Source organism: Stenotrophomonas mexicanensis (assembly GCF_032911605.1).
GTDB lineage: Bacteria > Pseudomonadota > Gammaproteobacteria > Xanthomonadales > Xanthomonadaceae > Stenotrophomonas > Stenotrophomonas maltophilia_A.
In genome coordinates this window covers 225,392-336,396 of sequence record NZ_JAWJTG010000001.1, presented here as the reverse complement: position 1 = coordinate 336,396, position 111,005 = coordinate 225,392, and the positions used below count along the sequence as shown (strand labels likewise).

Below are 111,005 nucleotides of genomic sequence, written 5' to 3'. Positions count from 1 at the left end.
GTGGTCGCTGGCCGGGTCGCGGATCGGTTCACTGGACATGATGGGTCTCCGGTTGGGAGGAGTGCCGGCAGCGGGCCGGCACCCCGGGGGCAGCTCAGCTGCGCTGCGAATCCAGCTGCTCGTGGTTCTTCTGCACGTCCTGCGCCTTCAGGTAGCTCTCGATCAACAGCTGGTAGTTCGGGAAGATCTTCGTGTAGACCTCGGCCCATTGCTGGGCATCGTCACGGTTCCAGCTGCGCTGGATTTCCGAGGCTACCGCGGCGGTGTCCATCGGCACCACGCCGGCCTGCACCACGCGGGCCAGGGTGATCTCTTCGGCCATCTTCGAATAGGTGCCCGAGGCATCGATCACCGCGAACACCTGGTAGCCATCGGCCACGGCGGCGATCGACGGGAAGGCCATGCACACGCTGGTGATGGTGCCGGCAATGATCAGCTGCTTGCGGCCGGTGGCCTTCACCGCAGCAACGAATTCCGGGTTGTCCCAGGCGTTGATCTCACCCTTGCGCGCCACGTACTGGGCATGCGGGGCCGCGTCGTGGATCTCCGGGATCAGCGGGCCGTTCGGGCCCTGCGGGACCGAGGCGGTGGTGATCACCGGCATCTTTGCCAGCGTGGCCATCTTCGCCAGCGCAGTGGCGTGGGCGCGCACGCTGGTGAATGGCATGTCACCGATGGTCTGGAACAGGCCGCTCTGGTGGTCGATCAGCAGCATCGCGGCGTTGTCCGGATCGATCACCGGGCGGGCACCGTTGAAGTTGGCGGGGGTACTCATGGTCAGTCTCCTGGGGAAGGTGGGCGATGGCCCATTGGCGCGGCGGGTCATCGCCCGCCGCGCGGAAGCGCTCAGTGCGCGATCTGGCCGAAGCGGCCGCTGTTGAAATCGTTGACCGCCTGGCTGATCTCGGCCTGGCTGTTCATCACGAACGGGCCGTAGCCCACCACCGGCTCGTCGATCGGCTCGCCGCTGAGCAGCAGCACAGTGGCGTCGCTGTCGGCGTCGACGAACACGTCCTCGCCGCTGCGATCGAAGGTGACCAGCTGCGCCTCGCCGACCGGCTGGCCGCCGTTGATCCGGACCGAGCCCTTCAACACCACCAGCGCCAGCGTGCGGCCATCGGCCACCGGCAGTTCGGCGTGGTGGCCCTGCTGCAGGCGGATGTCCCAGACATCCATCGGCGTGTGGGTACGTGCCGGACCGGCGTGGCCGTCGAAGCGGCCCGCGATGACACGCACGCGGCCGGCGCCCTCAGGCAGATCCACCGAGGGGATCTCTGCGTCAAGCAGGGTCTGGTAGCCCGGTGCGCCCATCTTGTCCCGCGCCGGCAGGTTGACCCAAAGCTGGACCATGTCCAGCGTGCCGCCGCGCTTGCTGAATTCCGGTGTGTGGAATTCCTCGTGGAGGATGCCGGAGGCAGCCGTCATCCACTGCACGTCACCCGGGCCGATGGTGCCGCCGGCCCCGGTCGAATCGCGGTGGGCGACCTCGCCCTCATAGACGATGGTGACCGTCTCGAAACCGCGGTGCGGATGCTGGCCGACCCCACGCGGGGTATCGCTGGGGGCGAAGCTGTACGGGCCGGCATAGTCCAGCAGCAGGAACGGGCTCAGGTGCTGGCCGTGGGTGTTGTAGGAAAACATCGAGCGGGCGGGGAATCCATCGCCCACCCAGTGCGGGCGGGGGGCGCTGTAGGTACCGGTGACACGCTTCATGGCGATCTCCTGGCCGGGGCTGCCGGCCGCTGTTCTTCGTTGCAGGAGACGATATCGCCGCGACAATTGGGCCGGTAGACGCCAATATTTGCCGTCATAGTCCTATCTGGTGAACAATGGCGGCAGGCCGTGGGCCGCAGGAGATCGCCCCGTGTTCATCGCAGATATCCGCCGTTGTGACCTCAACGACCTGTTCTATTTCGCCATGGTGGTCGAGCACGGCGGCTTCTCGCAGGCCGGGCGGGCGCTGGCCATGCCGAAGTCGAAACTGAGCCGGCGCATCGCGCTGCTGGAAGAACGGTTGGGCGTGCGCCTGATCCAGCGCTCGACCCGGCGTTTCTCGGTCACCGAGGTCGGCCAGGACTACTACCGTCATTGCAAGGCAATGCTGGTCGAGGCCGAGGCGGCCGAAGAAGCCATAGCGATGTCACGCGCCGAGCCGCGCGGCACCATCCGCCTGGCGTGCCCGATCGCGATCCTGCACGCGCGCATCGGCCCGATGCTGGCCGACTTCCTGGCCCTGCACCCCCAGGTGACGGTGCAGCTGGACGCCACCAACCGCCGCGTGGACGTGGTGGGCGAGGGTGTGGACGTGGCGATCCGGGTACGGCCGCCGCCATTGGAAGACAGCGACCTGGTGGTGCGCGTGCTGGCACGCCGGGTGTGGTGCACCAGTGCCAGCCCGGCGCTGCTGCAACGGTTGGGCACGCCGCAGGTGCCGGCCGACCTGGCGATGATGCCGACCGTCGATCTGGCCTCGCCCAGTCAGCAGCATGTGTGGGAATACAGTGGGCCCGGCGAGATCCAGGCCAGCGTGCATCACCGCCCGCGCCTGGTCAGCGATGACATGATCGCGTTGCGCGCAGCCGCGGTGGCCGGGGTCGGGCTGTTGATGCTGCCGCGGATGATGATCACCGATGAGCTGGAGAGCGGGGCGCTGCTGCCGGTGCTCCCCGAGTGGGTGCCGAAACACGGCATCGTGCATGCGGTGTTCCCTTCGCGGCGTGGGCTGCTGCCGGCGGTACGCGCGTTGATCGATTACCTCGCCGAGCGTTTCGAGGCGTTGGACGAACCGTAGGCTCCGCATCCACGCATGGCGTGGATCTACTGGATCCGGCGCCGCCTGGGAGATCCACGCCATGCGTGGAGATCCTGGTGCCGCGCGACGGGCTTTCGCTTGCCGCCTGCGGCCGCGCAGCCCACAATCCATGTCCGGACCGTCGCCATCACGCCCATCATTCCCCGGTCCGGCCTTGGCACCTATGTCTCCCAATGCCCTGGCGCTGGTCGAGCTGCTGATCCGCGAGCGCCGTGCGTTGTCTCGCTTCATCGCGCGCTATCTCGACCCGGCCAGTACCGAGGACACCCTGCAGAACCTGTACCTGAAGGCCAGCAGCGTGCCCGGTGATCCACCGATCCTGGAGCCGCGCGGCTATCTGTACCGGATGGCCTATCACCATGCGCTCAACCGCAGCCAGGCCGACGCCCGCGAGCGGCGCGTGATGGCCGAGTACGCCGCCGACATGGCCGAGGCGGGCCACGACGGCGAGGCGCAGGCACTGGACCAGGCACAGCTGCGCGAGATCACCCAGACCATCCTCGCGCTGCCAGCGCAGGTCCGCGAGTGCTTCGTGCTCAACCGCTACCTGGGCCTGAGCGAGCGCGAGATCGCGACACGGCTGGGTATTTCCAAGAGCCTGGTCGGCAAGCATGTGCTGCGCGCGGCACTGTTGATCCAGCAGCACCAGCAGGGAATGCATCGATGAGCGGCGATTGCCGTGGGCAGATCGCGCCCGCCGTTGTCACAACAGGAAAGCGCACCCGTTCGTGGTGCGGCAGGCCACAACCATGACCACGTCCGAACCCTCGCCGCGTCAGGCCAGGCAGGCGTTGCGCTGGGTGATCCGGTGCAGTGCAGGCCCGCTGCCGGAACGCCAGCAACGAACCCTGCAGCGCTGGTTGCAGGCCGATCCGCGCCATGCGCTGGCCTGGCGCCAGCAGCAGGCCTTCTGGCAGGGGCTGGATGCCGCCGGGCCCGACGTGCTGGCGGCGCTGCCTGAATTGACCGCCGACCGCCAGGGATTGCGTCCGGTCGCACCGCGCCGTCGCCTGCCATGGCTGTTGGCCAGCGCCGCCGCTGTGGTTCTGATGGTCGCGGCCGCACCGCAGGCGCTGTTGCTGGCGCGCAGTGACCTGCGCAGCAGTGATGCGCCGCGCGTGGTGCAGCTGGACGACGGCAGCACTGCCGTGCTCGATGCGGGCACCGCATTGGCGGTCGAGTTCGATGGCCAGCAGCGGCACCTGCGCCTGCTGCGCGGCCAGGCCTGGTTCCAGGTGGCACACGAGGCGCGCCCGTTCCACGTCGAGGCGGCGGGCGGCCTGGTCCGTGACATTGGTACCGCCTTCAGTGTGTCGATGCTGGATACCACGGTCACCACCCAGGTCAGTGAGGGTGTGGTCGAAGTGCGGCCGGGCGATGGCAGTGTGCAGCGCCTGCATGCCGGGCAGTCACGGGCGTTCCGTGACGGCCGCTGGCTGCAGCCGGTGCAGCTGGAAGATCCCGAGGCCGTGGCGCCGTGGCGGCGTGGCGAGGTAGTGATCGATGATCGGCCGGCCGCGCAGGCCATCGCCGATCTGGCCCGCTATCGGCGTGCACCGGTCTGGGTACTGGGCGGGCAGGGCGCGAACGTGCGGGTCAGTGGCCTGTTCCACCTGCAGCAGCCGGAGACCGCCATTGATGCCGTGGCCGCACAGGCAGGACTGCGCATGCAGCGCTTGCCCGGTGGCGCGTTGGTGCTGTGGTGAGGTGCCGCCGGTTCATGGCGGAATACGCGGCATGAAAAAAACATGAAAAAACCGTGGGCACCCGCAGTGTCCCGCTGTCTATAGAGGTATAGCCAGAGCGAAACACCGTTTTTCCTCAAGCCAGACACACCACCGGCACCGGATGTGCCCGTGGTCCAGCCACGCTTGAGGAGTTCCTGTCCATGCCGTCCACGGCATCCGCCTGTCATCGTCGCGCCACCGTTCTGGCCCTGGCCGTTTCCACCGCATTGCTGCCGCTGGCCTGGGTGCCGGCCGTGCAGGCACAACCGGCGATCGTCGCGCCGGTGCGCCAGTACGCCATCCCGGAGCAACCACTGGCTGATGCCGTACGTGCCTTTGGCCGCCAGGCCGATGTGCAGGTGGTGTTCCGCAGTGACCTGGTGGAGGGCCGCCGCTCCAGTGCGGTGAGTGGCGAGTACAGCCAGATGCAGGCGCTGCAGCAGCTGTTGCGCGGCAGCGGCGTGCGCGCGCAGCGCGGCATGGACGGCACCTGGAGCTTGCGTGCCGCAGCGGAGGCGGATGAGGGGGAAGGGGTGCGGGTGACCGAGACGCTGGACGTGGCCGGTCGCCTGCAGTCGGAAGGGGGCGAGGCCCGCGATCGGCGCGGCTACGATGATGTGTTCGCGCTGGACCTGACCACGGCGTATTCGGGGCGCGACCGGGTGGAGCGCTATCGCGGTTCCAATCCAGCCGACGTGGTCAAGGATCTGGTCGGTGTGTTCAGCGGCGATGCGCGCAACAGCGGCGCGCTGGACATCAACATCCGCGGCATCCAGGGGCCCGGGCGGGTGCCGGTCAGCATCGACGGTGGCGAACAGGCGCTCACGGTCTGGCGCGGCTACAACGGCGTCAGCAACCGCAACTACATCGATCCCAACCTGATTGGTGGCATCCAGGTCATCAAGGGGCCAGGGCTGGTGCGCGATGTGCACAGCGGGATCGGCGGTGCGCTGGTGATCAAGACCATCGACGTTGACGACATTGTTGCTGCCGGCGAGCGCTTCGGCGGGGAGCTGAAGATCGAAGGCAGCAGCAATGCGGTGGCACCGCGCCTTCCGCGCCTGCACACCGGCGAGGATTACCGCACTGTGCCGGGGTTCCCGCAGGGCTCGCCGAACTCACCCTATGACGACCGCACCCTGGTGGTGCCGGTGAAGTCGCGCAGCGGCAACAACCCCTTCGATGGCGAAGACCAGGCCTGGCGGTTGGCACTGGGCGTACGCGGCGACAACGTCGACCTGATGGCCGCCTACGCCTGGCGCAAGCGCGGCAACTACTTCTCCGGCAGCAAGGGAAGCGCGTACTACGACCAGGACCGGCGCGAGCAGTACGAGTACCAGGGCATCGACTACATCACCACGCTGGCGCGCTATTTCAAGCCCGGCGATGAGGTGCCCAACACCTCCAGCGAACAGGAGTCCTGGCTGGTCAAGGGAACCTGGCAGATCAACGACGACCAGCAGCTGAAGGCCACCTGGCGGCGCACGCTGTCGCACTACGGCGAGATCATGCCGTCGCGCATCCTCTCGGCGCCCGACTACGGGCGCATCCAGTGGCCGCTCAGCCGGGTTGCGTCCGATGCCTGGAACCTGGAATACCGCTTCCAGCCGGCCGGCAGCCGCTGGCTGGACCTCTACGCCAACCTGTGGCGCACGGAGACGGACAGCGATACCTACAGTGCTGGCGGCTTCCCGAACTTCGCAGTGGGTAATCCGGCATGGAACCCGGACGCCAGCCCGATCCTGCGCAACACCGCGCTGGCCAACGCGCGCAACGACCGCACCGGCCTGATCCTGAGCAACCGCTTCGCCCTGCATTCGACCCTGGACCTGACCGTGGGTGGCAACTGGCAGTACGAGAAGCTCGGCTCGAGCGATCCGTACTTCGGTACCACCGATGGCTGGCGTATGTTCCCGCGTGCCGGGCGCCGACAGGAGGGCGAGGGCTACCTCACCCTGGAGTGGCGGCCGGTCGACTTCCTTACCCTCAATGCAGGCGTGCGCTACAGCCGCTACTGGGCCTTCGACGATTTCCTCGAGGCGCACCCCGAGCTGCTGACCAAGGGCGTAGGTGGCAAGGAAGCGCAGTACACCGTGAACGAGTTGCCGCCCCGTCCCGCCAATCTGCAGGCCCGCATCGACGCGTTGGAAGCACGCCGCGCCGTATGGGAAAAGCGCGGCATGGGCTGGTTCATCGATGACAGCATCCGTGCCTTGCTGGCACCGTACGAGACGCCGCGTCCGGTCAGGTACACGCGGCCCTGGCTGCCCGATGCCGATGGCAACTACACCCGCGCCGGCAATCCCTGCCTCAATGGCGAAGTGGCGGCCATTCCCGGCGTGCAGCCGGTGTTCGCCGGCAGCGACCAGGTCTGTAACATCGGCAACAGCGTACAGTCGCAGCCGGTCGATGCACGCAACAGCCGCCGCCGCGACCATGCCTGGCTGCCGACCTTCTCGGCCACTGTACACCTGTCCCCGGCCGCCCGTGCCTACGTGCGTTACAGCGAAGCGGTTCGCTTCCCGAGCATGTTCGAAAGCACCATCGCCTTCTCCGGAAGCCTCAATCCGCTGCATGCGCTCAAGCCCGAGCACGCCTACAACTACGAAGTGGGCTACGTGCACAACCTGTCGGCCCTGTTCGGCAACACCGCCGATGCCGACGTCAAGCTGGCGTACTACGTGCACAAGACCCGTGACGTGATCGAGCGCGATGGCAACTTCCTGTTCGACAACATCGACAAGCAGACCATCCGTGGCATCGAACTGCAGGCCCGCTTCGACAACCGGCGCTTCTTCACCGATCTGGGCATCACCCGCACGCTGGAAAACGAGGTGTGTGACGAGAGCACGGCGGTGCTCCTGGATGCGAACCGCGGCCTGGTCCCGAACTGCGTGCAGGATGGTTTCGTCGGTGGCTACCTGCTGACCCAGGCCATTCCCAAGCTGTCGATCAACTGGTCGCTGGGCACGCGCCTGTTCGATGAGCGCCTGGAGCTTGGCAGCCGCATCGTGCACTACCAGCGCCACGAGAACCCTGATCTGCAGGCCTACCGTGACCGCCTGCTGAGCGGTGGCAGCGGCCTGCTCTGGCAGAACGTGCCGTTCACCTGGGGAAACATCACCACCGTCGATGCCTATGCGCGCTGGCGCTTCAACGAGCATGCCAGCGTCGAACTGGTCGGCAGCAACCTCGGCAACCGCTACTACGTCGATCCAGCCACGCGGTCCACGCTGCCGGCCCCGGGTCGCACCCTGAAGCTCGGCGTCACCGCACGCTTCTGATCTCCCACCTTCAAGCGTTGTACCCGTAGTTCCCTCAACCAAGGAGCAATACCATGAAAATGATCTCCCGTTCGGTTCTCGCCGTTGCTGCCTCGCTGGCTCTGGTCGGTGCCGCGCATGCTGCCGATATCGTCGGTGCCGCCAGTGCCAAGACCGATGCCGAGCTGTATGTGGCGGTTGGCGAATCGCAGGTCAATGGCGGCCCGCACCGCGCTGGCAAGGCCGGTATCGGTGTCGGTACCGTGTCCCAGGCCAAGCCGGTGGACTTCCAGGGTCTGAGCGCCTACTCGGCGCCTACCACCGTCAATGGCGTGACGGTACGTACCCTGGCCATGCCGATCACCGGCGCACCGGGCAGCCACGCCGGCATGGGCCACTTCAACTTCGTCAAGGTCGGCAGTGGCGATGTCTGGTTCGGTGAATGGTCCAAGGATGGCGCCGCCGGTGGCTTCAACAACCGCCAGGTCTACTTCGTTGGTGACCGCGCCGGCACCACGCTGCCTGCTGGCGTGGCGTCCTACACCGTTGCTGGCCTGAACAAGTTCAACGGCAGCAACCTGCTGAGCGGCACCTTCGACGCCGACTTCGGCGCCGGCACCCTGGATGGTGCGCTCTCGGGCAACGGCCTGAACCTGGCCATCGTTGCCAACATCAACAGTGCCGACGCATCGTTCGCCGGTTCGGCCACCGCCAACGGCAGCGTTGCCGGCACCACCCAGGGGCAGTTCTTCGGCGCCAACGCGGCCGCCCTGGCCGGTATCGCCACCTTCAGCGGCAACAGCCAGTACGACACCGCCTTCGGCGGCAGCAAGAACTGATTGCCACGCCCTGACGGGGCAGGGCAGGGACAAGCCGCGATCCGCCAGTCCCTGCTTCGGCCCGCTGCATGCACCACCACGGATCGACCATGCGCCATCCCATCTTCCTTGTCGTACTGCTGCTGGCGGCTGCCGACGTGCGCGCCCAGCAGGACGATCTTCGCCGCGTGCTCGAACAGGGCACCGACCTGCGCCATCAGCAGCAGGACCAGCAGCGCCTGCAGCAGGCCGAGTCGGAGCGACCGACCATCACCATCGACGGCCAGACCCTGCGCGTGGAGCGCACGGTCGACGATCTGGGCCAGGCGCTGTACCTGTCGCTGCAGCATCAGCAATGGGGCGCCGCGCAACGCTTCCTGGATGAATACATCGAACTGCCTGGCCACGACCCGTTGCTGCGCCACTATGCGCAGGGCGGCCTGGCGCGGGTGGCCGGCAATCACCACCGCGCGGCCAACGAGTACGAGGCGCTGCTGGAGGCACAGCCGGATTTCCTGCCGGCCCGCCTTGAACTTGCGCGCGTCTACGCCGAAGACCAGCGCGATCGCGATGCGGTGGCGTTGTTCGCGGCGATCGCGGATGGCATCAGTGCCGATGACCCCGCCACCGCAGGTGTACGCGGACGGGTGGACGCCTATCTGGCTGCGCTGCAGGCGCGCCAGCGCTGGAAAGGCGCGCTGTCCGCCGGCCCGGCATGGAGCGACAACATCAACCGCAGTTCGGCCAGCCGCACCTGCCTGTTCGGGGTAGGCGACACCTGCATCATCCAGCGCAATCTTCCCGATGCCCAGCGCGCCATGGGCCTGGACTACGACGGTAACCTCGAACGTCGCTGGACCCTGAAGGGCCACCATGGCGTGTACGTGCGTGGCCTCGCATTCGGCCAGGCATGGCGTGGGCACAGCGCCTACAACGAGCTCAATGCCAACGTGCAGGCGGGTTACAGCTGGCGTAGCGCACGGCATACCCTGCAGATCGCCCCCAGCTATGACTATCAGGGCCTCGGCAACCGGGCCCTGCAGGGCGGCAGCGGGCTGCATGGCGAATGGCAATATGCGCTGGACGCGCGCAGCCTGCTCAAGCTGGAGGCCGACTGGAAGCGCCAGCGCTATCGCCAGCGTGGCCTGGCCGCCAATTACGACGGTGAGCTGGCCGCGGTGTATGCCACCTGGTTCCGTGCGCTCAACCCGCGCTGGACCCTCTTTGCCGGGCTGGACCTGAGTGACAGCAGCGCCGCGAACCCAGCCAACGGCTACCGCCAGCGCGGCGTGCGGCTGGGTGCGGCGCGGCAATGGAGTGGCACCACCGCCACCGTATTCGTCTCGTTGCGCGAGCGCGACTACGACGCGTGGAGTCCGCTGCTGGAGGCGCGGCGTGAGGACAGCGAACAGAACCTGATCGCCATCGTGCGCAGCGAGCGCCTTGCCGTGGCCGGGCTGGTACCCAGCCTGAGCCTGCGCTACGCGCGCATCGACAGCAACGTTGGCTGGCTGTACAGCCACGACCGCAGCCTGCTCAGCCTGAAGTGGGAGCGGGTCTTCTGAACACGCCGCTGCAATGCCGCGGTGAACGGGCCGTGGCCGCGATCTTCATCCATCATCACGCGCTCTTGTAGCCCGGTTCGCGCATCCTGCGGGCGTTGCGGCAGAGCTGGGCCGCGTGTATCGAGGAGCGCCGGTCGTGCTGGAAGCGGGCAACAAACCAGAGGGCCTGAAAGGGCTGCGTGTACTGGTGGCGGAGGATGAATTCGCCATCGCAATGTTCCTGGTCGACTATCTGGAGCTGAAAGGCGCACAGGTAGTGGGGCCGGCCGGTGACCTGCAGGCGCTGGGGCAGCTGGTCGATACCCATCCCATCGATGTGGCATTGCTGGACATCAACCTGGGCGGTGAGCAGGTCTATCCGCTGGCCGATCGGCTGGCCGAGGCGGGTACGCCCTTCCTGCTGACCTCCGGTTACGACGACAACCTGCCCAGCCGCTTCGCCAGTGCGCCGCGCTGTACCAAGCCTTATCACATCGAAACCCTGGTGCAGCAGCTGGCCGGGCTGGTGGCGGCGCCGCAGGTCTCTGCGGGCATCGCCTGATTGCGCGGCATGTCGCGCCGTCCTGAAGGCATCCACGCCGCCAAGCTGCGTGGCTCGATGCCGCCTGCGTCGCGCCTGCATGCGCGCCACGATGGCATGGCCGCGCGTATCGCCCGCCACGACTGGTCGTCCACGCCATTGGGTGCCTGTGAGCAGTGGCCGCCCCACCTGCGCGCCACCGTCGACCTGATGCTGGCCCATGGCTTCCCGATGATCGTGCTGTGGGGCGAGCAGCTGGTGCAGCTCTACAACGATGGTTATGCCGAGATCCTGGCCGACAAGCATCCCGGCGGGCTCGGCCAGCCGACCCGCGAGTGCTGGCCCGAGGTGTGGCATATCAACGGGCCGATCTACCAGCGCGTCTGGCAGGGCGAAACCATCACTTACGAGGACAAACTCTATCCCCTGGCGCGCCGCGGGTGGTTGGAGGACGTCTGGTTCACCATTACCTACAGCCCGATCCGTGGCGAGGAGGGGCGCATCAACGGCGTGTTGGTGACCATGTTCGAGACCACAGCGGCACATGTGGCCCAATTGGCACGCGAGCGCGAAGAGCAGAAGCGGCGGGAGGCGGACCGGCGCCTGGCATTGGCCTTCAAGGTGCTGCCGGTAGGTGTCTGCATTGTCGACACCGAGGGGCGCTTGCAGCTGTCCAACGACCAGATGCGTGCCTACCTGCCCAGCGGCAAGGTGCCTTCCACGGATGAGGTGAACCTGCATCGATGGCGCGGGTGGCATGCGGACGGTAACGCCATCGAGGCGCACGACTTCGCCATCGCCCGCGCGATGCGCGGCGAGACCGTGGTGCCGGGGCTGGAGTTCCAGTACCTGCATGATGATGGCCGCGCGCGCTGGACCCGCGTCGCTGCCGCGCCCCTGCGCGATGGCGACGGTGAGGTCAGCGGGGTATTTGCCATCGCGGTGGACATCGACGACCTCAAGCGTGCCACTGAGCGTCAATCGGTATTGCTGGCCGAACTGCAGCACCGGGTGCGCAACATCATGTCGACCATCCATGCCATTGCCTGGCGGACCCGCGAGTCGGTCAGCAGTGTGGATGAATACGCTGAACGGTTGTGCGGGCGACTGATGTCGCTGGCACGCACGCAGAGCCTGCTGACCCGTGGTGCCAATGCCGGCGTCTGCCTGCGTGGCATGCTCGAAGAGGAGATCGCTGCGCAGACGCCGGCAGCGGCCGCCTACCGCCTGCAGGGCGAGGACGTGCTGCTGCCGCCGAAAGCAGCCGAAGTACTGTCCCTGGCGATCCACGAATTAGCGACCAACGCGCTGAGGCATGGCGCGCTCACCCATGAGGATGGCCGGATCGAGGTGACCTGGGATCTGCAGGTTCAGGCCGGCCAGCCATGGCTGGGCCTGCACTGGTGCGAGCGTCATGCCGAGGTGGAGGACTGGGAGCTGCCCCGCCAGCGCGGCCTGGGCCGGGCGCTGATCGAGCAGCGCGTGCCGTACGAGCTGGCTGGCAGCGGGGAGCTGCGCTTTGGCCCACAAGGCCTGGATGCCTGGATCCGCTTCCCGCTGCGGGAGCGCGACAGCCTGCTGCAGACCGATGCTCCGGGCGCGGCGGCGGAGGGTTCCGTCAGGTAAAGGTCCATTTATCCCCAATTTGGCCAAATTGGGTATAGTGGCCATAGTCCACTTCTGTCTGGAGCCGTGCCATGACCCTGCCGCTGGATCTGCCTGGCCTTGAGAAGGCCCCGGCCTCGTCGGTGAAGACCCGTGGCTGGCCGAGCCTGATGCGCACCGTGCGCGAGAAGCAGGCACTGGTCATCACCAACCATAATCATCCGGAAGCGGTGATCGTGGATATCCGCACGTATCAGGAGCTGCTGGCCAAGGCCGCTGGCGGTGACGCCGGTGAGCGCAATGAAGAGCTGCTGCGCCTGCGCGGTGAGTTCGACCAGACCCTGGCCAGCCTGCAGCGCGGTGAGGGGCTGGGCAAGGTGCTGGGCCAGCCGATCCGCCGTGGCCGCAAGGTCACCCTCGGCCGTCCGCTCTGAACGATGGGGCGGATCCTGGTGCTGGCCGGCGTCAATGGCGCCGGCAAAAGTTCGCTGCTGGGTACCTGGCTGGAAGCCGAAGGACTGAGCTGGTTCAACCCCGATTCGTTCACCCGCCGCCTGGTCGAGGCTGGCTGGCCGCTGCCCGAAGCCAATGCCGAGGCCTGGCAGGAAGGCACCCGCCGCCTGCGCCAGGCCATGGCCGATGGCACGGACTTCGCCTTCGAAACAACGCTGGGTGGCAACACCATTCCACGCCTGCTTCGCGAGGCCTGCGAGCACCATCACGTCGCGATCTGGTTCTGTGGCCTGGCCACGGTCGAGCTGCACATCGCCCGTGTGGCGGCGCGAGTAGAGGCCGGTGGCCACGATATTCCGGTGGAAAAGATCCACGCCCGCTTCGATTCGGCGCGCGAGAACCTGTTGGACCTGCTGCCGCACCTGGCTGAGCTGCATGTCTACGACAACAGCGCGCCGGCCGACGCAGAAGGCTGCGCCGAGCCCCTCCCTGTGCTGGCGATGGAGCGCGGCCAGCTGCAGTACCCGGTCTCGGTGGCCGAACTGCTGCACACGCCGGACTGGGCCAAACCGATCGTGATGCGTGCGATGGAGTTGGACACCCCGCAGTAGATCCACGCCATGTGTGGATGTCTTTCACGCATCGCGCGAAACCGCGCCGTGCACGACCGGGCGCCACCGGAGCTGCGGTTAGACTGACCGCACACTCATGGAGGACGACATGCACGGACCTGCGACGTTCCGCTCCACTTCGATCTGTCTGGTGCTTGCTGCGCTGGCGCTGTCCAGCCTGACGGCGACGGCCGCGCCTGCCGCGTCCAAGCGGGTGGCGCCGCCGCCCAGCCTGGTACAGGCCTACCACGCCGCCGAAGCCAACCTGCGGCTGATTCCCGGCGACGACATTGAATCCGATTTCCGTCCGGTGTGGACCGCTGTTGCCGACCTCGATGGCGATGGCCGTGCCGAGGTCGTGTACTTCTATACGTCCACCTACACCGGCGGCAGCTTCGCGCAACGCAATGTGGTGGCGGTGATGACGGCGCTGACGGCAAACGATCCGCGCGGCCAGGAGAACCCGAACAGCCTGTCGCCGGTTGAAGCAGAGGACTATGCCGCCATCCGCCAGTATGGCTATGGTGACGACGCGGTTGAACAGATTCCAGGCGCCATCCGCGCGATCCGCATCCAGGGTGATCGCATCATTGTCGATTTCACCGTCAGTGCCGGGGCGACGGTCTGCGAATGGAAGAGCCCGAACCGCCACGTCTGTCCGCCGGACGGAAACTACACATGGACGCTGCGTTGGATGCCGGGGAAGCTGACCCGCATCAAGAAATAGCGCCAGGTAGCGCCGGGCGTATCCGCCCGCCGCCACTGGCCCCATGTAGATCTACGCCGTGCGTGATGCGTGGATGGCATTTCGCGGCGAGCCTCAGGCCGGTTTCACCTGCTCGGGCTCTGCAACGTCCGGCAACGGCGGCAGGCTCGGGTCCACTGTCACCGGCGCATCGCTCTTCAGCAGCGCAGCCGCTTCCCTGTCGCTGCCGACGGCCGGCGGTGAACCACGCAACGGCAGGCCGGCGGTTTCCTTCACGAACAGCATCGTGATCAGGCCGACCACCGCCGCGCCCATCAGGTAGTAGGCCGGCACCAGCGGGTCGCCGGTACGTTCCACCAGCCATGCGGTCACCAGCGGCGTGGTGCCACCGAACAGCGACACCGAGACGTTGAAGGCGATCGACAGCGCGCTGTAGCGCACCGGTGTGTAGAACAGCGCTGGCAGCGTGGATGGCATCGAGCTGGTGAAGCACACCAAGGCCAGGCCCAGCAGCATCAGGCCGAGGAAGATCATCCAGTCGTTGCCGCTGCCGACCAGCAGCAGGCACGGAATGGCCAGCACCAGCAACGCAATGCAGGCGCCGATGATCATCGGCCGGCGGCCCAGCTTGTCACTGAACAATCCGCCGACGATGTTCAGCGGCATCATCACCAGCATCACGATGATGATCAGCAGCAGGCCTTTGCTCTCGGCGTAGCCCATGGTGACGCTGAGGTAGCTGGGCATGTAGGTCAGCAGCATGTAGTCGGTGACGTTGAACACCAGCACCAGGCCCATGCACACCAGCAGTTGGCGGCCGTGCACCTGGAACAGCGCGGCCAGCCCGGGCCGGTCGTGCTCGCGCTTCTCGGCTTCCTCGGCGAAGGCGCGGAATGCCGGGGTCTCTTCCAGCTTCATTCGCATGTACAGGCCGAGCAGGCCCAGCGGGCCAGCCACCAGGAACGGAATGCGCCAGCCCCAGTCCAGCATCTGTGCGTTGCTCAACAGCATGTGCAGTGCGGTGACCGTACCGGCGCCGGCGATGTAGCCGCCCAGCGTGCCGAACTCCAGCCAGCTGCCCATCAACCCGCGGTTGCGGTCGGTGGAATACTCGGCGATGAAGGTGGCCGCACCGCCATACTCGCCGCCGGTGGAAAAGCCCTGCACCACACGCGCCAGCAGCAACAGCACCGGTGCCCAGATGCCGATCCGCTCGTAGGAAGGAATCAGGCCGATCGCAAAGGTACCCAGCGCCATCAGGATCATGGTGAACGCCAGCACTTTCTGGCGCCCGTAGCGGTCGCCGAGCGGGCCGAACACCAGGCCACCCAGCGGGCGCACCAGGAATGCCACGGTGAAGGTGGCGAAGGCCGCGATCACCTGCGCGGTGGGATTGCTCGACGGGAAGAACACCTGGCCGATGGTGACGGCCAGATAGCCGTAGACACCGAAGTCGAACCACTCCATGGCATTGCCGAGGGCGGCGGCGCCGACGGCGCGCTTGAGCATGGGCTTGTCGACGACGGTGATCTCATCGACCTTCAGGTGGCGGCGGCGTTTGAACCAGCCGAAATGGGCATGGGAATCGGGCGTGTCCTGCATGGGGGTTCCCTTGTAGGTATGGAATAGGGGAATGGGTGCTGTGGTGTGTCCCGGAAATCGGAAACGGCGATGCAGGCGCAAGTGGCGCAGGGGCATCGGAAGGCGGCGTGGGGGCCGGGGAATGTGTGCAGGCGCAACGCCACGCGCACGGCAAAGCACCGCCGCAAGGGCGGAAACGCGGCAACGGAATCACAACGGCCGCGCAGTTGGCAGCCGCGTGTCACATCAGCGTGTGGGGAAGGCAGGCCGTGGGCCTGCGGGCGTCATCCGCCGGGATCCAGCGCGAGGCGATGGAAATGCAGGGCGGGAGCAATCGTGGCAAGCGAAGCGCCGGTCGGCAGTGCTTCCCACGTAACAGGTGCGCCCGTCACGTAGTGGGTCGTGTCGATCATCCGTTCATCATAACGGCACCGGCGTGAGCGTGCAGCGAAGCGGGCTGATCTGCACGCTGTGTTCCACGTCGCCTGTTCAGAAGGCTCAGGCCGACTTCGCCAGCAAACCGAACACCGTGCAGGCCATCGCCAAGGCGCCCGGCAGTGCCAGTTTCCGCGTGACCAGTGCGGCGCCGATCATGGTAAGCACCGAGAGCATGATGGCCAGGGCGAAAAACGGTTGGCCCTGCAGGAACTGGTGGATGCATCCGGCGCAGCCGGCAATGGCCAGGCTGGTGGCGAAGCAGACGTGGAACAGTGAGCCAGCGTGCACAGAGGTTCCTCGCGATGATGGAGGCCATAGCGGCAGGCCTCCCGGTAAATTTAGGGCGGATTCCAGATTGCGATGACGGAATCACATCCTGTACGCGCTCTGGTGACATAGGCGTGCATAAGGTGGAGCGCACACCCACTTTTCAAGTTGATGGAGGATGCAATGGCGCGGACGATTCCCGAAGGAACGCTGATCGTGGTAGCCGACGGTGGTTCGGCACGGGTGTTCACCAACGTGGGCAGCAACCATCAGTTGACCCTGAAGCAGGAGGGCGAGCTGCGCCTGCAGGACATCAGTGAGCAGGGCGTGTCCGGGCAGGGGCCTGCGGGTGCAGTGCCGAAGGACATGTCGGTCTCGCAGCTCAACGAGGCTACGTTCGCCAAGCAGGTGGCCGAACAGCTCAACGAGGATGCCTTGAAGAACCGCTATGCGCACCTGGTGCTGATCGCCGACCCGACCACGCTGGGTCGCATCCGTCCGCTGCTGCATAAAGAGGTCCAGGCGCGATTGCTCGGGGATATTGCCAAGGACCTGACCAACGCGCCGCTGGAAGACATCCAGAAGGCACTGGCGGCGTAGCGCTCATGCCGTTCATGCGTGATCACCTTCCGAACGAGCCCACCTCTGCGGGGGTGGCGGCGCAGGCTGGGTGGCAGGTGCTGGAGTTCGGTGCGCCCTGGTGCGGTCATTGCCAGGCCGCGCAGCCCGCGTTGCAGGCCTTCGTCGAAGCGAACGATCTGCCGCATTGGAAGATCGAGGATGGCAAGGGAAGGCCATTGGGGCGAGCGTTCAAGGTGAAGCTGTGGCCGACAGTGGTGCTGCTGCGCGATGGAGAAGAGGTCGCGCGGGTGGTGAGGCCGCTGCACAGCGCGGACCTCATGTCGTTGCAGAACGCGATTCCCGGTTGACGATTGAACCCGGCGCGGGACACCGGGCAGTCGCACTGCAGCATGCGGCGTGACAGGCCCAGTGCTAGCATCCGGCTACCACCTGAATCGATCCAAACGCCGATGCCCACGCTGGACCGTCGTCTCCTGATCGCTGTCGCCGCCACGGCAATGCTCGCTTCCGGCCTGGCGTCGGCCGCTCCCGCCAAAACCGCCGCCGACAAGGCCTACGCCTCGGTCGACCCGTTCATTGGTACTGGAGGTGAAGGCCACACCTACCCGGGTGCCACAGTGCCGTTCGGCATGGTCCAGCTCAGCCCGGACACACGCATCCAACCACGCGAAAAGGCCTATGGCTGGGCAGCCGGCTATCGCTACGACGACAGCAGCATCGTCGGCTTCTCGCACACGCATTTTTCCGGCACCGGTCATTCGGACCTCGGCGACATCCTGCTGATGCCGTTCACCGGCAATCCCGGCCTGGAGCGCGGTGATCCGGAAAAGCCACGCAGCGGCTACGCCTCGCGTTTCCGCCACGACGACGAGAAGGCCGAGCCGGGCTACTACGCAGTCACCCTGGATGACTACAAGGTGCGCGCGGAGCTGACCACCAGTGCGCGCGTGGGCGTGCACCGCTATGCCTTCCCCAAGGGCACCGATGCCAAGGTGCTGCTGGACATGCGCACCAGCATGTACGACTACCCGGGCAAGGTGCTGTGGTCGCGGGTGCGGGTGCGCGCCGATGGCACGGTGACCGGCTTCCGCGAAACCCGTGGTTGGGCGCCGGGCCGCCAGCTGTATTTCGCGATGCGTTTCTCGCGGCCGCTTTCCGGGCATGAGCTGCACAACACCGAGCAGGACATTGTCTACAAGGGCTTCCCGCCGCCGGGCGAGAAGGATCCGGCGCAGCGCGCACAGATCGAGGGGCGCCAGCTGGTCGGCACCTTCGCCTTCGGCAAGCTGGATGCACCGCTGGTGGTCAAGGTTGCGATCTCGCCTGTCAGCGAAGCCGGTGCCATTGCCAACCTCGACGCGGAAGTGGCCGGCTTCGATTTCGACCGCGTGCGTGCGCAGGCAAAGCAGGAATGGACGCAGGCGCTGTCGGTGCTCGATATCGATGCGCCGGAACATGCGCGACGCAGCGCCTATACCGCGCTGTACCACACGATGCTGGGGCCGACGTTGTTCATGGATGCCGATGGCCAGTACCGCGGTTCGGACAACGCGGTGCACCAGGCCAAGGGCTACACCAACTATTCGACGTTCTCGCTGTGGGATACCTACCGTGCGCTGCATCCGTTGCTGACGCTGGTGCAGCCGGAGAAGCGCAACAGCGACTTCGTCAATTCGATGCTGGCCCACCATGAGCACAGCCCCTACGGCATGCTGCCGGTGTGGTCATTCCATGGCCTGGAAGACTGGTGCATGATCGGCTACCACGCCGTGCCGGTGATCGCCGACGCCTACGTGAAAGGTATCCGCGGCTTCGACGCCGACAAGGCACTGAAGGCGATGGTCGAGACCGCCAACTACGGGCCCTACGACGGCATCGCGCAGTACCGCGAGCTGGGATATGTGCCGATCGACGAGGAAGGCGAAGCGGCCAGCAAGACACTGGAGTACGCCTTCGACGACTGGACCATCGCGCGCATGGCACAGGCGATGGGCAAGACCGATGTTGCGGCCACCTTCGACAAGCGCGCCGGCAACTGGCGCAACGCCTTCGACAAAGACACCGGCTTCATGCGCGCACGCAAGCGCGATGGCAGCTTCCGCACGCCATTCGACCCCAGCGCCAGTGGATACGGCACCGACTACACCGAGGGCAATGCCTGGCAGTACTCATGGTACGTGCCGCAGGATGTGGCCGGTCTGGCGGCAGCGCACGGTGGCAGTGACAAGCTGCTCGCGCGCCTGGACGAGGTGTTCAACGCCAAGGTCGACCCGTCCATCTTCGAGCACATGGAAGACATCACCGGGCTGATCGGCTGGTATGCGCACGGCAACGAGCCCAGCCACCACGTCGCCTACCTGTATTCGTATGCCGGTCAGCCGTGGCGCACGCAGGCGCGCCTGAAGCAGATCATGGATACCCAGTACGCCGACCGCCCCGATGGCCTGGCCGGCAATGATGACGTCGGCCAGATGTCGGCGTGGTACGTGTTCACCGCCTTGGGCTTCTACCCGGTGGCCCCGGGGTCGGGCGAGTACATCCTGGGTCGCCCGTTCCTGCCGAAGACCGCGATGCGCCTGCCGAACGGCAAGACCTTCACCATCGTGGCCGATGGGCTGGATGACAAGCACACCTATGTGGGCAATGTGAGCCTCAACGGCAAGCCATTGCAGCGCACCTTCCTGCGCCACGACGAGATCCTGGCCGGTGGCGAGCTGCGCTTCAGCATGCAGGCCGAGCCGAACAGGGACTGGCCGGGGCAGGGCGCGCAGGCGCCGTATTCGATGAGCCGATGATGATGGGTAGGTGCCAACCAAGGTTGGCATCTACCGGGGTCCGCCGGCTGGGGTGCTTTTGGTAGGTGCCAACCTTGGTTGGCATGCAGGACATCAACGGCGCCAACCAAGGTTGGCATCTACCGGGGCCCGCCGGCTGGGGTGCCTTTGGTAGGTGCCAACCTCGGTTGGCACGCGGGAGGTCAACGGCGCCCACCAAGGTGGGCGTCTACCGGAATCCGCCGGCTGGGGTGCTTTTGGTAGGTGCCGACCTTGGTTGGCATGCGGGACGTCAACAGCGCCCACCAAGGCGGGCGACTACCGGATGGCGTGACCGGGTAGGTGCCAACCTTGGTTGGCACGCAGGACGTCAGCGGGATCGAAACCGCATCCCCACCCGCGCGCCACCGATCGGGGCGGTATCGATCACCAGCGCCGCATCATGCCGCTGCGCGATCTCGGCCACGATCGCCAGTCCCAGCCCACAGCCATCGCCTTCACTGCTGGCCCGGTAGAAGCGTTCCGTGACGCGCGTGCGCTCGGCTTCGGCAATGCCGGAGCCGTCATCGTCCACCCACACCTGCACGCCCTCGGCATCCTGCTGTAGTCCCAGGGTGATCACGCCACGCACGGCACCATAGCGCAGCGCGTTGTCCAGCAGGTTGCCCAACGCCTCGCGCAGCAGCTGCGGATCGCCCTGTACCTGCACGCCGTCGTCGGGCCCGTCATAACCCAGGTCCACGCCTTCAGCCAATGCACGGTCCGCATAGCGCTCCACCACGCTGCGCGCCAACGCGTCCAGGTCCACTGGCTGCAGCGGCAGTGCACTGCCATGCGGATCTTCCGATCGGCTGAGCATAAGCAGCTGGTTGACCAGATGCTGCAAGCGGGCCAACCCGGCCAGCGTGCCGGACAGCGCCAGCTGCTGGCCCTGCGGATCATGCTGGCGCAATGAGCTCTCCAGCTCCACCTGCATGGCCGCCAACGGGGTGCGCAGTTGATGTGCGGCGTTGCTGACGAAGCGCCGCTGCGCATCCTGCATCGCGTCCAGGCGCTGCAGCAGGGCGTTGTACGCCTCAACCGCCGGCCACAGTTCGCGCGGGGCTTCCTGTGCAGGATCCAGCGGTGCCAACGGATCCGGCCGCGGGCTGGCCAGCTTCCGCGCGACCAGGTTGGCGTGGCCTGCGGCGGCGCCGGTACCGGACCATGCCAGCCACGCCGCCAGTGCCAGGATCGCGGCCTGGAACGGCACGCTGGTCAGCAGCAACTTGCGTTCCAGCCGGTGGCGCTTGCGCAGCGTCTCGGCCACGCGCAGCCGGATGTCATGGCCCGGCCCGGCGCTGACCACCACTTCGACCATGCGCACCGGTTGACCACGCAGGCGCGCATCGTAGTAGACCGCATCGTCATTCGCGGCGGCGCTCGCCGGACGCGGCAATGCCTCGGGCAGATCGCCATACAGGCGCCCTCCTGCGGCGTCGACCACCTCGCCATGTACTTCGTCGGCGGTGTCCCAGGTGAACATGCGCGATACGGCCGGGGTGATCTCGATCGAGGCGCGGCCATCCTGCACTGTCACCAGCTCGGACAATGACATCGCCGAGTCCAGCAGCCAGCGGTCGTAGACCTGGCCGGCGTAGAAGCGCGCCAGCGCGAACGAACCCACCGCACTGCACAGCAGCAGCACCAGCAGCGGCAGCCACAGGCGTCGCAGCAGCAGGCCGCGCAGGCTGTGCACGCGCTCAGTCACCCACGGCCTCCAGCCGGTAGCCAAGGCCACGCAACATGCGGATGCCGACGCCGGCGCGCGCCTGTTCCAGCTTGCGGCGCAGGCGGCTGACATGCACCTCGATCACCGACAGGTTGGCCTCGTGGTCCCAGCTGTAGAGCGCATCGAACAGGCGCTGCTTGGTCACGGTGCGGCCGGGGTGCTGCATCAACGCTTCGACCAGCGACAGCTCGCGTGCGGTCAGCTCGATGCGCTGGCCTTCCACCTGCACTTCGTTGCGGATGCTGTCGAAGCACAGCCGGCCCAATCGCTTCTGTGCCGGTGCGTCACTGCGGCGGCGCGACAACGCACGCAGGCGCGCTTCCAGCTCGCCCAGCGCGAATGGTTTTGCCAGGTAGTCATCGCCGCCGCGGTCGAGGCCGAGGATGCGGTCCTCCACGCCATCGCGTGCGGTCAGGATCAGTACCGGCAAGGTGGTGCCATCGTTGCGCAGGCGCGAGAGCAGGTCGAGGCCATCCACGTCCGGCAATGAAAGGTCCAGCACCATCACATCATAGGGTGCACTGGCCAGCGCCGCAGGTGCGTGCAGTCCGCGCGAGAGGTGGTCGCACAGATGGCCGGCACCCTGCAGGGCGCGGATCAGTCCATCGGCCAGGGCGGCATCGTCTTCGATCAGCAGGATTCGCATTGCAAGCTTCGTGCAAGGTTGGGGCAAGTTTGGCGCAAGTCCGTCACCTTACCGTGACGTGCATGAATTTCTCCCCTCGTCTTGCGGTCGTGCTGGCCGCCCTTTTGTGCGCGCCTGCGGCTTCGGCGCTGTCCCTGGCAGAAGCGCAGCGTGCAATGGAAGCGCACAACCCGGACCTGCGCGCCGCGGCACTGGAGCTGCGCGGGGTGCAGGGTGACGCGCAGACGGCGGCGCTGCGCCCGGCCACCGAGCTGTCGATCGGCACCAGCAAGATCAGCCCCAAGCACGGCATCGGCCCTGGACGTTGGCAGGACAAGCGGGTGGACAGCACCGTGGGCCTGGGCTGGACCTGGGAACGCGGTGGCAAGCGTGCATTGCGCGTCCGCCAGGCGGAAGCGCTGCTGGCGGTGGCCGGACTGGACATGCTCGATACCCGGCGCCGCCAACAGGTGGCACTGCATGAAGCCTATTTCGGCCTGAAGGGCGCGCAGGAGCGGGCCCAGATTGCCGACGCCAACCGGCAGAGTTCGGCCGAGCAGATGGCGGCGGCGGATAAGCAGGTTGCGACAGGGGCGATGGCACCGGTGGATCGCGCGCGGCTGGCTGTGGACGACCTGGCTGTGGCGGACGCGGCGCGCGAGGCAGCATTGGATCTGCGTGACGCGCGGAATGTGCTGGGGATGCTGCTGGGCAGCGATGACAGCCGCGACCTCAGTGCTGATGACCCCTGGCCGGATGCCAGCAGCGTGGCCGATGTACGCGCGTTCGACCCGCAGCAGCGCGCCGACCTGCGTGCCGCGCGTTCGCGCCTGGTCGCGGCCGACGCAGGCGTGGCCCTGGCGCGCAGCGAGCGCCATCGCGATATCCAGCTGGGCGTGGAGGCCGAACGAGAGCCGACCGACATCAGCGGTGTTACCTGGGGCGTGTCGTTGACCATTCCGCTGGGGGGGCCGTCGCGCGCGCGCGGCGCGATCCAGCGTGCCGAGGCCGACCGTGACAGCGCCGCGCTGGAGCTGCAGGTGTTGCAGCGTGAGGCACGCGCCGAACTGGACCAGCTGCAGGCCAGCGCGCAGTCCGCCGCACAGCGTCGCACCGACTACGAGGGGCTGCAGTCAGACGCCGCACGCAAGGCCGTGCAGGGCATCGAGCTGGCCTACCGGCGTGGTGCTGCAAGCCTGACCGACCTGCTGGACGCGCGCCGCAGCTGGCGCGAGTTCGAGGCCGCGCTGATTGAAGCGCGTGCCGACCATGCCATTGCCCTGGCGCGCTGGGAAGCCGCCACATCCGTTGCCGAAGGAGAGTCCCGATGAAGTCCACCGTCGCCTATCGCCCGCAGGCGCGACACGCTGTGCTGCCCGTCTTGCTGGCGCTGATCCTGCTGGGCGGCTGTGGTCGAGAGCCAGCTTCCTATCTTGAGGACGCACCTCGGGTCAGCGCCGGCCAGATTCAGTTTCCTTCCGACAGCCGCCAGCTGGACGTGCTGCGCAGCGAGACAGTGAGTGCCGGCGCCAGCGCCAGCCTACAGCTGCCGGGCCGGGTGGTCTGGGATGAGACGCGCTCCAGCGCACTTCACACGCCGCTGTCGGGGCAGGTAGCGCGCATCGAGGCACAGCCGGGGCAGAAGGTGAAAGCCGGCCAGGTCATCGCCTGGATCACCTCGCCCGAGTTCGGCCAGGCTCAGGCTGAAGGTGCCCGTGGTCGCGCCGAGCTGCAGCAGGCACGCAAGGAACTGGACCGTACCCGCGAACTGCATGCGGCGGGAGTGGCGTCGGGTCGTGAACTGGACGAGGCCGAGGCAAACTTCGCTGGCAGTCAGGCTGATCATGCACGCGCGGCCGCCTTCGCCAAGGCCTATGGCAACGGCCAGCGCGTCGACCAGCGCCTGCCGCTGCGCGCGCCCATCGATGGCGTGCTGGTGGAGCGGCGGATGAGCCCGGGCATGTCGGTCAGCCCGGACAGCGAACAGCCGTTGGCAGTGATTGGCGATCCGGACCACCTGTGGCTGTTGCTGGACGTCCCCGAAAGCCTGGCCGGACGCTTGAAGGCTGGCATGCAGGTGAGCGTGCCGGGTGCAGATGGCCAGCCGCTGCAGGCGATCCTGCAGCATGTGGACGATTTCGTCGACAGCGATCGCCGCGTGGTGCAGGCACGCGCCGAGCTGGACAACCGCGCACGTGGTTTCAAGGCCGGGCAGTACGTGCGCGCCCAGGTGGCATTGCCAGCCGAAGGTGGCGTCTCGCTGCCCGATGCGGCCGTGCTGCTGATCGACGGCACGCAGGTCGTGTTCGTGGAAGGGGGCAAGGGCCGCTACGTGCGCCACGCCGTGCACGCCGAGGAGCTGGGTGACGGCCGACTGTGGGTGCGTGACGGCCTGGCGGTTGGCAGCAGGGTGGTGGTCGAAGGGGGCCTGCTGCTGCAGCAGCTGGTCGACAGCGCGCCAGCGGCCGCCAGCACCGGCGCGGGGCATGCCGCCCCATGATCGATCGCCTGATTGCCTATTGCCTGCGCCAGCCGCTGATGGTGATGCTGGCACTGCTGTTGTTCATCGGCGGCGGCATCGCCGCGTTCCGCGTGCTGCCGGTGGAGGCCTTCCCGGACGTCTCCGACACCCAGGTGACGGTGGTGTCGCTGCACCCGGGCCGCGCCGCCGAAGAGGTGGAACGCGAAGTGACGATGCCGCTGGAAGTGGCCTTGTCCGGCATTCCGCATTCGGTGCGGGTGTTCTCGCATACCCAGTTCGGCCTGTCGATGATCATCCTGACCTTCGACGACAAGGCCGACGACTATTTCGCGCGGCAGCAGGTGCTGGAGCGCCTGCAGGGCGTGGAGCTGCCGGAGGGCGTGACCCCGGAGCTGGAGGCGATGAGTTCGGCGGTGGGCGAGATCTACCGCTACGTACTCAAGGGCCCGCACATGACGCCGACCCAGCTGCGCACGGTGCAGGAATGGACGATGGAGCGCAGCCTGCGCACCGTGCCGGGCGTGGCCGATGTGATCAGCTTCGGCGGGTTCGCGCGCACCTTCCAGGTCAAGCCGGACCTGGACAAGCTGCGTGACCGCGGGATCAGCCTCGGTGAATTCGCCGAGGCGCTGGAAAAGGGCAGCTCGAACGCCGGCGGCGGCTACGTGGAGCGCGGCCAGCAGCAGTTCCTGATCCGCGGCATGGGGCTGATGCGTTCGCCGGCCGACATCGGCAACGTGGTCGTGGAGCAGCGTGGTGGCACGCCGATCCTGGTGCGCGACCTCGCCGGGATCGCCGATACCGGCCTGCCACGGCAGGGCCTGGTCGGCCAGGACGAAAATGACGATGCTGTGTTCGGCATGGTGCTGATGCGCAAGGGCGAGAATCCGTCCGACGTACTCGACGCCCTGCATGCGCGCATCGCCGAGATCGAAGCGAACCAGCTGCCGGCCGGGGTCAGCATCGAGCCGTTCTACGACCGCTCCTGGCTGGTGTCGACCACCTTGAAGACCGTCTTCCGCAACCTGCTGGAAGGTGCGGTGCTGGTGTTCCTGGTGCTGTGGCTGTTCCTGTACAACGCCCGCGCCGCGCTGATCGTGGCGGCGATGATGCCGCTGGCGCTGCTCTCGACCTTCCTTGGCCTGCACCTGTGGGGCGTGCCGGCCAACCTGCTGTCCTTGGGTGCGATGGACTTCGGCATCATCATCGATGGCGCGGTGATCGTCACCGAGCACATTGTCTCGCGATTGTCGAAGCTGCCACCTACGGCTGATCGGAAGACGCGGTTCTCGACCATTCTTTCCGCCGCATCGGAAGTGGGCCGGCCGACGTTCTTCTCGATGCTGATCATCATCGCCGCGCACATCCCGATCTTCACCCTGCAGCGCCAGGAAGGCCGCATGTTCGCGCCGATGGCGTACTCGGTGACCTCGGCCCTGATCGGTGCGTTGATCCTGGCGCTGACCGTGGTGCCGCTGTTCTGCTACTGGTGGCTGCGACGGGACCGCGTGCGCGATGGCAATCCGCTGATGGACCGCCTGACCGGCTGGTACCGGCCGATCCTGGAGCGTGCGTTGGCCCGACCGCGTGCGGTGGTGCTGACCGCAGTTGCGTTGCTGGTGGGTACGTTGGCACTGGGTACCCGCCTGGGTTCGGAGTTCCTGCCCGAGCTGGACGAGGGCTCGATCTGGCTGACCGCCACGCTTGACCCCAGCACCAGCCTGGCCGAAGCACAGCAGCAGTCGCGGCGCATCCGCGAGCTGGTTGGAACCTTCCCGCAGGTATCGACGGTGGTGGCCAAGCTGGGGCGGCCGGAAGACGGCTCCGATGCCAAGGGCGCCAACCAGATCGAGGCACTGGTGGCGTTGAAGCCGGAGAAGGAATGGCCGAAGGGGGTGGACAAGCGGCAGCTGGTGAGCGACCTGCAGCGCACGCTGGAGCAGCGCATTCCGGGGCCGGAGTTCTCGATCTCGCAGCCGGTGCGCGACAACATCCTGGAGAGCATCTCGCAGATCAAGGGCCAGGTGGTGATCAAGGTCAGTGGCTCGGACCTTGACGTGCTGAACCGGCAGGCGCAGGCGATCCTGGGCCAGGTGCGTGGCGTGGAGGGCGTGGAGAGTGCCTTCATCGACCGTGATGGCTCCTTGCCGCAGCTGCAGATCGAGATCGACCGCGACCGCGCTGCGCGCTATGGCCTGAACGTGCGCGACATCGACGAAGTGATCGAGACTGCACTGGGCGGGCGCCAGGTCGGCGAGCTGTGGGAGGGCGACCGCAGGTTCCCGATCACGTTGCGCCTGGACGATGCCGACCGTGACCTGCAACGGCTGCGTACGGTGCCGGTGGGCATCGGCGATGGCCACACGGTGACGTTGTCCGACGTGGCCGACTTCCGCATGGCCAGCGGCGCGATCAATATCTCGCGCGAAAACGCACAGCGGGTCAAGGCGGTCAGCATCTTCATCGCTGGTCGTGACATGGGCAGCGTGGTGGCCGACATGCGCAAACGCGTGGACGCCAGCGTGCAGCTGCCGGAAGGCTACCGGCTGGAGTGGTCCGGCGAGTTCGAGAACCAGCAGCGTGCGATGAAGCGGCTGGGCTGGGTGATTCCGCTGTCGGTGCTGATCATCTTCGTGCTGCTGTTCGATGCCTTCAAGGACATCAGCAGCGCAGCACTGATCCTGGCCAACGTGCCCCTCGCGATGATCGGCGGCATCCTGGCCCTGTGGCTGACCGGCATTCCGCTGTCGGTGTCGGCGGCCATCGGTTTCATTGCGTTGTTCGGGCAGGCGGTGCTGAACGGTGTGGTGATGCTCAGTCGCTTCGCCCAGCTGCGCGAGCAGGGCATGGACCTGCTGCAGTCGGTGGTGCAGGGCTCGCTTCAGCGCCTGCGTACGGTGCTGATGACCGCACTGCTGGCGATGTTCGGCCTGCTGCCGATGGCGACCTCGCATGCGATCGGTGCCGAGACCCAGAAGCCGCTGGCGGTGGTGGTGATCGGTGGCCTGCTGTCGGCGATGCTGCTGACCCTGCTGGTGCTGCCGACGCTGTACTACTGGGTGCACCGGCGCCGCGAGGCCCGCGCCGGCTGATCGGCACCGTAGATCCACGCCATGCGTGGATGCGACCCGGCCGCCAGGCATGGCCCGGTAGGTGTCCACCTTGGTGGGCACGCGGCGACGCGCCCACCAAGGTGGGCGACTACCTACACCATCCCGCCATTGGCGCGCAGCACCTGGCCGTTGATCCACCCGCCATCGGCACCGGCCAGGAACGCCACCGCACCGGCGATGTCCTCCGGCGTACCCAACCGTTCCAGGGGATTCATCTTCGCCAACCGCTCGATCAGTTCCGGTGACTTGCCCTCCAGGAACAGGTCGGTGGCGGTCGGGCCGGGAGCCACTGTGTTCACGGTGATGTTGCGCCCACGCAGCTCCTTGCTGAGGATCGCTGCCATCGTTTCCACCGCCGCCTTGCTGGCCGCGTACACGCTGTAGTTCTCCAGTCTGATGCCGACCACGCTGGTGGACAGGCTGATCAGGCGGCCGCCGTCGCGCACCCGTCGCGCGCTTTCGCGCAGCACGTTGAAAGCGCCTTTCAGGTTGATCCCGATCACCCGCTCGAACAAGGCATCGTCGCTGTCGGCCAGCGGCGCCAACTGCAGGACGCCGGCACTGTTCACCACTACGTCGATACCGCCGAAGCGCGCCTCGATGGCGTCGAACAGCTGGCGCACCGCCTGCGGCTCGGCCACATCGGCCTGCAGCGCGATGGCCTGTGCGCCGGTGGCGTTGAGTTCGGCGGCCAGTGCCTCGGCATCATCGCGGCGGCCGGCATAGTTGATCACCACGTCATGGCCATCGGCGGCGAGCCGCCGGGAAATGGCGGCACCGATGCCGCGGGAACCACCGGTGACCAGGGCGATGCGGCGGGCGGAGGAGGTGGGCATGGTTGGTTCCAGCAGGGCGCGCCGGACTGGCGCAGTGCCATCTTCGCCATCTCATCAGTTCGGATAATCATGCATAATCCGCCAACATCATCCGGGTAGCCGAACAATGGACCGATTCACGGCCATGCGCGCCTTCGTCCGCATCGTCGAGCGCCGCAGCTTCACCCGGGCCTCCGAGGACCTGGGCCTGCCGCGGGCCACGGTGACCGATGCGATCAAAGCACTGGAACAGCGGCTGGGCGTGCGCCTGCTGCACCGGACCACGCGGCTGGTGGTGCCCACCCTGGAAGGGGAAGCGTTCTATGGGCGTTGCCTGCGCCTGATCGCCGACATGGACGATGCCGAAGCCGCGTTCCGTGACGTGCCGCCGCGTGGCCCGCTGCGCATTGAAGTGCATGGCACGCTGGGCCGGCATCTGTTGTTTCCGCATCTGCCGGACTTCCTGCAGCATTACCCCGAGATCGAACTGGAGGTCAGCGAAGGCGACCGCTATGTCGACCTGCTGCGCGAAGGCGTGGATGCGGCGTTGCGGGTGGGGACGCTGGCCGACAGCGATCTGGCGGCGCGCCGGTTGACGATGCTGCGGGAAGTTACGGTGGCCGCACCGGGTTATGTGCAGGCGCACGGTGTGCCCGAGACCATCGAATCACTGGAGCAAGGCCACCAGATGGTCGGCTATCGCTCCAGCGCCACCGGCCAGCTGATTCCGCTTGAGTTCCAGCAGGGTGGGCAGGTGCGCTATGTGCCGCTGCCCGCGCGGGTGAGGGTTTCCGGCGCGGACGCATTCCTTGGTGCCGCCTTGGCGGGTCTCGGCATCATCCAGGCACCGCGCTACCGGATGGACCCCTACATCGCGAGCGGGCAGCTGGTCGAGCTGTTGCCGGACGCGCCACCGACACCGAGTCCACTGAGCCTGGTCTACCCCCGCAACCGCACACCATCGCCGCGGCTGCGGGTGTTCATCGACTGGGTGGCCGGGGTGTTCGACCAGATGAGGTAGTGCCGGCCGCTGGCCGGCAACTGCAACACGCGTGATGTGCCAAGGTTGCCGGCCAGCGGCCGGCACTACCGGGCTGATGCGCTCGGCAGCACCAGCTCGAACACGGTGCCGGTTTCATCGGAGGTCACGCTTACCGTTCCGCCATGCGCCTGTGCAATCGCACGGGTGATCGCCAGGCCCAGTCCGGCACCTTCGTGGCGGCCACGCTCGCCGCGATAGAAGCGATCGAACAGGCGCGGCAGTGCTGCTTCGGCAATCGGCGGGCCGAGATTGTGCACGCTGACCCTGCACACGCCATCGCCTTCGACCAGCTGCACCCGCACCTCGCTGCCCACGGCTGCGTGCTTCAACGCATTCGACAGCAGATTGGCGATCGCCCGGTGCAGCATCAGACGGTTGCCTTCCACGCTCGCCACGCCGTCGCGGCGCAGGGTCAATTGCCGGTCCTCGGCCAGCAGGTCATAGAACTCCAGCAGCGAATCCACCACCCCATCCAGTGCTACCGGCTCGCGCGAAGGCAGTGCGCCCGGCGCCTCGGCCTGCGCCAGATACAGCAGGTCACCCACGGTCTGCGCCAACTGCTGTAGTTCTTCGGCGCACGAGGCCAGCGTCTCGCGGTAGGCCTCGTTGCTGCGCGGGTGGGCCAGCACCACCTGTACCTGGGTCAGCATGTTGGTGATCGGCGTGCGCAGCTCATGGGCCAGATCACCAGAGAACTCGGTCAGGCGCGCGAAGTCCTGCTGCAGGCGCGCCAGCATGCCGTTGAGCGTCTGTGCCAGCTGTTCCAGTTCGGCCGGTGCCGTGCGCGCGCTCAGACGGCGCTGCAATCGACCGGCGGTGATCTGCCGGGCTTCATCGGCCAGCGTGCGCAGCGGTCGCAGCGTGCGTCGCACTACGTAGCCGCCGAGCAGGCTGCTGGCCACGGCGGCGCCGATGATGGCGATCGCCAGAAGATGGCGGAAGCGCTGCAGGAAATCGGCATGGCGGTCGTCATCGATGGCCAGCAGGGTGACCAGCTGGCTGCCGTCGGCCAGGGTCTGCCGCAGGTGCAGGGCATGCATGCAGCGACCATCGTCGAGAATCCAGTCGTGCCGCCGTGGCGCGGCGTCGATGGGCTGGCTGCGTGCGTGCTCGCGCAGCAGTGCAGGTGCGGTCGAGAACAGCACGGATCCGTGGCCATTGACGATGTGGAAGGCGATATCGGGATGATGGCTGAGCGCCTCTGCCAACCGCGGGCCGCGTGCGGCGGCGGGCCCATTGCCAGCAATATCGCGGATCAACGCAACCTTGTTCTCCAGTTCGATGAAGTCCTGGGCAACAAGGTCATGGCGGGCGCTGACATAGATGGTCACGCCCAATGCGGCCAGCACCAGCGTGGCTACGATGGCGAACAGCAGCGTCAGCCGCACCGCGATGGAACGGCGCAGGCTCATCCGTTGCTCACAGCGCCGTCGTCTGGTGCTTCGAGCACGTAGCCCATGCCGCGCACGGTGACGATGAGCTTGGCGTCGAAGTCATCGTCGATCTTCGCGCGCAGGCGGCGGATCGCCACGTCGATCACATTGGTGTCGCTGTCGAAGTTCATGTCCCACACCTGCGAGGCGATCAACGAGCGCGGCAGTACTTCACCGCGCCGCCGCGCCAGAAGTTCCAACAGGGTGTACTCCTTCTGGCTGAGCGCGATGCGCTGGCCGCCACGCTCCACCCGGCGGCGCTGGGTATCCACCACCAGGTCGGCGATGACGATGCGTTCGGCCTGCGGCAGCGCCTGGCCACGGCGCAGCAGCGTGCGCACGCGTGCCAGCAGCTCGGCGAAGGCGAACGGCTTGCCCAGGTAATCATCGGCCCCAAGCTCCAGGCCCTGCACGCGGTCGGCGATGCTGCTGCGCGCGGTCAGGAACAGTACCGGTACCTGCCAGCCGGCCTCGCGCAGCCGCGACAGCACATTCCAGCCATCCAGACCGGGCAGCATCACATCGAGAATGACCAGCTGGTACTCGCCGCTACCGGCCAGGTGCAGCCCGTCGACGCCGTTGCAGGCGAGGTCGACCACATAGCCGGCCTCGATCAGGCCCTGGCGCAGGTAGTTGCCGGTCTTGGGTTCGTCTTCGACGATCAGCAGTTTCATGGTGCGCCCATCATCGCAGCTTGGGCGTGGGCTGGCTGCGCAGTCTCATGCCAGCGGATCCAGCGTGCCGAGAATCGCGACACAGGCCAGCACCAGCACGGCCAGTACCGATTCGCAGGCCAGACTGTGGCGGAGCGAACGCAGTGGCCTGGGCTGCCAGCCACCCCGGATGGAGACCGCCAGCGCCGGCACCAGCCGCCAGCGATGCAGCGCGGCCAGGCCCAGCATGCCACCCACCAGTGCCAGCTTGAGCAGCAGCCAGCGTCCATGCGCGGCGCCGGTCAGGGTCTGTATGGAACCGCCGAGATCGACATAGGTATAGGTGCCGGTCATCGCCAGCAGGGCGACGATGATCGTGCCGGGCAGGGCGAAGCCGTGCGCGGCCTGCCATAGTTCGTGGGTGCGCTCGCGCAGGCTCGGCCCTTGCCGCCGCAGTGCCAACTGTACGATGGCGGCGATCGCACCGATCCAGGCACCGGCCGCCAGCAGGTGCACGATGCCGGCAGCAAGACGCAGCCGGCCAGCGACCCCATCGCCAGCAGCGGCGTGGCCGTTCCAGGCGAGGCTGGCCAGGGTCGCCGCCGAGAGTGCCAGCAGTGCGGGGCGGCGCAGGCCCTGTACCGGGCGATTGACTGCCAGCAGCGGCAGCATTGCCAGCAGGGCCAGGATGCGCAGCAGTCCCGCCTCGCCCACCGGCGTACCGGTAAGAAACCAGCGCGCTGTCTCGCCATCGATGTCGACCGGTGATATGCCAAGCACGCCGGACAAACGGGTGACCACATCGATGCCGACCAGCACCAGTGCCACCAGAACGAGGGCCAGCGAGACGCTGCGCGGCAGTCCGGGGCGGACGAACAGCATCCGCCCGAACAGCAGCATCAGGGCCAGATACAGCGCCAGCCGCAGCGCATACGGCGAAAGCTCGGCCACAGCAGCGGCCTTACTTCACGGTGAAGCGGTAGGTGCCGGTGATCGGATGGCTGTCCTGGCCGACCGCGCGCCACTGCAGCGCGTAACTGCCGGCGGGCAGCGGCTTGGCAAAGCGCGCGCGCAGGGTGTGGCCGTCCTCGGAGATCTCCTGCGCCGTGGTTGGCATCGCCATCTTCATGCGGCCGTGGTCCATGCTCAGTTCGATGCGGGTGGCACGCGGCATCACCTTCTCACTGAACTGCAGCTCGATCTGGCTGGCCGGGGCCACGGTGGTATCGGCCGCTGGCGTCGAACGCACCAGGCTGGGATGGGCCAGCGCCAGCGGCGCGGCCGAAAGGCCGGACAGCAGCAGGGCGAGCGGGGCGACGCGGAACAGGGAGCGGGTCATATGCGGATCACCGATGAGGAAGTGGCCTGCAGGGTGACGTCCACCGCCTTTCGAGGCCCTGACCTGGACATTACCAGTTTGTAATGTTGGCGGCCGGCCTGCGGCCGGCACTACCGGGCCCGTGACTGCGCGATCCATGCTGACGGCGAACAACCGACCACACGCCGGAAGGCCGCGCTGAACTTGCTGGGATTGGCGTAGCCACTGGCCAGCGCAACCTCGGTGACACGCCGGCCCTGCGCGAGTTCGGCGCGCGCCAGCTGCATGCGGTGCTCGGTCAGGAACGCATAGGGCGGCAGGCCAGTGGCCGCACGCAGCGCGCGGCCGAACGTCGCGACCTCCATCTGCACTGCAGCGGCCAGCTGTGGAACGGTCAGCGCCTGGCCGTGTTGCGCGTCGATGTAGGCCTCCAGTTGCCGCAACCGTCGGGCCGACAGTGGGGACACCGTGCCACGCGCCTGGCGCGGCTGACCGGCAAGCTGACCCAGGCGGTGCAGCAGCACCTGCGCGCCATGCTCGAGGAAGCCGGGCAGGCAAACATCAGCCTGCGCGCTGCACCACAACGCCTGCAGCACCGAAGTAATCACCGGGTCGCGGTGCAGCCGCGCCGCCAGCGGCTGCAGGTGTTGCAACCGCTGCGGATCCTGCGGATGCAGGCGGGTATCGATGGCGATGCCGAGCAGATCGACCGCGGGGCTGGCATAGGTGCCGGTGTCTCCCGGCAGCACCAGATTGAACTGGCCGGGCCGCCACGGCGCCTGCAGCAGGCCGTTGAGGGTGCGCTGCTGCAGCCGTCCGCCGCCGTCCACGGCCAGGCCCAGGCGAAGCTGGTGCGGATGTCCCATCTCGCCTTCGCTGGCATCGAAGCGATGGCGCAGCAGCACCACCGCACCATCGTTGCTGGCGTAGGCCGCAGGGGCCTGCGACCGGGTTTCCTGCAGCAGCTGGTCGGCGAGGGCGGGCATCACGGATCCGGGAATGGAGCGGCGCTGACGGAAATGGAGTGGCGGCAGGACGCGAATGTTACAGGATAACACTCTTGTCCTGCGCTGCCGCCGCCCGCGCTTCCGTCACTCCATCCGTCGAGGTTCCCGCTTTGAAGTCGTCCACGCCTGCTGCCGCGCTCATCGCAGCATCCCTGCTCGTTCCTGCCTTGCCCGCCCTTGCCCAGCAGGCTGACCCGGCCACGCTCGACGGTGTCCGCGTCACCGGTTCCAAGCGCGATACCCCTTACCTGAAGAGCGATCTGTCGGTGACGGTGCTCGACAGGCAGGCCCTGAAAGAAGCGGGCGTCACCGAGTTCCGTGACCTCGACAAGCTCGCGCCGAACGTCAAGTTCAATGCGATGGGCCAGCTCAGCAACATGTTCATCTCGATCCGCGGCATCGAGTCCAATCCATTCCTGGTCAATCGTGCCTCGGTCTACATCGATGGCATTCCGTTCCGCGAGCTGAGCAATGCCGTGCTCAACCAGGTCGAGTCGGTGGAGGTGCTGCGCGGCCCGCAGGGCACGCTGTACGGCGCCAACAGCGAATCCGGCCTGGTACTGGTGCGCACACGCGGCCCGGCTGATGCACGCGAGGGCGAGATCAATGTGCGCAGCACCTGGTTCGGCAACGGCAATGGCACCGCTCTCGACGGCTTCCTGGCAGGGCCGCTGAACAAGACGGGCAGCCTGTCCGGCTCGGTGGCGTTCATGGGCTCCGATGAGGACGCCTACCTGAAGAACCTCACGCCTTCCGGTGCGCGCGGCAAGGTCGGCGAAGGCTACCTGCAGGGCAAGCTGCGCTGGCGGCCGAGCGACTACGTTTCGGTGAACGCGCTGGCCTATCACCTGCGCACCCGCGCGCCGGGCATGTTCGAGTATGAATACCTGCCGCTGGATACCGGCCTCTACAACCGCACCTACGGCACATCGCTCAATGGCGGCCGCCGTGCCGGTGACTTCACCTACATCAACGACGCGCCCAAGCGCACCGAAAAGGACGAAACGGTGGCCGGCCTCAGTGCGCAATGGCAGCTGCAGGCCGGCACGCTGGACGTGGCCGCTTCCTGGCGGGACGAGGAGGTGACCTCGGCCGGCTACGACTTCGACATGACCAACAGCCCGGCATTGGCCGGTCGCATCTACGACAGGAAGAAGGAATGGACGGCCGAGGCGCGCTTCAGCTCGCCCAGCGACCAGGCGCTGACCTGGATGGCCGGTGTGTCGACCTACCGCAACAGCAAGGATTCGATCCTCGGCACCTTCGTCGGCCCGGCGCTGCACGGGCTGGACAGCTACAACCTGGCGCCGCGGCAGACCTCCAAGGGCGAGGACTACAGCGTCTTCGCCACCGCCAGCTATACCTTCCCGGCGGTGCCGAAGCTGACCGCCAGCGCCGGCCTGCGCCATGAGCAGGCACGGCGCTCCACCGAACAGCGTGCCGGTGCGCTGGATCTGGGCGCCGGTGGCCGCGTGCTGTACCGCGATGCCGCGCTGGCGCATACCTTCTCGGCCACGCTGCCGCGGGTGTCGCTGCGCTACGACGCCACTGACGACGTTTCCTTCTACGCGGCCTCGGCCAAGGGCTACATTCCGGGTGGCTTCAATCTGGCTGCGGCGCAGAGCGATGTGGTCAACGACAAGGTGCTGCGCTACGAGTCCGAACGCATGTGGAGCCATGAGCTGGGCTTCAAGATGAACCTGGCCGGCGGTCGTGGCCATATCGGGGGTGCGCTGTTCCACATCACCTCGGACAACTGGCAGGAGATCCAGGTGGCCACCGATGCCAACGGCCGCCCGATCTCGTCGGACTACGTAGGTTCGGATGCCTCGATCCGTTCGCGTGGTGCTGAGCTGGAGGGCGTGTTCGAAGTGCTGCCGGGCTTCACCCTGATGGCGAATGTGGGCTACGTCGATGCGAAGTACACCAAGCTGTGGGTCAGCGTAGACCAGAACCTGGATGGCAAGCGGGTCAAGCTGACCCCTCACTACACTGGCTATCTGGCGGCGCGCTATCAGTTCGAATCGGGCATCTATGCTCGGCTGGAATCGCAGTTCACCGGCTCCAGTGCACTGGATGAACGCAACCGCGCGTTCCAGCCGGCAGTGGCCGTGCTCGGTGCTCAGCTGGGCTATGAGACCGGGCCGTGGAGCGCGCGGGTGTTCGTGCAGAACCTGACCAACAAGCGCCGCATCAATGGCCTGATCTTCGACAACCTGGCCTTCGGGCGCGACGGCAACTATTACGGCCCGGTCGACAGCCCGCGCATCTTCGGCGCGGAAGTGGGTTACCGCTTCTGACGAATCCACGGTAGATCCACGCCAAGCGTGGATGGCGGCACCCCGCCGGGCATGGCCCGGCGCTACCGGTGGACGTGCAATGCCCGCCGGTTGCCGATGTGCGCGCATGCCAGCAGCACGCCACCGCAGGCGGTGGCCACGCCATGCCAGAGCAGCGATTCCTTCAACGGCAGGTACAGCGACGCTGACACCAGCAGGATCGCGCCAACCACGGCCAGCCGCACCGGCAGCCAGCGCCCATGCCGGTACAGCCCGGCCGTGGTACTGGCCAGCGCCAGCGTCGAGGCCATCAAGGCGAACAACCATTCCCAGCGCGACATCATCAACAGCAGCGTCATCACACCGTGGCCGGGGTGCTGGAACGAGCGCAGCGCCATCATTGCCGCTGGCACGAAGGCCAGCAGCAGTGGCAGGGCGATGCAATGGGCGGCGCAGGCCAGCGACAGCCAGGCGCCGGCCAGATCGAAACGGGGATGCCAGCGTGCCGAAGTTGGCGGCTGGGCCAGAGCCCTTGCGGGGGTCGGGGGGATGTGGTCCATTATGTTACATAGTAACAATTGGAGTCTCCCCCATGAAGCTTCCTGCTGCTCTTTTCCTGCTGCTGGCTGCCAACGTGGCGCAGGCACACGATGTCCGCCAGCACGCACCGCACGTGCACGGCCAGGCCACCGTCGATCTCGCACTCGACCAGGGAACCCTGGAGTTCGCCCTGCAGGCGCCGGGTATCGGCATTCTTGATTTCGAGCGACCGCCCGCCAACGCGACCGAGCAGGCGGCACTGTCGCGCGCCACGGCATTGCTGAAGGGCGGCAGCTGGGTCACCCTGCCCACCGCCGCCAACTGCCGCCTGGCCAGCAGTGACGCCAGTGCCGAAGGCTTCGCTGCGACCGCCGCTGTGCCAGCGGCCGGGCAACATCGCCACGCCGGTTTCACTGCCAACCTGCAGTATCGCTGCACGAATCCGAGTGCACTGCGCGCCCTGGTCGTGCGCCTGCCGGTGCTGTTCCCCGGGTTGCACGAAGTCATCGTCAACAGTGCGACCGCCAACGGCCAGGACCGCAGCGTGCTGAGTGCCGACAACCTGCGCGTGGTGCTGGCGCCGTGAGCACGCCAGCGGTGATCGCCCTGGAGGATGTGCAGTTCGGCTACGCAACACGCCTGGTGCTGGATATCCCGCAACTGCTGATAGAGCAGGGCAGCAGCGTGCTGTTGCGTGGAGTGAGCGGTGGCGGCAAGAGCACCTTGCTCGGCCTGCTGGCCGGCGTCCTGCTTCCCGGCAGGGGGCGCGTCGAAGTGGCCGGTCACGCGCTGCAGATGATGCGGGGTGCCGCGCGTGATCGCTTCCGTGCCGATCAGCTGGGCGTGATCTTCCAGCAGTTCAACCTGCTGCCGTTCCTCAGCGTGCGCGACAACATCGCGCTGGGCCTGCGCTTTTCTCCGGTGCGCAGTGAGCGCATCAGCGGGCCGCTGGACGACGAGATCCTGCGTCTGCTGGAAGCGCTGCAGCTGGATCCGGCGTTGTCCAAGCGTGCGGCCGGTACCTTGAGTGTCGGCCAGCAGCAACGCGTGGCCGCCGCACGCGCCCTGATCGGCCGCCCCGCAGTACTGCTGGCCGACGAGCCGACCTCGGCGCTGGATCGCCAAGCCGCGACCGCCTTCCTGCAGCTGATGTCCGCACAGTGCCGGGCCGCCGGTACCACGGTGCTGGTGGTCAGCCACGATGAAAGCCTGCAGCCGTTGTTCGACCGCACCATTTCACTGTCCGAGATCAACCAGGCAGGTGGCACCCATGCTTGAACTTGCCTGGGCCAGCCTGCGCAGCCGCGCATTGAGCGTCAGCCTCACCGTGCTGGTGATCACCCTCAGCGTGGTGCTGCTGCTCGGTGTTGAGCGCGTGCGCACGCAGGCGCATGAAGGTTTCGCCAGCACCGTTTCAGGCACGGACCTGATCGTCGGTGCCCGCTCCGGGCCGGTGAACCTGCTGCTGTATTCGGTGTTCCACATCGGCGACCCGACCAACAACGTGTCCTGGCAGTCCTACCAGGAGCTGTCCTCGCTGCCGCAGGTGAAGTGGGCGGTGCCACTGTCGCTGGGCGATTCGTGGCGCGGCTACCGGGTGGTCGGCACCAGTGGCGGCTACTTCGAGCACTACCGCTACGGCGCGGGACATGCGCTGGCGTTTGCACAGGGGCGGCCGTTCGACGATCTGTACGACGCCGTGATCGGCGCAGAGGTGGCGCACGCGCAGAAGGTCGGCATCGGTGATGAGATCGTGCTGGCCCACGGCACCGGCGCGGTCACGTTGGCCACGCATGCCGACAAGCCGTTCCGTGTGGCTGGCATCCTGCAGCGCACCGGCACGCCGGTTGATTCCTCGGTGCTGGTCTCGCTGCCGGCCATCGAGGCGATCCATGTCGACTGGCGCTCCGGCGTGCAGCTTCGCAGCCAGAGTGTCAGCGCCGAGCAGGCGCGCCACCTGGACCTGACCCCGACCAGCATCACCGCTTTCATGCTCGGGCTGAACTCGCGCATTGCCACGTTCTCGGTACAGCGCAGGATCAACGAGTATCCGGATGAGGCGATGCTGGCGATCCTGCCCGGCGTGACCCTGCAGCAGCTGTGGCAGTCACTGGGCACGGCCGAGCGGGCACTGCAGCTGATCAGTGCAATGGTGGTGCTGCTGGGCATGGTCTCGCTGGTGGCGCTGCTGGTCTCGACACTGCAGGAGCGCCGGCGCGAGATGGCGGTGCTGCGTGCGATCGGTGCACGCCCGGGCTATATCGCCAGCATGCTGGTGGTGGAGGCGGTGGCGACCAGCGCGCTTGCCTGCGTGCTCGCACTGGCCGCACTGGTGGTGGCCAGCCTGGCGGGGCGTGGCTGGGCGCTTGCCAACTTTGGCCTGTCGATCACCCACATCTGGCCGGATGGCCGCGAACTGGCGTGGGTCGCAGGTGTGCTGGCGATCAGCGCGGTGGCCGGCCTGGTACCGGCGCTGCTGGCCTATCGGCGCACGCTGGCCGATGGCCTGTCACCCGGGGGCTGAGCATGCGCTGGTTGCCGCTGTTGCCGCTGTTGCCAATGTTGCCAATGTTGCCAATGTTGCTGGTGCTGACCGCCTGCGAACGCCCGGTCGATACCGGCGTGCAGGCGCTGACACCGTCGCCGGTGATCGATCGCGATGCCCCGGCAGCTGCCGAGGAACAGGAACTGGACTGGTTGCAGATGATGCCGAAGGAAGAACTGGCGGCGCTGGAGCGCGGCGAGGGCCCGGAGGTGGAGCACAACGGCAACCGGCGCATGCCGCAGTTCGGTACGTTCCGCACCGTGGACACCGTATTGCAGCGGCCGGTGCGCTTGCCGGGTTATGTAGTGCCGCTGGCCAACGCGGAGGACGGGCGGCTGACCGAATTCCTGTTCGTGCCGTACTACGGCGCCTGTATCCATGTGCCGCCGCCACCGCCGAACCAGATCGTGCACGTGGTGCTGCCGCGCCCGATCGAGATGCCGGACATGTATTCGCCGTTCTTCCTGGCCGGTACCCTGCGCGCCGAACGGCTGGACGATGATCTGGCCGGCTCCGCCTACACCATGCGTGACGCACAACTGAGGCCGTATGAACCGTAGCGTCCTGATCGGACTGACCTGCTGCCTGGGCCTGTTGGGGTGTACGCAGGCGGGTGGGGGAGCCACCACCGGCGCCGCAGCACCGGCACAGCCGGCCACGACCGAGGCGCCCATCGACCGCTGGGATGCACTGCGGCCCGACGAAGTGACCTACCAGCGTCCGCCGCCGCAGATCGGCCTGTCACGCAATGGCATGGACGGGGTGGGCGGGCTGATCGATGACACCGGCTCGGGCACGCCACCGGGGCAGGAGATCGACCATTCCAGCCCGGATCGCGCCAAGCAGTTCGGCTCTTCGCGCGTGGTCGACGCTGTCGACGGTCGCGTGGTGGATCTGGATGGCTACGTGGTGCCGCTGGGCACCAACGACGCAGGACTGGTCGACGAACTGTTGTTCGTGCCGTTCTACGGGGCCTGCATCCATGTGCCGCCACCGCCGCCGAACCAGATCATCCATGTGACCCTGGCCACGCCGATCGCACTGGGCAACCTGTGGGATCCGTACCGGTTGGCCGGTCGCCTGCAGGTCAAGCGCTTCGATGCGGATATCGCCAGCGCGTCCTACGACGCCACAGCGGCGACGCTGACGGCGATCCACAACTGATGCGCGCGCGCTGGATCATTGCTGCAGTGGTGTTGGCGGCAGCAGGCGTGGCGCTGGCGGTGTGCTGGCAGCGGCGCGCCGTAGTCCCGGAGCCTCCGGCGGTCGCGTTTCCGGCACCGGCAGCCGATGCCAGCCAGCGCATCGAGCAACGCCTGGGCGAAGACCACGCCTTTCGCAATGATGTGCTGTTCCTGCTGGCGGCCACGTTGCGCGACCGCTGTCAGCCGGCACAGACCGGGCTGCTGGCGCGCATGGCCAATCGTGCATCGTTGCCGGTGCTGGCGGCGGTCAGTACGGTGACCCAGCAGGATCCAACGCTGGACCGGCCGATCTACCAGTACATCCAGCATCGTGCAGACGCCACGCGTTGTGGCCAGCCGCTGCAGATGCCGTTGGCCGGTGGGCGCAGCATGCAGGTGGACATCGAACAGTACGCGCGCACCTTCCCGGACAGCTATTTCGATCCGCAGCGCAGCAGCGAACCGCGTGATTTCGGCGGCCTGTCGCTGCAGCAGCGGGCCGGTAACGCCTGCAACAGCGTGGTGTATTCGGTGTTGCCGCTGGGTGGCACCGATTGGCGATGCAGCAGCCTGCGCGCCAATGCGCGTGCGCGGGTGCGGGGCCTGTGCGAGGACGAGCTGCGGCGCCAGCATGGGGGAACGGGCGGGGAACTGGACATGGCGGTGGGGCAGGGCATGCAGGCAGCCGTGGTGTCCGCGATTGCCGCGTTGCCGGAAGACTGCCGCTAGCCGCGTCCCGCTGGGGCCGGGCCATGCGTCGCCCGACGCAGTAGAGCCAGGCCATGCCTGGCTGGCGGTTCAGTCGAGCAAGCGCGCCTCTACAAAAGCTGAATCGGCTGATTCCTCGAGTCATAACTATACAGGACATCCTGTATAGTTATGCGGGTACTCCACCCCCATCAGGTTCTCCCATGGCTTTGTCCCAGCCCCTGGCCGGTGCTCCGGCCCTGTCGCGTGCCCGTCGCTGGGCGCTGCTGTTCACCGTCGCCGCCGGCCTGCTGCTGGTTACGCTCGACAACTCCGTGCTCTACACCGCACTGCCCACCCTGACCGAGCAACTCTCGGCCAGTGCCGGCCAGGCACTGTGGATCATCAACGCCTATCCGCTGGTGATGGCCGGCCTGCTGCTGGGCGCGGGCACGCTGGGCGACCGCATCGGCCACCGCCGCATGTTCCTGATCGGCCTGGTGGTGTTCGGCATCGCCTCGCTGGCGGCGGCCTTCGCCGACAGCGCCGCACAGCTGATTGCCACGCGCGCGTTCCTGGCGATCGGCGCGGCCGCGATGATGCCGGCCACGTTGGCGTTGATCGGCCTGAGCTTCCACGAAGAGAGAGAGCGCAACATCGCCATCGCGATCTGGGGCTCGGTGGCCATCGTCGGTGCAGCGCTGGGTCCGATCATCGGCGGCTGGCTGCTGCAGCACTTCTGGTGGGGCTCGGTGTTCCTGATCAACGTGCCGGTGGTGGTGGTCGCATTCGTGGCCACGCTGCTGCTGGCGCCGGAAGGCCAGCGCGATACTTCGCGGCCGTGGGATCTGGTGTCTTCGTTGCTGGCATTGGCGGCGCTGTCCGGCCTGGTGCTGGCCATCAAGTCGCTGATCGCCACGCCGCCGTCGTATGCGCTGGGTGCCGGTGCGCTGTTGCTGGCCGTCATCAGCGGCGCGGCGTTCGCACGTCGCCAGCGGCAGTTGCCGTACCCGTTGCTGGACTTCGCGATCTTCCGCAATCCGGCGTTCCTGGCCGGCACGCTGTCGGCGGTATTCACCCTGTTTGCGATGGCTGGCCTGCAGCTGGTTACCACCCAGCGTTTCCAGCTGGTGGCGGGCTTCACACCGCTGCAGGCAGGCCTGCTGGTATCGGTGGCGGCGCTGGGCAGCCTGCCGAGTGCACTGCTGGGTGGCAGCATTCTGCACCGCGTGGGCCTCCGCCCGCTGATCTGCGGCGGCCTGGCCGCAGGTGCTCTGGGTGTCGGCGTGGTGGCGTTCGGCTTCCCGCACGGCCTTGGCTGGGTGGTGGCTGGCATGGCCATCACCGGCTTTGGCATGGGCTCGGCCATCTCGGTGGCGTCCACTGCCATCCTCAACAACGTACCGGCGCACCGCGCGGGCATGGCCTCGTCGGTGGAAGAGGTGTCCTACGAATTCGGTGGCCTGCTCGCGGTGGCGATGCTGGGCAGCCTGAGTGCGGCAATGTACGGTGCATTCCTGCCGGTCTCGGCGGACATGCCCGAGCTTGCCCGAGAGGGCTTCACCCAGGCGCTGCATGCCGCACGCGAAAGCGGGCAGGGCGAGTGGTTCGCGCTGGCTGCGGCCGCGTATGACCGCGGCTACCAGATCGTGCTGCTGGTGATCACGGTGGTGCTGGCAGTGGGCGCGGCGATCATCGCGCGCCTGCTGCGGGGGCGCGTCGGTGGCCGCGAGGGTGCGGCAGATCGCGTAAAATGACGCGATGAGAACCAGCAAGCGCGAGCGCATCCTCGACGCCGCCGTCAACGTGATCAATCGTGACGGCGTGCGCGCGGTGACCTTCGAGTCGGTGGCCGCCGAGGCCAAGCTGACCCGTGGCGGCCTGCTGTATCACTTCCCGTCGCGCGAAGCGTTGCTGCGCGGCATCGACGAGCATCTGGTGCAGGCCTGGGAAGCGTCGATGGAGTCGCTGCTGGGCAAGACCGCAGGCGAGGCCACGGCGCTGGAGCGCTACCAGACCTTCGTGCGTGTATCGGCGCAGAGTGCCACCCGTGCCGAGCTGATGTTCATGCTCGAATCTGCCGACCCCGACGCCGACGAGCGTCCGTGGGGACCGGCAGTGCGGCGCTGGGCGCCGTTGCCACCGTCGGCCGCGGAACAGGATCCGGCCGCGCTCGACAATTTCGTAGCGCGGCTGGCGGCCGATGGCCTGTGGATCTACGAAGCGATGTACGAAGGGCAGCTGGATGAAAGTGTGCGCGCCCAGGTAGCGGAGCGGATCGCCGGGCTGCTGGCAAAGAACGATGGACCGTCGCTCCTGTAGAGTCGAGCCATGCTCGACTGCTCTTCGCTCCGACCACGAAAACCCCGCGCTTCGCGCGATAGTCGACTGACAGTCGACTCTACCCCTCATCCATTTACCCAGCCTGCGCTGCGCTCGCGGCCAACCACGCCCTTGGCGAGGCCCCCAATCGCTTGCGGAACGCCTTCGACAACGACGCGGTATCGGCAAACCCCACCTCGATCGCCACCTGCTTGACCGCCACGCCCGCACGCAGCTGCGCGCAGGCCAGGCTCAGTCGCCAGTCCAGCAGATAACTGGCCGGCGTGGCCTGCATCACCTCCTTGAACACGGCCGCGAACGCGCTGCGCGACATGCGGGCGGTCGACGCCATGCGTGGCAGCGTCCACTCGTCCTGTGGCGCCTGGTGCATTGCCACCAGCGTACGTGCGAGCCGCGCATCGGACAGCCCGCGCATCAGCCCGTGGCTGACCCCGGCCGCATCAGGATGATCCACCACCCAGCGCAGGATCTGGATCAGCGCCACTTCGAACAGCCGGTTGGTCAGCAGCCGCGAACCGCAGCGTTGGCGGTCGGCCTCGGTGAACAGCAGATGCAGGGTGTCGTCCAGCTCGCTGATCGCGGACAGCGGCACCACCATCACCGGCGGCAGCGATTGCACGATGGGATTGCGCGCGCCGCCATCGAAGTCGAGCGTGGCGCAGGTGAAATCCGGGCCATCCAGCGGCGCATTGAAGAACACATGGTGCAGCGGCTGCGGATACAGCAGCAGGCTGGGTGTGTCGATCTTCAACCGGGGCAGCGCGATATCGCCGTCGGGATGACGGACCTCCATTTCACCCTGGCGCAGGATGTGCAGGAAGGCGCGACCGGGCTGGGGCTCGAAGACATGGCGCCCGCACAGCGGACCGCTGTGGAACAGCGCGGCCTGCACCCGGAAGCGTTCCAGCAGGGAGGAGAGGCGGTCGGGCGCGGAGCGGTCTGCGGGAGTGGGAAGTGTGCGCATGGACGAATGGACAACAATGGCGGCTGATCTGGTCTGGTTCGTCCATCGAGTCTACCTAGGATGGCCGGGTCGTCCAATCCCGGGCGCTTTCCGAAGGAGATCCACCATGTCCCGTGTCCCCCTGATCGATGCCGCCAACACCACCGCCGACCGCCAGGCCCTGCTGGGCCAGGTCCACGCCGCCTTCGGTGCCACCCCGGCCATGTTCCGCGCTGTGGCCAATTCGCCGGCCGCCCTGCAGAGCATGTGGGGCTCGTTCGGCGCACTGGGCGGCGGTCGCCTGTCGCCGTTGCTGGGCGAGCAGATAGCCGTGGCCATCGCCAATCGCAATGCCTGCGAATACTGCCTGGCCGCGCACACGGCGCTGGGTCGCAAGGCCGGCGCCAGCAGCGAGCAGATGGCTGCCGCGCAGATCGGCCAGTCCAGCGATCCGGCCACTTCGGCGGCGCTCGACTTCGCGCTGAAGGTGGTCGAGCAACGTGCGCAGATCGCCGACAGTGATGTGCAGGCGTTGCGCGCAGCCGGCTTCGATGACGAGCAGATCGTCGAGATCCTCGCCCATGTGGCGCTCAACCTGTTCACCAACTACGTCAACGTGGCGTTCGACGTGCCGGTGGACTTCCCGAAGGTGGCGCTGCGCTGAGGTACGGTCTGGCCCGGGTGGCAATGGGCCGCCCGGGCCGGTCGAAAGGGAGCAGATGGGGTGGTCGGCGCTACCTGTCGTCCGCCTGCAGCCGCTCGGGGTGCGTATACACATTGAACCCGCTCTCCCGCGCGAATCCGACCAGGCACAGTCCGGCACTGCGGGCCAGGTCGATCGCCAGCGCGGTCGGCGCGGACACGGCTGCCAGCACGCTGGCACCCGCACGTATCGCCTTGCTGACCATCTCATAGCTGGCGCGGCTGGAAATCACCAGCAACCCACCGTCGATGGCGTGCTCGTTGTGATGCAGGGCGCCGATCAGTTTGTCCAACGCATTGTGACGGCCCACATCCTCGCGCACCCAGCCAATCCGCCCGCTGGCATCGGCCCAGGCCGCGGCGTGCGTCGATCCACTCACCGCATTCATCGGCTGATGTTGCGCCAGCGTGGCCAGCGCCCGCTGCAACGCGGCATGAGGATAGGTGCGGCGCTCGCGGATCTGCGGCAGCGGGCGCAGCACATCCTCCAGCTGGCGCGTGCCGCACAGGCCGCAGCCACCGCGACCGGGCAGCAGGCGGCCATTGGCCGGATCCAGGTCGGCACCGGGTGCGTCTTCGGAAACGGTCATCTGCAGTTCGATGCCCTCCAGCTGCGGGCGGACCTCGATCGACAGCAGTTGCAAGGGCGCAGTGATCAGTCCCTCGCTGAGCGAGAAACCCAGCGCGAAGTCTTCCAGATCGCAGGGGGTGGCCATCATCACCGCGAAGGCGGCGCCGTTGTAGCGCAGTGCAACCGGCACTTCCTCGGCCACCACGTCGACCTGCTGCTGGTGCCCCTCGCTGCGCCAGCGCTGCAACGGGCGCTGGGCCGTGCCGGCAGGCGGGGTGTGCGGCGGGGTCGAGTCAGGCATGCAGCGCGTCCGGGCAAGGGAAATACGCAGGTGGTGGACCACCCACGGCTTCGAGAATAGCGCAGTGGCCGGGCGCTGACGCGGGTGTAACCGTTGCCATGGCAGGCTGCGCTGAAAACAGCGTTTGCCTCTGGCGAAGCGGCCTTGTCCGTGCTTGACTGCGGGGCTGGCCGCGCTGCAGACGCCGCATCCGGCCCATCCCGCGCCGTTGATTGTTGTGTTCCTCCCGCCAGGTTCCCGAACATGTCCGAGCAGAAGCCGCCGCGTTACAAGCCCTACAACCAGCCGGCCGGTGGCTGGGGTGCCGCCGGTGCCACGGCCAAGGTGCTGTTGCAGCAGAGTGTGATCGGCAAGGGCTCGAAGGCGCTGCTGGCAATGAACCAGCCCGGTGGCTTCAAGTGCCCCAGCTGTGCGTTCCCCGATGCCGACGAACGCAAGAAGCTGGAATTCTGCGAGAACGGTGCCAAGGCGTTGGCCTGGGAAGCCACCCAGTTCCGTGCCGGCCGCGAGCTGTTCGCCCAGCACACGGTCACCGAGCTGATGGCGCAGACCGACTACTGGCTTGAGATGCAGGGCCGGCTGACCGAGCCGATGCGCTACGACGCGTCCACCGATCATTACGTTCCGTGCAGCTGGGACGAGGCGTTTGCCTTGATCGGCCGTCATCTGCAGGCGCTGGACAGCCCGCACCAAGCGGAGTTCTACACCTCCGGCCGTACACCCAACGAAGCCGCGTTCCTGTATTCGATCTTCGTGCGCGAGTTCGGCACCAACAATTTCCCGGACTGCTCGAACATGTGCCACGAGCCGACCAGCCGCGGCCTGCCGCCGGCCATCGGCGTGGGCAAGGGCACCATCGTGCTGCAGGATTTCGAGCACGCCGAGGCGATCTTCGTGATCGGCCAGAACACCGGCACCAATTCGCCGCGGATGATGAGCAACCTGGTCGAGGCGCGCAAACGGGGCATCCCGATCGTGGCGGTCAACCCGATGCCCGAGCGCGCGCTGATCCGCTTCGCCGAACCGCAGGACATGGTGCAGATGGCCACGTTCGGTTCGACCGAGATCACCAGCGAGTTCGTGCACATCCGCATCGGCGGCGACCTGGCCCTGATCAAGGGCATGATGAAGGTGATGTTCGAGCGCGAGGCGCAGGGTGAGCGCGTGCTCGACCATGAGTTCCTGTCAGAACACACGGTGGGCCTGGAGGCGCTACGCGAAGACGTGCTGGCGCAGGACTGGGACGAGATAGTGGAGGTCTCCGGCATCACCCAGGCGCAGATCCGCCGCTGCGCCGAGATCTACATCCGCTCCAAGGCCACGGTGATCTGCTATGGCATGGGCCTGACCCAGCATCAGTATGGTTCGACCCTGCTGCAGCAGGTGGCCAACCTGCTGTTGCTGCGTGGCAACTTCGGCAAGCCCGGCGCAGGCATCGGACCGATCCGTGGCCATTCCAACGTGCAGGGCGACCGTACCGTCGGCATCGACGAGAAACCCAAGCCGGCCTATCTGGATCGCGTGCAGCAGGTGTTCGGCTTCGATCCGCCGCGCGGGCATGGTCATCACGTGGTCGAATCGATCGAGGCGATGCTGGACGGCAGCGCCAAGGTGTTCATCGGTATGGGTGGCAACTTCATCCACGCCGTGCCCGATACGCCGCGCGCGTACGAGGCCATGCGCGGCCTGGAGCTGACGGTGGGCATCGCCACCAAGCTCAATCGCGGTCACCTGGTGCACGGCCGCGATGCCTTGATCCTGCCGGTGGTCGCGCGTTCGGAGCGCATCGTTACGCCTGCCGGCGAGCAGTTCGTCACCATCGAAGACGCGATGTCGAACGTGACCGCTTCGCGCGGCGTGCTCGAGCCGGTCAGCACGGACGTGCTCCCGGAGGTCGAGATCGTCTGCCGCATGGCGATGGCAACATTGCCGCACAGCCAGGTCGACTGGGCGGGGTGCATGCATGACTACGCTCCCATCCGGGAGCTGATCGCGGCGGTGTACCCGGAGATCTACACCGGCTTCAACGAGCGCATCCAGCAGCCGCACGGCTTCCACCTGGACATTCCGCCGCGCCGCCGGGTGTGGCCCACGCCCAACGGCAAGGCCAACATCCTGGTGATGCCAGGCCTGGACGTGGACGCGCCGGTGGACGATCCCGGGATGCTGCGGTTGGCCACGGTGCGCTCGCACGATCAGTACAACACCACCATCTACAGCTACAACGACCGCTACCGCGGCGTGTACAACGATCGCATGGTGCTGTTCATGAACATCGAGGACCGGCTGGCGCGCGGGCTGGAGAAGGAGGCGCTGGTCAGCCTGGAGACCATCAGCGGTGATGGCGTGCAGCGGCGCATCGAGGGCCTGACCGTACTGGACTACCCGATGCCGCGCGGCGCCCTGGCCGGTTACTACCCCGAGTTGAACCCGCTGCTGCCGCTGGACTACTACGACCGGGTCAGCGGTACCCCAGCGGCCAAGTCGATCCCGGTGCGGATGAGCGCAATGGTGGCGGCGATTGCGTGACCCGCGCATCGGCTATCATCAGCGGATGAACCTGCCTGGCCTGCTGCTGCGATGGATGCTCCTCCTTGCCCTGGTGCTGAATGCCCCGGCGCTTGCGATTGCCTCATCCTCGTACGCGGCGCAGTCCAGCGCGGACCACTGCGCCGCGCCGCACTCCGCTGCCATGGCCGGGTGCTGTGACGAGGCAGCATCTACGGTCTGCCAGAGCAATGAGTGCGAATGCCCGCCGGCCAGCGTTGGCATGCTGGCCACCCTGAGCGGAACGCCGGCGTCACCCTGGCGTGAGGCACCTTTACCAGCCAGCGCCCAGCAACGCGCATCGCCGCCGTTGCCGGATCCGCTACGGCCTCCCATCGTGTGATTCCCTGCAGGCCTCAAGCGCCTGCCGTAGCTGCTCGACTCATTCTCGACTCTGCCTGTGCCTTCGATGCGCAGGCAGCGGGCCGCGTTGCCCGCATCTGCAAAGGAATCAACACCATGAACCGCTCTCTCTCCCTCGGCCTGCTGCTGGGCACCGTGCTGGCCACGATCGCCTGCGCGCGCGCTGCCGAAGAATCGCCTGCCGCGCCGGTTGCCAGCGAAGCCCCGGCGGCACCGATCAAGTCCAGCCCGTCGCAGGTGGACCCGGCACTGCCCATTGCCATCGTGCACAAGACCGCCAGCTGTGGTTGCTGCGGCATCTGGGTCGACCACCTGAAGGCCGAAGGCTTCCAGGTGGATGTGCGCAATACCGATGACATGAACCCGATCAAGGTCCGGCTGGGTGTGCCGGTCGGCAAGGCGTCCTGCCACACCGCCGAGATCGGTGGTTACGTGGTTGAAGGCCATATCCCGGCCGAAGACATCAAGCGACTGCTGGCGGAGCGGCCGGCCGCGCGCGGCCTGGTGTTGCCGGGCATGCCGGCCGGTTCGCCGGGCATGGAAATGCCGGATGGCTACGTGCAGCCGTACACCGTTGAACTGGTGCGTACCGATGGCACGACCGAGCCGTTTGCCCAGCACGGGCAGGGCGGCTGACAGTCGCCGGTGCCGGTCGTCCTGACCGGCACCCTTCCACGCGTCCTGTGTAGAGCCGAGCCCACGCTCGGCTTGCCCTTTGTAGAGTCGAGCCATGCTCGACTGAAGCAGAGCAGTCGAGCATGGCTCGACTCTACAAAATCAGCGGGCGCCAGCTGCCTCCTTGGCCAGCTGCGCGTCGAACTTCTGTTCGGCCGCATCCGCGTAGGCCTTGCAGGTCAGTGCCTTGGCACTGGCCCTGGCACCCGCAGCGTAGTCCCAGTTGCTGGCACCCGGATGCGGTGTCAGCAACACATCGCAGGGCAGCGCCCGCACCGTCGCGAAGCTGCGCTTGTAGTCCTCGATCAGGCGCGGATAACGGGGGTTGCCCTTCAGCTGGTAGCCCGGCGCACTCAGGCTGTCGGCATAGGCGATACGCACCGGCTTGCCCTCGCGGGTATCGGTCCAGGTCCAAGCGGTGCTGCCCGGGGTGTGTCCCGGCATGAAGTGCGCGGTGAATTCGATGCCGCCCACCTCGACCACCTCGCCATCCATCACGATGCGGTCTGCACTGGCAGGCGGGTAGGTGATGCCATCGCCGAAGTGCAGATCGTCGCTGCCACCGCGCGCCAGCAGCACCGCCGATTCGGCGTTGGCCGCTACTTTGGCGCCCGTACGGCGCTTCAGCTCCGCCACCGGCCCGGCATGGTCGGCGTGTGCGTGGCTGAGCAGGATCAACCGCAGGTCCTGCGGCGCCACGCCGCGCACCTTCATGTTGCTGATGAGGTGGCCGGCCATCTGTGGCATGCCGCCGTCGAGCAGTACCGCGCCGTCAGCGGTCTGCACCAGCAGGGCGGTCAGGTCCTGCGTGCCGATCTGCCAGGTGTGGTCGGCAATCTGCAGCGGTGCCATCGGCTGCAGCCAGGAAGCATCCACGGTGTAGGCCCGCAGCTGCGGCAGTGGTGCCTCGGCGGCGCTGGCGTGCGCGACCGGAAGAACAGCGGCCAGGGCGAAGGCGAGCGGGGAAAAACGCATGGTTCACGTCCGTTTGAAGGAGGCCCAGAAACTAGCATGGGCCTCCTTCATCGCGTCGCGCATAGATTTCATGGCTCCCATAAGGGCGCCATGGATCAGTACCGGTACTGCCACCCCAGTGTCAGCACTCGGCCACGGCCCGAGAAATAGCTCGGGTTTGACGGTGTGGTCTGCGAGTAATAGCTGATGTACTGCTTGTTCGCCAGGTTCTGCACGCCCAGGGTGAAGGCGTGCTTGTCCAGCGTGTAGCGCGCGAGCAGGTCCACCGCGGTGTAACCCTGGAACTCCGCCACCCGCGCGCCACGCAGGTCGAAGTTGCGGTCGAAGGCGTGGCTGGCCTGCAGGCGGGTGCTCAGCTGTGGTGTCCAGCTCTGTTCCCAGAACGCGGTCAGCCGGTTCGGCGCGATGTTGACGCCGGCCAGGTCGCTGTCGAGGCGGCCGTCGACGTCGGCATCGTAGCGGCCGTTGGCGCGTGCATATCCCAGGCCCAGCCGGCTGTCGCCCAGGCGCAGGCGCAGGTTGCTTTCGAAGCCTTCCACGCGGGTGGCCTGGCGCTGCACCGCATAGGCGTCGATGCCCGGATCGTAGATCAGCACCGAGCCCAGCTTGGATTCAGAGGTGTAGTACGCAATATCGCCACTGAACCGGCCATCGTCGTACTCCAGGCCGATTTCGCGGTTGTCCGACACCACCGGTGACAGATCAATCAGATTGTCCACGCGCTGGCCGTCGCGGTTGATCGCGCGCAGTACGCGGCCGACGTCGGCCACTGTGTAGCCTTCCGAATACGAGGCGTAGGCGTTGAGACGGTCATTGATGTACCAGACCGCGCCGAAGTTGGGCAGGGTCTCGCTCATGGTCGGCTTGCCGCCAGCCACCTTGCGTGCGCCGTAGCGGGGCAGGGTGGTGTAGTCGCCTACTTCCAGCTCGCCCTTTTCGTAGCGCAGGCCGCCGGACAGCATCAGGTGGTCGGTTGGCCACCAGTGCAGCTGCAGCAGCGGCGACAGGCTTTGATAGGTGGTCTGCGGTACCCAGTTCATGCCGCTGGCCAGCAGCACCTGGTGGGTGCGGTCGCGCAGGCCGTCCAGGCCCAGGGTCACGTCCAGCGTGGTGTCGGCGATGCGGGCCCAGCTCTGGGTCAGCTTGAAGCCGCGCTTGTCCGATTCGTTCTGGGTCTGGTCCCAGGCGGCGTTGGCGCCGGTGTTGCCCCACGGATCCCACTGGCTGGCGCCATAGCGGCCTTCGAAGTCGACCGCGAACGCCTGTGCCTGGAAACGGCCACCGAGCAGATCGGCGGCGCTGTAGTCCAGCGTCAACGAACGCGAGCGGTTCATCGGTGGATCCAGCGGCGTATCGCCGGGCACCGAAATGGTCGGGCGGCCGGTGCGGTAATCACCGTTCACCGCCAGGTAGTTGTCCAGCCCGCGCAGCTCGTAGCGGTTGGCCATCAGCTGCAAGCGGTGGCCCTCGGCAATGTTCCAGCCCAGCTTGGCGAACACGTTCGACGAGGTCGAATCCATCAGTTCGCCCTGCGCGTTGGTACCGATCGAACGGCCCTCACCGTCGTGGTACAGGCCCTGCTTCTCATAGGCCAGGCCGGCCACCAGATCGAACTGCTCGCCCCGTGCGCCGACCAGTGCCGAGCCGCGCTGGCCGTTGTCATCACGGCGGCTGGGCAGGGCCGAGCTGTAGCTGACGTTGGTGTCGAGCAGGAAGGCGCCGGGCTCGCTGGGCGCGCTGCGGGTGATGATGTTGACGATGCCACCGGTACCGCCGATGCCTTGCAGCGCGTTGGCGCCGTGGATGACCTCGATGCGTTCGATCATGGCCGGATCGATGGTGTGCGAATCACGTGAGCCATCGCGCAGCGGCGTCGACTGCGGCACGCCGTCGACCATGTACAGGATGCCGCGGCCGCGCATGGTTTCGCCGTAGTTGGACATCTTCTCGCGCGCCGGGGCAAACGCCGGGATCTGCGCCGACAGCACGCGCGAGACATCCGAGCCCAGCGCCAGCTGCTGCGCAATGTCCTCGCGGGTCAGCACGGTGATGGTGTTGGGCATCGCGGTCTCGCCCTGCGGCATGCGCGCGGTCGAGGCCGATACCGTGACCCGGGCCAGCGAAGTGGTCGTGGCCTGGGACGCTGCCGATGACGCGGCCCGGGCCGGAGCGCGGGGCTTGGGGGATGCCGGCGTGGCACTCACCACGAACACCCCCGGCGAGCGCTCCTGCATCGCCAGGCCTTGCCCGGCCAGCAGGCGCTGCAGGGCGTCGTGCGGGGTGTAGCGGCCGTCGAGGGCGGGCGCGTTGCGGCCGCTCACGCTGTCGGCCGCGAACAGCAGCTGGATGCCACTCTGCCGCGCCAGCGAGTTGAGCGAAGTTTGCAGCGGGCCGGCCGGCAGGTGCAGTTCGACGGGTGCGGACGCAGCGGTCTGCGCGGTGGCGGGCAGCGCCGCACACAGGCAGGCAGCGAGCAGGGTGGGGGCCAGCCGGCGCAGCGCGGCGGGCGGAACAGGGCGGGTCATGCGGGGGTCCTTCGGAAGGGTTCAAGCACTTGCCGGATGGGACGGCGCGCAACCCACCCTCGGCGTGGCAATCAATCGCGGGCGCGCAGATGCAGGCTGCCGTCGGCGGCGGTATGCACCTGGACCGGCAGGATCTCCGGCAGCAGCGCGACCGCCGTCTCGGCACGATCGGCATCGAACACGCCCGACACCTGCAGCGGACCCAGTGACGGGTCGTCCAGCACGATCGGACGGTCGTGATAGCGCTGCAGGATGCGCAGCACCTCGCTCAGTGGCATGCGGTCGAACTGCAGCCGACCGGTGGTCCAGTCGGCCCGGTCCGGATCCACGGCTTCCGGCGGAGACAGCGAGCCCGGCTGGGCCAGCAGGCGCTGCCCCGGCTTCAGCCGCTGCTCGGTGCCGCCGCCATCCACGCTGACACCGACCTCGCCGCGCCACAGCGTGACCTCACTGAGATCGCCCTGGCGGTCAACATCGAACACCGTGCCGTAGTTGCGTACCTTTACCGGCCCAGCATCGACCTGGAAGCGGCGCCACGCTGAATGCTGCACCTCGAAGCGCGCATGGCCCTGCGCCAGCAGCACCTGCCGCGAACGCAGATGGCGACGGACCTGCAGGTGGGTTCCTGCGTCGAGCAGCACACGGCTGCCGTCCGGCAGCTCGATGTCGCGGCGCTCGCCGACGGCGGTCTGGTAGTCACGCACCTGCCAGGCCGGGTCGGCCAGCAGCAGCGCGGCGGCCGCCAGCAACAGCACCGGCAGTACCCGTTTCGCGCCAGATCCGCCGCGGCGCCGCTGCAGCTGTTCCGGGCCTGGCAACGGGAAACGCTCCTTCAGTGCCTCCCGGTGCTGATCGAGCGTGTCCTCGGCGGACGGTTCGGTGGGCTGCGACGGCGGTGCCGGATCGGGTGATGCAGGACTCACCGCAGCGCACCGTGCAGCCGGCAGTCGGCCATGGCCAGGCGCAGATGACGTTCCACTGCCTTCAGGCCGATGCCCATCCGCTGCGCCACCTCGGCCTGGGGCAGCTCGTGGATCTTGTGCAGGATGAACACCTGCTGCCGCCGGCAGGGCATGCGCTCGATGCTGGTGGTCAGCCGCTGCAGCGCCTGCTGGCCCTGCGCCTGGCGCTCGGGTCCGGGGCGCTCGCAGGCGCCTTCGGGGAGCTCGGCGCGGGGCTCCACCCAGTGCCGGCGCAGATCCTCGGCGCGGCAGCGGTCGACCGCCGCATCGTGGGCGATCCTGCGCAGCAGCGCGATCGGTTGGCGGGCGTCATGCGCGGCCGGGCGTTCCAGCAGGCGCACACAGACATCGTGCACCACTTCGCGGGCCAGCCCGGGCGAGCGGAACCGGCGATGCAGGTAGTCCACCAGTTCCTCGTAGTGGCGCACCAGCGAGGTCACCAGCGGCAGCGCAGGTGGGCGGGGAAGTGTCGGCTGGGACATCCGGACGGGCAGCAAGGGTGAAAGGCGGGTGCCGGGAGGTCATCCCTGCGCAATGACTCAATACTAATGGGAACTGTTCTCGTTTGCCATGCCGCGATCGTCAGGGCGATTGTTCGCCGCGCCTGGAAAGTGAATCCACGATCATCGGCTGGAGCGCAGAATCGCCCACGGCTAGCCTGCCTGCAGGCTCAAGGAGGTGGACCATGCATGTGCTTCTGGTGATGGTGGGTGGCGTCGTGCTGCTTGGGGTGTTCCTGCTGTTCGGGCGGCTGTGGAGCGTGGGCACCTCACAGCTGCCCACGGCCCTGATCGCGTTCATTGCCACCTGGCTGCTGGTGACGGTGGCCAACCTGTGGGTAGGCGTCAGCAAGGCCGGCTACGGGATGCGCGAAGAACTGCCGATCCTGCTGCTGGTGTTCGCGGTGCCGGCCCTGCTGGCCGGTCTGCTCTACTGGCGCCTGGCGCGCTGAAGGAAAGCCATGAGTACACGACTGCGATTGCCGGCCCTGCGCCAGCGCGACGGCCACCATGCGCGCGTGACCTACGAAGAGCTGTTCTTCGACCTGGTCTACGTGTTCGCGGTCACCCAGCTCAGCCACCACCTGCTGCATCACCTGGATCTGGCCGGCGTGCTGCAGACGCTGGTGCTGTGGTTCGCGGTGTGGCTGGGCTGGCAGTACGCCTGCTGGGTCAGCAACTGGTTCGATCCGGAGGCGCCGCGCATCCGTGGCCTGCTGTTTGCCACCATGCTGCTGGCCTTGTTGATGTCCTCGTCCATTCCCGAGGCGTTCGCCGACCGTGCCTGGGTGTTCGCTGGGGCCTATGCCACCATGCAGGTCGGGCGAACCGCCTTCGTGCTGTTCGAGGTCGGTCGCACGCACCCGCTGGCGCCGAACTTCCGTCGCATGCTGGCCTGGGTGAGCGTGTCGGCCTGCTTCTGGTTGGCAGGTGCGGCAGCCGAGGGCAATACGCGGTTGGCGCTGTGGGCGGTGGCGGTGGCGTGCGAATACATCTCACCGATGTTCGGCTTCGCGTTCCCGGGGCTGGGTCGTTCGCACACCCGCGAGTGGACCATCGAAGGTGGGCACCTGGCCGAGCGCTGCCAGCTGTTCGTCATCGTCGCACTGGGCGAGACGCTGCTGGCGACCGGTGGCGTGCTCAGCGAGGCCGAACAGTGGAGTGGGGCGGTGGTGTCGGCGGTGCTTGCCACGTTCGCCGGCACGATCGCCATGTGGTGGCTGTACTTCGGCATCTCCAGCCGCGACGCCACCGAGGCCATCAGCCATGCCGAAGACCCGGGCCGGATGGGCGCCAACTTCCACTATGTGCACGCGTTGCTGATCGCCGGGATCATCGCTACGGCGGTGGGCAATGACCTGGTCATGGACCACCCGCACGCTGCGGTGACGCCGGTGTATGCGGCCGTGCTGGTGGCCGGCCCGTTGATCTACCTGCTGGGCAGCGCGCTGTACAAGCGCGTGGTGTACGGACGCGCACCGTATTCGCATCTGATCGGTGCGGTGGCGCTGGGCGTGCTGGGTTTCGTACTGCTGCAGACCCATCTGCTGGCCGCTGGCTGGCTGACCAGTGCGGTGCTGCTGGTGGTGGGGTTGATGGATACGCGGTTGAAGTACCGCCTGCAACGGGCGTGATCTTGTCCGGTATCCAGCCCGTGCCGGGTAGAGTCGACTGTTGGTCGACTGCTCTTCCACAAGGTTGCAGAAAATCCCGCGCTGCGGGCGATAGTCGACTGACAGTCGACTCTACCGCCGCCTTCTACTGTCTGAGGTGACCTGGCCGAGTGCGGCGGCCATTGCCGCAAGCTTGCCGACCGTGTTGAGGTTGCGGGCGGTGCCTTGCTGGGCATAGGGAATCCGCAGGCGTGAGTCGGCCATGCCGTCGCCATAGTGGACGAAGAGCTCGCGGGTACCCAGCGCCAGCTGCTCATCGCCCAGGCCGGTCACCCCGATCAAGGGATCGGCGGGCAGTGCCTCATCCACGAACAGCGCGACCACGCGATTGCCGGCGGCATGCGGAAACGGATTGCGGGCGGAAACCGCTGCGATCTCGGCTGCGGAGCGCACCAATACACCCACCGGTTTTCCGGCATAGGCCTGCAGCCGTTGGCCAAGGGCTTTCCGCACGCCGGCTTCGCCAAGTCCGCTGCGGAACACCACGTTGCCGCTGGCGATATAGGTGCGCACGTCGGTGAAGCCGGCGTCTTCGCACATCGCCACCAGTTCAACCATCGGCAGCTTGCCGGTACCTCCGACATTGACTGCTCGCAGCAGTGCGACATGCACGCTCATGGGGAACCTGCCTGCAGGCGGTCGTACATCCGCACCAGGTCGACCAGCGTACGCGCGCCCATTTTGCGCATGACCTGTGCGCGGCGCACCTTCACGGTGATCTCGCTGACCCCGAGGTCACCGGCGATCTGCTTGTTGAGGCGGCCACGTACCACACCGTCGACCACCTCGCGCTCGCCGGCGTTGAGGGTGTTCCAGCGCTGCTGCAGGGCATCGAGTGCCTCGCCGTCACGGCGGCGCTGGCGGTCGATGTCGATGCCCTTGTGGATCGCATCCAGCAGCTCCTGGTCACGGAACGGCTTGGTCAGGAACTCGATGGCACCGTCCTTGATCGCGTTGACGCCCATTGCGATGTCGCCGTGGCCGGTAATGAACACCACCGGCAACTGCAGGCAGTGGCTGCCCATCGTGCGATGGAACTCCAGCCCGCTCTGACCGGGCATGCGCACGTCCAGCACCAGGCAGGCCGGTGCGTCTTCCAGTTCGTGTTCGAGGAACGCCTGGGTGGAGGCGAAGGCCCTTACCTGCAGGCCCATCGAGGCCAGCAGGTCTTCCAGCGCGGCGCGCACCGACGGATCGTCGTCGATCACGTAGACGATGGGTGCCGGGTCGGTGATGGGTGCAGCGGGCTTACGCATGGGGGAGTTCCGTGGCGATGGGCAGGTCGAACACAAAGCAGGCGCCGCCACCTGCCGGTCGTTCGGCGCGGATCTGGCCGTCGTTGGCCTCGATCATCGAACGACTCAGGCTCAGACCGAGGCCCAGCCCGTGCGACTTGGTGGTCCAGAACGCATCGAACACACGCTCGGGATGATCGCCGGGCAGGCCGACACCACGGTCGCGCACACTGAGGCTGATCCGCTGTCCGTCGCGTTGGGTCAACAGGGACAGGCGGCGATCGGCAGCCGGCACTGCTTCCATCGCATCCACCGCATTGAGGATCAGGTTGCCGATCACCTGCTGCACCTGCACGCGGTCGGCCTGCACCAGCGGCAGGTCGGCATCGAGCAACAGGGCCACGGCCACGCCGTGCTGGTCCAGCTCGCTGCGCGACAGCGCCAGCATTTCCTCCACCGCCTGGTTCAGGTCAAACGCGCGTCGTTCCGGTGCAGCACCCTGGGTCAGGCCGCGGATGCGGGCGATCACGTCACCGGCGCGGTGCGCGTCGGCCAGGATCCGGGCCACGGTCTGCCGGGCCTTGTCCACGTTCGGTGGGTCCTGTGCCAGCCAGCGCTGGCAGGCTTCGGCGCTGCTGGCGATGGCCGCCAGCGGCTGGTTCACTTCATGTGCGATGGAGGTGGTCAGCTCGCCCACGGTCGACGCGCGCGCCACCCGCAGCAGGCGGCCCTGTGCTTCCTGCACCGCGGCCTTGGCCGCTTCCATCTTCAACGCAAGGTAGGTGGTGATGCCGATCACCAGCATGCCGATCACCGAATTGACCAGGCCGATGCGGTAGGTGCCGAAGCGGGTGAGGAAGAAGCTCAGGGCGGTGAGTGCGATGCAGGCGATGGCCAGGCTGATCAGCCCGCGCGCGGTGAGTACGCGCGATGCCGCGAGGATGACCGCTGCGTAGAAGCAGGCGGCGGCGACCGCGTAATCGGTGACGGTGTCGATCAGGAAGATCGCCGCCATCACGACGATCAGGGCCAGCAGCACCAGATGGCGGCGGGGCGAAAGCGATGGCATCGGGACGTCTCCCTGGCGTGGGGGGAAAGGATAGCAAAGCCGGATTTGGTAGATGCCGACCTTGGTGGGTGCCGACCGTTGGTCGGCACAACCTTGGATAGCCCGCCGCGCTATTCCTCCAGGCTGGCGTTCCAGAACCCCTGCAGCACGCCGGGGGTGGTCGCCAGCGTGGCCAGCACCGCATCCAGTTCACCGGCATCGACCGTGGTGGCATACAGCACCGCTTCTATCTCCACGTCGCGCTCGCCGAACGGGCGCTGGTCCACCGCGCGCACCGGGTAGTGCGCCTGTTCCAGCAGCAGCAACAGCTGGTCCAGTACCTCGGCCTGCTGCTCACGCTGGCAGACCACGTTGATTGCATAGGTCGCCTCGCTGAACGCCTCCGGCAACGGCTGCCGCTGGATGCGGTTCACCACCGGCCGCAGCAGGGTATTGGCGGCCAGCACGAACACCGCCGCCATCACCGCCTCCGGCAGCAGCTTGATACCCGCACAGGCGCCGACCGCCGCCGAGCCCCACAGGGTGGCGGCGGTGTTCAGGCCGGACACCTGCGCACCGTCCTTCATGATTGCTCCCGCGCCGAGGAAGCCAACGCCGGAGATCACATAGGCCACCACATGCAACGGTGACGGCGGGCCGCCATACAGGTCATGGAAGCGCACGGCCAGGTCCACGAACACTGCCGCGCCCACCGCCACCAGTGTATTGGTGCGCAGGCCGGCGGTGCGTTGGCGCAGCTGTCGCTCCAGGCCGATGACGGTGCCAAGCACGAAGGCCACCGAGAGGCTGATCAACGAGCTCAGGGTCGCGCCGGCGTTGAACGCCGGCAGGTTCGGATTGATGTCCATTCTGCTTCTCCCTGGACCAGGCGGCGGGCGCTTACTGCCAGTCGTAGCGACGGATATAGATCTTCTTCAGCACGGTGCTCAGCACCGCGTAGCCGAACAGGATCGCCACCAGGAACGGCCAGTAGCCGGTCGGCAGGGCCTGCAGCTTGAAGTAGCCAGCCAGCGGGCTCATCGGCAGGGCCACGCCAATGGCCATGATCAGGCCGGTCATCACCAGCAGCGGCGGCGCAGCGATGCTCTGCAGGAACGGCACCTTCGGCGTGCGGATCATGTGCACGATGAGCGTCTGGGTCAGCAGGCCCACCACGAACCAGCCGGACTGGAACAGACCCTGGTCGGCCGGTGTGCGCGCATCGAACACGTACCACATCAGCGCGAAGCAGCTCAGGTCGAAGATCGAGCTGATCGGCCCGAAGAACACCATGAAGCGGCCAATGTCTGCCGGGTTCCACTTCAGCGGCTTGCGCACCAGTTCCTCGTCCACGTTGTCGAACGGAATGGCGATCTGCGAGATGTCGTACAGCAGGTTCTGTACCAACAGCTGCAGTGGCAGCATCGGCAGGAACGGCAGGAAGGCCGAGGCCACCAGTACCGAGAACACGTTGCCGAAGTTGGAGCTGGCGGTCATGCGGATGTACTTCAGCATGTTGTTGAACGTGCGCCGGCCCTGGATGACACCTTCCTCCAGCACCATCAGGTTCTTTTCCAGCAGGATGATGTCGGCGGCCTCCTTGGCGATGTCCACCGCGCTGTCCACGCTGATGCCGATGTCGGCCGCGCGCAGCGCCGGTGCATCGTTGATGCCGTCGCCGAGGAAACCGACCACCTTGCCCTGTGCGCGCAGCTCGCGTACCAGGCGCTCCTTGTGTAGTGGTGTCAATCGGGCAAACACACGGTGGTGGTGCAACGCCCGCGACAGCGCGCCGTCATCCATGCGCTCGATCTGCGGACCGGTCAGGATGGTGTCCGCCTCCAGCCCGACCTGGGCACAGACGCGGGCGGTGACCAGCTCGTTGTCGCCGGTGAATACCTTCACCTCTACGCCATGCGCGGCCAGCGCCTGCAGCGCCTGTGCAGCCGATTCCTTCGGCGGGTCCAGGAAGGCCACGTAGCCGACCAGGGTCAGGCCGCACTCGTCAGCCTGCGAATACACGGTCTGGCTGGCAGCAGTTTCCTTCATCGCCACTGCCACCACGCGAAGGCCCTGTTCGTTCAGTTCCTCCGTGGTCTGCCGCACGCGCGCCAGCCGCTGCTCATCCAACGGCTTGTCCTCGCCGTTCTCGCGCACGGTGCTGCATACCGCCAGCATCTCCTCAACCGCACCCTTGCAGATCAGCTCATGGTGGTCCTCACGTTCGGACACCACCACCGACATGCGGCGGCGCTCGAAGTCGAACGGAATCTCATCCACCATGTGGTAGTCCTGCGACAGCCGCAGTGAGCTCTGCAGCTCCACGTGCTCCAGCACCGCACGGTCGAGCAGGTTGATCAGCCCGGTCTGGAAATGGCTGTTGAGGTAGGCAAACTTCAGCACATCCTCCGAATCGTGACCGAACACGTCGGTGTGCCGTTCCAGCGCGATCTTGTCCTGGGTGAGGGTGCCGGTCTTGTCGGTGCACAGCACTTCCATCGCGCCGAAGTTCTGGATCGCGTCCAGGCGCTTGACGATCACCTTGCGCCGCGAAAGCAGCACCGCACCCTTGGCCAGGGTGGAGGTGACGATCATCGGCAGCATTTCCGGGGTCAGGCCCACCGCCACCGACAGCGCGAACAGGAACGCTTCGGTCCAATCGCCCTTGGTCCAGCCGTTGATCAGCAGCACGAACGGCACCATCACCAACGCGAAGCGGATCAGCAGCCAGCTGACACTGTTGACGCCGGCCTGGAACGCGGTGGGCGCACGGTCGGTGGCGGTGCTGCGCTGGGCCAGGGTGCCGAAGTAGGTACGGTTGCCGGTGGCCAGCACCACGGCGGTGGCGGTGCCGGACACCACATTGGTGCCCATGAACAACAGGTTGTGCTGCTCCAGCAGGCCAGCCAGGCCATCGCCCGGGTGCGCGAACTTCTCCACCGGCAGCGACTCTCCGGTCATCGCGGCCTGCGCCACGAAAAGGTCCTTGGCAGTCAGCACGCGGCAATCGGCCGGAATCATGTCGCCGGCCGACAGCACGATGTGGTCACCGGGCACCAGCTCGCGGATCGGAAGGTCCAGCAGCCGCGCCGGACGACGGCTGTGCAGGTGCGCACCGAAGTACTGGTCGGCCACATCGGCGGCCTCGGTGCCCGGATTGCGGCGCAGCACGCGCGCGGTGTTGCCGACCAGCGCCTTCAGCCGCTCGGCGGCACGGTTGGAGCGGCCTTCCTGCACGAAGCGGATCAGCGTGGACAGCAGCACCATGGCGCCGATCACGATCGTAGCCTTGATGTCCTCGGTCAGCCAGGACACCGCCGCCAGTACGGTCAGCAGCAGGTTGAACGGGCTGCGGTAGCACTGCCACAGGTGCCGCCACCACGGCAGCGGCTTTTCGTGATCCACCTCGTTGGGGCCAAGCGTGGCCAGCCGCTCCTCGGCCTCATGCGGGCTGAGGCCATCGGCATGCGACTCCAGCGTGGCCAGCAGCTGGGCTTCATCCTGCTGGGCAAGGGTGACCAGGCCGGTGGTGAGCGCGAACGGGGCGGCCTCGGCGCTGCCTGGGCCGAAGCCGGCTTCGGGCATGGCGCGACGGCCGAACAGGTTGCCTGCGCGACGGCTGCGCAGGAAGGCATTGAACCAGGCGTTGAGCAGGCTCATGGGAACTCCTTGAATGTCAGAGCCGGCCGCGGCCGGAACACGAACGGAACGGATGCAACGGTTCAGGCGTGGCGCATCGCCAGCACCGCCGGCGACCACGGCTGCATGTGCAGGCGCTGGCTGCCGCCGATGCACAGCGGCTTCATCGCATCGCGAAGGGGGTAGGGCAGATGGCGCAGCACGTTGATGCGTTCGCTGATCGGCAGCAGCGACAGTGCGTCGGCGACCACGCGCGGCGAACCGAGCGACAGCGAACGGGCGAAAACCACGGGGCCGTGCTGCAGCAGGTGGCTGCGCAGGGCGGCAACATCGCGCTCGCCGATCAGGCGGCGCAGGGTGATGTAGAGGATCTTGTAGGACATGGGGGTGATCTCCAGGCAGGCGGCGCCTGGCGATCCCCCGTCACTCAGGCAGGCAGGGACCGGCGGGCAGGCGCCAGGAACAGGCAACAGGCGGGCATACGGGGCGCGGTGCGCCCGGCAGGGTCGGGGTCCATCTGCGTCTCCATGAGGGGAGGGAGCCAGCCAGGGTTGCCCTGGCCAGTGGCGCTATTGTCCGCCCCTGAATGGGGCAGTCCTAGAGGCTCGTGGGTTAGCCCGGCTATACCTTGGTATAGCCGGGCACGCATCGCGCCGATCAAGGGCGCATCACGGGATCAATGCGCGGTGCTGGTCTGCTTGCACACGTCATATTCGCCGCGGGTCAGCTTCTGGTCGCGGTCGGTATCGCAGGCGTGCAGACGCTCGGCCCAGTCGGGTGCGACGGCATCCACTTCGGCCAGGGTGACGATGCCGTCCTTGTCCTTGTCCAGCGATTCATAGGCTGGAATCAGCTTCACTTCGGTCAGGTCCTCGGCGGCGGTGGTCTTGCTGGCTTCCTGGGTCTTGGAACACGCACCGAGAAGCAGGCCCGCGCAAAGTGCGAGAGCGACGGGGAGATAGCGAACACCGGTCATGGCAGGCTCCAGAAGTAGGGAGGTAGGCCAGGGTTGTCCGTGGCCACGGCCGGATCATCGGCGCCTGCCTGTAAGCGAGCTGCGAAGAATCCGCCTGCCTGGTCGGTGGCGGTGAGCCGCCATTCACCGGGCTGCCGTGATCGACGGCGCGGAGACGGCTGGGTAGAGTCGACTATCGCGCGCAGCGCGGGGTTTTCGGCTTCCCGCCGAGAGCAGTCGACTGACAGTCGACTCTTCCTACAAGCCCCGGGATGCCGGCCAGCGGCCGGCACTACCCCTTGTCTTCAGAAACGGTCGGCGAACGCATCCGTGGCGCGCACCAGCGCATCCACCGTCGCAGGCTCGTTCGCGCTGTGGCCGGAGGTCACCATCTCCAGCGTGGCCTCCGGCCAGGCCTTGGCCAGGTCCCAGGCGCTGCGCGGCGGGCAGATGATGTCGTACCGGCCCTGCACGATCACGCCGGGGAGATGGCGGATGCGATCGATGTCGCGCAGCAGCTGGTCCGGTTCCAGGAAGATGCCGTTGCGGAAGTAGTGCGCTTCGATGCGGGCCTTGGCCAGCGTATCCAGCGGGTCATCCGTGGACACGGCATCCACGTCGTGCTGCAGGGTGGCGGCGTTGTCTTCCCAGCCCAGCCAGGCCTGCGCGGCTTCGATGCGGGTCGCTTCATCCGGGCTGTCCAGGCGTGCCCAGTAGGCCGCGAGCATGTCACCGCGCTCGACCTCCGGGATATAGGCCTCGTAGCGGTCCCAGCGTTCCGGGAAGATCCAGCGTGCACCGCCGTTGGCCTCGGCGAACCAGCGGTTCTCCATCTCGCGGCCAAGGAACACGCCACGCACGATCAGTCCGGTGGCACGCTCTGGATGCGCCTGCGCGTAGGCCAATGACAGGGTCGAACCCCAGGAGCCGCCATAGACCAGCCAGCGTTCGATACCCAGGTGCTCGCGCACCTTCTCGATGTCGGCCACCAGATCCTGCGTGGTGTTGTCGCGCAGCTCGCCGAACGGCGTGGAGCGGCCGCTGCCCCGCTGGTCGATCAAGACGATGCGGTAGCGCGCCGGGTCGAAAAAGCGCCGATGGGTCGGCGAGATGCCGGCGCCCGGGCCACCGTGCAGATACACCACCGGGATGCCCTCTGACGTGCCGCACTCTTCGATATGCAGGGTGTGCAGATCGCTCACCGGCAGGGTGAACTCGCGGTAGGGCTCGATGGCGGGGTACAGGGTACGCATGGGGATGCTCACAAACAGGGGCGGCCAGCATAGCGCCGCAGCTCGGTGCCTGCAGTGGCACATGCTTTCGCGGTGCTGGAAATGGGCTGGCCGATGCGCATAAGCTTCCGCGATGCAAGCGACCACGACAGGGATGTCCACGCCCGACCCCAGCCTCAGCAGCGGCGCACGCGAGCTGCTGAAATGGATCGCACTGCTGACCATGACCGGCGACCACGTGGCAAAAGTGGTCTACGGCGGCTACCTGCCGGTCATAAGCGAACTGGGGCGCATCGCGTTCCCGCTGTTTGCACTGGTAATGGCCTGCAACCTCGCCCAGCCGGGTGCAGACCTGCGCAAGTCGATCCGTCGCCTGGCTGTATGGGGCGTGGTCGCGCAACCGCTGCATGCTCTGGCCTTCGGCTACTGGCTGCCGCTCAACATCCTGCTCACCTTCGCGGTGGCCGCGGTGGCCGTGCATGCACTGGCCAACAATCGCCCACTACAGTTGTTGCTGGCCGCTGGCGTGTTGCCGATGCTGGTGGACTACCAGTGGGCCGGCGTTGGTTCTGTGCTGCTGGGCTGGATCGCATTCCGGTATCGCGCGTGGTGGCTGCTGCTGGTCGGTCTCGGGGCGGTGTGCTGGGCCAACCACAACGGCTGGGCGTTGCTGGCCGTTCCTGTGTTGCTGTTGGCGGCGCGGGTGCCGTGGCAACTGCCGCGCTGGCGCTGGGCGTTTTATGGATACTACGTGGGGCATCTGGCGGTGCTGGCGTTGATTGCTCATCTGCTTGCGTAATGTCGGAACTGGCATGTGGCATGTCCCTGAATGCCGGATGCGGTCAAGGAATGCGCGATGCCGATGCGGGTGAAGCATGCCGTCATCGGCGTGGTGCAAGTTGTTGAATCTTCGGCTCGATTGTCGATATGCGACAATGCTGCCACTGCGTGAACGTTGCTGTCTTTGCACTTGGGTTGTTGGCGCCTGCCACCCCGTTGTGCTCATGATGGGGTGCCATCGAAAAAGGATGGCCGGGGCCTGGAAACCCCGTTGGTCGCGTGTAGTTTGCGCTCGCCAGCCGGCGTCGCCTTGTGCGGCGTCGGCCGGCATTCCGTTCGAGCTTTATGGCGGGCGGTGCGTGGAGGTGGGTGAAAACCCACCTGCCGGTTAGTGCTTACGCGACCGCCGGATTTCCAGCCACGTACCGTCCGCCGCCTTTGTTAAGGGCGGTGGTCCTGCATGCCTTGCACGGAGACCTGCCATGAATGCATCGGAGTTCCCCCATCAGCGCGCCCCGGCCAATGCCGATGAGGGGCACGACATCCCGCCCGATCCCAACAGCCTGACGACCCTGCTGCATCGCATCGGGTTGGGCGCGGCTGCTGACGGTCAGTCTTGGCCCGAGCGCCATCAACTGCCGGGCCGATGCATGGCGTTGGCCGATGCTGATGGTGCACTGGCCGGGCTGCGTATCGTGCAGGAGATCCTGCTGGCCGCCGAACGCGCCCGGCAGAATGGCGGCCCGGAGCACTACGTGGGCGACCGGGTGATGGAAGGGTTGAAACTGGCTGCGTTGGCGTTGACCAGCCATGCCATCTATCGCCTGCATCCGGAATGAGATGGAGGGTCGAGGTTCAGTAGATCCACGCCATGCGTGGATGCTGTTGGCGGATTGCCCGGCATTCTGTAGAGCCGAGCCCACGCTCGGCTCATCGAAGGAGACGGAGCCGAGCATGGCTCGGCTCTACAGCAGATCCACGCAGTAGCCCCACGCCACGCGTGGATGCCTTTCAGAAATCCATCGTGGCCGACAGCAACACCGTCCTCGGTGCGCCCAGCGCCAGGCTGGAAAGCAACGGCATGCCCCAGTACGCCTTGTTGGTCACGTTGTTCACGCTGGCCCGCAGCGCAAGCGGTCGACCCGCCACGGTGGTGCTGTAGCGCGCCCCCACATCGAACAACGTGCGCCCCGGCACAGACAGGCTGTTGTCGGCACTGATGTACTGCGTCGACATCGCAGTGGCATTGCCGGTCAGGGTCAAACCCTCCAGCGCAGGCACATCCCATTCCACGCCCAGCTTCGCCTGCCGCTGCGCAACCGCTGTGGCGATGCGGCCTTCATTCACGCCGCCGGCCGTGCGGGTCAGCTTCGGCTGCACGTAGGCCACGCCGCCCAGCAGGCGCACGCCATCCAGCGGTGAGCCGAAGAAGCCCCATTCCACGCCGCGGTTCCGTTGTTCGCCGCCGAACGAGAAGATATTCGTGACCGGGTCGGTGTAGCTGCTTGGACGCTTGATTTCGTACACGCTGAAGGTGTGCGCGAAGCTGCCCAGGTCCAATTTCAGCCCCAGCTCCTTCTGCTTGGTGCGGAACGGTGCGAACACATCGCCGGCGTTGGCGGCGGTCATCGGCGCGGTGGCGCCCTGGCTGAGGCCTTCGATGTAGTTGGCGTAGAGCGAAAGCTTATCAGTGGCCTTCACCAGCAGGGCGGCGGCCGGGGTGGTGGCGCTCTCGTCATAGCGCGAGGTGCGCGCACCGCTGGCCACGTTGAAGGTCTCGCTGATCACCTGCTGGCGGCGTACGCCCAGTGTCAGTTGCACGCGGTCATCGGCAAAGGACAACGTGTCGGCGAAGCCGATGCTGTCCAGCCGCAGTTCGGTGTGCGAGATATGCGGCGCGATGAACGGCGCAGCCGGGCCCCACACCGGGTTGTAGAGGTTGGTGGTCCAGTCCCAGCCCGGCACGCTGCGGCGGCCGTAGTCGTTCTGGGTGTGCTGGTAGTGGGTCACGTTGGCGGCCCACTGATGGCTCACGCTGCCGGTACGGAAGCTGCCGCGCAGGCCGGCATCACCGGACTGCTTCTTGATGTCGAAGGCGAGCTGGCCGATCACCGTGCTGAAGTCGCCGGCTGGATTGAGGATCTGCGCGCTGATCGAACCGTTGTAGCGGTAGTCGGTCTTGCTGGTGCCATAGGCCAGGTAGGCCATCAGGTGTTCGTTGATGTCCAGCTCGCCGCGCAGCATCGCGCCCTTGTCCTGGCTGTCCACGTAGGCCCAGTCCGGGTTGATCAGGGTGTCGCCACGCGGCGGTCGCGGAATCGCCACGCCCGGTGCCAGGCCGACACCACGGGCCGGGCCATCGACGCGGTCGTCGGCGCTGTACAGATCGGCGGAGAGGCGGGCGCGCTCGCCGCGCCAATCCAGCGCCAGCGAGCCCAGCTGCACCTTCTTGCTCTGCTTGCCGACAGCACCGTCGCCATCACGGTAGGCGCCGTTGAAGCGGATGCCGAACTGCTTGTCGGCGCCCAGCCGGCGGCCCACGTCCACATGGGTGCCGAACTGCGCATCGGAGGCGAAGTTGGCGCTGACCCGCAGCAACGGCTGCTCGCCGGCACGCTTGGGCACCAGGTTGACGCTGCCACCGACCGAGCCGCCCGGCGGCATGCCGTTGAGCAGGGCGGACGGGCCCTTCAAGACCTCGATGCGCTCGAACATTTCCGGCGAGGTGCGGTAGTACGGCGCCATGCCGCTGAGGCCGTTGAAGGTGGTATCGCTGGTGCTGGAGGCGAAGCCGCGGATGGCGTAGTTCTCGCTCCAGGATCCGGTGACGCCGTTGCTGAACACCGTCGGGTCGGTGGCGGCGATGACGTCAGTGAGGTCCTTGGCCTGGCGGTCGCGGATGAAGGCTTCGGTGTAGCTGACCGTACTGAACGGCGTGTCCATGAAGTCCTTGTCGCCGAGCAGGCCGACCCGGCCGCCGGAGGCCACCTGTCCGCCGGCATAGTCGCCGGTCACCCGGCGCTGTTCCTGCACCTGCACCGAGGGCAGAGTGGACGGCGCGGATTCGGCCAGCGCGGCAAACGAGGCCAGCAGCCCCATTGCCAGGACTGACACCCGGAAGCGCCGGGCCATCGGCGGATGCATCTGCCCGCGGCTCGCGGCGGCCGCTGCGGGCTGCAGGGGAGAGGAAAGGTGGTACACGGTCATGCCAGGTTCCTGTGAATCGCAGGTGCGAACGCGCCTGGCGCGCTGCCGACGGCAAGCACGGGGGAGGGCGCGGCGCAGGGTTGTCGGCTGGGTGGGGACCTGGCGGGAAATGAGCCATGGGCTCGATCGCGGACGGCGGCGGGGTTGCGAACCACACGCATTCCAAATTAGTTGATTAAATTAAACTAAATCATATGAAGCGGACAAGAGGGTCCCTTTGCTGGCACCCTCGCTACGGTATGAACATGCACCCTGAAACCCCGGCGTCGGCCCGTGGCCGTCCGCCCACCATCACCCCCGATCGTCTGGCCGACATCGGCATCAAGCTGGGCCTGCCGAACCTGACCATGGCCAACGTGGCCGCCGAACTGGCGGTGACCCAGGCCGCGCTCTACAAGCGCGTGGCCAACCTGGAGGCCTTGAAGCGGCTGGTGGCCGATACGGTGTTCCAGCGCTGGCAGATTCCGCGTGCGTCTGCCGATGCGCCGGGTGGGCTGCAGGCCTACCTGCTGGGGTTCGTGGAATCACTGTGCGAGGTAGTGAAAGTACACCCGGGGTTGCCGCCTTACCTGCTGCGCCGTTCGGTGGCGACCACGCCGATGCTGGAGAAGATCGCCTCGCACCAGGCCCATGTGGCCGAGGTATTCGGCCTGCCGCTGGACAAGGCACGCTGGCTGCTGGCCACGATCGCGTTCTACTGCATTGCCGGTGCCGACACGGTCTATGGCATTGCAGACGACGAAGAGGGCCAGGTGATCACCGAGTTCAAGCAGGGCATGCGTGCGCTGGTAATCGGTTCGCTGGAGGTGTTGGAACTTCGGTAGCTCCACGCCATGCGTGGATGCCGTTGCACGGTTCGGCACGGCCCCATCCACGCATGGCGTGGATCTACAATGCGGCCATGCCTGCCACGCCCACCCTCGATGATCTGCGCCGCCATGCGGTGGCGCGCACGCTGTTCAAGCCCACCACGCTGCTGACCGCGATCCGTCGCCTGGGCTTCGTGCAGGCTGACCCGATCCGGGCGCCGGCACGCGCACAGGACCTGACCCTGCGCCATCGGGTGAAGGACTACCGTGCCGGTGATCTGGAGCGGCGTTATGCGCGCCTGCCTGTGGAGGAAGATTGCCTGGTGAACTACGGCTTCCTGCCGCGCGAATATCTGGCACTGATGCACCCGCGCGTGTCCAAGCGCGCATGGGATGCCGAAACGCAGCGCCGCGCGGCGGACGTGTTGGCCTTCGTGCGCGAGCGCGGCAGCGTGCATCCGCGCGAGGTTGATCAGGCGTTCGCGCATGGGCGGGTGACCAACTACTGGGGCGGCACCAGCAATGCTAGCACGCACCTGCTGGATGGCATGCATTACCGTGGCCTGCTGCGCGTGCAGCGGCGCGACAGCGGCACCCGCATCTACGCCGTGGCCAACCACACGGAAGCCGATGCCAGCGAGCAGGCACAGATTGAACGCGCCGCGGCCCTGATTGATCTGGTGGTGCGCAAGTACGCGCCACTGCCGTCGGCCAGCCTGACCTATCTGGTGCGCCTACTGGGCTATGGCGCACCGCATCTGGCCGAGCAGACCCGGCAGGCGTTGATGCTGGCCAAGCACCAGCTGGCCAGTTGCACGCTGGACGGCACCACCTGGTACTGGCCGGCGGACGAGAACCCGCGCTCGCGCCGGCATGCGCCGGACGAACAGGTGCGCCTGCTGGCGCCGTTCGACCCGGTGGTGTGGGACCGCCGCCGCTTCGAGCTGCTGTGGGGCTGGGTCTACAAGTTCGAGGCCTACACGCCTGCGCCGAAGCGCCAGTACGGCTACTACGCACTGCCGGTGCTGTGGCACGACCAGGTAGTGGGCTGGGCCAATCTCAGCGTACGCGACGGTGAGCTGGTGTCCAGCGTGGGTTATGCCGGCAAGTCACTGGCCCGCGACAAGGTGTTTCGTGGTGCGCTTGAAGACGAACTGCAGCGCATGGCCTCTTTTCTGTAGCGCCCAGCGGCGCATGGGTGCCTGTAGGTCCAGGTAGTCGCCAACCTTGGTTGGCGCTGGCTTCCATCGGCGCCCACCAAGGTGGGCATCTACCAGAGCAACGCTCCTAAGGCCCGGTAGTCGCCAACCTTGGTTGGCGCCGCTTTCACCAGTGCCCACCAAGGTGGGCATCTACCGATTCCACCGCCCATGCGCCACCATCGCCAACACCACCACGCCCGCGGCAACGCTGGTGTGACCGGACAGCGCGGCCAGACCGAAACCCACGCCCAACCCGCGCATGGCAAACACGGTACTGAACACCAGCAGTGCCCAGCCAATCGCGCGCAGCTGCTGGGTTGCCTGCGCGCTCAGCACACGACGCAATACGTCCCCCTGATGACGCTCCATCGCCAGTGCCAGGCAGGCGAACGCGGCCAGCGACAACGCAAATAGAATGACGTGGATCATGCGCTGGCCTCGGAAACCGCATTGCGTGACGCGGCAGACGGCCGGGCGCGTTTCACCTTCGGAGCATGTTGCCAGGTGCGCCAGGCCAGAAGTATGTGCAGGGCGGCCAATGCCAGCAGGGTCAGGTCGGTCCCTGCGAACGCCCAATCGCCCGAGGCCAGCGTGCGCCACAGCGGATGCGGCGTGGTCACCGCGGTCAGCACCGGCAGCAGCGCCAGCAGCAACGCCGCCAGCAGGAACTGTTCGATCCATGCGCGCTTGGGTGTACGCAGCGTTGCATGCACGAACATGCCCGCCCAGACCAGGAAGAACACATGCACCTCCCACGCCGCGCGCGCGTCCATGGCAACGGGCAGCAGGCGGTTCGCCCACAGGTAGGCGGTCATCGCCACCGACAGGCCGGCGACCGTGGCAATGTTGAGTCGCTCGACAAGACGGAAGCCGAAGTACGGTCGTTGCGGATCGGGCAGCTGCGCGCGGCGCTTCACCGTCCACAGCACCAATCCGGTGCCGACCATGGCGGTACCGGCCAGGCTGACAATGAAGTACAGCCAGCGCAGGGCGGCATCGGCGAAGCGCCCCAGGTGCAGGCCGTACAGCACGCCCTGGGTATCGGCGGCGACGCCCGAGTGCTCCTTGACCTGCAGTAGCTGTCCGCTGCTGCCATCGAACAGCAGGTAGTTCGGCGTGGTGGAAACACGGCTGGACTGCGCACGTACCACGGCCACGCGCGCGTTCTGGTCGCCGGGGTTCTGCACCTGCACGCTGCCCACCGATTCGGTTCCCCAGCGCTGCTCGGCCTGTTGCACCAGCGCACCAATGTCGGTGAGCGGGGCAGCGTGGCCCGCGGCCTTCTGCGGCGGCAGGAACAGGCGCATCTCGCTGACCACCTCGGCCTGCTGGCGCTTGTCAGGCAGCTTGGCCAGGCCCCACGGCATGTACAGCACCGCCAGCATCACCAGCCCGCTCCAGGTGATCATGAAATGGAACGGCAGGCCGAGTACCGAGAGTGCCGCGTGACCATCCAGCCACGAGCGCTGGCCCTTGCCCCAACGGAAGGTGAAGAAGTCGGCGAAGATCTTCTTGTGGGTGATCACGCCGCTGACGATGGCCACCAGCATGAACATCGCGCACAGGCCGACGATCCAGCGACCCCACATGGCCGGCATGTAATGCAGGTTGAAATGGAAGGCATAGAAGAAGTCGCCGCCGCCGGTGTCACGTGCCTGCAGCGGCGCGCCGGTGCTGGCATCGAACAGGCCCGAGTCGAAACCATGCCGGCCACGCCCACCCGGGCTGGCCCACATCGCCGACACCCACGGCATGCGCGTGCTCGGCAGGCTGAGGTTGATCTGGCTGGCCGCAGGCGTGTCGGCCATGATCGTGGCGACGGTGCGCTGCGTGACGATAGCGGCATCCGGCAACGTGGACGGTGTGGCGATTTCCGGGCGGGTATAGCGCGAGAGCTCGTCGCGGAAGTAGCTGGCGGTGCCGGTGAGGAACATCGCGTACAGGATCCAGCCGGCCAGCAGCCCGACCCAGATGTGCAGGTCGGACATGGTCTGGCGGATGCCGCGTGGCTTCGGGCTGCGCTCGACCTTGCTCATGCACCGCCTCCGTTGCCGACCATCTGTGCAACCAGCCACAGCGGAAGCGCGGCGACGATCAGGCCCATCCACGCGCGCCACGCCGAGCGCACCGCGAACACCCAGACTACGGCGCCCGCATATAGAAGGAAGCTGGCCAGCATGCCGGTGAACACGGCCTGGCGGCCATCGATGGGCAGCGCCAGTGCGGCGATGCTGCACAGCGCGGCCAGCACATAGCCGCCGAACAGCGCGGCGAGGATGCGTGAGACCAGGGGCAGCCAGGCCAGCACGGCGGTGGTACGGGAAACGCTCACATCAGTTCTCCGGGGCGCCACGCGCGATGGCGTGGCGCCCTTGAAACGAGGATCAGAAATCGACGGTGGCCGACAGTAGGGCGGTGCGTGGCGTACCCAGCCCCGAGCCGAGGCTGCCCGCCCAGTACGCTTTGTTGGTCACGTTCTGCACGGTGGCGCGCAGCACCAGCGGATGGCCGGCCGCTTGCGTCGCATAGCGGGCACCGAGATCGAACACGGTGCGGCCCGCCACCCACTGGCTGTTGTCAGCATTGATGTAGCCCTTGGAAAGGCTGACCGCGTTGCCGGTGAGAGTGAGTCCGGTCACGGTCGGGACGTCCCATTCGACGCCCAGCTTGCCCTGCCATTGCGGTGTGGCCGTCGCCAGCCGGCCCTCGTTGATGCCGCCCTGGGTACGGGTCAGCTTCGGCTGCAGCCAGCCGATGCCACCCAGCACGCGCAGCTGTTCGGTGGCCTGGCCGAACACGGTCCATTCCACGCCACGGTTGCGCTGCTGGCCGCCGAACGAGAACACGTTGGTGGCCGGGTCGGTGTAGGAGCCGGGCTTCTCGATCTCGTACACGCTCAGCGCACTGGCCAGGCGACCGAAGTCGAACTTGGCACCGGCCTCGCGCTGGCGGGTCTTGTAGGGCGGGAACACGTCGCCAGCATTGGCGGCGGTTGCCGGGGCGGTGCTGCCCTGGCTCAGGCCTTCGATGTAATTGGCATACAGTGACAGGCGGTCGCTGGCCTTGAACAGCAGTGCACCGGCCGGGGTGTTGGCGCTGGCGTCGTAGCGTGCGGTGCGCTTGCCTGTGCCGCCATCGAATGTATCGCTGAGCACGGTCTGGTGACGGATGCCCAGGGTCAGCTGCACACGATCATCGATGAAGGACAGCGTATCGGCGATGCCGAAGCTGGTGGTGCGCACTTCCGCGGTCTTCGGCAGCGACGCATCACTGAAGCTGCGGTCGATGGCAGGGCCCCACTGCGGGTTGTAGATATTGGTTACCCAATCGCGGGCCAGCAGGTTGCGCTTGAAGCCGAACTTCTGGTCGTGCTGGTACCAGGCCGCACTGATCGCCAGCGCATGATCGACCGCGCCGGTGCGGAAACGCGCTGACAAGCCGGCTTCGGCGGTGTCCTTGCTGTAGATGAAGCGCTGGTGGGCGAAGTTGTTGCGGAAGTCGCCGGCGGTGTTGGTGATCAGCGTGGTGGCACTGGCGATGGAGTCGAAATCGGTATGGCCGTGGCCGTAGCTGGCATGCGCCTGCAGGTGGTCATTGATGTCGAACGACCAGCGCAGTGCGGCGGCCTGGTCCTTGACGGTGCTGAAGGTCCAATCCGGTGCAAACAGGGTGCTGGCTTTCGGAGGGCGGGGCACGGCCAGGCCGGGCGCCAGCGAGACGCCACGGTTGAGGCCATCCACATGGTCGCGGCTGCTGAACAGGTCCAGCGACACCTGCGAGCGCTCACCACTCCAGTCCAGGCCGAGCGATGCGAGCTGCGTCTTGTGCTGCTGGTGGTCGGTGGCGGTGTCGCCGTCGCGGTGCACGGCATTGAGGCGTACACCGAACTGCTTGTCCGCGCCGAAGCGGCGGCCGACATCCAGGTGACCGCCCCACTGCGCGTCGCTGCCGTAGCTGGCGGTGAAGCGGGTCAGCGGCGTGTCGCCTGCACGCTTGGGTACCACGTTCACCGCACCGCCCACCGAGCCGCCCGGCGGCATGCCGTTGAGCAGCGCGGACGGACCCTTCAGCACCTCGATGTTCTCGGCCAGTTCGGGAGTGACGCGGTAGTAGGGGATCAGCCCGTACAGGCCACCAAAGCCGATATCCGACGAGGCGACACCGAAACCGCGGATGTTGAAGTAGTCGGTGATGCCACCGCTGGAGCCACTGTTGTAGACGCTGGGGTCGGTCAGTGCGATGACCCGCACCAGGTCCGGCGCCTGGATGTTGTCGATGAATTCGGCGGTGTAGCGGGTGGTGTTGAACGGTGTGTCCATGAAATCGAGGTCGCCGAGCAGGCCGACACGGCTGCCGCGCGTCACCTGACCACCGGCGTAGGCATCGGTAGGCGCGGTCTTGTCGGCGCGTACGTTCACCGTGGGCAGCTGGCGGGCGCCATCGGGCGCGTCGTTGGCGTGGGCGGCAGTGGCGATCAGCAGGGTGGGCAGCAACGCCGCACGGGCGGCCAGAGACAGCGCCGAGCGGCGTGGGAGGGGCAGGGTTCGCAGGGGGAGGGACATGGCGGTTCTCGTGCGGTGGGTCGTGCGATCGGCCAGCACGGCGCCGTCTGTGACCTGCAGGGGCAGGACGACGCGGGCTGTGGAATGGCTGGCAGAGGGCACGGCACTGCCGGTGTGGCAGTGCTGCACGCGAGGTGCGTGGGCGATCTGTGGCTGGGTGGAACGAAGCGCGGGGCGCGGATACTGCGGGGTGGATCAGATATCGTCGGCGAGGTCGTCGAGGTCCTGCAGGCCACCGCCGCGTGCCAGCACGCGCTCGTAGTTGCGGCGGCGACGCTGGTCGGTCTCGGTGGTGGTCTCGCCACGTTTCCAGTAGCCGGCCACGGCAACGTCGCTGCGTGGCAGGCCGACCGTTTCGATGAAGTGGCGGCGCAGGGCACGCATTTCCTCGCGCTCGCCGGCCGCCCAGACCGTGCTGCCGGGTTCCGGCCGCAGTTGGCGCGCCTGCTGCAGCAACGGCGCGTCACCGGTGGCGAGGTGGAGCACGCGGACACCTTCAATGGCGGGTAATTCGTCTACCGGGAATGCATCATCCGAGGCGATCCAGGCCTCTGCGCGCAGGTCGGCCGGCCACTGCTGCAGCAATGCAAACAGGGCAGGGATGGCGCTTGGGTCGGCGAACAGGAGGGCGCAGGTGCCCTCGCGCTGCGGTACCTGCAGATGGGGGCGCGGTCCGGTCAGATCGAAGGCATCACCGGGGCGCAGCGCACGTACCCAGGCCAGCATCGGCCCCGGCGCCTCGTGCAGCACTACGTCCAGGGTGAACTGGCGGGTGTTGGGATCGAGGCTGCGCACGGTGTAGATCCGTGACACATCGCCGAACGTGGCGCCGAGCTGGATGCGCACGGCGGTGTTGGCACGCTGCCAGGGCGCGAGTTCTGCATGTTCCGGCAGCTGGACCACGAGGCGCAGCAGGCTGGCGCACGGCTGTGCAACCGCGACCACCTGGACCTGCAGCGCCTGCAGGCCGCGATCATGGTCGGCGCCGCGCAGCGGCCCGGCCGGGGTGATTGAAGTGGGGGACGCGGACATCGACAACGATCCTGGACACTGCAAATGCGAATTAGTTACATAATAGTAAACTAAATTGATCGTGCCGCAACCGGGGCCTGTCCACGGACCGCAGCGACGCGTTGACCACGGCGTCGCTGCGGACCACCATGACGGCCCTTGCCCGCGCACCGCGCAGGAACCGTTACCGCATGGCTGCACCGAAAAAGACCGCTGCCCGTGGGCGACCGCCCACCATCACCCGCGAGCGCATCGCCGACGCCGGCATTGCCATGACGCTGCCGGGGCTGAGCTTCGTGGGCGTGGCGGCGGCGCTGGGGGTCAGCCACATCGCGCTGTACAAGCATGTGGCGAATCTGGCGGCACTGCGCGAGCTGGTGGCCGAGGCGATCTTCGAGCGTTGGCAGGCACCGGCACTGGATACCGACGCCGATGTTTCCATCGAAGCGGACCTGCGCGCATTCCAGCGTTCATTGCGGGCGCTGGTGGATGCCAATCCGGGCCTGGCGCCCTTCCTGGTCAGCCACGGCGCGAAGACGCCGGAGATGCTGGCCCGCATCCAGCGCCACCATGCCGAGTTCAGTCGCGTGCACGATCTGCCGCTGGAGCAGGCAGCGTGGCTGCTGTCGACCGTGGCGTATCACGCCGTGGCGTTGGCCGACACCGTGTATTCGCGGCATGCGGTGGTAGATACCACGCGACGCCCGTTGGATCGGAAGGCACAGGAGGCCGAGTTCGACCGCAGCATGGAGGCGTTGATCTTCGGTGCATTGGCGATGTGCGGGCGCATGGCAGGCGCGAGATAACCGCCAATCCTGGTTGGCACCGTTGCCCCGGTAGTCGCCAACCTTGGTTGGCGCCGCGATGTATCGGTGCCCACCAAGGCGGGCATCTACCGGTCAAGCGGCATCCTTGTGCTCCGCGTCTTCCATGCCCGGGCTGACGCGGCGGCCGATGTCCTTCCACGAGGTAACCGCCAATCCTGGTTGGCGCCGTTGCCCCGGTAGTCGCCAACCTTGGTTGGCGCCGCGATACATCGTTGCCCACCAAGGTGGGCATCTACCGGTCAAGCGGCGTCCTTGCGCTCCGCGTCTTCCATGCCCGGGCTGACGCGGCGGCCGATGTCCTTCAACCGCGCCAGCTGATCCACCATCGATGGTGCATCATCCAGGCTGCCGACGAACGTCCACAGATAGGTCATCACCGCATACACATGACCCGGGGTAACCCCGTCGGTGGTGGCGAGACGGCCGATGGTCAGCGCGAACAACACCGCCGCCGCCGCACCCACCACCACGAAGGCCCCAGCTTCTCGGTCCGAGAGCAGGATGCGCAGCCGCGACAGCGTGGTGTAGTGGCGACGCAGCACCGAGGGACTGACCCGGTCGACCAGGCGGATCTCATGTTCCAGCCGGTTGTTCAGGCGCCCATGCAGCTGCTCGTTGCGGCGTGCGAACGACGGCATCAACAACACTGCGCCGAGCAGGGCGATCAGGCTCGCGGCGCCCACCAGCGGTTCGATCACCAGCAGCATCACCGCCGCACCAAACATTGATACGAGCGCGGTGGCGATGATCGGCACGTGCTTTTCGAAGAAATCGACGAACTCACGGGCCAGCACAACGCGCGCGGCCGAGGTGGAGGTGGCGTGGCCCAGCCTGCGCTGCGCCTGCACCACGTTCACCGCCAGGTCGGCATAGATGCGGGTGAAGGTACGGGTATCGACCGCACGGCGGGCAGCACCGACCAGCCAGAACAGCAGTACCACGCCGGCGTAGGAGATGGCGTGGCCGATGTTGCCGCGGATGATCGCATCCACCGCGAAGCCGGCAAACAGCGGATACGCCAGCAGCAGCGCATTTTCCAGCGCCACCAGCGAAAAGGTGCCGGTGAGCTGCCACGGATAGGTTCGCAGGATGGCCTTGAGAGTGGCGGCCGCGTTCTGCTGGCCGATGCTGCCGGCGGCGGCCGCCGGATCGTGTGGGGGTTTCATGGGGATGCGTGGGTGGGTCGGAGTCAGGGCAGGGGACGGATGCCTGCCATCTCCCGGATCGCGCCCAGTATCTGCAGCCCTTTGGAGAAGGCATGGAGGGACGATGGAGATTGCGTGGAGAAACCGGCGCCGTTCAGCGATGCGAATGTCCACCAAGGTGCGCCGCTACCAGGACAGTGTCTACCGCCTCAACGGCGGGCATGCACCGGCCAGCGGATTTCGAAGGCACTGCCACCACGTTCGGTGGCCCGGCATAGCGCTGTTCCGTGATGGGCCACGGCAATCGCACGCACCACCGCCAGGCCAAGCCCGGAGCCACCACTCTGCCGCGAACGCGAGACATCCGTGCGCTGGAAGGCTTCGAAGATGCTGTCGCGAAGGTCGTCCGGCACGCCGGGGCCGCCATCTTCCACCGTGACGGTGCAATGGCCTTCGGCCAGCGTCACGTACACCCGCAGCGGGCAGGGAATGGCATGGCGACGCGCGTTCTCCAGCAGCGCCAGCACCGCCTGGCGGATGCGTGCCGGATCGCAGTCCGCCAGCGACGGCCGTGCGTCCAGCGTTACCGAGAACCCGCTTTCGTTCAGTGCCTCGGACATGGCTTCCACCACTGCGGCCACCTGCACGCTGACATCGCTGCGCTGCAGGCGCAGATCCAGGTGGCCACTCTCGGCCAGGCTGACCACGCGCAGGTCCTCGATGATGCGGGTCAGGCCTTCCAGCTGGGTGAGCATGCTGTTGAACTGCTCCGGGCCCGGCTCGAACACGCCTTCGGCGATACCCTGCAGGCGGCCGCGCAGGATGGTCATCGGCGTGCGCAGTTCATGCGCGATCGCCGCGTTCCAGAACACCCGGTTCTCGGACATCCGACTCAGCCGTTCTGCCATGGAGTTGAAATCGCTGACCAGCGTGGCCGCTTCGGCCATCGTGGTACCACCACCGCGTGCACGCGCTTCCAGATCGCCAATGGCGACCCGGCGCAGGCTTTCGGCCACCGAGTTCAACGGCGTGATGATGCGCCGGGTCAGGCGCGAGGCGACCAGCGTGGCGAAGATGACGACCACGGTGGCGGTCAATCCGATCCACAGCCATTCCAGCCCGGACGGCATGATCGTTTCCGGCTCGTCGTACCAGCGCGGATAGAACACCTCCATGAGGTAATAGAACAGGTAGAAGCCGCTGATCGACAGCACCGTCGAACACAGCGAGGCCACCGTGATGGACAGCGTGATCTGGCGTCCGATGCTCTTGCCTTTGGGGTTCATCATTCAGTCCAGGAAGCGGTAGCCGACGCCGCGGATGGTGGCGGGAATGCCGATCACGCCGACATCCTCCAGCTTGCGCCGCAGTTTGCTGACATGGCTGTCGACGGTGCGTTCCTGCGCGTCGCCCTCGGGCAGGCAGGCATGCAGGAGATCGGCCCGCGCATGCACCTGCCGTGGCGCACGCGCCATGTGCACCAGCAGCCGGAACTCGGTGAGGGTGAAGTTCAGTTCGTGCATCTGCTCGCCATGGCGCACGGTCACCTCGTGGCTGCGCAGGTCGATCTCGAAGGGCCCTTGGCGGATCAGCCCGTTGGGCGCTTCGACCAGGGGCCGGGAGCTTCGGCGCAGCACGGCGTGGATGCGGGCGACGATCTCGGCCGGATTGAACGGCTTGGCCACGTAGTCGTCGGCACCCACGCGCAGGCCGGTCAGCTTGTCCACGTCCTGGTCGAGCGCGGTGAGCATGATCACCGGGGTGTTGCCGCGCCGCCGGAGTTCGCTCAGCACCTGCCAGCCATCCAGCTTGGGCATCTGCACATCCAGCAGTACCAGGTCCGGGCGCAGTTGGCGGTGGCTGGCGAGCGCCGCCTCGCCGTCGGCGGCGCGTGCGCTGCGCAGGCCGGAACGGGCCAGGTAGGCGCCGAGGATGTCGGCGATTTCACCCTCATCTTCGGCAATCAGCACCAAGGGGGGGTGTCGGGTACGGAGATCGTGTTTCATTGCGTGCTGCGGGTTCGGGGCAAGGGTGGGCAAGGGCGGGATCTGGGGCAGGGTCATCGTCGGCACTGCATGTCCTGCGCCTCTTCGTTGGCAGCCCAGGCCAGGGTGGCCAGCACCAGCGTGCGCCGCAGACTCGGTTCCACTGCACCTGCGCCGCGCAGCTGCTGCAGCATCAGGGTGGACACCGCCGCCGGCAGCTTGCTCCAGCGCGATGCCATGGGAGTGGCATCTACCCGGGCCTGCAGCCGCAAGGCCATGCCCAGGATGGCGCGCAGGCGTAGTGCCAGCAGGGCGACGACCACGAGAGTGGCTAGGGCGAGCAGCAGATGCAGGGTGGCGTCGGCGACCGGGTGCGTTGCCGCCCAGACCGCCAGACCAATCAGCGCCAGCGACGCGAGTGCGCCGGAACGGCCAGTGCCACCGGGCCCATCGCTGCGGAACCCCACCAGGGCGGCCGCCCCGAAGCCCGCCAGCAGCGGGGGTAACGGATCCGGCGCGGCCAGCATCCAGCTGGTGGTCGATGCCAACACGACGGCGATCAACCACGGCGAAGGCGCACACCACGCCAGGTAGGCACGGCGCACATCGATGGGTGGCAGGTCTGGATGGGAAAGGGACACGGCAGGCGGGCAGTCGGCGAGGCCGACGAGGCTAGCGACCGTTGATGGAGACTCGGTCGAGATTGTGTCGAGATTGCGTGGACGCAGGCCGCAGCATTCAGGCGCGGGGCCGGTGCCTGAACGGCTGCCGCGCCTCCATGCAATCTCCACAGTGGCTCCAAACAACGTCCATCCGCGGCTTCCAGACTGCGGTTTCGGCGGTCGCACTGGGCGACTGCACGCAGCCGGGCGTTTCGATGAGCAACCGCAGGACCTGGATCATTGCCGCTACGGTGGCCACATTGGCCGCCGGCGCTGGATGGTGGGCGTTTGCCGGCGCCGATGATGCCGCGCTGATCACCGCACCGGCAAGGGTGGCGGATCTGGAGAAGACCGTACAGGCGGTCGGCCGGGTCCATCCCAAGGAGCTGGTGGCGGTGGGTGCGCAGGTGTCCGGCCAGGTCAAGCGCCTGCATGCGGTGCTGGGCCAGCGCGTACAGGCCGGTGACCTGATCGCCGAGGTCGATTCGCAGCCGCAGCGTATCGCGCTGCGCAGTGCCGAGGCGGCCACCAACACGCTGCGCGCCCAGCATGCCGCCAGCCAGGCCCGCTATGCGCAGGCCAGCCGTGCTTACCAGCGGCAGTCGCAGCTGGTGGCGTCGCGCCTGGTGTCACAGGAAGGTTTCGAAGCCGCGCGCGTGGCGCGCGATGCGGCACGCTCAGAGGTGGCCGCGCTGCAGGCGCAGATCGAGCAGGCCGTGACCCAGGTCGAAACCGCACGGATCAACCTGGGCTATACCCGCATTGTTTCGCCCAGCGACGGTTACATCGTGGCCATCGTCACCAAGGCCGGGCAGACGTTGAACTCGATGCAGACCACGCCGACCATCGTGATGCTGGCGCAGATGGATACGATGACCGTGCGCGCCGAGATCGCCGAGGCCGACGTCGAGCTGGTGGCACCGGGGCAACCGTTGTGGTTCTCGACACTGGGGCCAAGCGGCCGCCACTATGAATCCCACCTGCAGCAGCTGGAACCGGCGCCCTCCTCGATTGCCGACGTCGCCACCGGCAATGCGGGTGGCTCTGCGCAGACGCCGAAGGCGGTGTACTACGCCGGCCTGTTCGACGTGGCCAATCCCGGCCTGAAACTGAAGCCCTCCATGACGGTGAAGGTGACCCTGCAGCTGGCACGGGTTGCCAACGCGCTGCAGGTGCCATTGACGGCGCTGACCGATTCGGATGGCAAGGACGGCAGCCGTGGAACCGTGCGCGTGCTCGACACCAAGGGCCGCGCCCAGGAACGTGCGGTGACGACCGGCCTGCGCACCGCCACCGCCGTGCAGATCCTGTCCGGCCTGCGCGAGGGTGAGAACGTGGTGGTCGGCCAGGCGCCCAGCGGCGGCGAATCCGAACCGACCAGCCTGCTGGGGATGTGAGCATGGCCGACGCACTGCTGGAACTGCATGGCGTATCGCGCGCCTATCGCTCCGCCGCCGGCGAGGTGGTGGTGCTGAAGGACGTTTCGCTGCGCATCGATGCCGGCGAGTTCATCGCCATCATCGGCCCCTCGGGCTCGGGCAAGTCCACGCTGATGAACATCCTTGGCTGCCTGGACCGGCCGACCGACGGCAGCTATCGAGTGAACGGCGAGGCCACCGAGCAGATGGCGCCGGACGCGCTGGCACGCCTGCGCCGAGAGCATTTCGGCTTCATCTTCCAGCGCTACAACCTGATGGAGAACCTGAGTGCCACCGAGAACGTGGCGCTGCCGGCAGTCTATGCCCGCGTGGAGGCGGACGTGCGCACTGCCCGTGCACGCACGCTGCTGGAAACGCTGGGGCTGGGCGAACGCATGGCGAACCGGCCGAGCCAGCTGTCCGGAGGCCAGCAGCAGCGCGTGTCCATTGCCCGTTCGCTGATGAATGGCGGCGCGATCGTGCTGGCCGATGAACCCACCGGCGCGCTCGATCACGCCAGTGGCCAGCAGGTGATGGCCGAGCTGAAGCGCCTGCATGCACAGGGCCACACGGTGATCCTGGTGACACACGATGCGGCGATTGCCGCCAACGCGGCGCGGGTGATCGAGATCGCCGACGGCCGGGTGGTGACCGACCGCGGCGAGCGGGGATCGCGTGCTGTGGCTGAAACACCCGGGACCGAACGCGGCGTGTCGCCGGCAACCGAGCGCCGCGCACGCATGGATGCGACTCGCGAAGCTGCGCGCATGGCCGTGCGCTCGATGCTGGCCCATCGCCTGCGCACGCTGCTGACCATGCTTGGGATCATCATCGGCGTAGCGGCCGTGGTGACCGTGGTTGCGCTGGGCAAGGGTGCACAGGCGCAGGTTGAATCACAGATCAACGAACTGGGCGCCAGTACGCTGGAGATCTTCCCGGGCTCGGATTTCGGTGACCCGCGCTCGGCGGAGATCGAGACGCTGGTGGTGGGCGATGCGGACCATCTTGCGGCGTTGAGTTACGTGGACAGCGTAAGCCCGAACCTGAGCGGATCGGTGGCAGCGCTGCAGGGCAACCGGCGTGCCAACACCCAGGTGCTGGGCGTAGGCGCCGACATGCCGCGCGTGCGTGGGCTGCGGCTGAAGGCCGGCCGCTTCTTCACCGACGCCGAAGTGGATGCGCATCGCGCAGTGGGTGTGGTCGACCAGAAGGCCGCCAAAGCGCTGTTCAGCGGCAACCCGATTGGCAGCACGGTGCTGCTGGGCGGCATGCCGGTGGAGGTGATCGGTGTGGTCGGGGCCAATGCGTTCGCTGGCGGTGCAACCCCGACGGTCTACGTGCCGTATACCTCGGCGGCCTCGCGGCTGCTGGGCAGCGAGCGCCTGGAGAGCATCACGGTGCGTGTGCGCGACGACGTGCCCACCAACGCCGCCGAGGCCTCGCTGGGGGCCGAGCTGGAGCGGTTGCATGGCCGTCGTGACTTCTTCATCTACAACGCCGACCAGATCCGCAAGGCGGTGATGAAGTCCAGTCAGACCATGGCAGCGTTGGTTTCGGCCATCGCAGCAGTGGCGCTGGTGGTCGGCGGGGTGGGGGTGATGAACATCATGCTGGTCTCGGTGAAGGAGCGCGTGCGCGAGATCGGCGTGCGGCTGGCGGTGGGCGCGCGGCAGGGCGACATCCTGCGCCAGTTCCTGATCGAGGCAGTGCTGATCTGCCTGTTCGGTGGCGTGCTGGGGGTGCTGTTCGCGTTCGGCGTGGGTGCGCTGTCCAGCCTGCTGTCGCTGGGTGTGCCGTTCCTGTTCACGGCGGGCCCGGTGCTTGCCGCGCTGGCGTGCTCGTCTGCGATCGGGCTTGGCTTCGGCTACTTCCCGGCGCGCAGCGCGGCACAACTGGATCCAATCCAGGCGCTGGCAGCGGAGTAGGCGCAGGCCCAGTGCGGGCATTTGTGGAGCCGAAGGCAACGGCAGGAGCCGTTGCCTTTGGCTCCACAGGAGCAGCCTCAGGATGAGGGGCGCGGATGCGTGCGCACGCGTGCACGCTCGCGATACAGACGGCTGTCGGCGCGCTGCAGGGTGTCGGCCACCGTCTCGCCGGGTGCATGATGGGTCGCGCCCAGCGAGAAGGGCGTGGGTGACTGCCCGGCATGCTGCGCATACCACTGCTCCAGCGCGGCCAGCCGTCCCGGTTCCGGTGCAGTCAGCACCACCATGAACTCGTCGCCACCCATACGCACTACGCTTTCCATTGACCCCAGTGGAGCGCGCAGGAAGGCGGCGAACTCGACCAGCACCGTGTCACCCCGTGCATGGCCCTGGGTGTCGTTGATCTGCTTGAAATGATCCAGATCGAACATCAGGCAGGCCCAAGGCTGGTCGATCAGTTCGTCCAGGCGGGGCAGGAAGCGGCGGTTGTAGCTCTGGGTGAGGGGATCCTTGAAGGACATCTCGCGCAACTGCTGTTCCTGCATCCGCAGTGCGGTGACGTCCTGCGCATGGCCGAGCACGTAGGGTGGGGTGGCCTCGTTGTCGAGCACGTTGTGATACGCCCAGAAATGCCGGGTACCATCGGCGGCGATCAGCTCGATGACGCCGGCATCGGTGTGGTTGACTGCGATGCGTTCCAGATACGCCTTGAACGCGACCCGCTTCTCCGGCGGCATCAGGTCGCACAGGCTGCGCCCGATCATGTAGCTCTCATCGAAGCCCAGTGACTGCACGGCCGCTGGGTTCACCGAGGTCAGCACGCCCTCCAGCGTGTGGGTGCAGATCAGGCCAAGGCTGTAGTGGAACAGCCGCCGGTAGCGGGTTTCGCTTGCTTCCAGTGCATCCAGCGCGGCGCGCTCCTCGGTGATGTCCTGTATGGCCCCGACCAGCCGCGGCCGGCCATCGACCTGCTGCCGGCCTCCAACCACGCGGGTCCAGATGGCTCGTCCGTCGGCGGTGGTCATCGGCAGCTGCACCTCCCACGACGTGCCTTCATCGATGCAACGCTGCACCGCCGTGCGGATGATGTTTCGGCTGTCCTCGCGATAGAACGAGAGCGCAGTTTCGAGCGTCGGTTCAAAGTTGCTGCGCACGCCGTGGATCTGCTTGGTTTCGCGGGTCCAGCGGACCTCGTTGCTGACCAGGTCCATTTCCCAGCCACCCACCCGGGCCGCGCGGTTGGTGCGCTCCAGGAAGTCCTCGCTGCGCTTCAGCTCACGATGCAGGGCCTTGGCCTGGCCGACCTGTGCCATCAAGGTGCTGCGCTGTTCAAGCACCTGGGTGGTGACCCGGGCCAGATGCACCATCAGTTCGCGTTGCGAAGGCGACAGCACACCGGGCATCGGGTCGAGCAGGCACAGTGTTCCTATGCGCGCGCCGTGCGCCGAGCCGAGCGAGATGCCGGCGTAATGCCGGATGCGCGGGCCACCGGTGACCAGCGGATTGGTGGCGAATCGCGGGTCCTGGCGCGCGTCCGGAATCTCGAACAGCGCGTCCTGCTGGATGGCATGCGTGCAGAAGGAAATCTCGCGTGCGGTTTCGCTGACGCCTTCCAGCCCGATGTTGGCCTTGAACCACTGGCGCTCGTCGGCCACCACCGAGATCAACGCCATGGACATGCCGGTGGCGGCGCGGGCGGCGGCGACGATGGCATCGAACACCGGCTCCGGGGGTGTATCCAACAGGTGCAGTCGTTCGATTTCGAGCAGTCGTTCGGCTTCGTCCATGGCGCTTTTCAGGGCTGGGTGGCGAGGGCGGTTGCGGCGGCTGTCTGGCGCTAAGCTAGTGCACGCGCCGTTATGTATCGCCACGGCGGGGTGATGCGGATGTGAGGTGGGCGCGCCGGCTCAGTGCTGTTGCAGCGATGCCTGCAAGGCGGTGGCCAGAGCGGCGTCTCCGGATACCAGGTCCTGCCAGCGCAGTGTGATGCCCTTGCGCCGCCCCTTCTCAACCAGCTTGAGGCCCTCAGGGGCCACGGTGAGAGTGTAGGGTTGGCCGTCGATGTGCAGTTCGCGGCGCAATGGTTTGTCGAGCGGGGTCATCATCGTTTCCTCGCTGGGGCGGAAGCGCGACGTGGCTGGATCGATACGTGACGGTGATCACGGATGTGCCAACGCCAGGGGAAATCAACAGCGCGGGTGATGCCGATGCGGGGCCCAACCACTGGATCTTCCGGGGGCGGCACGCCGTCGCTGGCGATGACAATGCCGTGGTTGCCGGTCACCAGATCAGCGCCGTCGAAGCTGCGGTCCAGCCCGAAGGCCTGCGAGAGCTTGCCGGGCCCGCTGGCCAGATCGTGGTCGCGGCGCGCGGCGGAACGCAGTTCGCGCATGCGCTCCAGGCCAAGCAGCGGCTCGATGGCCCGCAGCAGCACCGCCACGCCTTCACCCACTTCGCCGCAGACAACGTTGCTGCCCCAGTGCATGCCGTAAGTGAAGTAGACGTACAGGTGCCCGGCTTCGCCGAACATGCTGGCCGTGCGCGGCGTCTGCCCGCGATAGGAGTGCGCGGCCGGATCGACGCTGCCCGCGTACGCTTCGACTTCAACGATGCGGCCGGCTCGGCCATCGTCGCGGACCAGGAGTTTGTTGAGCAGCTCGGGCGCAACCTCGACGGGCGGGCGCCGGTAGAAGCTGCGCGGGAGGATCTGAAGAGCGGCGGGCAACCAATCCGGCACGGTAGAGGCAGGCTCGGGTGAAAGACCGTGGCACTGTCGCATCGCTCAGGTGAAACGGGTGCAGACGCAGCGTCATTCCGGCGCAGGCGGAGCGGCCAGTGCGGCCCTCCGTGCGGCATAGACCTCGGGCGTCTGCGGCTTGATGAACAGTGCCACCAGTTCCGGATACTCGCGTTTTACTGCGGTTTCGATGCGGGTGATGCAGGCTTCAATCTGCGGCGTCTTCCGATCGTCCTCGAACTCGGCGCTGAGCATGGCCACGACCTGCTGTGGTCCCATCTGCATGGTGGTCACCCCATTGGCGCGGCGCAGGTCCGGGTCAGTTTCGGCCACCGCCATGATCCGCTCGGCTACGGCCGGGTGGGCCGGCTCCCCGACCAGCAGACCCTTGGTCTCACGCGCCAGAAGGAAGGCGGTTGCGGCCAGCACGCCGGCGATGCACAGCGACGCCACACCATCAAGCACCGGCATGTCCAGCATCTGGGCGGCCACGAGCCCGATCAGTGCGAAACCCAGGCCCAGCAGGGCCGCGCTATCCTCCAGCAGCACGGTGAAGGTGGACGGGTCCTTGCTGCGACGGAAGGCTTCGAAGTAGCCCAGTTTGCCCTTGGTACGCCGGAACTCCCGTAGCGCGACCCACCATGACGCCCCCTCGAACAGGATGGAGATGCCCAGCACGCTGTAGCTCAACGCATGGTTGGTGGCCGGTTCCGGCCGGCGGATGTGCTGGATACCCTCGTAGGCCGAAACACCGGCGCCGGCGGCGAACACCAGCAGGGCGACGATGAAGCTCTAGAAGTACAGCTCGCGGCCGTAGCCGAACGGATGCACGGGGTCTGGCGCCTTGCCGGCGCGGCGCAGACCGTACAGCAGCAGGAGTTCATTCAACGTGTCGACCAGCGAATGCACGCCCTCACTGAGCATGGCCGAGCTGCCGGAGATGCCGGCAGCAATGAACTTTGCGATGGCAATGGCCAAGTTGCCCGCGAGGGCGGCGTAGATGACCAGACGGGAACCGGTGGGGGCAGACATCAAGGCAAGGGGGAGGGCAGGTGGATGCCCGATCTTCCGGACGGGCATGTCCCCGGGATGTGCAGGTGTCCGATGTGCCGGGGCCCGGCAGGCGCCCAACTGCCGCTGCGATCAAGCCGGTTAGGGGGCATGACTGCGGACGCAAGGCCGTACGCTGGGGTCAGTCCTCGTTGCCGATCCTGTTCGAAGCGACGTCGACTATTTTCCATAACCTGAAGAGACTTCGATGAATCGCAAATTTCCCTGGTACGACCTCCTCAGTCTGTTGCTCTGCGCCAGCGTCGCGCGGATCTCCAACATCCTCCTGCTCGCTGCGGGCGGCAAATTCTTCGTAGCAGCAAGCGCAGGCCCGATCGCAAGCTGGGGACGCCCTGGATGCGGGCTGCTGATCGTCATGGGGTTCCTTGTGCTGGCGACCTGGTACTTCGGCGCGCGCGCGAAGGCCGCACAGAAGGTTCTGCCGGCCCGTTTATTCATCTGATACCGTCGTTTCGGCCCCGGGTGCCGGCCAGCGGCAGGCACTACCGCTCAATCCGCCATCACCCGCCCAATGGCATCGGCCAGCAGGACGCGAACCCGTGCCGCAGGCAAGTCCGGATCGCGCACGGCGCGCATCGCCAGACCTTCCACCAGCAGCCGCAGCAGCAGGGTTCGGCTGGCAATCCGCTCTTCGTCCACGGCGCGGCCCAGATTGACGTCACGCTGGCGCAGCCAGGCATGGATCGCGGCGCTGGTCTGCTTGTCATGGGTACGCAGCACCTCGGCCAGCACGGGGTCGCGGTGTGCCTCGGCGTTGATTTCCGCATACAGCGCCACGCTGGCAATGGCATTGCCGTGGATCGGCAGCACCTCGCCGCGCGCCCATTGCTGGTAGCACTCCAGCAGCCCATCAATCAGATCGGACGCCACCGGCATCTCGCTGATCGAGGCCTGGTCGTGGCGCAGCTGGCGCTCGATCAGGGCCAGGATCAGGGCGCGCTTGTTGGCGAAATAGCGGTACATCAGCCCCTGACTGATCTCGGCCTCGGCAGCGATATCTCCGATCGAACCGGCATGGAAACCACGGGTGATGAAGCACTTCTGGGCGGCGTCGAGGATGCGCCGGCGCTGGGCTTCGGCATGGGCGGCGGCAGGGGCGGCGGCAGGGGCGTCAGCGGGTGCAGCTACGGCGGTTTTCGGCGTCATTACATGAAGTCGGGGCGTCCAGAGGCGGGATAGTACGTCACAAAAGGTGTGAATGAACGGTCATTCATTTGTAATTCCCGCCTCCCAGACTGCGCCGGCCTTCTCCTTCCGCGAATGAGTCCGATGCGCCACGCCCTGCTGCACCGCCCGCTGCTCACCCTCGCCATTGCCGCCGCACTGCCGGCGCTGGCCCATGCCGAAGACAGTCCCAGCGCCGACGCCGAGGCATCCGCCGATGCCGCGCGCACCGTGGTCGCCCTTGACCAGGTGATGGTGACTGCGCAGAAACGCGCCACCAACCTGCAGGAGACCCCGATCTCGGTATCGGTGGTCGATGCCGAAGCGCTGAAGGACCGCAGCGCGATTTCGCTGGGCAACTTGTCCGATGGCTCCATCCCATCACTGCGGGTCACGCCGTTCGCTACCCGCAGTTCTGCGCTGAACATCGGCATCCGTGGCATCGGTGCCTCCGGCGACGCCAACCAACCGGCCCGCGATGCCGGCGTCGGCATCTACGTCGACGGGGTGTTCATGGGCCGCGCGCAGGGCCTGGGCAGCATGCTCTACGACGTGGAGCGCATCGAAGTGCTGAAGGGGCCGCAGGGCACGCTGTTCGGCCGCAATACCGAAGGCGGCGCGGTGAGCATCGTCACCAAGGCGCCGACCGGCGAGTTTGGCGGCAACGTCAGCGCGGGCGTGTCCAACTTCAGCGGCTACAACAGTGCGCTGCACCTGGATCTGCCCAAGGTGGGCGATGTCAGCTTCAAGATCGACGCCGTGCAGGCCAAGCGTGGCGGCACCACCGACAATCCGATGCGCGGCGAGCGCGACTTCAACAGTTACGACAAGCGCGGCGCCCGCCTGAGTGCGCTGTGGCAGCCGAGCGATGACTTCTCTTTGTTGTACGCGTTCGATCGCTCCTATGATGCCACCACGCCATATCACACCCAGGTGCTGGTGCCGGGCGCCTACCTCAGCCCCCTGCAGAAGGCCGGCGCCAGCCAGGATCGGCGCGACAGCACCATCCTGGGCGGGCCGCAGGAAGACAACATCGGACGGACCAGTGGCCATCTGTTGAACCTGTCGTGGACGCTGAACGACAACCTGGAGTTGAAGTCGATCAGTTCCTACCGTGAACTCACCCAAGGGCAGTTCGACATGGGGCTGGTCGATGCGATTTCGGCCTATGGTGGCGCAGGCACACCCTTCGGGCGTTACAGCCTGGCCCAGGTCTACCAGCACCAGTACAGCCAGGAATTCCAGCTGATCGGCAACACCTCGCAGGTGCAGTTCCTGGGCGGTGCGTTCTATTACCACGAGACCGCTGGTGACAATGCGCAGACCCCGAACATGCTGGTCTGGGGGCCGGGTGGCAACAGCTACACCGTGAATCCGGCGACCAACCCGCTGGATCTCTCGCGGGTACGCATCGATCGCGCCAGCAAGGCCTGGACCGACAGCCTGGGCGTGTTCGGCCAGGCCACGTGGACCCCGGAGGCACTGCAGCGCCTGCACCTGACCGCCGGCGGCCGCTATACCCGCGATGACAAGAAGGGCAGCCTGTACATCGTCAATGGTGCGGCGACCAACCTTGCGTTCAAGGATCGCTGGAGCCGTTTCGACCCGATGGTCAATATCGCCTACGACCTCGGCGAGCACGCGATGGTCTATGCCAAGTACAGCACCGGCTTCAAGGCCGGCGGTGCCAACTCGCGCTCGACCAACTACAGCGCGTTCGGTCCTGAAGAAGTGACGGCCTATGAGCTGGGATTCAAATCGCAGTTCTGGGACAACCGCGCGCGCCTGAACCTGGCGGTGTTCGATTCGACCATCGCGCACAAGCAGATGGACTTCTCGCTGCCGTTCGACCCGAACAGCGGCGAAACCCGCACCACCATGGTCACGACGAATGCATTGAGCGATGGCAAGTCGCGCGGCGCGGAGCTGGAGTTCAACGTGATGCCGGTAGACAACCTCACCCTCGGCCTCAACTACGCCTATACGAAGATCGATGCGCAGACCGCGACGGACCCGTTCGGTGCAGGGGTGCAGGTAACGGTCCAGCCGCTGCTGGCGCCGAAGAACGCCGGCAGCCTGTCGGTCGACTACCTGGTGCCGTTCGCGAACTTCTCGGCACTGAAGTTCCATGTGGACGGCAACTGGTCCGATGGCTACTACACCAGCGAGTACGACCAGATGCTGACCGACAGCTCGTTCGTGGTGAACGCACGGGTGGCGCTGGTGGATGTGCCGGTCAACAGCACTGGCACCACCATGTCGTTCTCGTTGTGGGCACGCAACCTGCTCGATGAGCAGCACCTGTTCTACAAGATCAACAGCGCGGCGCTGGGCCAGAGCGGCATCTTCAACGACCCGCGTACCTTCGGCCTGGACGTGGCCGTCAACTTCTGATTCGAACGGAGAATTCCATGAAGCACCGCTCTACCGAACTTGTACTGGCCGTGATGCTCAGCCTGCCGATGGCTGCGACGGCTGCTGCCGCTGATGCGCCGCAGGTCGCCGCCGCGAAGCCGACGGCTGTTGCGAACGTGAAGCCCGTCGCTACCGATGCGCAGCGCGTGATCCCGCTGCAGGGCGCCTGGAACGTGCGTACCTTCGCCGGCCTGCAGGGCCGCCACGGTCCGATTCCGGCCGATGCGTTCGTGCGCACCGCAGACCTCGGTCGCCTCACCGATGCCGACCGTGATGCCCTGGCCGCTGCCGGCGTGAAGCTGGATATCGACCTGCGTACTGCCGATGAAGAGGCGCAGTCGCCGGACCTGCTGGCCAGAGATGATCGCTTTGCTTACCAGCGCATTTCGCTGATGGGCACCGAGAAGATGGACCTGCAGAAGATGATGACCAGTTTCCCGGATTCGCTGGGCGAAGCCTATGTGCAGTGGCTGGGCCACAGCCAGCCGCAGTTCAAGCAGGTGTTCCAGCGCATCGCCGCGCAGCAGGACGGTGCCGTGCTGTTCCATTGCACGGCCGGCAAGGACCGCACCGGCATCATCGCTGGCCTGCTGCTGGACCTGGCGGGCGTGCCGAAGGCCGAGATCGTGCACAACTACGCGATCTCCGCGCACTACCTGGAAGGGCAGCCAAAGGACAGCGCGATGAACGCGCAGATCATGGCGCTGGTCAAGCAGAATCCCGAGATCGCCCGCAAGATGGCTGGCATGTCCGGTACCGCACCGGACAACATGGAACAGTTCCTGGCGGCACTGCACAGCCAGTACGGTGGTGCGGAAGGGTACCTGAAGTCGATCGGGGTTAGCGAACAGGAGATCCAGCAGCTGAAGGTGCGGCTGGGGCAGGCAGGCTGAGGACTGCCAGGCTGAGGACTGCCAGGCTGAGGACTGCCAGGCTGAAGGCAGGTGCCGGACAGCGGCGGCACCTGCCGTGCATCATCACGGCCGCAGCGGCGCAATCAGGATAGCGGCGTCGAGCACCGGGAATGTCTGCGGTGCCTGGCCGGACGATGCGACCAGGCGGATCTCCAGCGTGGTCGTTCCCCCATCGGCGGCATTCAGTGTCTGCAGGGCCCCCAGCTTCTGCGGCAGCGGCACCGCGAACGTGGTTGGGTGGCTGTGATCCATCCCGGCCATGGTCGGCCCGAAGAACGATACAGTGCCGGCGTAGTACGGACTGTCGGCCGCCACGGAGGCGGTTCCCGCCGGTGCGTTGATCAGCACGTCGAACTCGCGCGTATTGTTCAAACCGCGTGGTCGCTCCAAGGTCACTTCGGCAATCAACTGGCGCGGGCCCGATGTGGTCAGGTGCGCGCGCACCGCCTCATTGGGGACAGCCACGCGGACGGCGCCATCGGAGCGTGTGCCGCGCACCAGCCGCACCGTGCCGGCAGCTGCTGGCAGTGTGGCCGCCTCCAGCAGGTCGTTGCGGCGCGCGTAGACGTAGTCGTAGTCGAAGGCCGTGGTGGAGAAGAACGCGCTGGCCGGACGCTCGCCAACGGGCTTGCCCTGTGCATCGACGAAGAAGCGGAACGGTTCGTTCATGAACTGGCGCCGCTGGTCGACATTGACGGGCATGATCGGCTTGCCGCGGGATTGCTGCAGCTGGTTCCACACATCCCACAGGCGGTCCATGTTGGCGTGGTGCAGGTAGAAGATCGGATCGAGTGGTGACAGGAAGTTGGTCATGTTGCCGTAGGGGCCGGGATCGACCGCGCCGACGCCACCGATGCAGTTGTGCACCTTGTTGTGCGGGAATCCTTCCAGTACCGAGAATTTCGTGGCGCCGTCAGGCTGCACCACGTGCGAGGCCGTACGCGAGCTGGTGAAGCTGCGGCTGACATCGTCGTTGTAGAACTCGACCGGCGACAGCCCCGCGTGGATGGTGTCGGGAGACACGGCCGAAGCGGTCTTTGCATCGAAGCCGGGATTCTCGCGCCAGAGGTAGCGGGCGCCGCAGGTGATCGCATAGGCCGCATTGCCCGAGATGCCGGTCTTTTCCGCGACGCTGTAGCCGGTCACATCGTTCCAGACATCGTCTGCAGTGAGGTAGCCGCGGAACTTGAGCTGGCCGCGTTGGCCTGCATCCAGCGTGTCCCAGTAGCGCTGCAGCGCCGGGCGCATGAACCGGGTGAAGACCGCCAGGTTGCGCGTATACGGCGCATAGGCGCTGTCAGTGGGCGTCAATACGCCGTCGAACATCGCTGGGGGAATCCGTGGCAGCTCGGTCCAGTCCCAGTAGGGCATGGCGAACTGCGGATCACCACTGAGCGTGCGGATGGTCTGTTCGAAGTAGCCGACATAGCCCCGGTGCCAGACGTAGAACCACCAGTTGCCGTGCGGGCAGTCCATCAGATGCACGAAAGCGTTGCGGAACCAGTTGCGTGGATCGTCTGCCGGCAATGCCAACATGGCCTTGATGCCACGCGCGTAGCTGGCCAGCATGCGCTGGCCTTCGGGGCTGGTGACGTTGTAGCGGTGGTAGCGCGCCAGCGCGGCCCTTCCGGCCGGTGCGGCGCCGCTGGCCCAGGCCCCGGGTGCTACCAGTGACGCCAATGAAGCGCTGGCGGTGGTGGCAAGAAAATCACGACGTGTGTAGCGCATAGCCTTCCCCCTGGTGATTGGTTGAACCGCGTTGGGTTACAAATCACTGGCAGGGCCGGCGGCAGCGTGGCGGCCGGCCCGACGGGGACATCCAGCCCCGCCGCTTCCACCGGCAGGTGCAACGATGGCCGGGGTGGAAGCGGCGGTAGTATAGGCATGGCAAACAGAGCTGATCTGCGAAGCAGGCCACAGTCGCAGGCGCGTACACATCTGCCCGGCTGAAGCTGTTCACCGTCGTCGTTGCGGCGTTGTCGATCAGCCAGGCATGGCCTGGCTCTACTGGTCGGGTTTCACCCTTGCCACCCGTTTCCGGTACTCGTACACGTTGTCACCGCGTATGCGCTTTTCCTCGGTGCCGGTGACCCGGCCCACCTGCTGGTCTGAACCGGTCACGGGCTGCGCCTCGATTTCGGTCTCGTGCTCGAAGGAATGCGATTTGTCGGTGTTGCGGTAATAGCGGTACAACGCCCAGTACAGCGCGGTTGCGCCGGCCGGACCTGCCGCCAACAGCCAGAGGCCACTGTCGTCGCTCATGTCGATGCCACCAGGAAGGCAATTGCGAGGGCTTCAATGACGGTGCCGGTGGCAAGGGCCGCCAGCAGCATCTTCCATTGCTGCACGGGCACGCTGCCCATGGTTTCGCCGGTACGGCCGTTCACCGCGATGTAGTGCAGCATGCCGCCGTTCTTGCCAGGCTGATGGTACGAGTACAGCCAGACCGGCAGGTACATCGACACCCAGCGGGTGCCATGCACCTCCAGCTGTTCCTGCTCCCAGCGCACGCCGCGGTTGTAGCGCTTCACCGAGCCTTCCACCTGTGCGCGGGCAATCGACAGCAGCTGGTCTTCCAGCCGCGGCCGCAGCTTTTCCACATCCAGGTTGCGCTTCTCCGAAGTGAAGCCGGCCAGGTAGGAGGCGTTCCATTTCACCGCGTTCTTGGTATCGAACGGCAGGATGGTGTTGATGATGTTGTTGGTGTTGGCGCGGGTATCCAGGTTGCCGCGCTCGGCCGAGGATTCCAGCGGAAGATCGTCGACGGTGAAATCGACCTGGCGTTCGACCTGGTAGACATCGGCGTCGTAGAGGGTGCGCTTGTTCTTCTCGCTGCCGACCGTGTACTCACGGGTCTTGATCTCGCCTTTGCCGGCCACCGCAGCGCTGACATTGCTGTCGACGATCATGTAGGGCAGGAACACGCCCACCACGTTTTCAGGGGTGAACTGGTCCTTGAACGCCTTCAGCGCGAACATCCGGCGCTTGTCGACGAACTGGCGGATGCGAGCGACCGCATCGTCCTTCTTGATGTGGAAGGGCAGGACGGCATCGGGCACCGCGCCGTTGGCGATCTGCTCGTTGACGCCGAAGACGTGGCGGCACCAGTGGCAGCGCGCCGTCATCGTGCTTTCGGTGTTGACCGTGACTTCTGCGCCACAGCCCGTGCACTTGAAGGTCATCAACGCCGAGGTGTCGGCATCGATGTCGCGTGCGCCGGAGGCGATGACGGTGCCGCGCAGCTGGTCGATGGCCTCGCCCAGCCCGAACTCCTCCTCGACGCGTGCGCCATGCCATTCGTGACGGCAGTACAGGCAGACCAGGATATCGGTACCGGCCTTGGGCCGGATGTCGGTGGCGCCGCATTTGGGGCAGCGGTTGAGGCCGTCCTTCAGCTCGCTGGCCGAAGTATCGATGGCCACAGGATCGGGCGCTTCCACTTCATCGCGGATGGCCTGCGGCAGTTTCGAGGTGTCCAGCGGGAAGCTGCCGGGCAGGGGAGGCACGTCCTGCGGCGAACCGGGCCCGTCCAACGACGCCGCCGGCAAGGGCGGTGGCGTCGCGGGCGCGGATCCGGGCAGCGGCGGTGGGCCGTTTCGGGGATCGGACATGTTCGTTGTGCGTCCCGCTGTTACAGGCCCAGTGCCTTGGCTTTCAGGGCGTCATAGTCGCTCTGGGTGATCAGGCCCAGGTCCAGCATTTCCTTGGCCTTCTTCAGCTTGGCGACCGGGTCATCCGCGGCCGGAGTGACCGGCTGCTGCATGCCGCCGACACCGAACATGCCCGAGGCCATGCCGACACCGACCAGGCCAGCCGCGCCGCCGTTCTCACCAGCCGACTGGATGCCTTGGGCGACACTGGCCTGCAGGTTGGAATTGCCGCGCGAACCGGACAACGCATCGGCGCGCTGCACGGTCTTCAGCAGTTCGCGGGTATTGGCGTCGTATTCAATCGAGACGATAGCGGTCTTGACGATGGCCAGGCCACGGTCGGACTTCCACTGGTAACCCTGTTCGACCGCAGCCGACAGGCTCTGCGCGAAGCCCAGCGAGTCCTGCTGCAGCTTGGTGATGCGGTTGCCCTTGCTCGGGTCGTTGGTATACAGGCTGAAGGCCGGCGCCAGCGAACCGACCACTTCATTGAACAGCTGGCTGGCGGCGGCGTTGTCCAGATCGGTGAAGTCGAACACCTGGCCCGGCTGCAGGTAGCTGGCCGGTACGAAGTTCTTCACGAACAGGATCGGGTCGACGATCTTCAGCGTGTACGAGCCACGGGTGACCGCGCCGACCTGGGTATTGAGGAAGCCGTCGTCCCAGTAGATTTCCGATTGGGTGCCGAAGCGGTTGTCCGGCAGTTCCTTCAGCGAGACGAAGTAGGCCGCCTGCTGCGAGCCCGGCTGGCCGCCGAACTTGAAGCGCTCCCAGCTCTGCTTGATGAAGGTGCTGACCAGGCCGTCACCGGCGAAGATCGACTGCGAGTTCAGATCGTCAGAGCGCCACTCGTAGCCGCCCGGTTCGGCGACGAACGCGGTGATCGCGCCGTCCTGGAACAGCAGCAGGCCATAGCCCTCCGGCACGATGATCTTCGAGCCGTTGGTGATGATGTTGGACGAGCCGCTGGTGTTGGAGCCGCGGCCGGCATTGGTGCCCTGCGGCACGGCCGCGAACAGCGCCGCCGTGGACGGCAGGCCCGCCGGCACGGTGTAGAAGTCCTTCCACTGGTCGGCCAGCACACCGCCAACCGCACCCTTCACCGCCTGTACCAGACCCATGACCAACTCCCTGTGATTCGAGGGCAGGCACCATGCCTGCCGAGCTGGACTGAATATAGCAGTGGCCGGGGGCGGCTGTGGTGCCGGTGGGTGAATGCCGTCTCTGCCTTCGACCGCTTGTGCCGCGAATGGCTCAGCAGGTCCGGGCAGTAGATTGATCTGGCGTCAGGGCGCCCCACCGGGACATAATCAGCCTGCCTCGAGCGAGGCGATATGAAATTCAGAGTATCAACGGACGAACAGGGGGATTCATGGATGTTATTCGCGTTCTGGTTGAAGAGCCTTCCGACGGCAATGTAAGAAACGGCCTGGCGTCGATGCGTTCGGGCATGGCACGTGTGGTTGAAGTAGGTGCCATGGAAATGGATGATAGTGTCCGGAAGATGGCCGAACATTTCTCGAAGATGCTGGAGGACGGCTTTTTGGCCTCGACTTCAGTCGTTGTGGATGAAATCGAACTTTCGTTGGCCGTAACCGCAAGCGGCGGCGTTGAGTTGCTCGGGAAGTTCTCTGCTGGGACCCAGGCGGGGCTTAAGCTCAAGCTCAAGCGGAAGGGCTGATGAGATGAGTACTGAGGCCAGCAGTTTCATCGAGCGTCGGAAGCGGGAGCAGGATCATCCTCTAGGCAAAGTGCGCCCGGAGCTGATCGCGGAGATTGCCGAGGAACTGGAACTACCTGCGGCAACTGGCTTGCCAGATGCCGCCTGTCGGGTGCAGATGGTTCTTCAGGATCTGCGGCCCCTGCTTCCAGAGTCCATCATCAGCCGCCTTGACGATGGTCGGATCTCAGCTGCGGAAATCTACGAGTACAACCCAGCCGTATACGTCCAAACGTTCCAGGACGGGAGTTACGGCATCGTGATGACATCAGCGCTCCCCGAGTATCTCTATCGGGTCGCAAGGCCTCTTTCCAGTGCGCTCATTCGCCTTGAAAGCAATCCTTCCAAGGGGCTTGAGCTCGACGAGTTGGCGCGCATCCTGGGCGAGATTGTCTGGTGGCAGTGCGAGGGTAGTTTCGGCCCTGACTACGAAATCTCAAAGCATCAGCGCGTCTATGCCAGCGAGCTCGCCATGCGTGCTCAGCGTTTTCTGGTTGCACATGAACTCGCGCATGTGATGTGCGACGTTGAGGATAAGCTGCGAGAGGCGCGGCCAGAAGCCGTCGGGCCCGTGGAGGAGGAGCTTGTTTGCGACTACATCGCGGTGCAGCTCTCGATGCACGCCAGTTCGGCGCGTGATGATGATCCGAATTTCCACATGCTCAACTATGCAGCTGCGGAGTTCGCGCTACAGTCGTGGTCCTTGCTGGAACGCTTGGGCGATCATGCGACTGATGCGGGCTCTCATCCTGCTCTCCCAGATCGGCTTGGGGCGATGCGACAGGCACTGCGCGATTGCTGTGAGGATGAAGCGACGTTCGAACAGATCGTATTGGTTGCAGATCTGATCGATCGTGCATTCGCCCGGGCTGCTGATCTGTTGCCAGACATCGAAGTGCGGTTCTCCGCCGACGCGGATGCTTTCGCATGCGACATCCATGCACTTCTTGATGATTGCTCGCTCGAAGACGTCCCTGACTACTCCCGATTCCGGGAAGAGATCAGGCCCATTCTTGGGCGTGGCTATCCAGTAAAGCTCGTCGAGGCGGTGCTGAGTCCGGTGATCGATGGGTTCTTCCTCGCAAACCGATCGGGATCGCCTGAATTCTCTGATGAAGAGATCAAACGGCGCTTTCGCCGGATGAAGCTCCTCTATAGTCTGCAGGGCAATTATTCAAAGGCGATGGACACACTTCTGGAGTGTGTATTCAGTCGATACCGATAATGAGGGCAGGGCAGCCGTCCCAGCCATGCCGATGACTGGCTGGGACGAGTTGTTCAAGTAGCTACAACATGTACGGAATCTTGAACGCCAACGTGAAGTCCGGCGCATCCGGGGTCAGCCCGATGCCCAGCAGCGTCACCAGCGTGGTGTGCTGGTTCAGCGCATAGGTCACGCCCAGGTTAAGTGATGCCGCATTGGCATCACTGCCGATTACCTTCATCCACTTGCCGCCCTGGAAGCGGGTGGAAGCGCGTGCGCTGATGCGGTCACTGAAGGACAGGCTCAGGCTGGTCCGCTCGTTGAATGCGAAGGCCACGCCTGCGCCGAAGTACACCGAGCCGCCCAGCTTCACATCGCCCGGGTTCACCGTGTCCGGATTACTGTCGATGTCGTTGAACCCGCGCGGGATGGAGTGCACGTAGCCGATGTTGGCAAACAGGATGGCCGGGTCGGCGGTCTTCACCATCGACAGGCCCAGGTTGGCCTGCCATACGCCATTGCCAGTGGGTTGCTCGCGCGGCACGGCGAAGCGGATGTAGTCGTCGTCATCGCGCTCGATCACCTTCCAGTCCAGGCCGTAGGGTGCGCGCCCGGTGGGGGCGGTGACGCCGGCGGTAAGCACGGTCTCAGGGCGCCAGCCGCGTTCGCCGAACAACCGGTAGTTCGCACTGAGCCCGATATCACCCAGGCCGTTGCCGTTGGTCTCTTCCTGTGCAATGGCGGCCGCTGCTCCGCCGGCGCCGCCCTTCTGGTATACGGTGCGCCGGGCCAGGTAAGGCACGTCCAGGTTGAGCGTCAGGTTCGGGCTGACACCCCAGCGGGCCGCCACGTTGTAGGTCAGCGAGTCGGACTCCACGTTCTCAATGGCGATATTGCCGAGGAAAATGGCGTCCAGCGCGAGGAAGCCGTTGAGGGTGAGCTGCTTGCGGTCGTAGCGGGCGTAGGTGAGGCTGTTCTCGATGGTGAAGCGGCGGGAGAACAGGGCCGATTGCTGTTGCTTCACGTCGTCCACGCTGCGCCGCGACTCCTGCTTGGCCTGTTGCGCCTCGGCGGCGGTACTGGCGTAGCCCTCGCTGCTCGGAGGGACCGCGGCGGCCGCCGCCTGCGCCAATGGCGCGGCCGGTGGGGCTGTGACCGGGCCAACCCGCCCGCTCAAGCGCGCCTGCATGGCCTGGACCTGCATGTCCAGTTCGCGCAACCGCCGCACTTCCTGTGCGTAGTTGGCCTTCAGCTGTTCCAGCTGGTTGGCCAGGGCCTGCACGTCAGCGCCATCGTCAGACGTCGGCGGTGCGGCAAGGGCGGTGCCCGCCAGCGCCGCCAGCGCCAACGGGGTGATCCTCATCAGGGTGTGCATGTTGGTGTCCTGCGTTGTGGAGCGTTTCCCCCAATGCCAGGCCCTGTTACTGGCCTGGCCCCATGCCGCGGTTCAACGCAATCGCCTGGGCCACGTTCTGGCTCAACGGCAGGTTGCTGCCCACGGCGCCGCGCACCAGCTCCAGCCGCAGCTGGTTACTGGCGATCTGGCCGTCACCGGCGAGGGCGATACCCTGGCCGACGCTGCCATTGCGGATCCACTGCTGCACCAGCCCCTGGCCATCCACCTGCAGCAGCAGGCGTGCCTGGTTGCCTTCCAGCACGGCGGTCGCGCTGGCGCCGGCCTGCTGCGCGGTGACGTAGCCTGCGCCATCAGAGAGAACGGCTGGCACGCCACCCTCGCGGACGGTCAGCGTGGTGACGTTGCGCGCGACATTGCCATCGCCGGCCACCTGCACGCTCTGCACCAGGCCGCTGGCGTTGGCCAGGCCGCTGCTGTCGATGCTGCGTCCGTGGGTATCGGGCAGCGGCGCATCGGCTGCCGTGACATGCACGCTGGGCTGGAAACTCAGCTTCGGCGCGCCACCACCACGGAAGTCCATGCCCAGGGTGAGGCTGCCCTGCAGCGTCGCGCCGTTGCTGGCCTGCCACTGCGACACCATGGTGACCCCGAACCAGGCAACGTTGTTGCCACCCACGGTGTAGCGCCCCCGCATCAGGCTCAGTTCCGGGTCCGGAATTTCCTTCAGGCCGCGACCGGGAGCGCCCTCTGCCGCCTGCAGGGGCAGGGAAGGGAAGGCCAGCAGCAGAGCCATCATCATCGGTTGGCGGAACATGGTCGAACCTCCTTCAGAACAGGTCGGCGTGGCTGAAGCCGAAGTCGACCAGTTCGGCATCGGTGATCGGCCCTTGCCGCGCGTAGAGCGCGCGGGCGCTTGGCCGTTCGCTGGGTTGCAGAAGAGCGGTGTTGCGATCGAAGTCGCTGCCGATCACCACGAAGACCGCGCGCGATGGCCAGGCGGCCAGGAACTCCGGAAGGGCCAGGCTGCGGTTGCCCAGGATGGGGTCGGCCACTTCCACGATGCCGTTGCGCACCTGCTTGAGCACCACGAAATGGCGGAAACCGCGCACGTCCATCAACACCAGTCCTGGCACGCGAAGGGTGCGCAGTCGTGTTTCATCGATGCGGTAGCCCCGACCGCGCATGCCCAGCGATTCCACGTAGCGCTTGATGTCGAGCAGCGAGAAGCCGCGCTCGGCTACCAGAGCGGGATCGGAGACCCCCATCATTCCCTCGATCACCGTTGCCTCGTCGGTATCAAGGTGGTAGGCGTGGCGCAGGATGGTGGCCAGCGCGGCGGCCCCGCAGCTGTAATCGGTGTGCTGCCGCACCACGTTGCGGTAGCGCCGCTCCTGCATGCTCTCCACCTTCTGCTGCAGCAACGCGCCATTGGGCAATACGCCGCTGAAGCGCACCTCGCCCGCCCACGCGGAGGCGGTACCCAGCAGCAACAGCATCGCCAGCAGGCGCATCGAGAGGCGGCAACGGATCATCACGTTCTCCGGCAGCAGGGGGGAGCCCCTGTCCCAAGGGGGAGGAGGAACAGGGGCTCCCGGGGACCCGGCCATTGGCGGACGGCCGGGGTTTTGCGCTTACTCGCCGCTGCCGCCACCGCCGCCGGTGCTGGGCTGGGCGACGGCCAGGGCCAGGCTGTTGGCCTGCAGGTTGCCGGTGCCCGCAGCAACGTTCACGCCGATGTTGCCGGAGGCGCCGGAGAAGGCACTGCCGGACAACGCCGAGGTGTTGGTGGCGTTGACGTTCACCCAGCGCGTGGTGCTGACCGTGCCGCTGAGGCTGGCGTACAGATCGGCCACGCCCAGTTCGACGAACTGGCTGGTGCCACTCTCACGCGTATCGAAGCCCAGGCCGCCCACTCCCGGCCGGTTGGGGTTCATCGTGGCGTTCTGGATCTCGTTGTCCAGGTCGATGTGGCCGGTGCTGTTGCCACCCGGATGTGGCAGCTCGCCATTCCATGTATCCAGATAGTAGTTGGCCATCTGGTAGGCGTTGCCGGTGCCGCGGTAGGTGCCCGCGCCATAGGCCAGCGTCAGGCCGCTGACGCCGCCACGCATGCCGACCTGCACGGTATCCGTGTAGGACTGCACGAAGCCGGCATTGCTGACCGTGTTGCCGGTGGAGACCTGGTTGGAGCTGATGCTCGACTGCGCCACTGCGGTGGTCGCTACCGAGGCCGCGAGCGCGTTCTTCTGCTCGTTGTTGTTGCCCGAGGCGATGTTCACGCCGATGTTGCCCGAAGCACCACCGAAGGCGTTGCCGCCGAGACCTGCGGCGTTGGTGACCCCGGAGTTCATGGTGGCGTTGCCGAAGCCGGCCTGGTTGACGAACACCTCGGCGTCGGCCATGCCGAAGCTGAAGGACGCGTCGGCAGCGGACAGCGACGCGGCATTGTCCTGCGCGTTGTTGTCGCCGGACACCACGTTGAAGCCGAGATTGCCCGAGGCGCCGGCACCCACGCTGTCACCGATGGAAGCACTGTTGGTGACCAGGCTGTTGCTGGTGACGTTGTTGCTGATCGACTGGCGGTTGTCGATCACGGCAATGGCCGCCGAGTCGAGGTCGATGTTGCCGGTGATGTTCGGGTCACCGGAGAAATTGATGTCGGTGCTCAGCCGCAGGTCCTTCTCCAGGTTCACGTCGACGCCGTGGTTGTTCTTTTCCTTGCGTTCGTCGGCCTGGATGTTGCTGTGTTTCTGCACATTGACGTTGACGGTGCGGTTGCGTACGTCGTTGTCGGTGTGATTGTGCGTGTCGTTGCGGGTTTCGCTGACGGTGTGGTTGTGATTGATGTTCGCGTTGGCGTTCTGGTTGTCCCAGCCATTGGCCGCAGCGGCGGTCGAGGCAGTGGCAATCGCCATGGCGCACATGGTCTGTTTGACGGTCGCTTTCATGGTGCCCTCTCTCTCATCAGGTGGTGCATCGGTTGGGTGGTTGTCACGGGCGGTCCTGCACGACCAGGCCCAATACGTTGGCCGTGTCGTTGCCGTTGCCCGCGATCTGATTGAGTTGCAGGACCCCGTCGAATCCCCGCAGTGCGGTGCTGGCTACACCTGCGCTGCGGGTGCCCGTCGCGACGCCGTGACCGGTGTCGTCCCGCCCCCCTGCCAACGCGGAACCCTCGGCGGCCAAGGCCGTATCGTCGGTTTCGCGTATGCCCTGTCGGGCCAGCGTCGCGCTGACGACGTTGAGCGTCGTGTTGGCGATGCCGCTGGCCTGGTTGATCGAAGCGATGCCGCTGGCACCGGCCAGTGCGTCACCGCCAATGAATGCAGTGGCCTGCTGCGGCCCGGACAGCACGCGGTTGCCCTGCTGCAGTTGCCGCGCATTGATCGCGACGTCGGCGCGATCACCCTTGGCGATACCCCGTAGGTTTGCCTGCACGTTGAGGTCGCCGGCGGCCTGGTTCACGGCGATGGCGCCATTCGTTCCGGCAAGTGCGTGGCCGTCGATGCGGGCCACGTCGAGATAGGCGAGCATGCCGCTGTAGTCATCGGCCCGGGTCGCCCAGGGCGCGGCAGCGAGCAGCAGAAGCAACCCGTGCAGGGGCTTCATTTTCCACCTGCCGGGGCCGTGCCCTGCAGCGGGAACTGGGCCAGTGCGCCGCGCACGATATCGGCGATACCGCGGGTGCTGCTGCCGACCGCACCGAGCTGCCCACTCATGGCACCCCCCAGATTGCTGCCGACCATGCCGTCGCCACTGCGGCCCAGCGTGCCGCCCAGGGCCTGCTGGGTGACCCGTTCAACGGTGGTGCCACCCGGAGTCCCGATGGACGCAGCCTGGCCGGCGCCCATGCCGGCATAGTCCTCATCGCTCAACTCGTCCATGCCGGTTGTTGTGCCGCCGGCACCCAATGCGGTGGCGATCTCGCGCTGCGGCTTCGGGTCGGCAATCAGCGCCATGCCCGGCGGTGCCATGCGATATGCCGGGCGCGCGGATACATCCCGCAGCAGGACGATCTCGCCCGGTTGTGCCTTCACGCCTTGGCGGGCGCCGGATGCGGATGCGCCCGCGCTAACCGACAGCAGGGCCACTGCCAGTGCTGCGGCCAGGCCGCGAATCAGGGTGGAGCCGTCCATGCCGATCTCCCGCGATGGGTGCGGCGGAACCACGCATCAACCGTGCCAACTTCGAAGTGCCCACCGGCCAATGTCGGCACCGTGCCGCACCTGACCGGGCTGCTGCCACGCTGTTACAGGCACGTCGCGGAATTGTTGGGATTTCGAAGCCCCAGGCACCGCAGGGCAAGGGCCGCGGGCGACTGTCGCATCCGTGTTACAGGTGGCGTCGCGGTCTGCAACGGTGCCGCTTCAGCCAGGAATTTCTTGACGCACTGCTCATTGCGCCGCCGTTTAGGGAAGCGCTAGGATCCGCCCAACAAAGGCCGCCCCGGTGGCCGTAGAGGTCCCGGCGGGGGGCGGCACGCCGGTGATTGCCTGACAGTCCGCCGACGGTGTCCGGATGCTGGGGGAAGCATGGCAGCGGTCCCGGAGGCTTCAACGTCACGTTGCGTGCTCTGGTTTGGCGAGCCGTTGGCGAACGAGCGCAGTGCGCTGGCGGCAGCAGGCTGGTATGTGCGCAGCATCCGTCCCGATCCCGCCATGGCGATTGGCCTGCGCGGGCGCGATCGCTTGCTCGCCGTGCTCGATCTGCGCCACCTCGATGCGGTCGCGCTGCAGCTGCTGGTACCGTGGATCGAGCAGCACCAGCATCTACCCTGGCTGGCGGTACTGCCACCGGGTGCCGGACCTGCTTCAGCGGCCTGGCTGCCGTTGCTGCAGCGATGCTGCGCCCGCTTCACGCTGCCGTTCGGCCTGCAGGATCTGGTCTGCGCAATGCGCCAGCAGTTCGACGCAGATGATCCGCCTGTCGACGCAACCTGCAGCGGGCAGGGACCGCACGCATTGATTGGTGAAAGCGCTGCGCTGCATGCGGTGCGCACGTTGCTGTACAAGTTCGCGCCGGTGGAGCTGCCGGTTCTGGTCACCGGCGAAACCGGTACAGGCAAGGAACTGGCCGCACATGCACTGCATGCGCTGTCGGGGCGTGCTGGCAGGCCTTTCATTGCGGTGAACTGTGGTGCGATTCCGGCCAACCTGGTGCAGTCGGAGCTGTTCGGTCACGAACGTGGCTCGTTCACCGGTGCCGACAAGCGGCAGATCGGCGTGTTCGAATCCGCGCACGGCGGCACGGTGTTTCTGGACGAAGTCGGTGACCTGCCGTCGGAGGCACAGACCAGCCTGTTGCGTGTACTGCAGGAAGGCACCTTCGAGCGCGTCGGCAGCAGCCAGCCGTTGCGGGCGGATGTGAGAGTGCTGGCTGCCACCCACGTGGAACTGGAACACGCGGTGGCGCAGGGCCGGTTCCGCAGCGATCTCTACTACCGTCTGAACGTGCTGCGCCTGCTCATGCCACCATTGCGTGAGCGCGGTGCTGATGTGCAGCTGCTGGCCGAACACTTCCTGCGCTGTTTCCGGCAGCGCCACAGCGTGCGTGCACGCGGCTTTGCGCCGGCCGCACTGCAGGCCATGCGGCGTTTCGAATGGCCCGGCAACGTACGCGAACTGCTGAACCGTGTGCAGCGTGCAGCGATCATGGCCGAGGGCGAGCTGATCAGCGAGCGTGACCTGGAGCTGGGCGCATCGGTGGCGGTCCTGCCTGGGGCGATGCTGCACGATGCGCGGGGCCAGGCCGAGCGCGATGTGCTGCTGCAGACCCTGCGCCAGACCGGCTACAACGTTTCCGAGTGCGCGCGGCAGATGCAGATTTCGCGGGTGACGGTGTATCGCCTGTGCCGCAAGCACCGGTTGGAGCTGCCTGCGCAGCGCTGATCAGCCGGCCGCCAGGTGCTTGAACAGGCGCAACGGCTTGCCCGTGACGCGCTCGATCACGCCCTTGGCTTCCAGGTCCAGCTGCACGGCCTTCAACCACCAGCCGGCGGCGGCGCCTGCCGGGAACAGGGCGGCGGGCAGGCGCGGCAGCAGCGCCTGCTTGGCCTGCGCAACGGTCAACCCTGGCGGTTGCGCAGGCAGGGCCTGCAGCAAGGCGTGGCGCATGGCGAGATACTTGGCACGATCCACGCGCTGGATGTGCCCGGGCGTGGTGATGCTCTCGATCTCGATCCGCTCGGGCTCAGACATGGCTATCTCCCGCGACTTCGATGCGAGGGCTGCGGAAGCCCATGGCGATCCACACCTTCAACAACCGTGCATGGAACCGCAGCGACCGGGTCTGCAGGTTCGGCACATCGTCCGGAAGGACAGACGCATCAGGAAGATCACTGACCATCGTCCGCATCTCCACGGCGGGTCTTGCCGATGCGGGCCACAACAGGCCATACAGGCTCAGCCAATGGCCGCCACTGAACTCCAGGAACAGCGGCGTATTGCAGCAGCCCGCCAGGACGCGGCGGCTGCCGCCCCTGCTGGACAAGCGCAACGCACGCAGCATGGAATGTCCGGCGTCGATGCTGACGCGATCCTTGCGGTGCATTACGAAAAGCGTCTGGCCATGCGGGCCCAGTACTTCGGGTGCTCGGGGCAGCGACTGCAGCATGGCGCCGGCCTTGCGGCAGCTGTCGCAGCAGCATTCGACAGTGGCAATGGGTTGGCCCGTGGCGGTCAGGCGGACCTGGCCGCAGGCGCAGGCAAGGGACTGATGGGAGGGCATCTGCATTTTCTCCTGGGGTATTCATCCTCTCGACGAACCGGGGCGCCGGGAATCGACAACATCCGCCTTCAAGGGCGCTTCATCCAGTAGCGGATGCGGTACAGGTCCAACCCTGCACCGTCCGCACGGCGCGCCGAATAGGTCAGCGTGCCGGGGTGCGAACCATCCAGCATCGCGCCGTAGCTGTCGCCGGACGCCTCGTTCAAGGGCGAGGGCAATGCATGGCCCGCGTCATAACGGCCTCCACGTTCGTAGGCAATGAACTGGCGCACCGGTGCGCTGCCGAAGTCGAGAGCGCGGGCAAAGAGCACAGTACGGCCATCCCCGAGGAACGTGGCATCGAACTCCTGCGCCGAGGTATTGAGGTCTCCGGGCAGCGGCCGCGCGGGCTGCGCCACGCCGCGGACCATCGCTGCGACGTAGAGGTCATGGCCACCCGCACCGCCTGCACGATTGCTGGAGAACAGCAGCGTGGCTGCGTCTGGCGAGAGCATCGGCGCAAACTCATCGGCCGCGCTGTTCACTGCGCGGCCAAGATTGACCGGCTCCCCGAATCGGCCGTCGCTCCCCACGCTGACCCGATACAGATCGTCGCCGCCCTGGCCGCCTGCTCGATCCGAACAGAAATACACCACGCGGCCATCGGCGGAAAAGGCGGGGTCGAAGTCACGTCCCGGCATGTTGAACGAGACCGGCTTCGCCGGCCGCCAGTGCTGCCCGTCGTGGCGCGAAACCCATATGTCATACCCGCCCGGACCGCCGGGCCGGTTGCGGCTGAACCACAGTGCGGTCTTTCCGTCCGGGCTCAAGGTCAGTCGAATCTCGTCGTACTGCGTGGATGCAATGCCCGGAGCAAAGCGCTCGGCCGGGCCGACGATCTGCAGCACCCTGGATGGAGACGCGCCAGGCGACGCAGACACCAGCAGCATCACGGCCAGCAGCGCCTTCATGCCTGCCGCTCGAAGTCGCTGACCCAGTTGGTTTCCCAGCTGCGTCCACCATCGGTCGAGGCCGCCTGTTCCCAGCGCGCCGAACGCGGGGTAATGCGTGACCAGATCACCCGCGTCTGGATCGCTCGTCCGTCGTGCTGGTCTTCGCCAAAGAAGCGACCGACACCGGCCTCGAAACCACCGCGCATCGGCGCGCCGATCCGGGTCGGCTCCCGGCCATCCAGCCACCAACTCAGCCAGTGCCGCTCAGCCGCGTTCCAAGCGCGGATGCCCATGCCGCGCAGCGGCGCTCCTGGCATGTCCATCAGATTGTCACCTACGTTGCCGAATCCTCCCAGTACCGGCCAGTTGTGCAGGGTGCCGTTGAACGCGTCCCACGCATCGCTGCCTGCCAGCCGGGCGCGCAGGCGACGATGGCGCACGTTCCAATGGCCCACCAGGAAATCAAAATCGCCCGGTGCATCCGGCAGCTTCGGAAGCGGCGAGGGGGCCGCAGCCGTGCGGCGGAACCAGTTGCGCCAGTTCACCTCCCAGTGCGCACCGGAATCGTCGGAGAATGCCTGTTCCCACCACGGCTCCTCGCCGTGGATGTCGTGCCACCGGAACCACACGTCGATGGGGCGCCCGTCGATCCGGTCGGTGCCGCGGAAGCTGCCGGCATCGCCCTTGAAACCGCCGCGTACGGGCGCTTCGATATGGGCAGGATTGCGGCCATCGATCCACCAGATCGACCACGTGGAAGACACGGGATCAAATGCACGCACGCCCAGGCCCCTGTAGGGACCCGAAGGCAGTGCCATGACGTTGTCATCGATGGTGCCGAGCCCGCCCAGGGTGAGCCAGACCGCGCTGGCGCCGGTGAAGGCTTCCCAGCGTGTATCGCCCACCAGCCGCTCCTTCAGGCGTTGGTGCCGGACCTGCCAGGTGCCCTGCAACCATTTCCAGTCTTCGCTGTGGCTGGCCAGGGCCCACCCGGAGGGCAGGGCGGCGGACGCGGCCGTGGCGGCCAGGGTGACCAGGAACTGCCGTCGATCCATATGCGTGATCCCCTACCGAAGGTGCCTCCATCGTTGCGGATACGAAGGGGATTGACCACGCAGATATCGGGGCTCAGGCTAAGCCACACTTATGGTCACCCAACGACAGCTGCCATCGCTTGCCGCCATCCGCGCCTTCGAGGCGGCGGCGCGGCTGGGCAGTTTCGCCCGTGCCGCCGAGGAGCTCGACACCAGTGCGGCATCGGTGAGTTACCACGTGCGGCGGCTGGAGGCCCAGACCGGTACCTGCCTGTTCCTGCGCCACGCACAGCACGTGGAACTGACGGTGGTGGGTGCCAGCGTCGCGCAGGAAGCCACCCGGGCATTCGATGCACTACGCGCCAGCTTCATGCGCGCCGCTGGCATGGATGCGGCGCGACTGCGCCTGTCCGTACTGCCAACGCTGGGCACCAGTTGGTTGACGCCGCGGCTGGGTACGTTCCGCGCCCGCCATCGGCAGCTCCTGCTGGAACTGGATCTGTCGGCAGCGCCGCAGGATCTTGCAGCCGGCCACTTCGATGCCGCCATCCGCAACGGGCATGGCGAGTGGCCTGGGCTGCAGGCCACGCCCTTGTTCCCCAGCGTTTTCATGCCGTTGTGTGCGCCGGCGCTGCTGCCGGCGGCCCGTGGGCTGGGCAGCACCGCGCTGGAGATTCCCCTGCTCGGTCGGCCGGACTGGTGGGCCCTGTGGTTCGCCGCGCACGGGCACCTTCCACCGCCGGCACCAGGGAGTCTGGTCACGCCCTTCGCCGTCGAGCATCTGGATGTCGGCGCCGCGATCGCAGGGCAGGGCATCGCCATCGGTTCGCCGATCCTGTTCCAGGCCGAGCTGGAGAGCGGGCGCCTGGTGCAGGCGCATCCGGGTGTCGCCAGCGACGGTCGCAGCTTCTGGTTCGTGGCGCCCTCGGCGCGGAGTGGGAGCGCCAAGGTCATCGCATTCCGTGACTGGTTGGTCGAACAGGCCGCCGAGGCACGGCACGCAGCACGCCATCATCTGGCGCAAGCGGTGACGCCGTGAACCAGAGCCCCGAACTGCTGCGACGCCTGCTGCGTGCCAAGGACCGGATTGACCGGGCCAGCCATGAGGAATGGCCAATCACACGCCTGGCTGAGGTCAGTGCGGTGTCGCCGGCGCACTTCGCCCGCTCTTTCAAGCAGGCATTCGGGCTGCCGCCACACCGCTACCTGCTCAGCCGCCGCATCGAGCGGGGAGTGGCCATGCTGCGCGACACCGATCTGCCGGTCACCGAAATCGCCGTACAGACCGGGTGGAGCAGCCTGGGCACCTTTGGCCGCATCTTCCGTGACATCACCGGTGACAGTCCGGGCAATGTGCGTGAACGTGAGCGTGCAGGCCAGGCGGCGTCGGCCAGCGTGCCGGAATGCCACGCACGTGCCGCACAGCGACCGGACCTGAAGATCGCAGTTTTGGAGAAGCGTCGCCGCGAGGCGGTTGCTAACGTGGACCCCACCTGAGGGAGGTCCCATGACGAACACTGTGAACACGGTCGGTCTGTATGTGCGCGACCAGGATGAGGCGCTCGCGTTCTATGTCGGCAAGCTCGGCTTCGAGGTGCATACCGATGTACGCAACGGCAGCTACCGCTGGCTGACGGTACGCAGCCCGGGCCAGGACGGTTTCCAGCTGGGCCTGTTCGTGCCTGGCCCGCCCACCCACGATGCGGCCACCGCGCTTTCGCTGCAGCAGCTGGTGGCCAAGGGCGCAATGCCGCCGCTGGTGCTGGCCGTGGATGACTGCCAGGCGCGCTACACGCAATGGCTGGCGCTGGGCGTGGAATTCACCCAGGAGCCGATCGAGCGCTATGGCGCCGTGGACGCCGGATTCCGCGATCCATCAGGCAATGGCTGGAAGATGATCGAAGCCCGCTCCGAGACGAGGCGCCGGCAATGAGCCGCGGTGGCTGGGCACGGCCGGTGCACCGTTGGACCTCGATCGTGTTCACCCTGGCGGTGATCGCCAACTTCGTAGTGCGCGCGATGGGACAGGGCGAGCCTGCGGCGTGGCTCACCTACTCGCCGTTGCCACCCCTGTTCCTGCAACTGTTCACCGGCCTTTACCTGTTCGTGCTGCACTACGCCGGAAGGCGCCGCAGCGCCGCAC

Annotated in this window: 106 protein-coding genes and 2 pseudogenes (2 of these 108 running past the window's edge); 49 read left to right on the top strand and 59 right to left on the bottom strand. The window is 66.7% G+C overall.

The annotated features are described in order from the left end of the window. The 3 genes from R1L06_RS01600 to R1L06_RS01590 form a co-directional block, all read right to left on the bottom strand. Positions 1-39, bottom strand: partial view of a hydrolase gene (locus R1L06_RS01600; RefSeq protein ID WP_005409869.1) — the start only. 603 nt of this gene lie to the left of the window's left edge; only the first 39 of its 642 coding nucleotides appear in the window; it begins with the start codon at positions 37-39; its stop codon lies off the left edge, out of view. 55 nt (positions 40-94) lie between these two features. After that, positions 95-775: a hydrolase gene (locus R1L06_RS01595; protein WP_032129426.1), complete on the bottom strand. Its 681-nt coding sequence runs from the start codon at positions 773-775 to the stop codon at positions 95-97. A 71-nt stretch (positions 776-846) separates the two neighbouring features. Next, entirely contained in the window at positions 847-1,713 is an 867-nt protein-coding gene (locus R1L06_RS01590; protein ID WP_032129427.1) for a pirin family protein, read from the bottom strand. A gap of 151 nt (positions 1,714-1,864) precedes the next feature. Between R1L06_RS01590 and R1L06_RS01585 the strand changes: the two genes are divergently transcribed. From R1L06_RS01585 to R1L06_RS01535, 11 genes are all read left to right on the top strand, one after another. Beyond that, positions 1,865-2,791: a LysR family transcriptional regulator gene (locus tag R1L06_RS01585; RefSeq protein WP_071227968.1), complete on the top strand. Its 927-nt coding sequence runs from the start codon at positions 1,865-1,867 to the stop codon at positions 2,789-2,791. Between the two features lie 184 nt (positions 2,792-2,975). Beyond that, positions 2,976-3,479 carry an RNA polymerase sigma factor gene (locus R1L06_RS01580; RefSeq protein ID WP_317216739.1) on the top strand — a complete coding sequence of 168 codons (504 nt, stop codon included), beginning with the start codon at positions 2,976-2,978 and terminating at the stop codon, positions 3,477-3,479. A gap of 82 nt (positions 3,480-3,561) precedes the next feature. Continuing rightward, positions 3,562-4,518: a FecR family protein gene (locus R1L06_RS01575; RefSeq protein ID WP_317216738.1), complete on the top strand. Its 957-nt coding sequence runs from the start codon at positions 3,562-3,564 to the stop codon at positions 4,516-4,518. 182 nt (positions 4,519-4,700) lie between these two features. Next, a complete protein-coding gene (locus R1L06_RS01570; protein ID WP_317216737.1) occupies positions 4,701-7,823 on the top strand; it encodes a TonB-dependent receptor in 3,123 nt (1,040 codons plus the stop codon). Positions 7,824-7,876: 53 nt separating this feature from the next. Next, a complete protein-coding gene (locus tag R1L06_RS01565; RefSeq protein WP_032129432.1) occupies positions 7,877-8,641 on the top strand; it encodes a Slam-dependent surface lipoprotein in 765 nt (254 codons plus the stop codon). Positions 8,642-8,730: 89 nt separating this feature from the next. Further along, positions 8,731-10,185: a surface lipoprotein assembly modifier gene (locus R1L06_RS01560; RefSeq protein WP_317216736.1), complete on the top strand. Its 1,455-nt coding sequence runs from the start codon at positions 8,731-8,733 to the stop codon at positions 10,183-10,185. Positions 10,186-10,321: 136 nt separating this feature from the next. Next, a complete protein-coding gene (locus tag R1L06_RS01555) occupies positions 10,322-10,726 on the top strand; it encodes a response regulator (protein ID WP_019337750.1) in 405 nt (134 codons plus the stop codon). A 9-nt stretch (positions 10,727-10,735) separates the two neighbouring features. Continuing rightward, positions 10,736-12,331, top strand: coding sequence for a sensor histidine kinase (locus R1L06_RS01550; RefSeq protein ID WP_317216735.1), 1,596 nt, complete (start codon positions 10,736-10,738; stop codon positions 12,329-12,331). Positions 12,332-12,402: 71 nt separating this feature from the next. Further along, positions 12,403-12,744, top strand: coding sequence for a type II toxin-antitoxin system prevent-host-death family antitoxin (locus R1L06_RS01545; protein ID WP_317216734.1), 342 nt, complete (start codon positions 12,403-12,405; stop codon positions 12,742-12,744). Positions 12,745-12,747: 3 nt separating this feature from the next. Next, positions 12,748-13,374, top strand: a complete 627-nt coding sequence (locus R1L06_RS01540) for an ATPase (protein ID WP_049399751.1) — start codon at positions 12,748-12,750, stop codon at positions 13,372-13,374. A gap of 109 nt (positions 13,375-13,483) precedes the next feature. Next, positions 13,484-14,101: a hypothetical protein gene (locus R1L06_RS01535; RefSeq protein ID WP_317216733.1), complete on the top strand. Its 618-nt coding sequence runs from the start codon at positions 13,484-13,486 to the stop codon at positions 14,099-14,101. 93 nt (positions 14,102-14,194) lie between these two features. Here R1L06_RS01535 and proP read toward each other — a convergent pair whose 3' ends face one another. The 3 genes from proP to R1L06_RS01520 all read right to left on the bottom strand — a co-directional run bounded on the left by proP (position 14,195) and on the right by R1L06_RS01520 (position 16,387). Continuing rightward, complete coding sequence (gene proP / locus R1L06_RS01530) at positions 14,195-15,682, bottom strand: glycine betaine/L-proline transporter ProP (protein WP_317216732.1); 1,488 nt, start codon at positions 15,680-15,682, stop codon at positions 14,195-14,197. Between the two features lie 263 nt (positions 15,683-15,945). After that, positions 15,946-16,074 (bottom strand): hypothetical protein, encoded by a 129-nt coding sequence (locus R1L06_RS01525; RefSeq protein WP_256200907.1) that lies wholly within the window; start codon positions 16,072-16,074, stop codon positions 15,946-15,948. 85 nt (positions 16,075-16,159) lie between these two features. Further along, the gene (locus tag R1L06_RS01520; protein WP_049462507.1) at positions 16,160-16,387 is read right to left on the bottom strand and encodes a hypothetical protein; all 228 of its coding nucleotides are present in this window, start codon (positions 16,385-16,387) and stop codon (positions 16,160-16,162) included. A gap of 162 nt (positions 16,388-16,549) precedes the next feature. Between R1L06_RS01520 and R1L06_RS01515 the strand changes: the two genes are divergently transcribed. The 3 genes from R1L06_RS01515 to R1L06_RS01505 all read left to right on the top strand — a co-directional run bounded on the left by R1L06_RS01515 (position 16,550) and on the right by R1L06_RS01505 (position 19,743). After that, positions 16,550-16,966: a baeRF12 domain-containing protein gene (locus tag R1L06_RS01515; RefSeq protein WP_019337746.1), complete on the top strand. Its 417-nt coding sequence runs from the start codon at positions 16,550-16,552 to the stop codon at positions 16,964-16,966. 5 nt (positions 16,967-16,971) lie between these two features. Next, complete coding sequence (locus R1L06_RS01510) at positions 16,972-17,295, top strand: thioredoxin family protein (RefSeq protein ID WP_317216731.1); 324 nt, start codon at positions 16,972-16,974, stop codon at positions 17,293-17,295. 102 nt (positions 17,296-17,397) lie between these two features. Continuing rightward, entirely contained in the window at positions 17,398-19,743 is a 2,346-nt protein-coding gene (locus R1L06_RS01505; RefSeq protein WP_317216730.1) for a GH92 family glycosyl hydrolase, read from the top strand. A gap of 349 nt (positions 19,744-20,092) precedes the next feature. Here R1L06_RS01505 and R1L06_RS01500 read toward each other — a convergent pair whose 3' ends face one another. Both R1L06_RS01500 and R1L06_RS01495 read right to left on the bottom strand, forming a co-directional pair. Next, a complete protein-coding gene (locus tag R1L06_RS01500) occupies positions 20,093-21,472 on the bottom strand; it encodes a sensor histidine kinase (protein ID WP_317216729.1) in 1,380 nt (459 codons plus the stop codon). Next, the gene (locus R1L06_RS01495) at positions 21,465-22,139 is read right to left on the bottom strand and encodes a response regulator (RefSeq protein ID WP_180865037.1); all 675 of its coding nucleotides are present in this window, start codon (positions 22,137-22,139) and stop codon (positions 21,465-21,467) included. Before R1L06_RS01495 ends, R1L06_RS01500 begins: the two co-directional genes overlap by 8 nt. A gap of 62 nt (positions 22,140-22,201) precedes the next feature. Between R1L06_RS01495 and R1L06_RS01490 the strand changes: the two genes are divergently transcribed. Genes R1L06_RS01490 through R1L06_RS01480 form a run of 3 tightly spaced genes read left to right on the top strand, consistent with a single transcriptional unit; the run spans position 22,202 to position 27,692 of the window. Then, the gene (locus R1L06_RS01490) at positions 22,202-23,449 is read left to right on the top strand and encodes a TolC family protein (protein ID WP_317216728.1); all 1,248 of its coding nucleotides are present in this window, start codon (positions 22,202-22,204) and stop codon (positions 23,447-23,449) included. Then, on the top strand, positions 23,446-24,618 hold the full coding sequence (locus R1L06_RS01485) for an efflux RND transporter periplasmic adaptor subunit (RefSeq protein WP_317216727.1): 1,173 nt from the start codon (positions 23,446-23,448) through the stop codon (positions 24,616-24,618). Before R1L06_RS01490 ends, R1L06_RS01485 begins: the two co-directional genes overlap by 4 nt. After that, positions 24,615-27,692, top strand: coding sequence for an efflux RND transporter permease subunit (locus R1L06_RS01480; protein ID WP_317216726.1), 3,078 nt, complete (start codon positions 24,615-24,617; stop codon positions 27,690-27,692). Before R1L06_RS01485 ends, R1L06_RS01480 begins: the two co-directional genes overlap by 4 nt. A gap of 113 nt (positions 27,693-27,805) precedes the next feature. Here R1L06_RS01480 and R1L06_RS01475 read toward each other — a convergent pair whose 3' ends face one another. Beyond that, positions 27,806-28,549, bottom strand: coding sequence for an SDR family oxidoreductase (locus tag R1L06_RS01475; RefSeq protein ID WP_164080262.1), 744 nt, complete (start codon positions 28,547-28,549; stop codon positions 27,806-27,808). Positions 28,550-28,655: 106 nt separating this feature from the next. Between R1L06_RS01475 and R1L06_RS01470 the strand changes: the two genes are divergently transcribed. Next, on the top strand, positions 28,656-29,549 hold the full coding sequence (locus tag R1L06_RS01470) for a LysR family transcriptional regulator (protein WP_197615637.1): 894 nt from the start codon (positions 28,656-28,658) through the stop codon (positions 29,547-29,549). A gap of 65 nt (positions 29,550-29,614) precedes the next feature. Here the strand turns inward: R1L06_RS01470 and R1L06_RS01465 are convergent, their stop codons facing one another. The 5 genes from R1L06_RS01465 to R1L06_RS01445 form a co-directional block, all read right to left on the bottom strand. Next, positions 29,615-30,982, bottom strand: coding sequence for a heavy metal sensor histidine kinase (locus R1L06_RS01465; RefSeq protein WP_317216725.1), 1,368 nt, complete (start codon positions 30,980-30,982; stop codon positions 29,615-29,617). Beyond that, a complete protein-coding gene (locus tag R1L06_RS01460; RefSeq protein WP_277778327.1) occupies positions 30,979-31,677 on the bottom strand; it encodes a heavy metal response regulator transcription factor in 699 nt (232 codons plus the stop codon). The genes R1L06_RS01465 and R1L06_RS01460 overlap by 4 nt, the downstream gene beginning before the upstream one ends. 45 nt (positions 31,678-31,722) lie before the next feature. After that, complete coding sequence (gene copD / locus R1L06_RS01455) at positions 31,723-32,607, bottom strand: copper homeostasis membrane protein CopD (protein WP_317216724.1); 885 nt, start codon at positions 32,605-32,607, stop codon at positions 31,723-31,725. 10 nt (positions 32,608-32,617) lie between these two features. Beyond that, positions 32,618-32,995 (bottom strand): copper homeostasis periplasmic binding protein CopC, encoded by a 378-nt coding sequence (copC, locus tag R1L06_RS01450; RefSeq protein ID WP_317216723.1) that lies wholly within the window; start codon positions 32,993-32,995, stop codon positions 32,618-32,620. A gap of 110 nt (positions 32,996-33,105) precedes the next feature. Then, the gene (locus R1L06_RS01445) at positions 33,106-33,960 is read right to left on the bottom strand and encodes a helix-turn-helix domain-containing protein (RefSeq protein ID WP_317216722.1); all 855 of its coding nucleotides are present in this window, start codon (positions 33,958-33,960) and stop codon (positions 33,106-33,108) included. Positions 33,961-34,148: 188 nt separating this feature from the next. On the opposite strand from R1L06_RS01445, the gene R1L06_RS01440 reads away from it, so the two are divergent. After that, positions 34,149-36,281, top strand: coding sequence for a TonB-dependent receptor (locus tag R1L06_RS01440; RefSeq protein ID WP_317216721.1), 2,133 nt, complete (start codon positions 34,149-34,151; stop codon positions 36,279-36,281). Positions 36,282-36,343: 62 nt separating this feature from the next. On the opposite strand, the gene R1L06_RS01435 is transcribed toward R1L06_RS01440, so the two are convergent. Further along, positions 36,344-36,820, bottom strand: a complete 477-nt coding sequence (locus tag R1L06_RS01435) for a MerC domain-containing protein (protein WP_046982531.1) — start codon at positions 36,818-36,820, stop codon at positions 36,344-36,346. A gap of 32 nt (positions 36,821-36,852) precedes the next feature. On the opposite strand from R1L06_RS01435, the gene R1L06_RS01430 reads away from it, so the two are divergent. The 8 genes from R1L06_RS01430 to R1L06_RS01395 all read left to right on the top strand — a co-directional run bounded on the left by R1L06_RS01430 (position 36,853) and on the right by R1L06_RS01395 (position 43,538). Next, positions 36,853-37,386, top strand: a complete 534-nt coding sequence (locus R1L06_RS01430; RefSeq protein WP_317216720.1) for a ZrgA family zinc uptake protein — start codon at positions 36,853-36,855, stop codon at positions 37,384-37,386. Beyond that, a complete protein-coding gene (locus tag R1L06_RS01425; protein WP_317216719.1) occupies positions 37,383-38,078 on the top strand; it encodes an ATP-binding cassette domain-containing protein in 696 nt (231 codons plus the stop codon). Before R1L06_RS01430 ends, R1L06_RS01425 begins: the two co-directional genes overlap by 4 nt. After that, positions 38,071-39,324 carry an ABC transporter permease gene (locus R1L06_RS01420; protein WP_317216718.1) on the top strand — a complete coding sequence of 418 codons (1,254 nt, stop codon included), beginning with the start codon at positions 38,071-38,073 and terminating at the stop codon, positions 39,322-39,324. The genes R1L06_RS01425 and R1L06_RS01420 overlap by 8 nt, the downstream gene beginning before the upstream one ends. 53 nt (positions 39,325-39,377) lie before the next feature. Continuing rightward, a complete protein-coding gene (locus R1L06_RS01415; protein WP_317216758.1) occupies positions 39,378-39,905 on the top strand; it encodes a DUF3299 domain-containing protein in 528 nt (175 codons plus the stop codon). Beyond that, positions 39,895-40,509, top strand: coding sequence for a DUF3299 domain-containing protein (locus R1L06_RS01410; RefSeq protein ID WP_317216717.1), 615 nt, complete (start codon positions 39,895-39,897; stop codon positions 40,507-40,509). Before R1L06_RS01415 ends, R1L06_RS01410 begins: the two co-directional genes overlap by 11 nt. Beyond that, entirely contained in the window at positions 40,509-41,258 is a 750-nt protein-coding gene (locus R1L06_RS01405; protein ID WP_317216716.1) for a hypothetical protein, read from the top strand. The genes R1L06_RS01410 and R1L06_RS01405 overlap by 1 nt, the downstream gene beginning before the upstream one ends. A gap of 182 nt (positions 41,259-41,440) precedes the next feature. Next, positions 41,441-42,973 carry an MFS transporter gene (locus R1L06_RS01400; protein ID WP_317216715.1) on the top strand — a complete coding sequence of 511 codons (1,533 nt, stop codon included), beginning with the start codon at positions 41,441-41,443 and terminating at the stop codon, positions 42,971-42,973. Positions 42,974-42,977: 4 nt separating this feature from the next. Then, a complete protein-coding gene (locus tag R1L06_RS01395) occupies positions 42,978-43,538 on the top strand; it encodes a TetR/AcrR family transcriptional regulator (RefSeq protein ID WP_317216714.1) in 561 nt (186 codons plus the stop codon). Between the two features lie 94 nt (positions 43,539-43,632). Here the strand turns inward: R1L06_RS01395 and R1L06_RS01390 are convergent, their stop codons facing one another. Beyond that, a complete protein-coding gene (locus R1L06_RS01390; protein ID WP_317216713.1) occupies positions 43,633-44,523 on the bottom strand; it encodes an AraC family transcriptional regulator in 891 nt (296 codons plus the stop codon). A gap of 106 nt (positions 44,524-44,629) precedes the next feature. Here R1L06_RS01390 and R1L06_RS01385 point away from each other — a divergent pair, with 106 nt between their 5' ends. After that, the gene (locus R1L06_RS01385; RefSeq protein ID WP_032129465.1) at positions 44,630-45,166 is read left to right on the top strand and encodes a carboxymuconolactone decarboxylase family protein; all 537 of its coding nucleotides are present in this window, start codon (positions 44,630-44,632) and stop codon (positions 45,164-45,166) included. A gap of 70 nt (positions 45,167-45,236) precedes the next feature. Here the strand turns inward: R1L06_RS01385 and fdhD are convergent, their stop codons facing one another. After that, positions 45,237-46,076, bottom strand: a complete 840-nt coding sequence (fdhD, locus tag R1L06_RS01380) for a formate dehydrogenase accessory sulfurtransferase FdhD (protein ID WP_317216712.1) — start codon at positions 46,074-46,076, stop codon at positions 45,237-45,239. A gap of 243 nt (positions 46,077-46,319) precedes the next feature. Here fdhD and R1L06_RS01375 point away from each other — a divergent pair, with 243 nt between their 5' ends. Both R1L06_RS01375 and R1L06_RS01370 read left to right on the top strand, forming a co-directional pair. Next, positions 46,320-48,605 (top strand): FdhF/YdeP family oxidoreductase, encoded by a 2,286-nt coding sequence (locus tag R1L06_RS01375; RefSeq protein ID WP_317216711.1) that lies wholly within the window; start codon positions 46,320-46,322, stop codon positions 48,603-48,605. A 477-nt stretch (positions 48,606-49,082) separates the two neighbouring features. Further along, positions 49,083-49,622, top strand: a complete 540-nt coding sequence (locus tag R1L06_RS01370; protein ID WP_317216710.1) for a DUF411 domain-containing protein — start codon at positions 49,083-49,085, stop codon at positions 49,620-49,622. Positions 49,623-49,763: 141 nt separating this feature from the next. Here the strand turns inward: R1L06_RS01370 and blaL1 are convergent, their stop codons facing one another. The 4 genes from blaL1 to R1L06_RS01350 form a co-directional block, all read right to left on the bottom strand. Beyond that, positions 49,764-50,636: a L1 family subclass B3 metallo-beta-lactamase gene (blaL1, locus tag R1L06_RS01365; protein WP_317216709.1), complete on the bottom strand. Its 873-nt coding sequence runs from the start codon at positions 50,634-50,636 to the stop codon at positions 49,764-49,766. A 95-nt stretch (positions 50,637-50,731) separates the two neighbouring features. After that, a complete protein-coding gene (locus R1L06_RS01360) occupies positions 50,732-53,161 on the bottom strand; it encodes a TonB-dependent receptor (protein ID WP_317216708.1) in 2,430 nt (809 codons plus the stop codon). 71 nt (positions 53,162-53,232) lie between these two features. Beyond that, complete coding sequence (locus tag R1L06_RS01355; RefSeq protein ID WP_317216707.1) at positions 53,233-54,084, bottom strand: FecR family protein; 852 nt, start codon at positions 54,082-54,084, stop codon at positions 53,233-53,235. Next, positions 54,081-54,605, bottom strand: a complete 525-nt coding sequence (locus tag R1L06_RS01350; protein WP_032129471.1) for an RNA polymerase sigma factor — start codon at positions 54,603-54,605, stop codon at positions 54,081-54,083. The genes R1L06_RS01355 and R1L06_RS01350 overlap by 4 nt, the downstream gene beginning before the upstream one ends. A gap of 203 nt (positions 54,606-54,808) precedes the next feature. Here R1L06_RS01350 and R1L06_RS01345 point away from each other — a divergent pair, with 203 nt between their 5' ends. Continuing rightward, positions 54,809-55,075: a hypothetical protein gene (locus tag R1L06_RS01345; RefSeq protein ID WP_032129472.1), complete on the top strand. Its 267-nt coding sequence runs from the start codon at positions 54,809-54,811 to the stop codon at positions 55,073-55,075. A 9-nt stretch (positions 55,076-55,084) separates the two neighbouring features. Further along, positions 55,085-56,257: a low temperature requirement protein A gene (locus R1L06_RS01340; protein WP_317216706.1), complete on the top strand. Its 1,173-nt coding sequence runs from the start codon at positions 55,085-55,087 to the stop codon at positions 56,255-56,257. Between the two features lie 111 nt (positions 56,258-56,368). Here the strand turns inward: R1L06_RS01340 and R1L06_RS01335 are convergent, their stop codons facing one another. The 8 genes from R1L06_RS01335 to pip form a co-directional block, all read right to left on the bottom strand. Further along, entirely contained in the window at positions 56,369-56,914 is a 546-nt protein-coding gene (locus tag R1L06_RS01335; RefSeq protein WP_317216705.1) for a DUF1697 domain-containing protein, read from the bottom strand. Beyond that, on the bottom strand, positions 56,911-57,552 hold the full coding sequence (locus R1L06_RS01330) for a response regulator transcription factor (RefSeq protein WP_317216704.1): 642 nt from the start codon (positions 57,550-57,552) through the stop codon (positions 56,911-56,913). The genes R1L06_RS01335 and R1L06_RS01330 overlap by 4 nt, the downstream gene beginning before the upstream one ends. Continuing rightward, positions 57,545-58,600 carry a sensor histidine kinase gene (locus R1L06_RS01325; RefSeq protein WP_317216703.1) on the bottom strand — a complete coding sequence of 352 codons (1,056 nt, stop codon included), beginning with the start codon at positions 58,598-58,600 and terminating at the stop codon, positions 57,545-57,547. Before R1L06_RS01325 ends, R1L06_RS01330 begins: the two co-directional genes overlap by 8 nt. Before the next feature lie 110 nt (positions 58,601-58,710). Next, entirely contained in the window at positions 58,711-59,448 is a 738-nt protein-coding gene (locus R1L06_RS01320) for an MgtC/SapB family protein (RefSeq protein WP_088026119.1), read from the bottom strand. 31 nt (positions 59,449-59,479) lie between these two features. Beyond that, positions 59,480-62,239 (bottom strand): magnesium-translocating P-type ATPase, encoded by a 2,760-nt coding sequence (gene mgtA, locus R1L06_RS01315; RefSeq protein WP_317216702.1) that lies wholly within the window; start codon positions 62,237-62,239, stop codon positions 59,480-59,482. A gap of 62 nt (positions 62,240-62,301) precedes the next feature. After that, the gene (locus R1L06_RS01310) at positions 62,302-62,601 is read right to left on the bottom strand and encodes a hypothetical protein (protein ID WP_006369764.1); all 300 of its coding nucleotides are present in this window, start codon (positions 62,599-62,601) and stop codon (positions 62,302-62,304) included. Between the two features lie 293 nt (positions 62,602-62,894). Beyond that, positions 62,895-63,194, bottom strand: a complete 300-nt coding sequence (locus tag R1L06_RS01305) for an EF-hand domain-containing protein (protein WP_317216701.1) — start codon at positions 63,192-63,194, stop codon at positions 62,895-62,897. Positions 63,195-63,478: 284 nt separating this feature from the next. Then, complete coding sequence (pip, locus tag R1L06_RS01300) at positions 63,479-64,426, bottom strand: prolyl aminopeptidase (RefSeq protein ID WP_317216700.1); 948 nt, start codon at positions 64,424-64,426, stop codon at positions 63,479-63,481. Between the two features lie 112 nt (positions 64,427-64,538). Here pip and R1L06_RS01295 point away from each other — a divergent pair, with 112 nt between their 5' ends. Both R1L06_RS01295 and R1L06_RS01290 read left to right on the top strand, forming a co-directional pair. After that, positions 64,539-65,204: a TraX family protein gene (locus R1L06_RS01295; protein ID WP_317216699.1), complete on the top strand. Its 666-nt coding sequence runs from the start codon at positions 64,539-64,541 to the stop codon at positions 65,202-65,204. Between the two features lie 463 nt (positions 65,205-65,667). Then, on the top strand, positions 65,668-66,024 hold the full coding sequence (locus R1L06_RS01290) for a hypothetical protein (protein ID WP_317216698.1): 357 nt from the start codon (positions 65,668-65,670) through the stop codon (positions 66,022-66,024). Between the two features lie 172 nt (positions 66,025-66,196). Here R1L06_RS01290 and R1L06_RS01285 read toward each other — a convergent pair whose 3' ends face one another. After that, positions 66,197-68,392 carry a TonB-dependent receptor gene (locus R1L06_RS01285; RefSeq protein ID WP_317216697.1) on the bottom strand — a complete coding sequence of 732 codons (2,196 nt, stop codon included), beginning with the start codon at positions 68,390-68,392 and terminating at the stop codon, positions 66,197-66,199. A 239-nt stretch (positions 68,393-68,631) separates the two neighbouring features. Here R1L06_RS01285 and R1L06_RS01280 point away from each other — a divergent pair, with 239 nt between their 5' ends. Together R1L06_RS01280 and R1L06_RS01275 are read left to right on the top strand one after the other, a co-directional pair. Further along, positions 68,632-69,216 carry a TetR/AcrR family transcriptional regulator gene (locus R1L06_RS01280; RefSeq protein ID WP_317216696.1) on the top strand — a complete coding sequence of 195 codons (585 nt, stop codon included), beginning with the start codon at positions 68,632-68,634 and terminating at the stop codon, positions 69,214-69,216. A gap of 53 nt (positions 69,217-69,269) precedes the next feature. Next, positions 69,270-70,382: a DNA glycosylase AlkZ-like family protein gene (locus R1L06_RS01275; RefSeq protein ID WP_317216695.1), complete on the top strand. Its 1,113-nt coding sequence runs from the start codon at positions 69,270-69,272 to the stop codon at positions 70,380-70,382. A gap of 171 nt (positions 70,383-70,553) precedes the next feature. On the opposite strand, the gene R1L06_RS01270 is transcribed toward R1L06_RS01275, so the two are convergent. From R1L06_RS01270 to R1L06_RS01250, 5 genes are all read right to left on the bottom strand, one after another. Beyond that, complete coding sequence (locus R1L06_RS01270; RefSeq protein WP_317216694.1) at positions 70,554-70,832, bottom strand: DUF3325 domain-containing protein; 279 nt, start codon at positions 70,830-70,832, stop codon at positions 70,554-70,556. Continuing rightward, positions 70,829-72,439: a PepSY-associated TM helix domain-containing protein gene (locus tag R1L06_RS01265; protein ID WP_317216693.1), complete on the bottom strand. Its 1,611-nt coding sequence runs from the start codon at positions 72,437-72,439 to the stop codon at positions 70,829-70,831. Before R1L06_RS01265 ends, R1L06_RS01270 begins: the two co-directional genes overlap by 4 nt. Then, positions 72,436-72,735: a DUF3649 domain-containing protein gene (locus tag R1L06_RS01260; RefSeq protein ID WP_071228342.1), complete on the bottom strand. Its 300-nt coding sequence runs from the start codon at positions 72,733-72,735 to the stop codon at positions 72,436-72,438. The genes R1L06_RS01265 and R1L06_RS01260 overlap by 4 nt, the downstream gene beginning before the upstream one ends. 52 nt (positions 72,736-72,787) lie before the next feature. Beyond that, on the bottom strand, positions 72,788-74,965 hold the full coding sequence (locus tag R1L06_RS01255; protein ID WP_317216692.1) for a TonB-dependent receptor: 2,178 nt from the start codon (positions 74,963-74,965) through the stop codon (positions 72,788-72,790). A gap of 195 nt (positions 74,966-75,160) precedes the next feature. After that, a complete protein-coding gene (locus R1L06_RS01250; RefSeq protein WP_317216691.1) occupies positions 75,161-75,997 on the bottom strand; it encodes a siderophore-interacting protein in 837 nt (278 codons plus the stop codon). A gap of 170 nt (positions 75,998-76,167) precedes the next feature. On the opposite strand from R1L06_RS01250, the gene R1L06_RS01245 reads away from it, so the two are divergent. Next, complete coding sequence (locus R1L06_RS01245) at positions 76,168-76,782, top strand: TetR/AcrR family transcriptional regulator (RefSeq protein WP_317216690.1); 615 nt, start codon at positions 76,168-76,170, stop codon at positions 76,780-76,782. A 260-nt stretch (positions 76,783-77,042) separates the two neighbouring features. On the opposite strand, the gene R1L06_RS01240 is transcribed toward R1L06_RS01245, so the two are convergent. The 4 genes from R1L06_RS01240 to R1L06_RS01225 all read right to left on the bottom strand — a co-directional run bounded on the left by R1L06_RS01240 (position 77,043) and on the right by R1L06_RS01225 (position 80,574). After that, complete coding sequence (locus tag R1L06_RS01240; RefSeq protein ID WP_285303698.1) at positions 77,043-77,969, bottom strand: ABC transporter six-transmembrane domain-containing protein; 927 nt, start codon at positions 77,967-77,969, stop codon at positions 77,043-77,045. 188 nt (positions 77,970-78,157) lie between these two features. Further along, a complete protein-coding gene (locus tag R1L06_RS01235; RefSeq protein ID WP_317216689.1) occupies positions 78,158-79,234 on the bottom strand; it encodes an ATP-binding protein in 1,077 nt (358 codons plus the stop codon). A gap of 3 nt (positions 79,235-79,237) precedes the next feature. Next, positions 79,238-79,954 (bottom strand): response regulator, encoded by a 717-nt coding sequence (locus R1L06_RS01230; protein WP_317216688.1) that lies wholly within the window; start codon positions 79,952-79,954, stop codon positions 79,238-79,240. Positions 79,955-80,007: 53 nt separating this feature from the next. After that, positions 80,008-80,574 (bottom strand): hypothetical protein, encoded by a 567-nt coding sequence (locus tag R1L06_RS01225; protein ID WP_236494342.1) that lies wholly within the window; start codon positions 80,572-80,574, stop codon positions 80,008-80,010. A 236-nt stretch (positions 80,575-80,810) separates the two neighbouring features. On the opposite strand from R1L06_RS01225, the gene R1L06_RS01220 reads away from it, so the two are divergent. Both R1L06_RS01220 and R1L06_RS01215 read left to right on the top strand, forming a co-directional pair. Then, positions 80,811-81,992, top strand: coding sequence for an efflux RND transporter periplasmic adaptor subunit (locus tag R1L06_RS01220; protein ID WP_317216687.1), 1,182 nt, complete (start codon positions 80,811-80,813; stop codon positions 81,990-81,992). A gap of 2 nt (positions 81,993-81,994) precedes the next feature. Continuing rightward, a complete protein-coding gene (locus tag R1L06_RS01215; protein ID WP_317216686.1) occupies positions 81,995-83,938 on the top strand; it encodes a MacB family efflux pump subunit in 1,944 nt (647 codons plus the stop codon). Positions 83,939-84,015: 77 nt separating this feature from the next. Here the strand turns inward: R1L06_RS01215 and R1L06_RS01210 are convergent, their stop codons facing one another. The 4 genes and pseudogenes from R1L06_RS01210 to R1L06_RS01195 all read right to left on the bottom strand — a co-directional run bounded on the left by R1L06_RS01210 (position 84,016) and on the right by R1L06_RS01195 (position 87,707). After that, positions 84,016-85,725: a sensor domain-containing diguanylate cyclase gene (locus R1L06_RS01210; RefSeq protein WP_107431923.1), complete on the bottom strand. Its 1,710-nt coding sequence runs from the start codon at positions 85,723-85,725 to the stop codon at positions 84,016-84,018. Positions 85,726-85,845: 120 nt separating this feature from the next. Further along, complete coding sequence (locus R1L06_RS01205) at positions 85,846-86,040, bottom strand: hypothetical protein (protein WP_005413550.1); 195 nt, start codon at positions 86,038-86,040, stop codon at positions 85,846-85,848. Further along, complete coding sequence (locus tag R1L06_RS01200) at positions 86,040-86,675, bottom strand: DNA-3-methyladenine glycosylase (protein WP_317216685.1); 636 nt, start codon at positions 86,673-86,675, stop codon at positions 86,040-86,042. Before R1L06_RS01200 ends, R1L06_RS01205 begins: the two co-directional genes overlap by 1 nt. A 72-nt stretch (positions 86,676-86,747) precedes the next feature. Then, positions 86,748-87,707: pseudogene (locus tag R1L06_RS01195) on the bottom strand (cation diffusion facilitator family transporter). Between the two features lie 226 nt (positions 87,708-87,933). Here R1L06_RS01195 and R1L06_RS01190 point away from each other — a divergent pair. After that, positions 87,934-88,188 carry a hypothetical protein gene (locus tag R1L06_RS01190; protein WP_317216684.1) on the top strand — a complete coding sequence of 85 codons (255 nt, stop codon included), beginning with the start codon at positions 87,934-87,936 and terminating at the stop codon, positions 88,186-88,188. Positions 88,189-88,235: 47 nt separating this feature from the next. Here the strand turns inward: R1L06_RS01190 and R1L06_RS01185 are convergent, their stop codons facing one another. Further along, a complete protein-coding gene (locus R1L06_RS01185) occupies positions 88,236-88,892 on the bottom strand; it encodes a TetR/AcrR family transcriptional regulator (protein WP_317216683.1) in 657 nt (218 codons plus the stop codon). 123 nt (positions 88,893-89,015) lie between these two features. On the opposite strand from R1L06_RS01185, the gene R1L06_RS01180 reads away from it, so the two are divergent. Beyond that, a complete protein-coding gene (locus tag R1L06_RS01180; protein WP_317216682.1) occupies positions 89,016-91,304 on the top strand; it encodes a TonB-dependent receptor in 2,289 nt (762 codons plus the stop codon). A gap of 17 nt (positions 91,305-91,321) precedes the next feature. Continuing rightward, positions 91,322-92,218: a tyrosine-protein phosphatase gene (locus R1L06_RS01175; protein WP_049422211.1), complete on the top strand. Its 897-nt coding sequence runs from the start codon at positions 91,322-91,324 to the stop codon at positions 92,216-92,218. Between the two features lie 84 nt (positions 92,219-92,302). On the opposite strand, the gene R1L06_RS01170 is transcribed toward R1L06_RS01175, so the two are convergent. The 4 genes from R1L06_RS01170 to R1L06_RS01155 all read right to left on the bottom strand — a co-directional run bounded on the left by R1L06_RS01170 (position 92,303) and on the right by R1L06_RS01155 (position 97,010). Next, positions 92,303-93,967: a tyrosinase family protein gene (locus tag R1L06_RS01170; protein WP_317216681.1), complete on the bottom strand. Its 1,665-nt coding sequence runs from the start codon at positions 93,965-93,967 to the stop codon at positions 92,303-92,305. A 276-nt stretch (positions 93,968-94,243) separates the two neighbouring features. Next, positions 94,244-94,501 (bottom strand): hypothetical protein, encoded by a 258-nt coding sequence (locus R1L06_RS01165; RefSeq protein ID WP_032127215.1) that lies wholly within the window; start codon positions 94,499-94,501, stop codon positions 94,244-94,246. Beyond that, positions 94,498-95,850: a membrane protein gene (locus tag R1L06_RS01160; RefSeq protein ID WP_049461047.1), complete on the bottom strand. Its 1,353-nt coding sequence runs from the start codon at positions 95,848-95,850 to the stop codon at positions 94,498-94,500. The genes R1L06_RS01165 and R1L06_RS01160 overlap by 4 nt, the downstream gene beginning before the upstream one ends. Positions 95,851-95,870: 20 nt before the next feature. Then, positions 95,871-97,010 carry an SPFH domain-containing protein gene (locus R1L06_RS01155; protein WP_049401484.1) on the bottom strand — a complete coding sequence of 380 codons (1,140 nt, stop codon included), beginning with the start codon at positions 97,008-97,010 and terminating at the stop codon, positions 95,871-95,873. A gap of 251 nt (positions 97,011-97,261) precedes the next feature. Between R1L06_RS01155 and R1L06_RS01150 the strand changes: the two genes are divergently transcribed. Both R1L06_RS01150 and R1L06_RS01145 read left to right on the top strand, forming a co-directional pair. Beyond that, the gene (locus R1L06_RS01150) at positions 97,262-97,570 is read left to right on the top strand and encodes a Pepco domain-containing protein (protein WP_317216680.1); all 309 of its coding nucleotides are present in this window, start codon (positions 97,262-97,264) and stop codon (positions 97,568-97,570) included. Between the two features lie 4 nt (positions 97,571-97,574). Continuing rightward, on the top strand, positions 97,575-98,834 hold the full coding sequence (locus R1L06_RS01145; RefSeq protein ID WP_317216679.1) for a phage exclusion protein Lit family protein: 1,260 nt from the start codon (positions 97,575-97,577) through the stop codon (positions 98,832-98,834). Between the two features lie 61 nt (positions 98,835-98,895). Here the strand turns inward: R1L06_RS01145 and R1L06_RS01140 are convergent, their stop codons facing one another. The 6 genes from R1L06_RS01140 to R1L06_RS01115 all read right to left on the bottom strand — a co-directional run bounded on the left by R1L06_RS01140 (position 98,896) and on the right by R1L06_RS01115 (position 104,306). After that, the gene (locus R1L06_RS01140) at positions 98,896-100,188 is read right to left on the bottom strand and encodes a transporter (RefSeq protein WP_032127219.1); all 1,293 of its coding nucleotides are present in this window, start codon (positions 100,186-100,188) and stop codon (positions 98,896-98,898) included. Between the two features lie 46 nt (positions 100,189-100,234). Continuing rightward, positions 100,235-100,984: a hypothetical protein gene (locus R1L06_RS01135; protein WP_317216678.1), complete on the bottom strand. Its 750-nt coding sequence runs from the start codon at positions 100,982-100,984 to the stop codon at positions 100,235-100,237. A gap of 13 nt (positions 100,985-100,997) precedes the next feature. After that, entirely contained in the window at positions 100,998-101,702 is a 705-nt protein-coding gene (locus R1L06_RS01130) for a C39 family peptidase (RefSeq protein WP_032127221.1), read from the bottom strand. A 99-nt stretch (positions 101,703-101,801) separates the two neighbouring features. Beyond that, complete coding sequence (locus R1L06_RS01125) at positions 101,802-103,118, bottom strand: FapB/FapC family functional amyloid domain-containing protein (RefSeq protein ID WP_317216677.1); 1,317 nt, start codon at positions 103,116-103,118, stop codon at positions 101,802-101,804. A 43-nt stretch (positions 103,119-103,161) separates the two neighbouring features. Then, on the bottom strand, positions 103,162-103,779 hold the full coding sequence (locus R1L06_RS01120) for a FapB/FapC family functional amyloid domain-containing protein (RefSeq protein ID WP_317216676.1): 618 nt from the start codon (positions 103,777-103,779) through the stop codon (positions 103,162-103,164). Beyond that, the gene (locus R1L06_RS01115; protein WP_317216675.1) at positions 103,776-104,306 is read right to left on the bottom strand and encodes a FapA family amyloid fibril periplasmic chaperone; all 531 of its coding nucleotides are present in this window, start codon (positions 104,304-104,306) and stop codon (positions 103,776-103,778) included. Before R1L06_RS01115 ends, R1L06_RS01120 begins: the two co-directional genes overlap by 4 nt. 396 nt (positions 104,307-104,702) lie before the next feature. On the opposite strand from R1L06_RS01115, the gene R1L06_RS01110 reads away from it, so the two are divergent. After that, positions 104,703-106,058: a sigma-54 interaction domain-containing protein gene (locus R1L06_RS01110; protein ID WP_317216674.1), complete on the top strand. Its 1,356-nt coding sequence runs from the start codon at positions 104,703-104,705 to the stop codon at positions 106,056-106,058. On the opposite strand, the gene R1L06_RS01105 is transcribed toward R1L06_RS01110, so the two are convergent. From R1L06_RS01105 to R1L06_RS01090, 5 genes and pseudogenes are all read right to left on the bottom strand, one after another. Next, a complete protein-coding gene (locus R1L06_RS01105; protein ID WP_317216673.1) occupies positions 106,059-106,367 on the bottom strand; it encodes a DUF6958 family protein in 309 nt (102 codons plus the stop codon). After that, a complete protein-coding gene (locus tag R1L06_RS01100; protein WP_317216672.1) occupies positions 106,360-106,782 on the bottom strand; it encodes a GFA family protein in 423 nt (140 codons plus the stop codon). The genes R1L06_RS01105 and R1L06_RS01100 overlap by 8 nt, the downstream gene beginning before the upstream one ends. A gap of 15 nt (positions 106,783-106,797) precedes the next feature. After that, a pseudogene (locus R1L06_RS20540) lies at positions 106,798-106,896 on the bottom strand (GFA family protein); the annotation flags it as partial. A gap of 68 nt (positions 106,897-106,964) precedes the next feature. Then, positions 106,965-107,846, bottom strand: a complete 882-nt coding sequence (locus R1L06_RS01095) for a TolB family protein (protein ID WP_317216671.1) — start codon at positions 107,844-107,846, stop codon at positions 106,965-106,967. Then, a complete protein-coding gene (locus tag R1L06_RS01090) occupies positions 107,843-108,883 on the bottom strand; it encodes a hypothetical protein (protein WP_317216670.1) in 1,041 nt (346 codons plus the stop codon). The genes R1L06_RS01095 and R1L06_RS01090 overlap by 4 nt, the downstream gene beginning before the upstream one ends. A 91-nt stretch (positions 108,884-108,974) precedes the next feature. Here R1L06_RS01090 and R1L06_RS01085 point away from each other — a divergent pair, with 91 nt between their 5' ends. The 4 genes in view from R1L06_RS01085 to R1L06_RS01070 are tightly spaced (at most 10 nt apart) and all read left to right on the top strand, a layout consistent with a single transcriptional unit that may run on beyond the window. After that, positions 108,975-109,901 (top strand): LysR substrate-binding domain-containing protein, encoded by a 927-nt coding sequence (locus tag R1L06_RS01085; protein ID WP_317216669.1) that lies wholly within the window; start codon positions 108,975-108,977, stop codon positions 109,899-109,901. Beyond that, a complete protein-coding gene (locus R1L06_RS01080; protein ID WP_317216668.1) occupies positions 109,898-110,359 on the top strand; it encodes a helix-turn-helix domain-containing protein in 462 nt (153 codons plus the stop codon). Before R1L06_RS01085 ends, R1L06_RS01080 begins: the two co-directional genes overlap by 4 nt. A gap of 10 nt (positions 110,360-110,369) precedes the next feature. Continuing rightward, a complete protein-coding gene (locus tag R1L06_RS01075; RefSeq protein ID WP_071228312.1) occupies positions 110,370-110,795 on the top strand; it encodes a VOC family protein in 426 nt (141 codons plus the stop codon). Continuing rightward, a protein-coding gene (locus R1L06_RS01070) for a hypothetical protein (RefSeq protein ID WP_121503346.1) crosses the window boundary here: on the top strand, positions 110,792-111,005 show its 5' portion. It continues 17 nt past the right edge of the window; 214 of the gene's 231 nt are visible here — the first part of the coding sequence; the start codon lies at positions 110,792-110,794; its stop codon lies beyond the right edge, outside the window. Before R1L06_RS01075 ends, R1L06_RS01070 begins: the two co-directional genes overlap by 4 nt.

What these genes read in the sequence shown, in the direction of transcription:
- R1L06_RS01595 (WP_032129426.1), bottom strand. Translation starts at nt 775, where the DNA reads ATGAGTACCCCCGCCAACTTCAACGGTGCCCGCCCGGTGATCGATCCG.
- R1L06_RS01590 (WP_032129427.1), bottom strand. Translation starts at nt 1,713, where the DNA reads ATGAAGCGTGTCACCGGTACCTACAGCGCCCCCCGCCCGCACTGGGTG.
- R1L06_RS01580 (WP_317216739.1), top strand. Translation starts at nt 2,976, where the DNA reads ATGTCTCCCAATGCCCTGGCGCTGGTCGAGCTGCTGATCCGCGAGCGC.
- R1L06_RS01575 (WP_317216738.1), top strand. Translation starts at nt 3,562, where the DNA reads ATGACCACGTCCGAACCCTCGCCGCGTCAGGCCAGGCAGGCGTTGCGC.
- R1L06_RS01570 (WP_317216737.1), top strand. Translation starts at nt 4,701, where the DNA reads ATGCCGTCCACGGCATCCGCCTGTCATCGTCGCGCCACCGTTCTGGCC.
- R1L06_RS01565 (WP_032129432.1), top strand. Translation starts at nt 7,877, where the DNA reads ATGAAAATGATCTCCCGTTCGGTTCTCGCCGTTGCTGCCTCGCTGGCT.
- R1L06_RS01560 (WP_317216736.1), top strand. Translation starts at nt 8,731, where the DNA reads ATGCGCCATCCCATCTTCCTTGTCGTACTGCTGCTGGCGGCTGCCGAC.
- R1L06_RS01550 (WP_317216735.1), top strand. Translation starts at nt 10,736, where the DNA reads ATGTCGCGCCGTCCTGAAGGCATCCACGCCGCCAAGCTGCGTGGCTCG.
- R1L06_RS01545 (WP_317216734.1), top strand. Translation starts at nt 12,403, where the DNA reads ATGACCCTGCCGCTGGATCTGCCTGGCCTTGAGAAGGCCCCGGCCTCG.
- R1L06_RS01540 (WP_049399751.1), top strand. Translation starts at nt 12,748, where the DNA reads ATGGGGCGGATCCTGGTGCTGGCCGGCGTCAATGGCGCCGGCAAAAGT.
- R1L06_RS01535 (WP_317216733.1), top strand. Translation starts at nt 13,484, where the DNA reads ATGCACGGACCTGCGACGTTCCGCTCCACTTCGATCTGTCTGGTGCTT.
- proP (WP_317216732.1), bottom strand. Translation starts at nt 15,682, where the DNA reads ATGCAGGACACGCCCGATTCCCATGCCCATTTCGGCTGGTTCAAACGC.
- R1L06_RS01525 (WP_256200907.1), bottom strand. Translation starts at nt 16,074, where the DNA reads ATGATCGACACGACCCACTACGTGACGGGCGCACCTGTTACGTGGGAA.
- R1L06_RS01515 (WP_019337746.1), top strand. Translation starts at nt 16,550, where the DNA reads ATGGCGCGGACGATTCCCGAAGGAACGCTGATCGTGGTAGCCGACGGT.
- R1L06_RS01510 (WP_317216731.1), top strand. Translation starts at nt 16,972, where the DNA reads ATGCCGTTCATGCGTGATCACCTTCCGAACGAGCCCACCTCTGCGGGG.
- R1L06_RS01505 (WP_317216730.1), top strand. Translation starts at nt 17,398, where the DNA reads ATGCCCACGCTGGACCGTCGTCTCCTGATCGCTGTCGCCGCCACGGCA.
- R1L06_RS01495 (WP_180865037.1), bottom strand. Translation starts at nt 22,139, where the DNA reads ATGCGAATCCTGCTGATCGAAGACGATGCCGCCCTGGCCGATGGACTG.
- R1L06_RS01490 (WP_317216728.1), top strand. Translation starts at nt 22,202, where the DNA reads ATGAATTTCTCCCCTCGTCTTGCGGTCGTGCTGGCCGCCCTTTTGTGC.
- R1L06_RS01485 (WP_317216727.1), top strand. Translation starts at nt 23,446, where the DNA reads ATGAAGTCCACCGTCGCCTATCGCCCGCAGGCGCGACACGCTGTGCTG.
- R1L06_RS01480 (WP_317216726.1), top strand. Translation starts at nt 24,615, where the DNA reads ATGATCGATCGCCTGATTGCCTATTGCCTGCGCCAGCCGCTGATGGTG.
- R1L06_RS01475 (WP_164080262.1), bottom strand. Translation starts at nt 28,549, where the DNA reads ATGCCCACCTCCTCCGCCCGCCGCATCGCCCTGGTCACCGGTGGTTCC.
- R1L06_RS01470 (WP_197615637.1), top strand. Translation starts at nt 28,656, where the DNA reads ATGGACCGATTCACGGCCATGCGCGCCTTCGTCCGCATCGTCGAGCGC.
- R1L06_RS01465 (WP_317216725.1), bottom strand. Translation starts at nt 30,982, where the DNA reads ATGAGCCTGCGCCGTTCCATCGCGGTGCGGCTGACGCTGCTGTTCGCC.
- R1L06_RS01460 (WP_277778327.1), bottom strand. Translation starts at nt 31,677, where the DNA reads ATGAAACTGCTGATCGTCGAAGACGAACCCAAGACCGGCAACTACCTG.
- copC (WP_317216723.1), bottom strand. Translation starts at nt 32,995, where the DNA reads ATGACCCGCTCCCTGTTCCGCGTCGCCCCGCTCGCCCTGCTGCTGTCC.
- R1L06_RS01445 (WP_317216722.1), bottom strand. Translation starts at nt 33,960, where the DNA reads ATGCCCGCCCTCGCCGACCAGCTGCTGCAGGAAACCCGGTCGCAGGCC.
- R1L06_RS01435 (WP_046982531.1), bottom strand. Translation starts at nt 36,820, where the DNA reads ATGGACCACATCCCCCCGACCCCCGCAAGGGCTCTGGCCCAGCCGCCA.
- R1L06_RS01430 (WP_317216720.1), top strand. Translation starts at nt 36,853, where the DNA reads ATGAAGCTTCCTGCTGCTCTTTTCCTGCTGCTGGCTGCCAACGTGGCG.
- R1L06_RS01420 (WP_317216718.1), top strand. Translation starts at nt 38,071, where the DNA reads ATGCTTGAACTTGCCTGGGCCAGCCTGCGCAGCCGCGCATTGAGCGTC.
- R1L06_RS01415 (WP_317216758.1), top strand. Translation starts at nt 39,378, where the DNA reads ATGTTGCTGGTGCTGACCGCCTGCGAACGCCCGGTCGATACCGGCGTG.
- R1L06_RS01410 (WP_317216717.1), top strand. Translation starts at nt 39,895, where the DNA reads ATGAACCGTAGCGTCCTGATCGGACTGACCTGCTGCCTGGGCCTGTTG.
- R1L06_RS01405 (WP_317216716.1), top strand. Translation starts at nt 40,509, where the DNA reads ATGCGCGCGCGCTGGATCATTGCTGCAGTGGTGTTGGCGGCAGCAGGC.
- R1L06_RS01400 (WP_317216715.1), top strand. Translation starts at nt 41,441, where the DNA reads ATGGCTTTGTCCCAGCCCCTGGCCGGTGCTCCGGCCCTGTCGCGTGCC.
- R1L06_RS01395 (WP_317216714.1), top strand. Translation starts at nt 42,978, where the DNA reads ATGAGAACCAGCAAGCGCGAGCGCATCCTCGACGCCGCCGTCAACGTG.
- R1L06_RS01390 (WP_317216713.1), bottom strand. Translation starts at nt 44,523, where the DNA reads ATGCGCACACTTCCCACTCCCGCAGACCGCTCCGCGCCCGACCGCCTC.
- R1L06_RS01385 (WP_032129465.1), top strand. Translation starts at nt 44,630, where the DNA reads ATGTCCCGTGTCCCCCTGATCGATGCCGCCAACACCACCGCCGACCGC.
- fdhD (WP_317216712.1), bottom strand. Translation starts at nt 46,076, where the DNA reads ATGCCTGACTCGACCCCGCCGCACACCCCGCCTGCCGGCACGGCCCAG.
- R1L06_RS01375 (WP_317216711.1), top strand. Translation starts at nt 46,320, where the DNA reads ATGTCCGAGCAGAAGCCGCCGCGTTACAAGCCCTACAACCAGCCGGCC.
- R1L06_RS01370 (WP_317216710.1), top strand. Translation starts at nt 49,083, where the DNA reads ATGAACCGCTCTCTCTCCCTCGGCCTGCTGCTGGGCACCGTGCTGGCC.
- blaL1 (WP_317216709.1), bottom strand. Translation starts at nt 50,636, where the DNA reads ATGCGTTTTTCCCCGCTCGCCTTCGCCCTGGCCGCTGTTCTTCCGGTC.
- R1L06_RS01360 (WP_317216708.1), bottom strand. Translation starts at nt 53,161, where the DNA reads ATGACCCGCCCTGTTCCGCCCGCCGCGCTGCGCCGGCTGGCCCCCACC.
- R1L06_RS01350 (WP_032129471.1), bottom strand. Translation starts at nt 54,605, where the DNA reads ATGTCCCAGCCGACACTTCCCCGCCCACCTGCGCTGCCGCTGGTGACC.
- R1L06_RS01345 (WP_032129472.1), top strand. Translation starts at nt 54,809, where the DNA reads ATGCATGTGCTTCTGGTGATGGTGGGTGGCGTCGTGCTGCTTGGGGTG.
- R1L06_RS01340 (WP_317216706.1), top strand. Translation starts at nt 55,085, where the DNA reads ATGAGTACACGACTGCGATTGCCGGCCCTGCGCCAGCGCGACGGCCAC.
- R1L06_RS01335 (WP_317216705.1), bottom strand. Translation starts at nt 56,914, where the DNA reads ATGAGCGTGCATGTCGCACTGCTGCGAGCAGTCAATGTCGGAGGTACC.
- R1L06_RS01330 (WP_317216704.1), bottom strand. Translation starts at nt 57,552, where the DNA reads ATGCGTAAGCCCGCTGCACCCATCACCGACCCGGCACCCATCGTCTAC.
- R1L06_RS01325 (WP_317216703.1), bottom strand. Translation starts at nt 58,600, where the DNA reads ATGCCATCGCTTTCGCCCCGCCGCCATCTGGTGCTGCTGGCCCTGATC.
- R1L06_RS01320 (WP_088026119.1), bottom strand. Translation starts at nt 59,448, where the DNA reads ATGGACATCAATCCGAACCTGCCGGCGTTCAACGCCGGCGCGACCCTG.
- mgtA (WP_317216702.1), bottom strand. Translation starts at nt 62,239, where the DNA reads ATGAGCCTGCTCAACGCCTGGTTCAATGCCTTCCTGCGCAGCCGTCGC.
- R1L06_RS01310 (WP_006369764.1), bottom strand. Translation starts at nt 62,601, where the DNA reads ATGTCCTACAAGATCCTCTACATCACCCTGCGCCGCCTGATCGGCGAG.
- R1L06_RS01305 (WP_317216701.1), bottom strand. Translation starts at nt 63,194, where the DNA reads ATGACCGGTGTTCGCTATCTCCCCGTCGCTCTCGCACTTTGCGCGGGC.
- pip (WP_317216700.1), bottom strand. Translation starts at nt 64,426, where the DNA reads ATGCGTACCCTGTACCCCGCCATCGAGCCCTACCGCGAGTTCACCCTG.
- R1L06_RS01295 (WP_317216699.1), top strand. Translation starts at nt 64,539, where the DNA reads ATGCAAGCGACCACGACAGGGATGTCCACGCCCGACCCCAGCCTCAGC.
- R1L06_RS01290 (WP_317216698.1), top strand. Translation starts at nt 65,668, where the DNA reads ATGAATGCATCGGAGTTCCCCCATCAGCGCGCCCCGGCCAATGCCGAT.
- R1L06_RS01285 (WP_317216697.1), bottom strand. Translation starts at nt 68,392, where the DNA reads ATGACCGTGTACCACCTTTCCTCTCCCCTGCAGCCCGCAGCGGCCGCC.
- R1L06_RS01280 (WP_317216696.1), top strand. Translation starts at nt 68,632, where the DNA reads ATGAACATGCACCCTGAAACCCCGGCGTCGGCCCGTGGCCGTCCGCCC.
- R1L06_RS01275 (WP_317216695.1), top strand. Translation starts at nt 69,270, where the DNA reads ATGGCGTGGATCTACAATGCGGCCATGCCTGCCACGCCCACCCTCGAT.
- R1L06_RS01270 (WP_317216694.1), bottom strand. Translation starts at nt 70,832, where the DNA reads ATGATCCACGTCATTCTATTTGCGTTGTCGCTGGCCGCGTTCGCCTGC.
- R1L06_RS01265 (WP_317216693.1), bottom strand. Translation starts at nt 72,439, where the DNA reads ATGAGCAAGGTCGAGCGCAGCCCGAAGCCACGCGGCATCCGCCAGACC.
- R1L06_RS01255 (WP_317216692.1), bottom strand. Translation starts at nt 74,965, where the DNA reads ATGTCCCTCCCCCTGCGAACCCTGCCCCTCCCACGCCGCTCGGCGCTG.
- R1L06_RS01250 (WP_317216691.1), bottom strand. Translation starts at nt 75,997, where the DNA reads ATGTCCGCGTCCCCCACTTCAATCACCCCGGCCGGGCCGCTGCGCGGC.
- R1L06_RS01245 (WP_317216690.1), top strand. Translation starts at nt 76,168, where the DNA reads ATGGCTGCACCGAAAAAGACCGCTGCCCGTGGGCGACCGCCCACCATC.
- R1L06_RS01240 (WP_285303698.1), bottom strand. Translation starts at nt 77,969, where the DNA reads ATGAAACCCCCACACGATCCGGCGGCCGCCGCCGGCAGCATCGGCCAG.
- R1L06_RS01235 (WP_317216689.1), bottom strand. Translation starts at nt 79,234, where the DNA reads ATGAACCCCAAAGGCAAGAGCATCGGACGCCAGATCACGCTGTCCATC.
- R1L06_RS01230 (WP_317216688.1), bottom strand. Translation starts at nt 79,954, where the DNA reads ATGAAACACGATCTCCGTACCCGACACCCCCCCTTGGTGCTGATTGCC.
- R1L06_RS01220 (WP_317216687.1), top strand. Translation starts at nt 80,811, where the DNA reads ATGAGCAACCGCAGGACCTGGATCATTGCCGCTACGGTGGCCACATTG.
- R1L06_RS01215 (WP_317216686.1), top strand. Translation starts at nt 81,995, where the DNA reads ATGGCCGACGCACTGCTGGAACTGCATGGCGTATCGCGCGCCTATCGC.
- R1L06_RS01210 (WP_107431923.1), bottom strand. Translation starts at nt 85,725, where the DNA reads ATGGACGAAGCCGAACGACTGCTCGAAATCGAACGACTGCACCTGTTG.
- R1L06_RS01205 (WP_005413550.1), bottom strand. Translation starts at nt 86,040, where the DNA reads ATGACCCCGCTCGACAAACCATTGCGCCGCGAACTGCACATCGACGGC.
- R1L06_RS01190 (WP_317216684.1), top strand. Translation starts at nt 87,934, where the DNA reads ATGAATCGCAAATTTCCCTGGTACGACCTCCTCAGTCTGTTGCTCTGC.
- R1L06_RS01185 (WP_317216683.1), bottom strand. Translation starts at nt 88,892, where the DNA reads ATGACGCCGAAAACCGCCGTAGCTGCACCCGCTGACGCCCCTGCCGCC.
- R1L06_RS01180 (WP_317216682.1), top strand. Translation starts at nt 89,016, where the DNA reads ATGCGCCACGCCCTGCTGCACCGCCCGCTGCTCACCCTCGCCATTGCC.
- R1L06_RS01175 (WP_049422211.1), top strand. Translation starts at nt 91,322, where the DNA reads ATGAAGCACCGCTCTACCGAACTTGTACTGGCCGTGATGCTCAGCCTG.
- R1L06_RS01170 (WP_317216681.1), bottom strand. Translation starts at nt 93,967, where the DNA reads ATGCGCTACACACGTCGTGATTTTCTTGCCACCACCGCCAGCGCTTCA.
- R1L06_RS01165 (WP_032127215.1), bottom strand. Translation starts at nt 94,501, where the DNA reads ATGAGCGACGACAGTGGCCTCTGGCTGTTGGCGGCAGGTCCGGCCGGC.
- R1L06_RS01160 (WP_049461047.1), bottom strand. Translation starts at nt 95,850, where the DNA reads ATGTCCGATCCCCGAAACGGCCCACCGCCGCTGCCCGGATCCGCGCCC.
- R1L06_RS01155 (WP_049401484.1), bottom strand. Translation starts at nt 97,010, where the DNA reads ATGGGTCTGGTACAGGCGGTGAAGGGTGCGGTTGGCGGTGTGCTGGCC.
- R1L06_RS01150 (WP_317216680.1), top strand. Translation starts at nt 97,262, where the DNA reads ATGGATGTTATTCGCGTTCTGGTTGAAGAGCCTTCCGACGGCAATGTA.
- R1L06_RS01145 (WP_317216679.1), top strand. Translation starts at nt 97,575, where the DNA reads ATGAGTACTGAGGCCAGCAGTTTCATCGAGCGTCGGAAGCGGGAGCAG.
- R1L06_RS01140 (WP_032127219.1), bottom strand. Translation starts at nt 100,188, where the DNA reads ATGCACACCCTGATGAGGATCACCCCGTTGGCGCTGGCGGCGCTGGCG.
- R1L06_RS01135 (WP_317216678.1), bottom strand. Translation starts at nt 100,984, where the DNA reads ATGTTCCGCCAACCGATGATGATGGCTCTGCTGCTGGCCTTCCCTTCC.
- R1L06_RS01130 (WP_032127221.1), bottom strand. Translation starts at nt 101,702, where the DNA reads ATGATCCGTTGCCGCCTCTCGATGCGCCTGCTGGCGATGCTGTTGCTG.
- R1L06_RS01125 (WP_317216677.1), bottom strand. Translation starts at nt 103,118, where the DNA reads ATGAAAGCGACCGTCAAACAGACCATGTGCGCCATGGCGATTGCCACT.
- R1L06_RS01120 (WP_317216676.1), bottom strand. Translation starts at nt 103,779, where the DNA reads ATGAAGCCCCTGCACGGGTTGCTTCTGCTGCTCGCTGCCGCGCCCTGG.
- R1L06_RS01115 (WP_317216675.1), bottom strand. Translation starts at nt 104,306, where the DNA reads ATGGACGGCTCCACCCTGATTCGCGGCCTGGCCGCAGCACTGGCAGTG.
- R1L06_RS01110 (WP_317216674.1), top strand. Translation starts at nt 104,703, where the DNA reads ATGGCAGCGGTCCCGGAGGCTTCAACGTCACGTTGCGTGCTCTGGTTT.
- R1L06_RS01105 (WP_317216673.1), bottom strand. Translation starts at nt 106,367, where the DNA reads ATGTCTGAGCCCGAGCGGATCGAGATCGAGAGCATCACCACGCCCGGG.
- R1L06_RS01100 (WP_317216672.1), bottom strand. Translation starts at nt 106,782, where the DNA reads ATGCTGCAGTCGCTGCCCCGAGCACCCGAAGTACTGGGCCCGCATGGC.
- R1L06_RS01095 (WP_317216671.1), bottom strand. Translation starts at nt 107,846, where the DNA reads ATGAAGGCGCTGCTGGCCGTGATGCTGCTGGTGTCTGCGTCGCCTGGC.
- R1L06_RS01090 (WP_317216670.1), bottom strand. Translation starts at nt 108,883, where the DNA reads ATGGATCGACGGCAGTTCCTGGTCACCCTGGCCGCCACGGCCGCGTCC.
- R1L06_RS01085 (WP_317216669.1), top strand. Translation starts at nt 108,975, where the DNA reads ATGGTCACCCAACGACAGCTGCCATCGCTTGCCGCCATCCGCGCCTTC.
- R1L06_RS01075 (WP_071228312.1), top strand. Translation starts at nt 110,370, where the DNA reads ATGACGAACACTGTGAACACGGTCGGTCTGTATGTGCGCGACCAGGAT.